Source organism: Sphingomonas cellulosilytica (assembly GCF_052321755.1).
Classification (GTDB): domain Bacteria; phylum Pseudomonadota; class Alphaproteobacteria; order Sphingomonadales; family Sphingomonadaceae; genus Sphingomonas.
Genome location: NZ_JBQRTT010000006.1, coordinates 1 through 113,731 on the forward strand (window position 1 = coordinate 1; position 113,731 = coordinate 113,731).

The 113,731-nt window shown below is 69.2% G+C and carries 100 protein-coding genes, 2 tRNA genes and 1 pseudogene (1 of these 103 cut by a window edge); 57 read left to right on the forward strand and 46 right to left on the reverse strand.

Annotated features, from left to right (window positions below; translation table 11 throughout):
- The 8 genes and pseudogenes from ACTZQ5_RS10720 to ACTZQ5_RS10755 all read right to left on the reverse strand — a co-directional run.
- Positions 1-1,963, reverse strand: a pseudogene (locus ACTZQ5_RS10720) (hypothetical protein); the annotation flags it as partial.
- A gap of 36 nt (positions 1,964-1,999) precedes the next feature.
- On the reverse strand, positions 2,000-2,431 hold the full coding sequence (locus tag ACTZQ5_RS10725) for a hypothetical protein (protein ID WP_443585182.1): 432 nt from the start codon (positions 2,429-2,431) through the stop codon (positions 2,000-2,002).
- A complete protein-coding gene (locus ACTZQ5_RS10730; RefSeq protein ID WP_443585183.1) occupies positions 2,424-3,752 on the reverse strand; it encodes a FliI/YscN family ATPase in 1,329 nt (442 codons plus the stop codon). Before ACTZQ5_RS10730 ends, ACTZQ5_RS10725 begins: the two co-directional genes overlap by 8 nt.
- The gene (locus tag ACTZQ5_RS10735; protein ID WP_443585184.1) at positions 3,746-4,528 is read right to left on the reverse strand and encodes a FliH/SctL family protein; all 783 of its coding nucleotides are present in this window, start codon (positions 4,526-4,528) and stop codon (positions 3,746-3,748) included. The genes ACTZQ5_RS10730 and ACTZQ5_RS10735 overlap by 7 nt, the downstream gene beginning before the upstream one ends.
- Positions 4,521-5,540: a flagellar motor switch protein FliG gene (fliG, locus tag ACTZQ5_RS10740; RefSeq protein ID WP_443585185.1), complete on the reverse strand. Its 1,020-nt coding sequence runs from the start codon at positions 5,538-5,540 to the stop codon at positions 4,521-4,523. The genes ACTZQ5_RS10735 and fliG overlap by 8 nt, the downstream gene beginning before the upstream one ends.
- Positions 5,537-7,219, reverse strand: a complete 1,683-nt coding sequence (fliF, locus tag ACTZQ5_RS10745; RefSeq protein WP_443585186.1) for a flagellar basal-body MS-ring/collar protein FliF — start codon at positions 7,217-7,219, stop codon at positions 5,537-5,539. Before fliF ends, fliG begins: the two co-directional genes overlap by 4 nt.
- 3 nt (positions 7,220-7,222) lie before the next feature.
- On the reverse strand, positions 7,223-7,582 hold the full coding sequence (fliE, locus tag ACTZQ5_RS10750) for a flagellar hook-basal body complex protein FliE (RefSeq protein WP_443585187.1): 360 nt from the start codon (positions 7,580-7,582) through the stop codon (positions 7,223-7,225).
- Positions 7,579-8,889 carry a sigma-54 interaction domain-containing protein gene (locus tag ACTZQ5_RS10755; RefSeq protein ID WP_443585188.1) on the reverse strand — a complete coding sequence of 437 codons (1,311 nt, stop codon included), beginning with the start codon at positions 8,887-8,889 and terminating at the stop codon, positions 7,579-7,581. The genes fliE and ACTZQ5_RS10755 overlap by 4 nt, the downstream gene beginning before the upstream one ends.
- 283 nt (positions 8,890-9,172) lie before the next feature.
- Here ACTZQ5_RS10755 and ACTZQ5_RS10760 point away from each other — a divergent pair, with 283 nt between their 5' ends.
- The 3 genes from ACTZQ5_RS10760 (at position 9,173) to ACTZQ5_RS10770 (ending at position 11,985) form a co-directional block, all read left to right on the forward strand.
- Entirely contained in the window at positions 9,173-10,024 is an 852-nt protein-coding gene (locus ACTZQ5_RS10760) for a flagellin N-terminal helical domain-containing protein (RefSeq protein ID WP_443585189.1), read from the forward strand.
- A gap of 160 nt (positions 10,025-10,184) precedes the next feature.
- On the forward strand, positions 10,185-11,048 hold the full coding sequence (locus ACTZQ5_RS10765) for a flagellin N-terminal helical domain-containing protein (protein WP_443585190.1): 864 nt from the start codon (positions 10,185-10,187) through the stop codon (positions 11,046-11,048).
- Positions 11,049-11,118: 70 nt separating this feature from the next.
- Positions 11,119-11,985: a flagellin N-terminal helical domain-containing protein gene (locus tag ACTZQ5_RS10770; protein ID WP_443585191.1), complete on the forward strand. Its 867-nt coding sequence runs from the start codon at positions 11,119-11,121 to the stop codon at positions 11,983-11,985.
- A gap of 259 nt (positions 11,986-12,244) precedes the next feature.
- Here ACTZQ5_RS10770 and ACTZQ5_RS10775 read toward each other — a convergent pair whose 3' ends face one another.
- Positions 12,245-13,168, reverse strand: coding sequence for an L-threonylcarbamoyladenylate synthase (locus ACTZQ5_RS10775; protein ID WP_443585192.1), 924 nt, complete (start codon positions 13,166-13,168; stop codon positions 12,245-12,247).
- A 36-nt stretch (positions 13,169-13,204) separates the two neighbouring features.
- Here ACTZQ5_RS10775 and ACTZQ5_RS10780 point away from each other — a divergent pair, with 36 nt between their 5' ends.
- Together ACTZQ5_RS10780 and ACTZQ5_RS10785 are read left to right on the forward strand one after the other, a co-directional pair.
- Positions 13,205-14,920 carry an acyl-CoA dehydrogenase family protein gene (locus ACTZQ5_RS10780; protein WP_443585193.1) on the forward strand — a complete coding sequence of 572 codons (1,716 nt, stop codon included), beginning with the start codon at positions 13,205-13,207 and terminating at the stop codon, positions 14,918-14,920.
- A gap of 332 nt (positions 14,921-15,252) precedes the next feature.
- Complete coding sequence (locus tag ACTZQ5_RS10785; protein WP_443585194.1) at positions 15,253-16,071, forward strand: arylamine N-acetyltransferase family protein; 819 nt, start codon at positions 15,253-15,255, stop codon at positions 16,069-16,071.
- 130 nt (positions 16,072-16,201) lie between these two features.
- Here the strand turns inward: ACTZQ5_RS10785 and ACTZQ5_RS10790 are convergent, their stop codons facing one another.
- Complete coding sequence (locus ACTZQ5_RS10790) at positions 16,202-16,558, reverse strand: GntR family transcriptional regulator (protein ID WP_443585195.1); 357 nt, start codon at positions 16,556-16,558, stop codon at positions 16,202-16,204.
- 45 nt (positions 16,559-16,603) lie between these two features.
- Entirely contained in the window at positions 16,604-17,188 is a 585-nt protein-coding gene (locus ACTZQ5_RS10795) for a nitroreductase family protein (protein WP_443585196.1), read from the reverse strand.
- A 113-nt stretch (positions 17,189-17,301) separates the two neighbouring features.
- Here ACTZQ5_RS10795 and ACTZQ5_RS10800 point away from each other — a divergent pair, with 113 nt between their 5' ends.
- Positions 17,302-19,116: a peptide MFS transporter gene (locus tag ACTZQ5_RS10800; protein WP_443585197.1), complete on the forward strand. Its 1,815-nt coding sequence runs from the start codon at positions 17,302-17,304 to the stop codon at positions 19,114-19,116.
- A gap of 94 nt (positions 19,117-19,210) precedes the next feature.
- Here ACTZQ5_RS10800 and ACTZQ5_RS10805 read toward each other — a convergent pair whose 3' ends face one another.
- The gene (locus ACTZQ5_RS10805; protein ID WP_443585198.1) at positions 19,211-20,470 is read right to left on the reverse strand and encodes a dicarboxylate/amino acid:cation symporter; all 1,260 of its coding nucleotides are present in this window, start codon (positions 20,468-20,470) and stop codon (positions 19,211-19,213) included.
- Between the two features lie 60 nt (positions 20,471-20,530).
- Here ACTZQ5_RS10805 and glmM point away from each other — a divergent pair, with 60 nt between their 5' ends.
- The 7 genes from glmM (at position 20,531) to ACTZQ5_RS10840 (ending at position 27,430) form a co-directional block, all read left to right on the forward strand.
- A complete protein-coding gene (gene glmM, locus ACTZQ5_RS10810; RefSeq protein ID WP_443585199.1) occupies positions 20,531-21,883 on the forward strand; it encodes a phosphoglucosamine mutase in 1,353 nt (450 codons plus the stop codon).
- A complete protein-coding gene (locus tag ACTZQ5_RS10815; RefSeq protein WP_443585200.1) occupies positions 21,883-22,107 on the forward strand; it encodes a DUF1272 domain-containing protein in 225 nt (74 codons plus the stop codon). The genes glmM and ACTZQ5_RS10815 overlap by 1 nt, the downstream gene beginning before the upstream one ends.
- A 350-nt stretch (positions 22,108-22,457) precedes the next feature.
- Complete coding sequence (thiD, locus tag ACTZQ5_RS10820) at positions 22,458-23,237, forward strand: bifunctional hydroxymethylpyrimidine kinase/phosphomethylpyrimidine kinase (RefSeq protein ID WP_443585201.1); 780 nt, start codon at positions 22,458-22,460, stop codon at positions 23,235-23,237.
- Entirely contained in the window at positions 23,225-23,893 is a 669-nt protein-coding gene (gene rnhB / locus ACTZQ5_RS10825) for a ribonuclease HII (RefSeq protein WP_443585202.1), read from the forward strand. Before thiD ends, rnhB begins: the two co-directional genes overlap by 13 nt.
- Before the next feature lie 175 nt (positions 23,894-24,068).
- Positions 24,069-25,217, forward strand: a complete 1,149-nt coding sequence (locus ACTZQ5_RS10830; RefSeq protein WP_443585203.1) for a site-specific DNA-methyltransferase — start codon at positions 24,069-24,071, stop codon at positions 25,215-25,217.
- A 170-nt stretch (positions 25,218-25,387) separates the two neighbouring features.
- Positions 25,388-26,443, forward strand: coding sequence for a dihydropteroate synthase (gene folP, locus ACTZQ5_RS10835; RefSeq protein WP_443585204.1), 1,056 nt, complete (start codon positions 25,388-25,390; stop codon positions 26,441-26,443).
- Between the two features lie 105 nt (positions 26,444-26,548).
- Complete coding sequence (locus ACTZQ5_RS10840) at positions 26,549-27,430, forward strand: bestrophin family protein (protein WP_443585205.1); 882 nt, start codon at positions 26,549-26,551, stop codon at positions 27,428-27,430.
- Between the two features lie 5 nt (positions 27,431-27,435).
- Here ACTZQ5_RS10840 and ACTZQ5_RS10845 read toward each other — a convergent pair whose 3' ends face one another.
- Positions 27,436-28,857, reverse strand: coding sequence for a sigma-54-dependent transcriptional regulator (locus tag ACTZQ5_RS10845; RefSeq protein ID WP_443585339.1), 1,422 nt, complete (start codon positions 28,855-28,857; stop codon positions 27,436-27,438).
- A gap of 128 nt (positions 28,858-28,985) precedes the next feature.
- Between ACTZQ5_RS10845 and ACTZQ5_RS10850 the strand changes: the two genes are divergently transcribed.
- The 8 genes from ACTZQ5_RS10850 (at position 28,986) to ACTZQ5_RS10885 (ending at position 33,940) form a co-directional block, all read left to right on the forward strand.
- Positions 28,986-29,135, forward strand: a complete 150-nt coding sequence (locus ACTZQ5_RS10850; protein ID WP_443585206.1) for an aa3-type cytochrome c oxidase subunit IV — start codon at positions 28,986-28,988, stop codon at positions 29,133-29,135.
- Between the two features lie 8 nt (positions 29,136-29,143).
- Positions 29,144-30,265 carry an NAD(P) transhydrogenase subunit alpha gene (locus ACTZQ5_RS10855; protein WP_443585207.1) on the forward strand — a complete coding sequence of 374 codons (1,122 nt, stop codon included), beginning with the start codon at positions 29,144-29,146 and terminating at the stop codon, positions 30,263-30,265.
- Between the two features lie 2 nt (positions 30,266-30,267).
- Complete coding sequence (locus tag ACTZQ5_RS10860; RefSeq protein WP_443585208.1) at positions 30,268-30,513, forward strand: type II toxin-antitoxin system HicA family toxin; 246 nt, start codon at positions 30,268-30,270, stop codon at positions 30,511-30,513.
- Complete coding sequence (locus tag ACTZQ5_RS10865; protein WP_443585209.1) at positions 30,510-30,725, forward strand: type II toxin-antitoxin system HicB family antitoxin; 216 nt, start codon at positions 30,510-30,512, stop codon at positions 30,723-30,725. Before ACTZQ5_RS10860 ends, ACTZQ5_RS10865 begins: the two co-directional genes overlap by 4 nt.
- A gap of 11 nt (positions 30,726-30,736) precedes the next feature.
- Positions 30,737-31,036, forward strand: a complete 300-nt coding sequence (locus tag ACTZQ5_RS10870) for an NAD(P) transhydrogenase subunit alpha part 2 (RefSeq protein ID WP_254289026.1) — start codon at positions 30,737-30,739, stop codon at positions 31,034-31,036.
- A gap of 111 nt (positions 31,037-31,147) precedes the next feature.
- Entirely contained in the window at positions 31,148-32,668 is a 1,521-nt protein-coding gene (locus ACTZQ5_RS10875; protein WP_443585210.1) for an NAD(P)(+) transhydrogenase (Re/Si-specific) subunit beta, read from the forward strand.
- Positions 32,669-32,804: 136 nt separating this feature from the next.
- A complete protein-coding gene (locus ACTZQ5_RS10880; protein ID WP_443585211.1) occupies positions 32,805-33,800 on the forward strand; it encodes a MarR family winged helix-turn-helix transcriptional regulator in 996 nt (331 codons plus the stop codon).
- Between the two features lie 64 nt (positions 33,801-33,864).
- Positions 33,865-33,940: transfer RNA gene (locus tag ACTZQ5_RS10885), tRNA-Val, on the forward strand.
- Between the two features lie 41 nt (positions 33,941-33,981).
- Here ACTZQ5_RS10885 and ACTZQ5_RS10890 read toward each other — a convergent pair.
- The 4 genes from ACTZQ5_RS10890 to ACTZQ5_RS10905 are packed head-to-tail and all read right to left on the reverse strand — an operon-like array spanning position 33,982 to position 40,361.
- Positions 33,982-35,730 carry a histidine kinase famiy protein gene (locus ACTZQ5_RS10890; protein WP_443585212.1) on the reverse strand — a complete coding sequence of 583 codons (1,749 nt, stop codon included), beginning with the start codon at positions 35,728-35,730 and terminating at the stop codon, positions 33,982-33,984.
- 52 nt (positions 35,731-35,782) lie between these two features.
- On the reverse strand, positions 35,783-37,882 hold the full coding sequence (locus tag ACTZQ5_RS10895; RefSeq protein WP_443585213.1) for an ATP-binding protein: 2,100 nt from the start codon (positions 37,880-37,882) through the stop codon (positions 35,783-35,785).
- 4 nt (positions 37,883-37,886) lie between these two features.
- Positions 37,887-39,371, reverse strand: coding sequence for an ATPase domain-containing protein (locus ACTZQ5_RS10900; protein ID WP_443585214.1), 1,485 nt, complete (start codon positions 39,369-39,371; stop codon positions 37,887-37,889).
- A 36-nt stretch (positions 39,372-39,407) separates the two neighbouring features.
- A complete protein-coding gene (locus tag ACTZQ5_RS10905; RefSeq protein ID WP_443585215.1) occupies positions 39,408-40,361 on the reverse strand; it encodes a LysR family transcriptional regulator in 954 nt (317 codons plus the stop codon).
- Between the two features lie 128 nt (positions 40,362-40,489).
- Between ACTZQ5_RS10905 and ACTZQ5_RS10910 the strand changes: the two genes are divergently transcribed.
- Together ACTZQ5_RS10910 and ACTZQ5_RS10915 are read left to right on the forward strand one after the other, a co-directional pair.
- Positions 40,490-41,542 carry an NAD(P)-dependent alcohol dehydrogenase gene (locus ACTZQ5_RS10910; protein ID WP_443585216.1) on the forward strand — a complete coding sequence of 351 codons (1,053 nt, stop codon included), beginning with the start codon at positions 40,490-40,492 and terminating at the stop codon, positions 41,540-41,542.
- 171 nt (positions 41,543-41,713) lie between these two features.
- Positions 41,714-42,904: a PQQ-dependent sugar dehydrogenase gene (locus ACTZQ5_RS10915; protein ID WP_443585217.1), complete on the forward strand. Its 1,191-nt coding sequence runs from the start codon at positions 41,714-41,716 to the stop codon at positions 42,902-42,904.
- A gap of 12 nt (positions 42,905-42,916) precedes the next feature.
- Here ACTZQ5_RS10915 and map read toward each other — a convergent pair whose 3' ends face one another.
- Positions 42,917-43,687, reverse strand: a complete 771-nt coding sequence (gene map, locus ACTZQ5_RS10920) for a type I methionyl aminopeptidase (protein ID WP_443585218.1) — start codon at positions 43,685-43,687, stop codon at positions 42,917-42,919.
- 124 nt (positions 43,688-43,811) lie between these two features.
- Between map and ACTZQ5_RS10925 the strand changes: the two genes are divergently transcribed.
- On the forward strand, positions 43,812-45,758 hold the full coding sequence (locus ACTZQ5_RS10925; RefSeq protein ID WP_443585219.1) for a glycoside hydrolase family 84 protein: 1,947 nt from the start codon (positions 43,812-43,814) through the stop codon (positions 45,756-45,758).
- A 69-nt stretch (positions 45,759-45,827) separates the two neighbouring features.
- Positions 45,828-47,639 carry a DUF885 domain-containing protein gene (locus ACTZQ5_RS10930; protein ID WP_443585220.1) on the forward strand — a complete coding sequence of 604 codons (1,812 nt, stop codon included), beginning with the start codon at positions 45,828-45,830 and terminating at the stop codon, positions 47,637-47,639.
- A gap of 3 nt (positions 47,640-47,642) precedes the next feature.
- On the opposite strand, the gene ACTZQ5_RS10935 is transcribed toward ACTZQ5_RS10930, so the two are convergent.
- Both ACTZQ5_RS10935 and ACTZQ5_RS10940 read right to left on the reverse strand, forming a co-directional pair.
- Complete coding sequence (locus ACTZQ5_RS10935) at positions 47,643-49,979, reverse strand: GH92 family glycosyl hydrolase (RefSeq protein WP_443585221.1); 2,337 nt, start codon at positions 49,977-49,979, stop codon at positions 47,643-47,645.
- Positions 49,980-50,072: 93 nt separating this feature from the next.
- A tRNA-Leu gene (locus ACTZQ5_RS10940) sits at positions 50,073-50,159 on the reverse strand.
- A 106-nt stretch (positions 50,160-50,265) separates the two neighbouring features.
- Between ACTZQ5_RS10940 and ACTZQ5_RS10945 the strand changes: the two genes are divergently transcribed.
- The 4 genes from ACTZQ5_RS10945 to gltB all read left to right on the forward strand — a co-directional run bounded on the left by ACTZQ5_RS10945 (position 50,266) and on the right by gltB (position 58,240).
- On the forward strand, positions 50,266-51,195 hold the full coding sequence (locus ACTZQ5_RS10945; protein ID WP_443585222.1) for a complex I NDUFA9 subunit family protein: 930 nt from the start codon (positions 50,266-50,268) through the stop codon (positions 51,193-51,195).
- 79 nt (positions 51,196-51,274) lie between these two features.
- Entirely contained in the window at positions 51,275-52,084 is an 810-nt protein-coding gene (locus ACTZQ5_RS10950) for an undecaprenyl-diphosphate phosphatase (RefSeq protein WP_443585223.1), read from the forward strand.
- A gap of 152 nt (positions 52,085-52,236) precedes the next feature.
- The gene (locus ACTZQ5_RS10955; RefSeq protein ID WP_443585224.1) at positions 52,237-53,670 is read left to right on the forward strand and encodes an NAD(P)-dependent oxidoreductase; all 1,434 of its coding nucleotides are present in this window, start codon (positions 52,237-52,239) and stop codon (positions 53,668-53,670) included.
- Between the two features lie 46 nt (positions 53,671-53,716).
- Positions 53,717-58,240: a glutamate synthase large subunit gene (gltB, locus tag ACTZQ5_RS10960; RefSeq protein ID WP_443585225.1), complete on the forward strand. Its 4,524-nt coding sequence runs from the start codon at positions 53,717-53,719 to the stop codon at positions 58,238-58,240.
- Positions 58,241-58,244: 4 nt separating this feature from the next.
- Here gltB and ACTZQ5_RS10965 read toward each other — a convergent pair whose 3' ends face one another.
- Both ACTZQ5_RS10965 and ACTZQ5_RS10970 read right to left on the reverse strand, forming a co-directional pair.
- Complete coding sequence (locus ACTZQ5_RS10965) at positions 58,245-58,634, reverse strand: type II toxin-antitoxin system VapC family toxin (protein WP_443585226.1); 390 nt, start codon at positions 58,632-58,634, stop codon at positions 58,245-58,247.
- A complete protein-coding gene (locus tag ACTZQ5_RS10970) occupies positions 58,631-58,885 on the reverse strand; it encodes a type II toxin-antitoxin system VapB family antitoxin (protein ID WP_443585227.1) in 255 nt (84 codons plus the stop codon). The genes ACTZQ5_RS10965 and ACTZQ5_RS10970 overlap by 4 nt, the downstream gene beginning before the upstream one ends.
- Before the next feature lie 98 nt (positions 58,886-58,983).
- On the opposite strand from ACTZQ5_RS10970, the gene ACTZQ5_RS10975 reads away from it, so the two are divergent.
- Positions 58,984-59,658, forward strand: coding sequence for a glutathione S-transferase family protein (locus ACTZQ5_RS10975; protein WP_443585228.1), 675 nt, complete (start codon positions 58,984-58,986; stop codon positions 59,656-59,658).
- Entirely contained in the window at positions 59,645-59,992 is a 348-nt protein-coding gene (locus ACTZQ5_RS10980; RefSeq protein ID WP_443585229.1) for a tRNA-binding protein, read from the forward strand. The genes ACTZQ5_RS10975 and ACTZQ5_RS10980 overlap by 14 nt, the downstream gene beginning before the upstream one ends.
- Here ACTZQ5_RS10980 and ACTZQ5_RS10985 read toward each other — a convergent pair.
- A complete protein-coding gene (locus ACTZQ5_RS10985) occupies positions 59,984-60,412 on the reverse strand; it encodes a DUF1810 domain-containing protein (RefSeq protein ID WP_443585230.1) in 429 nt (142 codons plus the stop codon). The two genes, ACTZQ5_RS10980 and ACTZQ5_RS10985, sit on opposite strands and share 9 nt — an antisense overlap.
- Positions 60,413-60,453: 41 nt before the next feature.
- Here ACTZQ5_RS10985 and ACTZQ5_RS10990 point away from each other — a divergent pair, with 41 nt between their 5' ends.
- Both ACTZQ5_RS10990 and ACTZQ5_RS10995 read left to right on the forward strand, forming a co-directional pair.
- Complete coding sequence (locus ACTZQ5_RS10990; protein ID WP_443585231.1) at positions 60,454-60,978, forward strand: Ivy family c-type lysozyme inhibitor; 525 nt, start codon at positions 60,454-60,456, stop codon at positions 60,976-60,978.
- A gap of 4 nt (positions 60,979-60,982) precedes the next feature.
- Positions 60,983-61,603, forward strand: a complete 621-nt coding sequence (locus tag ACTZQ5_RS10995) for a YbhB/YbcL family Raf kinase inhibitor-like protein (protein ID WP_443585232.1) — start codon at positions 60,983-60,985, stop codon at positions 61,601-61,603.
- A gap of 164 nt (positions 61,604-61,767) precedes the next feature.
- Here ACTZQ5_RS10995 and ACTZQ5_RS11000 read toward each other — a convergent pair whose 3' ends face one another.
- The 3 genes from ACTZQ5_RS11000 to ACTZQ5_RS11010 form a co-directional block, all read right to left on the reverse strand.
- Positions 61,768-61,899 carry a hypothetical protein gene (locus ACTZQ5_RS11000; protein ID WP_443585233.1) on the reverse strand — a complete coding sequence of 44 codons (132 nt, stop codon included), beginning with the start codon at positions 61,897-61,899 and terminating at the stop codon, positions 61,768-61,770.
- 146 nt (positions 61,900-62,045) lie between these two features.
- Positions 62,046-63,116 carry a GGDEF domain-containing protein gene (locus ACTZQ5_RS11005; protein WP_443585234.1) on the reverse strand — a complete coding sequence of 357 codons (1,071 nt, stop codon included), beginning with the start codon at positions 63,114-63,116 and terminating at the stop codon, positions 62,046-62,048.
- Positions 63,117-63,180: 64 nt separating this feature from the next.
- Positions 63,181-63,714: a peroxiredoxin gene (locus tag ACTZQ5_RS11010; protein ID WP_443585235.1), complete on the reverse strand. Its 534-nt coding sequence runs from the start codon at positions 63,712-63,714 to the stop codon at positions 63,181-63,183.
- A gap of 68 nt (positions 63,715-63,782) precedes the next feature.
- Here ACTZQ5_RS11010 and ACTZQ5_RS11015 point away from each other — a divergent pair, with 68 nt between their 5' ends.
- Positions 63,783-64,589: an inositol monophosphatase family protein gene (locus tag ACTZQ5_RS11015; protein ID WP_443585236.1), complete on the forward strand. Its 807-nt coding sequence runs from the start codon at positions 63,783-63,785 to the stop codon at positions 64,587-64,589.
- Between the two features lie 9 nt (positions 64,590-64,598).
- Here ACTZQ5_RS11015 and ACTZQ5_RS11020 read toward each other — a convergent pair whose 3' ends face one another.
- Entirely contained in the window at positions 64,599-66,425 is a 1,827-nt protein-coding gene (locus ACTZQ5_RS11020) for a DUF8034 domain-containing protein (protein ID WP_443585237.1), read from the reverse strand.
- Positions 66,422-67,765, reverse strand: a complete 1,344-nt coding sequence (locus tag ACTZQ5_RS11025) for an MFS transporter (protein WP_443585238.1) — start codon at positions 67,763-67,765, stop codon at positions 66,422-66,424. Before ACTZQ5_RS11025 ends, ACTZQ5_RS11020 begins: the two co-directional genes overlap by 4 nt.
- A 263-nt stretch (positions 67,766-68,028) precedes the next feature.
- On the opposite strand from ACTZQ5_RS11025, the gene ACTZQ5_RS11030 reads away from it, so the two are divergent.
- Together ACTZQ5_RS11030 and ACTZQ5_RS11035 are read left to right on the forward strand one after the other, a co-directional pair.
- Positions 68,029-70,941, forward strand: a complete 2,913-nt coding sequence (locus ACTZQ5_RS11030) for a TonB-dependent receptor (RefSeq protein WP_443585239.1) — start codon at positions 68,029-68,031, stop codon at positions 70,939-70,941.
- Positions 70,942-70,990: 49 nt separating this feature from the next.
- Positions 70,991-71,983: a lactonase family protein gene (locus ACTZQ5_RS11035; protein WP_443585240.1), complete on the forward strand. Its 993-nt coding sequence runs from the start codon at positions 70,991-70,993 to the stop codon at positions 71,981-71,983.
- Between the two features lie 7 nt (positions 71,984-71,990).
- Here ACTZQ5_RS11035 and ACTZQ5_RS11040 read toward each other — a convergent pair whose 3' ends face one another.
- Positions 71,991-72,890, reverse strand: coding sequence for a DUF4886 domain-containing protein (locus ACTZQ5_RS11040; RefSeq protein WP_443585241.1), 900 nt, complete (start codon positions 72,888-72,890; stop codon positions 71,991-71,993).
- A 128-nt stretch (positions 72,891-73,018) separates the two neighbouring features.
- Between ACTZQ5_RS11040 and ACTZQ5_RS11045 the strand changes: the two genes are divergently transcribed.
- The 3 genes from ACTZQ5_RS11045 to ACTZQ5_RS11055 are packed head-to-tail and all read left to right on the forward strand — an operon-like array spanning position 73,019 to position 75,962.
- The gene (locus tag ACTZQ5_RS11045; protein ID WP_443585340.1) at positions 73,019-74,113 is read left to right on the forward strand and encodes an 8-amino-7-oxononanoate synthase; all 1,095 of its coding nucleotides are present in this window, start codon (positions 73,019-73,021) and stop codon (positions 74,111-74,113) included.
- Entirely contained in the window at positions 74,110-74,727 is a 618-nt protein-coding gene (gene bioD / locus ACTZQ5_RS11050; protein ID WP_443585242.1) for a dethiobiotin synthase, read from the forward strand. Before ACTZQ5_RS11045 ends, bioD begins: the two co-directional genes overlap by 4 nt.
- On the forward strand, positions 74,724-75,962 hold the full coding sequence (locus tag ACTZQ5_RS11055) for an adenosylmethionine--8-amino-7-oxononanoate transaminase (protein ID WP_443585243.1): 1,239 nt from the start codon (positions 74,724-74,726) through the stop codon (positions 75,960-75,962). Before bioD ends, ACTZQ5_RS11055 begins: the two co-directional genes overlap by 4 nt.
- Before the next feature lie 473 nt (positions 75,963-76,435).
- On the opposite strand, the gene ACTZQ5_RS11060 is transcribed toward ACTZQ5_RS11055, so the two are convergent.
- The 5 genes from ACTZQ5_RS11060 to ACTZQ5_RS11080 form a co-directional block, all read right to left on the reverse strand.
- A complete protein-coding gene (locus tag ACTZQ5_RS11060) occupies positions 76,436-77,377 on the reverse strand; it encodes a Gfo/Idh/MocA family protein (protein ID WP_443585244.1) in 942 nt (313 codons plus the stop codon).
- Complete coding sequence (araD1, locus tag ACTZQ5_RS11065) at positions 77,374-78,363, reverse strand: AraD1 family protein (protein ID WP_443585245.1); 990 nt, start codon at positions 78,361-78,363, stop codon at positions 77,374-77,376. The genes ACTZQ5_RS11060 and araD1 overlap by 4 nt, the downstream gene beginning before the upstream one ends.
- Positions 78,360-78,998 (reverse strand): 2-dehydro-3-deoxy-6-phosphogalactonate aldolase, encoded by a 639-nt coding sequence (locus ACTZQ5_RS11070; protein ID WP_443585246.1) that lies wholly within the window; start codon positions 78,996-78,998, stop codon positions 78,360-78,362. The genes araD1 and ACTZQ5_RS11070 overlap by 4 nt, the downstream gene beginning before the upstream one ends.
- Positions 78,999-79,152: 154 nt before the next feature.
- Positions 79,153-80,046, reverse strand: coding sequence for a 2-dehydro-3-deoxygalactonokinase (locus tag ACTZQ5_RS11075; protein ID WP_443585247.1), 894 nt, complete (start codon positions 80,044-80,046; stop codon positions 79,153-79,155).
- 10 nt (positions 80,047-80,056) lie between these two features.
- On the reverse strand, positions 80,057-81,367 hold the full coding sequence (locus ACTZQ5_RS11080; protein WP_443585248.1) for a sugar MFS transporter: 1,311 nt from the start codon (positions 81,365-81,367) through the stop codon (positions 80,057-80,059).
- A 157-nt stretch (positions 81,368-81,524) separates the two neighbouring features.
- On the opposite strand from ACTZQ5_RS11080, the gene ACTZQ5_RS11085 reads away from it, so the two are divergent.
- A complete protein-coding gene (locus ACTZQ5_RS11085) occupies positions 81,525-82,628 on the forward strand; it encodes an aldose epimerase family protein (RefSeq protein ID WP_443585249.1) in 1,104 nt (367 codons plus the stop codon).
- Between the two features lie 12 nt (positions 82,629-82,640).
- Positions 82,641-84,440, forward strand: coding sequence for an IlvD/Edd family dehydratase (locus ACTZQ5_RS11090; protein WP_443585250.1), 1,800 nt, complete (start codon positions 82,641-82,643; stop codon positions 84,438-84,440).
- Positions 84,441-85,062: 622 nt separating this feature from the next.
- Here the strand turns inward: ACTZQ5_RS11090 and ACTZQ5_RS11095 are convergent.
- Entirely contained in the window at positions 85,063-85,770 is a 708-nt protein-coding gene (locus ACTZQ5_RS11095; RefSeq protein ID WP_443585251.1) for a FadR/GntR family transcriptional regulator, read from the reverse strand.
- 84 nt (positions 85,771-85,854) lie between these two features.
- Here ACTZQ5_RS11095 and pncB point away from each other — a divergent pair, with 84 nt between their 5' ends.
- Positions 85,855-87,159 (forward strand): nicotinate phosphoribosyltransferase, encoded by a 1,305-nt coding sequence (gene pncB / locus ACTZQ5_RS11100; RefSeq protein WP_443585252.1) that lies wholly within the window; start codon positions 85,855-85,857, stop codon positions 87,157-87,159.
- Positions 87,160-87,171: 12 nt separating this feature from the next.
- Here the strand turns inward: pncB and ACTZQ5_RS11105 are convergent, their stop codons facing one another.
- On the reverse strand, positions 87,172-88,650 hold the full coding sequence (locus tag ACTZQ5_RS11105) for a glycerol-3-phosphate dehydrogenase (protein WP_443585253.1): 1,479 nt from the start codon (positions 88,648-88,650) through the stop codon (positions 87,172-87,174).
- 43 nt (positions 88,651-88,693) lie between these two features.
- On the opposite strand from ACTZQ5_RS11105, the gene glpK reads away from it, so the two are divergent.
- The 8 genes from glpK to ACTZQ5_RS11145 all read left to right on the forward strand — a co-directional run bounded on the left by glpK (position 88,694) and on the right by ACTZQ5_RS11145 (position 97,921).
- Entirely contained in the window at positions 88,694-90,193 is a 1,500-nt protein-coding gene (gene glpK / locus ACTZQ5_RS11110; RefSeq protein ID WP_443585254.1) for a glycerol kinase GlpK, read from the forward strand.
- 91 nt (positions 90,194-90,284) lie between these two features.
- A complete protein-coding gene (locus tag ACTZQ5_RS11115) occupies positions 90,285-91,007 on the forward strand; it encodes a phosphocholine cytidylyltransferase family protein (RefSeq protein WP_443585255.1) in 723 nt (240 codons plus the stop codon).
- Positions 91,004-92,125, forward strand: a complete 1,122-nt coding sequence (locus ACTZQ5_RS11120; RefSeq protein WP_443585256.1) for a CDP-glycerol glycerophosphotransferase family protein — start codon at positions 91,004-91,006, stop codon at positions 92,123-92,125. The genes ACTZQ5_RS11115 and ACTZQ5_RS11120 overlap by 4 nt, the downstream gene beginning before the upstream one ends.
- 466 nt (positions 92,126-92,591) lie before the next feature.
- On the forward strand, positions 92,592-93,725 hold the full coding sequence (locus tag ACTZQ5_RS11125; RefSeq protein WP_443585257.1) for a CDP-alcohol phosphatidyltransferase family protein: 1,134 nt from the start codon (positions 92,592-92,594) through the stop codon (positions 93,723-93,725).
- 17 nt (positions 93,726-93,742) lie between these two features.
- Complete coding sequence (locus tag ACTZQ5_RS11130) at positions 93,743-95,077, forward strand: lipopolysaccharide biosynthesis protein (protein ID WP_443585258.1); 1,335 nt, start codon at positions 93,743-93,745, stop codon at positions 95,075-95,077.
- 131 nt (positions 95,078-95,208) lie between these two features.
- On the forward strand, positions 95,209-96,270 hold the full coding sequence (locus tag ACTZQ5_RS11135) for a diacylglycerol/lipid kinase family protein (protein WP_443585259.1): 1,062 nt from the start codon (positions 95,209-95,211) through the stop codon (positions 96,268-96,270).
- Positions 96,267-97,181, forward strand: coding sequence for a hypothetical protein (locus ACTZQ5_RS11140; protein ID WP_443585260.1), 915 nt, complete (start codon positions 96,267-96,269; stop codon positions 97,179-97,181). Before ACTZQ5_RS11135 ends, ACTZQ5_RS11140 begins: the two co-directional genes overlap by 4 nt.
- Positions 97,178-97,921 (forward strand): nucleotidyltransferase family protein, encoded by a 744-nt coding sequence (locus ACTZQ5_RS11145; protein ID WP_443585261.1) that lies wholly within the window; start codon positions 97,178-97,180, stop codon positions 97,919-97,921. Before ACTZQ5_RS11140 ends, ACTZQ5_RS11145 begins: the two co-directional genes overlap by 4 nt.
- A gap of 149 nt (positions 97,922-98,070) precedes the next feature.
- Here the strand turns inward: ACTZQ5_RS11145 and ACTZQ5_RS11150 are convergent, their stop codons facing one another.
- Complete coding sequence (locus ACTZQ5_RS11150; protein ID WP_443585262.1) at positions 98,071-98,742, reverse strand: HAD family hydrolase; 672 nt, start codon at positions 98,740-98,742, stop codon at positions 98,071-98,073.
- A 94-nt stretch (positions 98,743-98,836) separates the two neighbouring features.
- Here ACTZQ5_RS11150 and ACTZQ5_RS11155 point away from each other — a divergent pair, with 94 nt between their 5' ends.
- Positions 98,837-99,619 carry a hypothetical protein gene (locus tag ACTZQ5_RS11155; protein ID WP_443585263.1) on the forward strand — a complete coding sequence of 261 codons (783 nt, stop codon included), beginning with the start codon at positions 98,837-98,839 and terminating at the stop codon, positions 99,617-99,619.
- A 3-nt stretch (positions 99,620-99,622) separates the two neighbouring features.
- Here the strand turns inward: ACTZQ5_RS11155 and ACTZQ5_RS11160 are convergent, their stop codons facing one another.
- Positions 99,623-100,513 carry a prephenate dehydratase gene (locus tag ACTZQ5_RS11160; RefSeq protein WP_443585264.1) on the reverse strand — a complete coding sequence of 297 codons (891 nt, stop codon included), beginning with the start codon at positions 100,511-100,513 and terminating at the stop codon, positions 99,623-99,625.
- Positions 100,514-100,638: 125 nt separating this feature from the next.
- Between ACTZQ5_RS11160 and ACTZQ5_RS11165 the strand changes: the two genes are divergently transcribed.
- Complete coding sequence (locus tag ACTZQ5_RS11165) at positions 100,639-101,343, forward strand: c-type cytochrome (RefSeq protein ID WP_443585265.1); 705 nt, start codon at positions 100,639-100,641, stop codon at positions 101,341-101,343.
- A 169-nt stretch (positions 101,344-101,512) separates the two neighbouring features.
- Here the strand turns inward: ACTZQ5_RS11165 and ACTZQ5_RS11170 are convergent, their stop codons facing one another.
- The 3 genes from ACTZQ5_RS11170 to ACTZQ5_RS11180 are packed head-to-tail and all read right to left on the reverse strand — an operon-like array spanning position 101,513 to position 103,750.
- Positions 101,513-102,388, reverse strand: coding sequence for an LOG family protein (locus tag ACTZQ5_RS11170; protein ID WP_443585266.1), 876 nt, complete (start codon positions 102,386-102,388; stop codon positions 101,513-101,515).
- 47 nt (positions 102,389-102,435) lie between these two features.
- Positions 102,436-103,095 (reverse strand): extensin family protein, encoded by a 660-nt coding sequence (locus ACTZQ5_RS11175; RefSeq protein WP_443585267.1) that lies wholly within the window; start codon positions 103,093-103,095, stop codon positions 102,436-102,438.
- On the reverse strand, positions 103,079-103,750 hold the full coding sequence (locus ACTZQ5_RS11180; protein ID WP_443585268.1) for a DUF4328 domain-containing protein: 672 nt from the start codon (positions 103,748-103,750) through the stop codon (positions 103,079-103,081). Before ACTZQ5_RS11180 ends, ACTZQ5_RS11175 begins: the two co-directional genes overlap by 17 nt.
- Positions 103,751-103,901: 151 nt before the next feature.
- Here ACTZQ5_RS11180 and ACTZQ5_RS11185 point away from each other — a divergent pair, with 151 nt between their 5' ends.
- From ACTZQ5_RS11185 to ACTZQ5_RS11205, 5 genes are all read left to right on the forward strand, one after another.
- Positions 103,902-105,059: a phosphoserine transaminase gene (locus ACTZQ5_RS11185; RefSeq protein ID WP_443585269.1), complete on the forward strand. Its 1,158-nt coding sequence runs from the start codon at positions 103,902-103,904 to the stop codon at positions 105,057-105,059.
- 147 nt (positions 105,060-105,206) lie between these two features.
- Positions 105,207-106,784, forward strand: coding sequence for a phosphoglycerate dehydrogenase (serA, locus tag ACTZQ5_RS11190; protein ID WP_443585270.1), 1,578 nt, complete (start codon positions 105,207-105,209; stop codon positions 106,782-106,784).
- Between the two features lie 120 nt (positions 106,785-106,904).
- On the forward strand, positions 106,905-107,981 hold the full coding sequence (locus ACTZQ5_RS11195; RefSeq protein ID WP_443585341.1) for an MlaA family lipoprotein: 1,077 nt from the start codon (positions 106,905-106,907) through the stop codon (positions 107,979-107,981).
- A gap of 152 nt (positions 107,982-108,133) precedes the next feature.
- Positions 108,134-109,240, forward strand: coding sequence for an ATP phosphoribosyltransferase regulatory subunit (locus tag ACTZQ5_RS11200; RefSeq protein ID WP_443585271.1), 1,107 nt, complete (start codon positions 108,134-108,136; stop codon positions 109,238-109,240).
- A gap of 449 nt (positions 109,241-109,689) precedes the next feature.
- Positions 109,690-110,979, forward strand: coding sequence for an adenylosuccinate synthase (locus ACTZQ5_RS11205; protein ID WP_443585272.1), 1,290 nt, complete (start codon positions 109,690-109,692; stop codon positions 110,977-110,979).
- A 67-nt stretch (positions 110,980-111,046) separates the two neighbouring features.
- On the opposite strand, the gene ACTZQ5_RS11210 is transcribed toward ACTZQ5_RS11205, so the two are convergent.
- From ACTZQ5_RS11210 to fabI, 5 genes are all read right to left on the reverse strand, one after another.
- A complete protein-coding gene (locus ACTZQ5_RS11210) occupies positions 111,047-111,511 on the reverse strand; it encodes a hypothetical protein (RefSeq protein WP_443585273.1) in 465 nt (154 codons plus the stop codon).
- Positions 111,512-111,578: 67 nt separating this feature from the next.
- Positions 111,579-112,649 carry a chorismate synthase gene (gene aroC, locus ACTZQ5_RS11215; RefSeq protein ID WP_443585274.1) on the reverse strand — a complete coding sequence of 357 codons (1,071 nt, stop codon included), beginning with the start codon at positions 112,647-112,649 and terminating at the stop codon, positions 111,579-111,581.
- Complete coding sequence (locus ACTZQ5_RS11220; protein WP_443585275.1) at positions 112,646-112,900, reverse strand: DUF2442 domain-containing protein; 255 nt, start codon at positions 112,898-112,900, stop codon at positions 112,646-112,648. The genes aroC and ACTZQ5_RS11220 overlap by 4 nt, the downstream gene beginning before the upstream one ends.
- Positions 112,875-113,126: a DUF4160 domain-containing protein gene (locus ACTZQ5_RS11225; RefSeq protein WP_443585276.1), complete on the reverse strand. Its 252-nt coding sequence runs from the start codon at positions 113,124-113,126 to the stop codon at positions 112,875-112,877. Before ACTZQ5_RS11225 ends, ACTZQ5_RS11220 begins: the two co-directional genes overlap by 26 nt.
- On the reverse strand, positions 113,127-113,731 hold the 3' portion of the coding sequence (gene fabI, locus ACTZQ5_RS11230) for an enoyl-ACP reductase FabI (RefSeq protein ID WP_443585277.1). Its footprint extends 199 nt past the window's final position; only the last 605 of its 804 coding nucleotides appear in the window; the start codon falls outside the window, past its right edge — the gene reads right to left on this strand; its stop codon occupies positions 113,127-113,129.

A 113,731-nucleotide genomic window follows, 5' to 3' on the forward strand; every position in this document is an offset into this window, starting at 1 on the left:
TGTGTTCTGCGATCGCGGCGGCGCTGCGCAGCGCCACCGGTGCGGCCGCGGCTGCGGGCGAGAGTTCGGCAGGCTCGGCGGGCTTGCGCTCGTCGCTGCCGCGCGCGGCATGGATCGCCGCGCCGAACACCTGCGCCGCCGGTGCGGTGACGCCCGCCGCCGGCTGGAACGGCGCTGCGGCCTGCGGAGCCAGCGCCACCGTCTGCCGCGCCGCGGCCGGCACCTCGCGAACGAAGGCGCGGGGCTGCGCCGCCACGGCCGGCGTCGCGGCGTCGCCATCCTGCGGGGTATCCGCCGCCACCGGCGCGACCGGGACGGGCGCAGAGACGGCGATCACCGGTGCGGTGACAATGGCAGGCGCTGGCGTGGCGATACGAGGCGCGGCAGCGGCGCCGACCGGCGATGCAGTGGCAGCAGACGGCGCCAGGTCGACAGCGGCCGCCGCCTTCGCGCTGCCCCGCACCGGCCGGGCCGTGCGCGTGTCGGCGACCGGCCGCGCAGGGGCCGGCGCGCTGCCGTCCGTCGGAACGAACGGCAGGGGCGCGGCGACGCGATCGGGCGAGGCTGCCGCCGGCGCAATCTCAGCCGGCATCGGGGCCGTCGTGGCCGCCACGCCATCGACCGGCATCGCCGGAGCCGCTGCGACCGTGGCGGGAATCGGCGACGGAACAGGCGCGGCGGTATCCGCCGGCACGGTCATAGCCCCGTTACGCTGGACCGCAGCGGTCTGACGCACGGGCGCAGCAGCGTCGGCCATCGGCTGCACGGAATCCGCCGCCAGCACGGTCGGGGCTGGCATAACCGGCGCGGCGCTCCGTGCCCGCGGGGCAGCGGGCGACACCATCGCTCTGGTCGTGTCACCGGTGCGTACCGGCGGCGCCGCCGCATCCCGCGGCGCGATCGTCGCCGGAGCGACCGCCGTGTCGATCATCGGCGCCGACAACGGCACCGGCAGCGGAGCCTCGTCGCTCGCGTCGAGGTCGGCAGGTTCCGTTTCGGCGGGCGCTTCGTCCTGCGGCGCAGAGGCTTGCGAGACGGCGACCTGCGCCGGCTGCACATCCTTCGCCGCGTGCATCGGCGCGTGTCGCGCTTCGCCGCTCCTCGTCCGGATCGGCGCCTCTGCCGGCGGAGCGATCTCGATGGCGGCCGCTGTGCTCGCCGGTGCGAGAAGCGTCGGCGTAACAGGCAGGGCAGGCGGCACGTCCGCGGTCGGCGGCGTTACGGTGGTGTCGGCTGGCCGCGCGGCCGCCTGCACGTCCGGAGGCGAAACCGGTGCGGTGCTGCGCTCGGCATCGACAGGCGAGGCCGCTTCCGATCGTGGCGCCTGGCGCGGCTGGGTCGGCTTGGCAGCGGCATCCATCGTGGGCGCGGCGTGTGACGGCGGCGTGCTCGCCTCGCTCGGCGCGGGATCGTTGGTCGCGATCGTCCCGGCCGGCGGGGGCAGGGCCTCGTCGGGCCGCCGCTGCGGCGCGGGCGTTGGTGCCGAAGCCCCCCTGTTCGGCAGTGCAGGCGCAGCGCCCGCAGCAACCGGTTCCGGCGTAATGGACGCAACCGCTGCGGAGCCGACAGCCGCCGTCGCCGGCCGGGCCAGCGGCGCCGCGGCGATCGGCGTCGGCAGGCCGACCGTTGTCCGTTCGGTGGCAGGCGCATCGGGCAGCTCCGCCGCGACCGCCATCGCCGGCACCGGCGCATCGAGCGGGGCAGGAACCGCGATATTCACCGCCGGCAACCAGGCCAGCGCGGGATCGACCGCGGCGGCAGCGTCGGTCGGCAGGGCCATGCCGGGTGCGGCAAGCGTTTGCCGGATCGCCTCACCCGGTACGGGGTCTGGGGCGGGGATGGCGTCGGCCGGCGCCACCGCCGCCAGCAGCGACGAGGCGAACAGCTCGCCACCGCCCGCGGACGCGCCCTTGGCCGGTTGGCCGGGCACGGTAGGCAGTAAGGCGAAGCTGATATCGATCATCGGGGCGTCTCGTCGGAACATCTCTGTTCCCGACGATCAGCAAGGATCGTGCCGTTTTGCCTTCAGCGGGGAGACGGGCGGCGTTTCCTCCAGCGCGCGCATCTCCTTGGCGAGCGCGGCGATCCTGGCGCGGTCCAGCAGCTTCTCGATCGCGGACTGGTCGCGCTTGGCGGCGCGCGTCGCTTCGGCGGCGCGGTTGACGAACATTTCGGCGGACTGGACGCGCGCCTGCGCGGCGGCGGAGGATTGGTGCAGCCGCTCGCGGAAATGCGCCTGCGCGCCGAGCGAGGCGGCGCTCGCCACCGTGTCGGGCGCCGGCGACACCGCATCGGCCAGCGCCTGGATGCGGCGGTGAAGGTTGGATTCGCTGGCGAACTTCTCGTGCGCCCGCACCTCCTCGGCGCGGGTCAGCCCCAGTTGCAGCGTCCGCACGCGGTGGATGCGCGCGAGCTTCTTCGCGTCAGGCACCGAAGACGCCGGTCAGTTCGGCGACGGCATCGGCCAGGCCTACCGTCTCGCCCGCACCCTGCTTGATATATTCCATCACCGCCGGATGCGCCGCGATGGCGGCATCGATCGCGGGATCGGCACCGGGGCGATAGGCGCCCATCAGCACGAGGTCGCGGTTCTCCTCGTAGGTGGCAAGGTGCCGGCGCAGCACGCGCGCGGCGTGCAGGTGATCGGCATGCGCGATATCGGTCATCACGCGGCTGACCGAAGGGCCGATGTCGATCGCCGGATAGACGCCGCGCTCGGCGAGGTGGCGGTTGAGCACGATATGCCCGTCGAGGATCGACCGCGCCGAATCGACCACCGGATCGTTGCCGTCGTCGCCGTCGGCCAGCACCGTGTAGATCGCGGTGATCGATCCGCCGGTGTTGACGTCGGTGCCGGCGCGCTCGATCAGATTGGGCAGCATCGCGATGGCGGATGGCGGATAGCCGCGGGCGGAGGCGGGCTCGCCCAGCGCCAGCCCGATCTCGCGCCCGGCATGCGCGACGCGGGTCAGGCTGTCCATGATGAGCAGCACCTTCTTACCCTCGTCGCGAAAGGCTTCGGCGATCGCAGTCGCGCGCAGCGCGCCGCGGATGCGCAGCACGGGCGAATGGTTGGCCGGCACCGCGACCACCACCGATCGCGCGCGGGCGGCGCCCGCCACCTTGGTCTCCAGGAAGTCGGCGACTTCTCTGGAGCGCTCGCCGATCAGGCCGATGACGATGACGTCGGCCTTGGCCGCCTTCACCATCATGCCGAGCAGCACCGATTTGCCGACGCCCGATCCGGCCATGATGCCGACGCGCTGGCCCTGGCCGATCGTCAGCAATCCGTTGATCGCGCGTACGCCGACGTCGAGCGGTTCGAGCACGCGGCCACGATCCAGCGGCGATTGCAGCTTGCCGGCGAGGGGCCATTTGGCCGCGCCGCGGATCGGCCCCAGACCGTCGATCGGCCGCCCCGCGCCATCGACCACCCGGCCGAGCAGCGCCGCGCCGACCTCCGCTTCGCCCGGCGGTCCGACGGGGCGCACCGGTGCGCGCGGCAGCAGCGCCGCGGGGCCGCCGAGGTTCATCAACAACGTGCGGCCGTTGCGAAAGCCGATCACCTCCGCCTCGACCTTCGCGTCGCCATGGCCGCCGATCTCGCACACCGTGCCGACCGGCAGCGACAGGCCGACCGCCTCCATCAGCAATCCGTCGTAGGAGGCGAGCCGGCCGGACACCTTGGGCGTCGGCCGGAAATCGGCGACGCCCAGCGTCTCCAGGTAATCCGCCGTGAACCGGTTCAGCATGCCGGCGCATCCAGCGGCGGCACCGGCACCCGGTCGATCGCCTCGGCCAGCTGGCCGAGCCACAGGTCCGGCCCGTCCTCGACCAGGGTCGAGGCGCTTTCGAGCACGAAGCTGCCACGCGCCAGGCTGGCGTCGCCCGCCGCGAAGATCGTCTTGGGCAGCGAACCGTCGACCAGCGGCAGGTCGTCGGGGTTGAGCCGCAGCAGCGCCGATTCGCTCGCATCGGCAAGGCATTCCGCCGCCGCCTCGATTCGGCCGTTCAGCACCGCGGGCGCCACGCCGCATTCGCCGACCAGCTTGTTCACCAGCAACAGCACCGTGCTGCGCAACTGGTGCGCGATCCGGTCGCGGTCGAGCTGGTGCCCGTTGGCGAGCGCCGCCGTCAGTTCGGCGATCAGCGCCCGGTCGCGGTCGCCGCTCTCGCGCGCCGCCGCCGCCGCAGCCGCCAGTCCCTCGGCATAGCCGGCGGCATGCGCCGTCTCGACCGGATCGATAAAACCGCTCGGCTCGGCATCGGCGTCGAGCGGGTCCCAGCCCTGCGTCGGCTTGTCGCCGCCGCGATCGGCGGGGCTGAAATGCTTGGGTCCCGAAGCGCGCGCCTCGCCCGCCATCTCGCGCTCCAGCGTCGCCCACATGTCGCGCGGGGTGAAGCCGACCGGCGGCGGCGCGAAGGCGGCCTGGAGCAGGTGCGCGGCGGTGTCGTGCCGCGCGGCGAAGCCCGCCACGAAGCCCGATGCCGGCAGCGGCGCGGTGCCGTGCGCAAACGCCTCAGACATAATCGTCGTCGCTCGCGCCCATCACGATCGTGCCGTCCTTGGCGAGGCCCCGCGCGATGGCGATCATCGCCTTCTGCGCCTCCAGCACCTCGGCGAGCTTCATCGGCCCGCGCGCCTCCATCTCGTCGCGGATGCCGTCGGCGGCACGCGCCGACATGCAGCCCAGGAAGCGCCCACGTGCATTCTCGTCCACGCCCTTGAGGGCGCGCGACAGGATGTCGCCGTCGACGTTGCGGATGAGCGTGCCGAGGTTCTTGTCGTCCATGTCGAGCAGGTTGTCGAAGACGAACATCGCCTCCTCGATCGCCTTCGCCACGTCCTTGTCGATCTTGAACAGCTTGGGCATCACCCGCTGTTCGGTCGCCTTGCGCGCACCCTGCAGGATCTTCGCCGCCTCGCGCGTGCCGCCCAGCGTCATGCCGTTGCCGCCCGATCGCGTCGCCCCGCCGCGACGGTTGGCGAGCACCGCCTTCAGCGTCTCGACCGCGTCGGGGTTGATCGGCCCCAGCCGCGCGATCCGGTGGAGGATATCGGGCTGCACCGCATCGGGCAGCAGCTCCAGCACCTGGCCGCCGACGGTGGGGTCGAGGTTGGCGATCATCACCGCGGCGATCTGCGGATGCTCCTTCTCGATCATCTGCGCGATCTCGCTGGCGTCCAGCCAGTCGAGCAGTTCCAGCTCGCAATTCGCCTCCGGAGGAGTGATCCGTGCCAGCACGCTTTCCGCCTTTTCCGGTCCCAGCGCGCGGTTCATCACCGCCTCGATCTTGGGACGCGGATCGAAGGTCACGCCGGTGCGCTCGCGCGCCTTGCCGACGAAATCGTCGAGCACGTCCTCCATCTCCTGCTCGGAAACGTCGGCGACCGCGAACATCGCCGAACCCAGCTGGCGGACCTCCTCGGGGTCCAGCTTCTGGAGGATGGCGGCGGCCTCGTCCTCGCCGACCAGCATCATCAGCACCGCGGCGCGCTCGACGCCGGTATAGCTGCGGGTGGGGGGAAGCGCGTTCACTTGGCGTCGGCCTTGATCATGTCGCGGATGGCGAGCGCGGCGCGCGCCGGATTGTCGCGGGTGAAGCCACGCACCGCGCCGATGCGGTCGTCGACGGTCTGCGACGCTTCCAGCCGGTCGAGGCTGACCGGTTCGTGCACGGTGATCCCCTCGGCATTGGCGCCGCCGATCGCGGCGTCGGGTGCGGCGAGCGCCGGCGTCGCCGCCTCGTCGCGCTTCTTCATCAGGCCCTTGGCGAGCGGTCGCACGCCGAGCAGCAGGACGAGCAGCGCGATGACGATCGCGGTGGCGTTGCGGGCGAGCACCGGCAGCCAGGCATTGTCATACCACGCCGGGCCGGCGGCGTCGGCCGACGTATCGGCGAACTTGCGGCTGATGACGGTCACCTGATCCTGCCGCGCCTGGTCGAAGCCGACTGCACTCTTCACCAGGTCGGTGATCTGGTTGATCTCCATCGCGGTACGGCGCGTCTTGTCGGGATCGCGCAGCAGCACGGCGACCGACAGGCGCTTGACCGAACCCGGCGTCTGGCGCGTCACCGACACCTCCTTGCCCAGGTCGTAGGCGCGCTGGAAGCTGTCGCTCTGCTTGTTGGGGTTGGGGGCGGGGCCGCCGGCGACGGGCGCTGGGTCGGCAGCGGGCGCGCCGCTCGCACCATTGGCGGGCTGCGGCGTCTGCAATTGGCTGGCGGGCGGTGGCGTGTTGCTGAGCGCACCCGGAATGCCGCCGGGCGTCGCCGGCGTCGTCGCCTGATTGCCGGTCCAATTGCCCGTCTCGGCGCGCAGCGCGCCGGCGCGGTCGTAGCTTTCCTTGGTCGCCTGCGTCTCGTCGAGGTTGATGTCGGCCTGCACCTCCGCGGTGAAGTTGCCGGCGCCGACCAGCGGGGTGAGCAGCTGGACGAGCTGCTGGCGCACCTTGTCCTCGGTCTTGCGCTGCATCTCCAGTCGCGCATCGCTGCCGTTGTCCGCACCGACGCCGCCGGGCTTGGAGAGCAGCGCGCCCATCTGGTCGACGATCGTCACGCTTTCGGGCTTCATCCCCGGCACCGAACTGGCGACGAGGTTGACGATCGACTGCACCTGCGCCTGGCTGAGCGCGCGGCCCCCCTGCAACTTGACGACCACCGACGCCGACGGCGCGGCATTGTCGCGCACGAACACCGATGCCTCGGGCGTCGCCAGGTGGACGCGCGCCTCGGCAACCGCGTCGATATCCTCGATCGACCGGGCAAGCTCCGTCTCGCGCGCCTGGCGCAGCCGCTCGCCCTCGACGGCGCGGCTGACGCCCATCGGCAGCTGGTCGAGGATGGCATAGCCGCCCGGTGCCTGCTTGGGCAGGCCCTGGCCCGCCAGCAGCATCCGCGCCTTGCTGAACTGGTCCTCGTCGACGGTCAGCGCGCCGGTGCCTTCGTCGATGCGGCTCTTGATGCTCGCCTGCGTCAGCGCGGCGGTGACCGCCTGCTTATCGGCGTCGGTCAGCCCGGTGAACAGCGTCTTCTGCGTCGGCGTCGACAGCGTCATCCAGGCGAGCGCGGCGGCGCCGATCAGCGCGACCAGCATCGCCATCGGCAGGCTGCGGCGCACCGCCGGCTGGGCGAGCACACCCTTGATCTGGAGCAGCGGGTTGGCGAACTTCTCCGGCAGGGCGGAGGGCGTGGTGGTGGCGAGGGCAGTGCTCATCGATTACACCGGCATGCTCATGATGTCCTTGTAGGCGGACAGCAATTTGTTGCGGACTTGCAGCGTCGCCTCGAACCCGACCGAGGCCTGCTGGCGCGCCAGCATGACCTTGGCGATGTCGACCGTCTCGCCGCGTTCGTAGCTTTCCGACAGCGCCGATGCCTGGTTCTGGCTGGCGTTGACGTCCTTCAGCGCGTCTTGCAGCGTGTCGGCGAAGCTCGTGGGCTTGGTGCCCTGCGTCGGCGCGGCGCTGTCGGTGGCGCTGGCCCGGGCGAGCGCCTGGTTGCGTTCGAGGATCTGCGCGCGCAGCTGCATCACCCGGTCGACGCTCATCGCGCCGCCGACACCCGACACGCCGCTCATGCGGAGGCTGCCATGCTGGGCCGGGCGAGGTCGTCACCCTGCTCGCGCGCCTTGGCGAGGCGGTAGCGCAGCGTGCGCTCGGAGATGCCGAGCCGGCGCGCCGTCTCCACCCGGCTGCCGCCGCACGCCGCCAGCGTCTCGCGGATCGCCTGGAATTCGCTCATCTGCACGACGTTGCCCAAGGTGGCGGGCTCGGCCGGCGCAGCGGGGGCGGGGGCGAACAGCGGCGTCACCGATGCCGACTGATGCTGGAAGGTGAAGCTGATCGGCCGGTCGAACACGATGTGGCTCGCCTCGATCGTGTCGCCGCCGGCGAACAGCAGCGCACGCTGGATGACGTTTTCCAGCTCGCGGACGTTGCCCGGCCAGTCGTGGCGGATCAGCGTCTCGATCGCCTCGGCGGTCGGCCACGGCACCACCGCGCGGCTGCCGGCATGGCGCAGGATCATCGTCGCGGCGAGCGCCGGGATATCCTGCGGCCGCTCGGCGAGCGGCTTGGTGCTGAGCGGGAAGACCGACAGGCGGTAGTAGAGGTCGGCGCGGAAGCGGCCCGCGGCCACCTCGGCCTGGAGGTCGCGGTTGGCGCAGGCGATGACGCGCACGTCGATCGGCTGCGGCACGGATGCGCCGATCGGCACCACCTCGCGCTCCTGCAACACGCGCAGCAGCTTGGCCTGCAATTGCAGCGGCATCTCGGCGATCTCGTCGAGCAGGATGGTGCCGCCGTCCGCGGCGCGGAAGAAGCCTTCGCCGCCGCTCGATGCGCCGGTGAACGCGCCCTTCTGGTGGCCGAACAGCAGCGCCTCCAGCATCGTCTCCGGCAGCGCGGCGCAGTTGATCGCGACGAACGGGCCGGCCTTGCGGGGCGAATTGTTGTGGATCGCGCGCGCCAGCACCTCCTTGCCGGTGCCGGTCGGCCCGTTGATGAGCACGGTGATGTCCGCCTGCGCGACGCGCTCGGCGAGCGCCATCAGCGCCAGGCTCTCGGGGTCGGCCGCGGTCGGCATGTCGGGACCGGCGACGAGCGCGCGGGCGAAGCCGTTGCCGACCGCCGCGTCCGCCGCCCCGAAGGCGATTCGCGCCGGATGGCCGTCGCGCGAGGGGACGACGTGGCGGGCATCGCCATCACCGATGATGACGGTGCGCGCCGGCGCCGGCGGCACCTCGCCCTCGGCGACCAGGAAGAGGTCGGCGGGGCCGGGCTGGCCCGACTCGAACGAGCCGACGCCGAAGCCCTGGGCACGAAGCCCGGAGACGAGCGCATATTTGCGCTGCACGACCGCAGCGGAAGGAAAAATCGAACGCATGGTTATCCCCCAAGGACAGCTTCCCAATGCGGCAATGAGAGTAAACGCGTCGTTAAAGCGGTTGCCGCCCGGCAAAATATTTCCGGGCGCGCGTCGCCCGCACCACGCGCGCGCCTGCACCACGCCCGCGATACGCGCGCGCGGATAGGGGAGTGGGGGCGCCACCTTGCCGCGCCCTACGCATTTTTCCGCTAAAGCCGGCCGTGCCGCGGCCGTTATCCCCTGTGACGGCTCGGCCTTCCTTGGGGGATGGTGTCAGCCGGTCACTCATCGGAGGACACCCATGACTGTCATCGGCACCAACGTCTCGGCGCTCCGCGCCGCCAACGCGTCCAATGCCTCGAACGCCTCGCTCTCCACCGCAATGGAGCGCCTGTCGACCGGCAGCCGCATCAACTCGGCCAAGGACGACGCCGCCGGCCTCGCCATTTCGAACACCATGACCGCACAGATCCGCGGCATGAACCAGGGTATCCGCAACGCCAACGACGGCATCGCCATGGCGCAGACCGCCGAAGGGGCGCTGGGCGAAGTGTCGAACATGCTCCAGCGCGTCCGCGAGCTGACGGTGCAGGCGACCAGCGGCACCTACAGCGCCAGCGACAAGACCAATCTCCAGGCCGAAGTCGCCGCGCTCAAGACGCAGATCACCTCGACGCTGGCCAACACCCAGTTCAACGGCAACAAGCTGTTCGACGGCACCGCCGGCACGGCGGGCGCGGTGAAGATCCAGGCCGGCGCCAACGCCGCCGACACGATCACGCTGACGCTGACCAAGCTCACCGACAATGCGACGATCACCGCCGTCGCCGGCGCCGCCGGCCCGCCCGCGATCGCCGGCGTCGACCTCACCTCGGCCGACAACACCGCGCTCGCCACGATCGACGCGGCGCTGACCACCGTCAGCAACACCCGGGCGAGCCTGGGCGCGGCGCAGAACCAGATGCAGTCGGCGGTGAACAACCTCACCACCAACGCCACCAACCTCACCTCGGCCAAGAGCCAGATCATGGACGCCGACTTCTCGGCCGAAACGACCGCGCTCGCCAAGGCACAGATCCTCAGCCAGGCGTCCACCGCCATGCTCGCCCAGGCCAACCAGAGCCAGCAGGGCGTGCTGAAGCTGCTCCAGTAATCCCGTGTGATCGGGTGCCGTCCGCCTGGGCGGCACCCGCGAACGACCGGATTTTCCGCTAAAGCGGACGCCCGATCGGTCGTTTCATCAGGTGGCGGCTCTGCCTTTCGCTCCGGGGGCGGCGGTGAGGTGCCATGACATTCTGCAAGGACATGACGACATGACTGTTATCGGCACCAACGTTTCCGCCCTGCGCGCCGCCAATGCTTCGAATTCGGCGAACAACGCGCTGTCGACCTCGATGGAGCGCCTGTCGACCGGCAGCCGCATCAACTCGGCCAAGGACGACGCGGCAGGCCTCGCCATCTCGAACACCATGACCGCGCAGATCCGCGGCATGAACCAGGGCATCCGCAACGCCAACGACGGCATCGCCATGGCGCAGACCGCCGAAGGCGCGCTGAGCGAAGTGTCCAACATGCTCCAGCGCGTCCGCGAGCTGACCGTGCAGGCGACCAGCGGCACCTACAGCGCCAGCGACAAGACCAACCTGCAGGCCGAAGTCTCGGCGCTCCAGACGCAGATCACCTCGACGCTGGCCAACACCCAGTTCAACGGCAACAAGCTGTTCGACGCTTCGGCCGGCACCGTCACCGCCGCCGTCACCGGTCCGCCCGCGGTCGCCGCCTACAGCACGATCAAGATCCAGGCCGGTGCCAATGCATCGGACACGATCAACCTCAAGCTCAGCAAGCTGACCACCGACACCACGATCACCGATGCCACCGGCATCGACCTGACGACCGCGACCAACACCTCGCTCGCCACCGTCGACACGGCGCTCGCCACGATCAGCAACTATCGTGCGAACCTCGGTGCGGCGCAGAACCAGATGCAGTCGGCGGTGAACAACCTCACCACCAACTCGACCAACCTCACCTCGGCCAAGAGCCAGATCCTGGACGCCGATTTCTCGGCCGAAACGACCGCGCTCGCCAAGGCGCAGATCCTCAGCCAGGCGTCCACCGCCATGCTCGCCCAGGCCAACCAGAGCCAGCAGGGCGTGCTGAAGCTGCTCCAGTAATCCTGTCCGTCGCGCCCCCGTCGCGCACGCGTGACGGGGGGTGCCGCCTCCAGCTGCCAAGGATCCCATCATGACCGTCATCGGTACCAACGTCTCGGCGCTCCGCGCCGCCAATGCGTCCAATGCTTCGAACGCCTCGCTGTCCACCGCGATGGAGCGCCTGTCGACCGGCAGCCGCATCAATTCGGCCAAGGACGACGCCGCCGGCCTCGCCATTTCGAACACCATGACCGCGCAGATCCGCGGCATGAACCAGGGTATCCGCAACGCCAATGACGGTATCGCCATGGCGCAGACCGCGGAAGGCGCGCTGAGCGAAGTCACCAACATGTTGCAGCGCGTCCGCGAGCTGACCGTGCAGGCGACCAGCGGCACCTACAGCGCCAGCGACAAGACCAATCTCCAGGCCGAAGTCGCCGCGCTGAAGACGCAGATCACCTCGACCCTCACCAACACCAAGTTCAACGGCAACGCGCTGTTCGACGCATCGTCGGGCACGGTGACCGGCACCGGTGCCAGCGCCGTCAGCACGATCAAGATCCAGGCGGGCGCCAATGCCTCCGACACGATCAACCTGACGCTCGGCACGCTGACCGCCGACACCACGATCACCGCGGTCACCGATGCCTCGACCGGCATCGACCTGTCCGCGGCGAGCACCACCAACGCCGCGCTGACCACGATCGACACGGCGATCAAGACGGTCAGCACCTACCGGGCAAAGCTCGGCGCGGCGCAGAACCAGATGCAGTCGGCGGTGAACAACCTCACCACCAACGCCACCAACCTCACCTCGGCCAAGAGCCAGATCATGGACGCCGACTTCTCGGCCGAAACGACCGCGCTCGCCAAGGCGCAGATCCTCAGCCAGGCGTCCACCGCCATGCTCGCCCAGGCCAACCAGAGCCAGCAGGGCGTGCTGAAGCTGCTCCAGTAATCCACCGCTCTCGGTCCGGCGTCGCCCCCCAAGGGCGCCGGCACCGACCGCGCTCTTCCCCCCCAAGGACGAGCCAAGCCAGACCCCCGACGGCCTTTCGCGCCGCCGGGGGTTTCGGCGTATGCGCGACGTGATCGACAGGCTATTCCAGCCCTCTGCTTCCGTCATTGCGAGCGCAGCGAAGCAATCCAGGGCGTCCTGGTCCGGCTTTGGATTGCTTCGCTGCGCTCGCAATGACAGGGCAGCAACAATATGGCGTCTACCGATGCGCCGCCCGCGCCAGCCGGTCGTTGATCGCCTCGCCTAGCCCTTCCATCGGCACCGGCGCCACCGCGATCCTCGCCCGGGCACTCGCATCGGCGCGGTGCAGCGCGTCGAACAACCGCGCCGCCGCCTCCACCGGGTCGCCGGCGGCCGACAGCGTATCGTCCCCTATTATAGAGTCATAGCCGATCAGCCATTCGTCCGGGCGCGCCTCTCGCGCGTTGAGCCTCAGCGGTTTTGCCGGCGCATAATGCGTCGCCAGCTGCCCCGGCGCGGTGATCGCCGCATCCCCATGCCGCCGCGCCGCCGCGAACGGCAGGTCCGCCGCCGCGATCGGCCCGGGCCGCAGAATCGTCCGTCCGGCGACGATCGTCGATTCCAGCCCGCTTTTGCAGGGGCCATCGTCGATGATGAGCGGCACGCGGGTGCCGAGGCTGGCCGCGACATGCGCCGCCCGCGTCGGGCTGATGCCGTTGCTCGCATTGGCGGACGGCGCGGCGAGCGGCCGCCCGCTCGCCGCCAGCAGCGCCTGCATCGCGCGATGCCGCGGCACGCGCAGCGCGATCGTCGGCAGCCCCGCGGTCACCAGCGATGCGATCCCCGCATCGTCGCGCAGCGGCAGCACCAAGGTGAGCGGCCCCGGCCAGAACCGCGCCGCCAGCTCCCGCGCATCCGCATCGAACATCGCGATCCGCTCGGCGGCGGCGAGGTCGGGCACATGCACGATCAGCGGGTTGAAGGCGGGCCGCCCCTTGGCCGCATAGATCCCCGCCACCGCCGCCGCATCGCCGGCATCGGCGGCGAGGCCATAGACCGTCTCGGTCGGCACCGCGACGCATTCCCCGCGGGTGATTCGCCGCGCCGCCTCGTCGATCGCGGCCATGCCGTAGGGTAAGACGCGCGGGTTTGGATCGGCCATCGCGGCGGCCTATATCGGGGTAAGCTTCAGGAGAGAATGATGTCCTTCACCGCCGCCGTGGCCGACCAGCGTTTCGTGCTCGACCATGTCGTCCGCCTCGACGAACTCGCCGCCACGAACCGCTTCGCCGCCGCCACCCCCGACGTGGTCGATGCCGTGCTGGAGGGCGTCGGCCAATTCGCGAGCGGCGAATGGGCGCCCTTGAACCGCGAGGGCGACACCGTCGGCGCGAAATGGTCGCCCGACGGCGTCCACATGCCGGCAAGCTTCATCAAGGCATATCATGATTACGTCGAGGGCGGCTGGGGCACGATCGGCGTGCCGGAAGAGGTCGGCGGTCAGGGCCTGCCCTTCGCCATCCAGACCGCGGTGCTCGATACGCTGGGCAGCGCCAACATGGGCTTCGCGCTCTGCCCGACGCTGACCGTCGGCGCGATCGAGGCGCTGCTTCACCACGGCACCCCCGAACAGCAGTCTCTTTACCTGCCGCATCTCGCCACCGGCGCCTGGACCGGCACGATGAACCTCACCGAGCCGCAGGCGGGCAGCGACGTCGGCGCGCTCCGCGCCACCGCCAGGCCGCTCGGCGACGGCAAGTGGGCGATCAAGGGCACCAAGATCTACATCTCGTTCGGCGACCACGACATGGCGGACAATATCGTCCACCTCGTCCTCGCCCGCACCCCCGATGCGCCGGCTGGCACGCGCGGCATCAGCCTGTTCCTCGTCCCCAAGTTCCGCCTGACCGCGGAGGGCACGCCCGGCGAGTTCAACGACGTGCGCGTCGTCTCGATCGAGCACAAGATGGGCCTCCACGCCTCGCCGACCTGCGTCCTCTCCTTCGGTGACCACGACGATTGCATCGGCGAGCTGATCGGTCCGGAGCATGGCGGCATGCGCGCGATGTTCACGATGATGAACAACGCGAGGCTGAACGTCGGCCTGCAGGGCGTGCAGATCGCCGAGGGCGCGACGCAGAAGGCGGTCGGCTACGCCCTCGAACGCGTCCAGTCGGCGCGTGCCGGCTCGCCGGACAAGGCGCCGATCCGCATCGTCGACCACCCCGACGTGCGCCGCATGCTGCTGCGCATGAAGGCGCAGACCCAGGCCGCCCGCGCGCTCGTCTATTACGCCGCCGGCCAGGTCGATCGTGCCGGCCTGGGCGATGCGGCGGCGAAGAACCGGCTGGAGGTCGTCACCCCGCTCGCCAAGGCGCACGGCACCGACATCGGCAACGAGGTGGCGAGCCTCGGCGTGCAGGTCCACGGCGGCATGGGCTATGTCGAGGAAACCGGCGCCGCCCAATATTTCCGCGATGCGCGCATCACCCCGATCTACGAAGGCACCAACGGCATCCAGGCCGCCGACCTCGTCGGCCGCAAGCTGTCGCTGGACAACGGCGGCGCCTTCGCCGCGCTCGTCGCCGACATGCGCGCGGAGGCGCAGCACCCCGAACTCGTCGCGCTGATCGACACGGTGGAGGGCATCGCCCGCCGCCTCGCCACCGCCGATGCCGACGACAAGCTGGCGGCGAGCTACCCCTTCCTGACGATGACCGCGGTCGCCACCTGCGGCTGGCTGATGGAACGGCAGGGGCGCGCCGCGAGCGGCGACGACGCGGCCACCCAGGTCAAGCGCGCCGCGGTGCGCTTCTACCTCGACCAGATCGTCCCCGAAGCCGCAGGCCTCAAGGCCGCCGCCACCGCCAGCGCGGAGGTGCTGTACGCAGTCCCGGCCGAAGCCTTCGCCTGAGAATCCTCCCTGGCTTCAGCGGGGGAGGGGGACCGTTCGCCGCAGGCGAATGGTGGAGGGGGCGTCTCCGCAAGCACGACGTGTGCCGCTTACCTCCCCCTCCGACCGCCTGCGGCGGCCACCTCCCCCTGGCGGGGGAGGCATGAATTCCAATCCTCCCCGGCACGGGGAGGGGGACCGCCCGGCAACGCCGGGTGGTGGAGGGGCAGCCGCAAGCGATGACGCCGCTTGGCTGCCCCTCCAACATCGCTACGCCGCGCCACCTCCCCGTGCCGGGAAGGCGTGATCGCAAACCCCTACCTCAGCGCCGAAACCCGTGTAGAGACCCGCTCATGTTCGACCTCGACGCCTATCTCGCCCGCATCGGCCTCCCCGCCCGCGTCACCCCCGATGCGGAGGGCCTCGGCCGGCTCCAGCGCGAACACCGCCTGTCGATCCCGTTCGAGAACCTCGACGTCCGCCTCGGCCGCGGCATCGCCATCGATTCGGCCGGCGTCTTCGCCAAGCTCGTCACCGCCCGCCGCGGCGGCTATTGCTTCGAACACAACCGATTGTTCATGGACGCGCTCGCCGCGCTGGGTTTCCAGGTTCGCCCGCTGCTCGCCCGCGTCTGGCTCGGCGTGGCCGACACCCCGCCGCTCACCCACACGCTCAGCCTCGTGACGATCGACGGGCGGGACTGGATCGCCGACGCCGGCTTCGGCGGCAGCTATGCACCGGTGATGGCGCTCGCCGACGGTTGGGAGGCGGAGGCGCCCGACGGCGCGTGGTTCCGCCTCGAACGCCACGCCGACCACGGCTGGATGTTGAGCCGCAAGGGCGAGGCCGGGTCCACCGACGGCCGCGGCACCGGCGAGGGCTGGCAACCGCAATACAGCTTCACCGAGGCGCCGGTGTTCGACGCCGACCTCGCGCTCGCCAACCACTGGACGTCGACCGCCCCGCAGAGCCGCTTCACGCAACTGACGCTCGCCAGCATCGTCCTGCCCCACGGCCTCGCCGGCCTCACCGACCGCCGCTACCATCGCCGCGCCGGCGACAACGACACCGTCGCCGAGATCACCGATCCCCGCGTCTACCGCATGCGCATGTCGCTGATGTTCGGCATCGACCTCACCACCGACGAGGTCGCATCGCTCGGGCTGTTCTGACAAGCATGTTCACGCGAAGCTGCAAAGACGCGAAGAGGTTGCGCCGCAGGCTTCCACCGTATGTCCCAACGGTGCGATGACCCGCCGCCGGCGCGGCAAGCATACCCTCTTTGCGTCTTCGCGCGAACCTTTAAACCCGCTCGCGCTCCAGCAGGTCGGCCGCGTCCAGCCCCAGCAGGTCGATATACCCCCGGATCCGCGGCCACTGGTTCTCGACGAAGTTCGCCCGCTCCGCGGTGCGCAGCTTTTCCGCCGCGCCGGGCAGCACGAACATGCCGACCCCGCGCCGCACCTCGACATAGCCGTCGTCCTGAAAACTCTGGTACGCCTTGGCGACGGTCAGCGGATTGGCGCCATGTTCCGCGGCGAAGGCGCGGACCGAGGGAAGCTGGTCGCCCGCGCGATAATCGCCGCGCAGGATGCCCGCCGCGATGGTTCCCCGCAGCCGGATATAGACCGGGCTGTCCTCGTTGCTGAGCGCTGTCATGCTGACTTAATACAGCAACCGGCGAAAAGGTCCACCATCAACTGTTTATGGCCGTCCCGTATCGGGCCAGCGCGCGACGATCCGTGCCATGTCCGGGCGGGGCCGTTCGTCCAGTGGCCGACCGGGCGTGCCGAGGAAGACGAAGCCCGCGATCCGCTCGTGCGGGCTGCCGAACGCATCGCGCACCGCGGTGGAAAAGGCCGGCCAGCCGGTCAGCCAGCCGCCGGCAAAGCCCATCGCATGTGCGGCGTGCAGCAGGTTCATCGTCGCCGCGCCCGCCGACAATTCCTGCTCCCACAGCGGGATATGGCTGGACAGCACCGGCGACGACAGCACCACCACCAGCGCCGGCGCCTGCCGGGCGAACTGGTCGAGCGAGTCGATCTCGCTGCGCGCCGCCTGCGGCCGCTCGGCGCGATAGGCATCGGTGATGAGCCGCGACAGCGCGTCGCGATCCTCCACCACCACGAAGCGCCACGGCGCGAGCTTGCCGTGATCGGGGGTGCGCGCGGCGACCTCTAGCATCCGGGCGATCTGCTCCGCATCGGGGCCGGGCGCGGCGAGGTCGCGCGGTTTGCCCGAGCGGCGGGTGGCGAGGAGCGATAGCGGCGTGGCGGTGTCGTTGAACATGGCTGCCACATAGCCATGCCGCCCGGGATTTACAGCCGCGGCTTTGTCGTTACTCTTGATACCATATCATCGGGGAGCCCGTTCGAGCTCCGGCGTATCAGGGAGCGTAACGAATGGTCGACACTCCGACGGCGGACAACCGCCTCGAGCCCGACATCAGCCACGTCAATCCAGCGGCCGAAAAGACGTGGTTCGGCCATCCGCGCCAGCTCGCCCGGCTGTTCACCACCGAGATGTGGGAACGCTTCGGCTATTACGGCATGCGCGCGCTGCTGACGCTCTACCTGACGCAGCATTTCCTGTTCGGCGATCGCGCCGCCACCGGTCTCTATGGCGGCTATACCGCGCTGGTGTACCTCACCCCGCTGGTCGGCGGCTACCTTGCCGACCAGTATCTCGGCTCGAAGCGGGCGGTGAAGTTCGGCGCGATCCTGATGGCGCTGGGCTATTTCACGCTCGCCTTCGGCGGCCAGCCCGCCAAACCCTATGCGACGATCGACGGCCAGCGCTACGAGGTGGCGGTCGAACGGGTGAACGGCGTCGAGACGCGCTATGTCGTCGACGGCGCGCAGAAGCTCGCGATCAAGGGCAACGACGACGGCACCGTCGCGCTGCTCGGGGCCGACGGCCAGCCGCAGCGGACGGTGGCCAAGGGGGGCTTCGCCTCGGACGGCGAACGCAGCGCCTTCTACACCACCTTGATGCTCATCGCGCTCTGCATGATTTCGGTCGGCAACGGCTTCTTCAAGCCCAACATCTCGACCATGGTCGGTGAATTGTACGCGCAGGGCGACCGGCGGCGCGACAGCGGCTTCACCATCTTCTACATGGGCATCAACCTCGGCTCGCTCCTGTCGCAATTCCTCTGCCCCCTGCTCGCGGTCGGCATCCCCGGCGTGTGGGACGGGTTCGGCTGGTGGGCGGGCTTCGGCCTCGCCGCGCTCGGCATGCTGCTGTCGTGGATGCTGGTGCAGTTCGACGGCGGCCGCCTCAACGGCTATGGCGAACAGCCTGCGGGCCAGCCGGCCAACCGGACGATCGGCATCTATGCCGCCGCGCTGATCGGCGTGCCGCTCTTCTACCTCCTCTTCGTCAACCTGATGAACAGCGCGGAATCGACCGCGGGTGCAGGTTCGATCTTCGCCTATGTGCTGGCGCTTCCCCTGATGGGCAAATTGCTGTTCGGCACCTTCATCATCGCCGTGCCCGGCATCCTCATCTGGAGCTTCGTCGCGGGCAACCGCACCGAATTCCAGATGATGCTGGCGGCGATGGTGCTCATCACCTTCAACGTCGTGTTCTGGACCCTGTTCGAACAGGCGGGCTCCAGCCTCACCCTGTTCGCCGACCGCAACACCGATCTCCACATCTTCGGCTATCCGATCTCGGCCGGGCAGACGCAGACGTTCAACGCGCTGTTCATCGTGCTGTTCGCCCCGCTGATGGCGGCGATGTGGACGAAGCTCGCCGCGGCGGGTCGCGAGCCGTCGATCCCGGTCAAGTTCGGCATCGCCCTGATGGGCGTCGGCGCGGGCTTCCTGTTCCTCGTCTGGGGCAGCAGCTTCGTCGGCCCGGATTTCAAGGTCGGCATCTGGTGGCTCGCCGGCCTCTACCTGATCCACAGCCTCGCCGAACTGTGCATCTCGCCGGTCGGCCTTTCCATGATTACCAAGCTGTCGATCGCCCGCATCGTCGGCCTGATGATGGGCGTGTGGTTCCTGTCGATCTCCGTCGCGCAATATTTCGCCGGCATGATCGCGCAGGTCGCCAGCGTCGAGACGGTCGGCGGACAGGTGACCAACCTCAAGGTCAGCCTCGACACCTACAACGGCGTCTTCACCCTGATCGCCGAATGGGCGATCGGGCTCGGCATCGTCCTGCTGATCCTCTCCTGGCCGCTCAAGAAGTGGATGCACGGCGTGAAGTAAGCAAATCCTCCCCGGCACGGGGAGGGGGACCGTTCGCGGCACGCGAATGGTGGAGGGGCAGCCCCAGGCGATATCGCCTGCGGCTGCCCCTCCGTCAGCCTGCGGCTGCCACCTCCCCGTGCCGGGGAGGATTGGCGTCGGTCCGCCCCACCACGCTCGTCACCGCCACATCCATCGTCACGTTGCCCACCGTCCGGAACAGGTCCGGCACCGTCTCCACCGCCACCAGCAGGCCCAGCGCCTCGATCGGCACCCCCATCGCGAAGGCGACCGGCGCCACGCTGGCGAAGAAGCTGATCGTGCCGGGCAGCGACACCGACCCCATCGTCGTGATCGCCGCCGTCGCCACCCCCGCGGCAAGCTGTCCCGGCCCGATCGCCACCCCCAGCCAGTGCGCCACGTACAGCGCCACCGCCAGGTTCATCGCCGGGCTCGTCGCGCGAAAGATCGCCACCGCCACCGGCAGCACGATCCCCGCCGTCGCCGGCGCGACGCCGATCGCCTCCGACCCCTTCAGCATCGCCGGCAGCGAGGCGAGCGAGGATTGCGTGCTCACCGCGATCCCCTGCGCCGGCGCGACCGCGCGTGCGAACCGCCCCAGCGGCACCGCGCCGGCGAACCGCGCGACGCCATAGCCCGCCAGCATCACGATGAACCCGATCGTCGAGACGAGCACGATGTAATGCACCAGCGCCCCGAACGCCGCCGCGCCGGTCCGCGCGCCGACGCCATAGGCGAGCGCGAAGATGCCGATCGGCGCCAGTTTCAGCACCCAGCCGATGATGACCAGCATCGCATCGGTGATGCTGCGGAACAGCCCGACCAGCCGCTCGCGCGATTCGGCCTCCAGCCGGGTGATCGCGAACGCGAAGGCGAGCGTGAACACGGTCAGCGGCAGGAACGCATCCCCCGCCGCCGCCGCGACGATGTTGGTCGGCACGATCGTGTTGAAGAAATCGACCAATGTCGGCACCTTGCCCGTCGCCGGCACCTCGGTCAGCGCCGCGCGCAACGCCGCCGACCACGCCTGCGGCAGCGGCCACAGGTCGAGCAGCAGCGGCATCACCGCCGCCGACATCAGCGTCGTCGACCACAATACCACCACGAACAGCGCCACCGCCCGCCCTGCGATCCGCCCGGCGCGCGCCGCTTCCGCGGTCGCGGCGATGCCGGTGACGAGCAGCCCGACGATCAGCGGCACGATCACCATCTGGAGTGCGTGCAGCCACGCCTCGCCGATCGGCTGGGTGACGGTGACGGCCGCCAGCGCCACCCGCCGGTCGGCGGCGACCGCGGCGATGCCGAGCGCGATGCCGGCGACCAGCGCCAGCAGGATACGGGTGGCTTGCGACATCGGGTTCCTTGGCGCATCGGGGATCGGACGGAAGCGGCATAGCGGAACGGATCGCACGCAATGGCAAGGAAATATTTCGGCACCGACGGCATTCGCGGCGCCACCAATGCGGGCGCGATGACCGCCGCGATGGCGATGAAGGTCGGCATGGCGGCCGGCGCCTATTTCCAGCGCGGCGACCACAAGCACCGGGTGCTGATCGGCAAGGATACGCGCCTGTCGGGCTATATGCTCGAATCGGCGCTGGTTGCGGGCTTCACCAGCGTCGGCATGGACGTCGTCATGGTCGGCCCGCTGCCGACGCCGGCGGTGGCGATGCTCACCCAGTCGATGCGCGCCGACATCGGCGTGATGATTTCGGCCAGCCACAATCCCTTCGCCGACAACGGCATCAAGCTGTTCGGGCCGGACGGCTACAAATTGTCGGACGATGCCGAACTCACCATCGAACAGCTGATCGACGGCGCCGATTCGGGCGACGTGCCGCTCGCGCCATCGGCGCAGATCGGCCGCGCCCGCCGCATCGACGACGCGCAGGGCCGCTACATCCACTTCGCCAAGGCTACCTTTCCCGAAAACCTGCGGCTCGACGGCCTGCGCATCGTCATCGATTGCGCCAACGGTGCCGCCTACAAGGTCGCGCCCGCGGCGCTGTGGGAACTCGGCGCCGACGTGGTCGCGATCGGCGTCACCCCCAACGGCACCAACATCAACGCCGGCGTCGGCTCCACCGCGCCGCAGACGCTGTCGGAAACGGTGGTCGCGTCGGGCGCCGACATCGGCATCGCGCTGGATGGCGATGCCGACCGGCTGATCGTCGTCGACGAAAAGGGCCGGGTGGTCGACGGCGACCAGCTGATGGCGACGATCGCGGCGGGCTGGGCACGCGCCGGGCGGCTGGCGGGCGGCGGCCTCGTCGCCACCGTCATGTCCAACCTCGGCCTCGAACGGCACCTGCGCTCGCAGGGCCTCGGCCTCGTCCGCACCGCGGTCGGCGACCGCTACGTGCTCGAAAAGATGCGCGGATCGGGCTACAATGTCGGCGGCGAACAATCGGGCCACATCATCCTGTCGGACTATGGCACCACCGGCGACGGCCTCGTCGCCGCGCTACAGGTGCTCGCCGAACTGAAGCGCGCGGGCGCGCCGGCCAGCGAGGTGCTGCACCGCTTCGAGCCGCTGCCGCAATTGCTCAAGAACGTCCGCTTCTCGGGCGGCAAGCCGCTCGAAGCGGAGTCGGTCAAGCAGGTGATCGCCGCTGCCGAGGCGGAACTCGCCGGCACCGGCCGCCTCGTCATCCGCCCCTCCGGCACCGAACCGGTGATCCGGGTGATGGCGGAAGGCGACGACGCCCGCCAGGTCGAGACGCTGGTCGACCGCATCTGCGACGCGGTGCGCGAGGCGGCCGCCTGATGCTGGCGATGCGCCCCGACTGCGAACGCTGCGGCGCCGACCTGCCCGCCGACAGCCCCGGCGCGTTCATCTGCTCGCTCGAATGCACCTTCTGCACAACCTGCGCCGACGACCTCGACGAACGCTGCCCCCATTGCGGCGGCGAACTCCTCGACCGCCCGACCCGCACGGCCAAGACGCTGAAGGCGCACCCGGCGGACACCCGGCGCCGCTTCCAAAGCTGAAGCTCACTCCCCCGTCATCCCGGCCTCCGCCGGGATGACGAAGACGGGTTCACGCAAAGACGCGAAGACGCAAAGAGCGCTCGCCCGTTGCCGCGGCAGCTCTCTCCAACGCCCCAACGTTAAGACGCGGGGATGAAGGCGCGCACCTGCCGCGGGCGCAACCTCTTCGCGCCTTCGCGTCTTCGCGCGAACAATCAGCCCTCTGTCCTACGCCCCCCGCTTTGTGCCATGGAGGAAACCATGGCTCACCCCACCAGCCAAACCCCCGCCACCGCAGACGCCCGAACCCCCTGCAAAGGGCGATTCCGACGCGCACGTAGTGTAAACTTCGCCAACTTCCGGACCCGCCCATGATCCCCCGCGTCCTCATCATCGCCGGGTCCGATTCGGGCGGCGGCGCCGGGATCCAGGCGGATATCAAGACCGTCACCATGCTCGGCGGCCACGCCATGACCGCGATCACCGCGATCACCGCGCAGAATACGCTGGGCGTGCAGGCGGTGCATGCGATCCCCGCAGACATGGTCGTCGCGCAGATGACGAGCGTGATCGACGATCTCGGCGTCGATGCGGTGAAGATCGGCATGATCGGCTCCGCCGCCACCGCGCAGGCGGTCGCCGACCTGCTCGAGGCGCTCGACGTGCCGATCGTCTTCGATCCCGTCATGGTCGCGACCAGCGGCTCGGTGCTGGCCGACGCAGCGACGATCTCCGCCTTCGACCGGTTGATGGCATGCGCCGCGGTCGTCACGCCCAACCTGCCCGAACTCTCCGCGCTCGGCGGGGAGGCGGCGGTGCGCGCGAAGGGCGCGGCGTTGCTGGTCAAGGGCGGCCATGCCGACGGCGACCGGATCGAGGATCGGTTGATCGCCGCCGACGGGACGGAGACGGTCTGGACCCATCCGCGCATCGTCACCCGCCACAGCCATGGTACCGGCTGCACGCTCGCCAGCGGCATCGCGACCGGCCTTGCCGAAGGGCTGGACCTCACCGACGCCGTGGGGCGGGCCATCGCATACGTGCAGGCGGCGCTTGCCGCGGCCCCCGGCCTTGGCGCAGGGCATGGCCCCATGGGACACACGCTGGGCGTTACGCCCTTTGCCGCACTGACCGCCCGATGCCCGGCCTGAAGCACGAAAAGACCTGCCTGCCCCCCGTCGCCGGGGTGGACGAGGCGGGGCGGGGGCCGCTCGCCGGGCCGGTGGTCGCCGCCGCGGTCGTGCTGCCCGCCAGGGGCATTCCGCGCGGCATCGACGATTCTAAGAAGCTTTCCGCCGCCGAGCGGGCGCGCCTGTGCGGTCTCATCCAGACCCGCGCCGTCTGGGGCCTCGGCGTGGTCGAGCCGGCCGAGATCGACAAGCTCAACATCTATTGGGCGACGATGAAGGCGATGACGCTCGCCGTCGATGCGCTGGTCGCGAAGCTGGGCTGCGATCCCGGCCATGTGCTGGTCGACGGCAATCGCCTGCCGCGCTGGTCCTGGCCCGCCACCGCCATCGTGTCGGGCGATGCGCACAGCCTGTCGATCGCCGCCGCCTCGGTCGTCGCCAAGCATACGCGCGATGCGCTGATGCTCGATCATGCCGCCACCTGGCCGCAATACCATTGGCATTCGAACAAGGGCTATGGCTGCAAGCACCATCTCGCCGCCCTCGCCGAACACGGCCCGACCCCGATCCACCGCCGCAGCTTCGCCCCCGTCGCCGCCGCCTTTGCCCGAATCACGCCAGATGCGGCCGCCGGTCCGCTGTTCCACCCGGTCGGCCCGCACCAATCGCCGGCATGAGTCTTTTGAGTCACACCCCCAAGGCTGGGGGCAGCCCGCGAATCGGCCTCCCAATATCTTGCGCGCAAGAGGGCATGGCAGGCCGCGTTAACCCGATCGCAATTCCCCTCGTTAACCATTGCCGACTTGACGCGAGTCCGGTGTTTGGCGCGAATAGGCGGGCAAGGGGGACATGATGTCGGTTATCGAGAAGGTCAGGCAGCCGCGGGTCGCGGCGGGCAAGGATGGACTGACGCCGGCATCGGCGCCGGTGCTGCCGCTCGACACGATCCTGCGCGGCGACTGTATCGCGATGATGCGGGCGCTGCCCGACAAGTCGGTCGACATGGTCTTCGCCGATCCGCCCTATAACCTCCAGCTCGGCGGCGAGCTGTTCCGGCCCGACGGCAGCCATGTCGACGCGGTCACCGACGATTGGGACAAGTTCGACACCTTCGCCGCCTACGACGCCTTCACCCGCGCCTGGCTCGCGGAAGCGCACCGCATCCTCAAGGATGACGGCACGATTTGGGTGATCGGCAGCTATCACAACATCTTCCGCGTCGGCGCGGCGGTGCAGGACCTCGGCTATTGGATCCTCAACGACATCGTCTGGCGCAAGGCCAATCCGATGCCCAATTTCCGCGGCACCCGCTTCACCAATGCGCATGAAACGCTGATCTGGGCGGCGAAGGGCGAAGGCGCCAAATACACCTTCAACTACCGCAGCATGAAGACGCTCAACGACGAGTTGCAGATGCGCTCGGACTGGGAATTCCCGATCTGCGGCGGGCAGGAACGGCTCAAGAAGGGCGGGGTGAAGGTCCACCCGACCCAGAAGCCCGAGGCGCTGCTGTATCGCATCCTGCTTGCCTGCACCAAGCCGGGCGACGTGGTGGTCGATCCCTTCTTCGGCACCGGCACGACGGGTGCCGTCGCCAAGCGCCTGGGGCGCCGCTGGATCGGTATCGAGCGCGAGGGCGACTATATCGAGGCCGCGCAGGAACGGATCGCCGCGGCGCTCCCCCTCGACGAATCGGCCCTGTCGACGATGCAGAGCCCCCGCCAGCAGCCCAAGGTCGCCTTCGGTGTGCTGGTCGAGAACGGGTATCTGACGCCCGGCGCGGTGCTCACCGACGCCAAGCGCCGCTTCCGCGTCACCGTCCGCGCCGACGGCAGCCTGCTGTCCGACTGCGGCGCCGCCGGCTCGATCCACAAACTGGGCGCCACGCTGCAAGGCGCCCCCGCGTGCAACGGCTGGACCTTCTGGCACCACGACGGGGAAGGCAAGCTCCAGCCCATCGACACGCTGCGCCAGACCTACCTGCTGGCGACCCAACCCTAAAATCCTCCCCGGCACGGGGAGGGGGACCGCGCCGAAGGCGTGGTGGAGGGGGCTCTCCACAAGCGAGATCGCCTGTGGAGAGCCCCCCTCCGTCAGCTTCGCTGCCACCCCCCCGTTCCGGAGAGGATTGAAGCCTTGCCATGTTGGACCCAACCGGGGACACACCGGCGATGAGCCTCCACCTGCGCCCCGTCCAGTTCGTCGACACGCCCGTCACCCACGCCGACGAAACGGTCGCGCGCCTCGCCGGCGGCCTGCAATGGTTCGCCGCCTATGAGGTGATCGCGGACGGCCGCCGCCGCACCGTGCCCGTCACGGACGTCGCCACGCTCGGCGACCGCGCCCAGGCCCTCCACGCCGCGATCACCGCACCGCGCGCGCCGCTGCACCTGGGCGAGCGCATCCTCCGCCTCGACCAGCCGCTGGTCGCCGGCATCCTCAACGTCACGCCCGACAGCTTCTCCGACGGCGGCCGGCACCACGCCGATCCGCACGCCGCCGCCGCCGCAGGGGTCGACATGGCGGCGGCCGGCGCGGCGCTGGTCGATCTCGGCGGCGAATCGACACGGCCGGGCGCGGCGCAGGTGTGGGAGGGCGACGAGATCGCCCGCATCGTCCCCGTCACCGAACGGCTCGCCCGCAGCGGCACCCCCGTCTCGATCGACACGCGCAAGGCAGCGGTGATGGAGGCGGCGCTCGCCGCCGGCGCCAGCCTCGTCAACGACGTCTCCGCCCTGCTGTGGGACGATCGCGCGCTGGAGGTGGTGGCGCGCGCCGGCTGCCCCGTCGTCCTGATGCACTCGCCCGATCCCAGGGAGGGCGGCCACGCCCGCACCGGCTATCGCGACGTGCTGACCGAGGTGTTCGACTGGCTGGAGGCGCGCATCGCCGCCGTCACCGCGGCGGGGATCGAGCACGGGCGGATCATCGTCGATCCCGGCATCGGCTTCGGCAAGACGCTCGCCGAAAATCTCGCGCTCATCAACGGGCTGGCGATCTTCCACGGCCTCGGCTGCCCGATCATGCTCGGCGCGAGCCGCAAGCGGATGATCGGCGCCCTCGACAACGAGGCGCCGGTGACGGCCCGCCTCGGCGGCAGCCTCGCCCTTGCCCTCAAGGGAGCGGAGGCGGGCGTGCAGCTGCTCCGCGTCCACGATGTCGCGGCCACCGTCCAGGCGCTGAAGATATGGCGCGGCCTGCGCGACCGCGCGCTGGTCGGCGGATAAGTACGCCGTCCCGGGGATAAAGTCCGGAACGGCAACGTTTTGCAACGCAGCAATCGCGCGACGGATAAGTTGAGCGGCTACATCGCGGTCCGACAAAGAGGCAACATGATCGTCAGTTCCACCCCCCGCCTGCGCCAGATCATCTCAGAGGTCTGGAAGCCACTCACCATCCTGTTCGTCTGGGACGTCGCGGTCACCGTCACCTATTACGTGCTGCCGTTCAAGGCGCCGTCGCTGCCGCTCACCCTATTCGGCTCGGTGCTGGCGCTGTTCCTCGGCTTCCGCAGCAATTCCGCCTACGAACGCTGGTGGGAAGGGCGCTCGCTATGGGGCCTGATGATCAACGCCTCGCGCAACCTCAGCCGCGAAGCGCGCAATTTCCTGCCCGCCGAGGCGCTCGATCTGAAGCGCACGATCGTCCTGCGCCAGATCGCCTATGTGAACGCGCTGCGCTGCCAGTTGCGGCGCCAGCCGGTCGATGACGAGGTGCTGCGCTACCTTTCGCATGGCGAGGCGACGCCGTCGCTCGCGCGCACCAACATCGCCAACGGCCTGCTCGACGGCACCGGCCGCCGCATCGACGATGCGCGCCGCCAGGGCTGGATCGACACCATCCAGCAGACGCAGATGGAATCGGTGCTGGTCGATATCGCCAATTCGCAAGGCGGCATGGAGCGGCTGAAGAACACGCCGCTGCCCAACCAGTACCGCTTCCTCCCCTCGCTGTTCGTGCACATCTTCTGCGTGCTGCTGCCGATCGGCCTGGTCGAGACGCTGGGCTTCGCGACGCCGCTCGGCTCGACGCTCGCCGGCCTGATGTTCCTCGCCGTGCTGGCGATCGGCGACGATCTGGTCGATCCGTTCGCCAACACCGTCCACGACCTGCCGCTGTCGGCGATGTGCCGGACGATCGAGATCGATCTGCTCCAGTCGATCGGCGACGAAGCGCCGCCGCCGCTGAAGCCGGTGAAGGGGATCCTCTGGTAGCGGCGTCAGGCGGCCGCGTTGTCGATGCCGAGTTCGCCCAGCTTGCGGTACAGCGTCGAGCGGCCGATCCCCAGCCGCCGTGCGACCTCGGTCATCCGCCCGCGATAGTGACCGATGGCGAGGCGGATAACATCCGCCTCGATGTCCTCGAGCGGGCGCAGGTTGCCGTCCGGCCGGAACAGGGTGACGCCGGCGCCCGACGCGGGCGTCGATCCGACCAGCCCGGGCCGGCGGTCGCCCAGCGCGGCGATCTGCGGGAAATCGGCGCGGGTCAGCGCCGCGCCCTCGCACAGCACCGCCGCGCGGAACAGCGCGTTCTGCAACTGGCGGACGTTGCCCGGCCAGTCATATTGCACCAGCAGCGCCAGCGCATCGTCGGTGATGCCGAGCGACCGCAGCCCCGGCTGCTGCGCGATCCGGGCGAGCAGGTGCCGGGCCAGCGCCGGCACGTCGCCCAGCCGCTCGCGCAAGGGCGGGATCGTCACCTGCACCACGTTCAGCCGGTAGAACAGGTCCTCGCGGAACCGGCCCGCCTCCACCTCTTCGAGCAGCTTCTTGTTGGTCGCGGCGATCACGCGCACGTCCACCTCGCGGGCATGGCGCGCGCCGATCGGCTGGATTTCGCCCGATTGCAGCACGCGCAGCAACTTGACCTGCGTCTCGAGCGGCATCTCGCCGATCTCGTCGAGCAGGATGGTGCCGCCGTCGGCATCGGCGAACTTGCCGATCTTGCGTTCGAAGGCGCCGGTGAACGCGCCCTTCTCGTGCCCGAACAATTCCGATTCGACGAGGTTGGCGGGGATGGCGCCGCAATTCACCGTCACCATCGCCTTCTTGGCGCGCGGGCTGGCGGCGTGGATCGCATCGGCGACCACTTCCTTGCCGACGCCGCTCTCGCCCTCGACCAGCACCGGCACCCGCGCCCGCGCCGCCTTGGCCGCGATCGCCAGCGCCGCGCGGAAATCGGGCGACGACCCGACGATCTCGTCGAAGGCGAGCAGCGCCGGGATCTTCTCGGTCAGCGGTCGCAATTCCCCCGCCGCGGTGCCGGCGACCGCCGCCTCCAGCGCGGCGAGCAGCCGTTCCGGCGCCAGCGGCTTGACCAGGAAATCGGTCGCGCCCGCCCGCATCGCCGCCACCGCATGCGCCACCGAGCCGTTGGCGGTCAGCATCAGGATGGGGAGGGCAGGGCGCCGCTCGCGCAATTCGGCGATCAGCGGCGCCGCATCGGCATCGGGCGTCCAATGGTCGAGCAGGATGGCATCCAGCTGCATCCCGTCCTGCGTGCCGAGCTGCGCCAGCGCCATCTCGCCGTCGGCGGCGAAGATCGATCGCCAGCCGGCGCGGGCCGCCAGCGCGGACACCAGCCGGCGCTGCGCGGGTTCGTCGTCGATCAGCAGAAGCAGCCGCTGGCCATTGCGCGTCATAATTATTCCCGTCCCGGTTCGGGGCAGGTGATACAGCGCGCCGGTAAAGGCGGACTTAAGCGGCGACACGGATCGCTTGCCTTGACGGCGGCGCGGCTTTGCGGGCAGGTATCCGCCAACGATGGCGCATGCCTGACGCAAGCAGGGGTTGGATGATGGCCGGCAACGGTGACATGAAGGCGCATGTGGCGACCTATTCGAGCGTGACCGCCATGATGAAATGGGGCACGGTCGCCTGCGCGATCATCGCCCTGTTCGTGATCTGGCTGATCGCGTAAGCGCGGACATGAAGATCGCCGTCCTCAAGGAACATGCCGACGGCGAGAGGCGCGTGGCCGCCACGCCCGAAACCGTAAAGAAATTCGCCGCGCTGGGCGCCAGCGTCGCGGTCGAGGCGGGGGCGGGAAGCGCCGCCACCTACGCCGATCAGGCCTATGCCGATGCCGGCGCCGCCGTCGGCGATCGCACGGCGACGCTGGCCGGCGCGGATATCGTGCTCGGCGTGCAGGGGCCCGATCCGGCCAGCCTCGCCGGTGCGGCGCAGGGCGCCTGGATCGTCGCCGGGCTCAATCCCTTCGGCGAGCGTGCCCGCGTCGATGCCTATGCCGCGGCGGGCTATGAGGCGCTGGCGATGGAGTTCATGCCGCGCATCACCCGCGCGCAGTCGATGGACATCCTGTCCTCGCAATCCAACCTCGCCGGCTACAAGGCGGTGCTGGACGCCGCGGCGGAATATGGCCGCGCCTTTCCGATGATGATGACCGCGGCCGGCACCGTCTCCGCCGCCAAGGCGTTCGTGATGGGCGTCGGCGTCGCCGGATTGCAGGCGATCGCCACCGCGCGGCGGCTGGGCGCGCAGGTGTCCGCCACCGATGTGCGCTCGGCGACGCGCGAACAGATCCAGAGCCTCGGTGCCAAGCCGATCTTCGTCGAGAATGTCGCGGGCATCGAGGGCGAGGGGGCAGGCGGCTATGCCGGCGAGATGAGCGACGCCTACAAGGCGGCGCAGGCCGAGCTGGTGTCCGCCCATATCGCCAAGCAGGACATCGTCATCACCACCGCGCTGATCCCCGGCCGCCCCGCGCCGCGCCTCATCAGCGACGCGCAGGTCGCCAGCATGAAACCGGGCAGCGTCATCGTCGACCTGGCGGTCGAACAGGGCGGCAATGTCGAGGGCGCAGTCGCAGGCGAGATCGTCGAACGGCACGGCGTCAGGATCGTCGGCCATCGCAACGTCGCCGGCCGCCTGCCCGCCGATGCTTCGGCGCTGTTCAGCCGCAACCTCTACAATTTCCTCTCGACCTTCTGGGACAAGGAACAGGGCCGCCCGGTGCTGGACGCCGAGATCGGCGATGCCGTGCGGCTGACCAGCCAGGGCCAGGTCGTCAACGCGCGGCTGCTCGCCTGACGGTGGATGCGGATGCGCTTCTCGAACGCATGCGGCACGTGCCGCGCGACTGGCGCATCGCAGACATCGAAAGGGTGTGTGACGCCTTCGGCATCGCTTGCACGCCGCCGCGGAAGGGGTCACATTACAAGGTGAAACATCCGTCGATGCCGCTGATCCTGACCATACCGGCGCATCGACCGATCAAGCCCGTCTATATCCGCGAACTGGTCAGGTTTGTGGACGCGGTCCGGGAGCAGCACGCATGAACCCTCAGGATTACGAAGTCGATATCGTGCCGCTGACTCACAGCGACGGCGGCGGATTCGCAGCGATCGTACCGGAACTGCCGGGCTGTCGATCCGACGGCGAGACGCCGCAGGAGGCATTGGACAATGCGTATGACGCGGTGCGTTGCTGGCTCGAAGCGGCTGAGGAGATGGGCCGCACGGTGCCGCAGCCGCGGCGGCTTGCAGCATAAAGGAGACGGTGATGGACTTCGTTGCGATCCTGTCGATCTTCGTGATGGCCTGCTTCGTCGGCTATTACGTCGTCTGGTCCGTCACCCCGGCGCTGCATACGCCGTTGATGGCGGTGACCAACGCGATTTCCTCGGTCATCATCGTCGGCGCGCTGATCGCCGGCGCGGCGGCGGGCAGTGCCTCGTCGAAATGGCTGGGGCTGCTCGGCGTGGTGCTCGCCAGCATCAACATCTTCGGCGGCTTCGCGGTCACCAGCCGCATGCTCGCCATGTACAAGAAGAAGGACCGGCCGGCACCGGCCAAGCACTGAACGACGAAACACTAATGCGTCACCCCAGCGCAGGCTGGGGTCTCATGCCACGGGAATATGCCCGCGGAGAAAGATCCCAGCGTTCGCTGGGATGACGGACAGGGGGACAGGATGGAACACGCAACCGCCGGCAGCTCGTTCGCGGCGCTCGCCTATCTGATCGCCGGGGTGTGCTTCATCCTCGCGCTGCGCGGCCTGTCGTCGCCGACCTCCAGCCAGCGCGGCAACCGCTTCGGCATGATCGGCATGACCATCGCCGTGGTGACGACGCTGGTGACGCACGTGCCGTTGCAGGCGGTGGGACTGGTGCTGACCGACGCCTCGGGCGTAGTCGCCTCGACGGGGCCGTTGTTCGCGCGGATCGACCTCGTCACCGTTCTCGAAATCCTCGCCGCAATCGGCATCGGCGCAGTCATCGGCATCACCACCGCCCGCCGCATCGCGATGACCGCGATGCCGCAGCTCGTCGCCGCTTTCCACAGCCTCGTCGGCCTGGCGGCGGTGCTGGTCGCGTGCGCCGCCTATCTGAACCCGGTCGCCTTCGGCATCGCCGACATGGTCATTCCGATGATCGGCCAGCCGTTCGCCGCGATCCATCAGGTCAGCCGGATCGAGATGGGCCTCGGCGTCGCGATCGGCGCGATCACTTTCTCGGGCAGCGTCATCGCCTTCCTGAAGCTGAACGGCAACATGGGCGGCAAGCCGATCATGCTGCCCGGCCGCCACGTCATCAACCTGGGCGTCCTCGCCGCGATCCTGCTGCTGGTGGCGTATTTCACGCAGGATCAGAGCCCCTGGGTGTTCTGGACGATCACGATCCTCTCCTTCGCGATCGGCTTCCTGCTCATCATCCCGATCGGCGGCGCCGACATGCCGGTCGTAGTCAGCATGCTGAACTCCTATTCGGGCTGGGCGGCGGCGGCGATGGGCTTCACGCTGCATAACAGCGCGATGATCATCACCGGCGCGCTGGTCGGATCGTCGGGCGCGATCCTCAGCTACATCATGTGCCGTGCGATGAATCGCAGCTTCATCAGCGTCATCGCCGGGGGCTTCGGCGCGGAGAGCGGCGGCGGGGGCGGCGACGGCGCCAAGGTCGACCGTCCGTGGAAGCGCGGCTCCGCCGAGGACGCCGCCTTCCTGATGAGCCAGGCCGAACAGGTCGTCATCGTCCCCGGCTACGGCATGGCGGTGGCGCAGGCGCAGCACGTGCTGCGCGAGATGGCGGACAAGCTGAAAGAGCATGGCGTCCGCGTCAAATATGCGATCCACCCCGTCGCAGGCCGCATGCCCGGGCATATGAACGTGCTGCTCGCCGAAGCGAACGTCCCCTATGACGAGGTGTTCGAGCTGGAGGATATCAACTCCGAATTCGCGCAGACCGACGTCGCCTTCGTCATCGGCGCCAACGACGTCACCAATCCCGCGGCCAAGACCGACAAGACCTCGCCGATCTACGGCATGCCGGTGCTCGACGTCGAAAAGGCGAAGACGGTGCTGTTCGTGAAGCGCTCGATGGGCGGTGTCGGCTATGCCGGCGTCGACAACGACGTCTTCTACATGGACAATACGATGATGCTGCTCGCCGACGCCAAAAAGATGGTGGAAGAGATCGTCAAGTCGCTCGATTGAACGGGGCGCGCGCCATAGCGATGGTAGGTCCGTTTCGGAGATGATATGCTGCGGGGTTCATGGCGCAAACCTGCATCAGTCCCGAAATGGAGGTAACAGGGGGCGCACCTTCCCCGCCACGCCTTATCCTGCGGCCATGGGACATACGATGCTGCGCGGGCGCCGAAGCGGCGACCCGGCGGGGGACGAGCCGATCGGTTCGGCAGGGGCATATACGATGGCGGGCCGGCCGATGCTGCTGATCGCGGCGGACATATCGGCCGCCGAGGCGGAGGCGGCGATCCGGCTGGCGGGCGGTCGCCTGCTGCAACGGATCGATTGGGGCGAGGTGGCCGCGACGCTGCTGCGACTGGCGACCTGGCCGGTGATCGTATGCGACACCGCGGGCGTGCCGGCCGACGTGCTGGATGCCGAGCTACCGCGGATCGCACGCTATGTCGAACAGGCGGCGGTGTCGGCGGTGATCGCGCTCTCTGCCGACCAGATCGATCTCGTCGCCGCCCACGTCCTCGGCAGCCACGCGGTCCTGCTGTGCGATCCGACACCGGCCGACCGCGTGATCGCGCTCGCCGCCGCTGCCAGTGTGCACCCACCGATGCTCCACGACACGTTGCACGAGGAGAACGACCGGGAGCGGCTCCAGCGCCTCAACGACGAGGTCGCGCACATCGCCCGGCTGCTCGCCGGCCTCGCCGGCCCCGCACCGGCATCGGCCATGCCGCGCGAGATCGCCGACCGCCGCCGCGGTTTCGAAAGCGAACCCGCCGTCCGCACACACGCGGTCAGCGCGCAGGAGGTTCGCCACATGATCCAGCTGCGCCGCCTGCGCGCCAAATTCTTCGGCCAGTTCATCGGCGACGGATTGTTCGAGGATCCGGCCTGGGACATGCTGCTCGACCTGTTCGCCGCCGAGCTGGAGGGAACGCGGGTCAGTGTCTCCAGCCTGTGCATCGCCGCCGGCGTCGCGCCGACCACCGCGCTGCGCTGGATCGCCAAGATGTCGGACATGGGGTTGTTCGTCCGCCACCCAGACCCGGTCGACCGCCGCCGCGCCTTCATGGCGCTGGCACCGCGCGCCAGCGAGGCGATGCGCAATTACATGGTCGCCGCACGCAAGGCCGATCCCGCCTGATCGGATCCCCATGCCCCCTTGCGGATCGCCGCCTGCTTTGGCAGGGGAGGCGAACCCCGCGAGGGGGCGCTTAGCTCAGTTGGTAGAGCATCTCGTTTACACCGAGAGGGTCGGCGGTTCGAGCCCGTCAGCGCCCACCACCCCGTCTCCGGAAACCCGACAAAGCCGGTGGCGCCGCGCGTCAGGCTTCGGCAGCGCCGAAATCCGATCGTTGCCGCCGCGGGCCGCCGCTGCCGCGCCGGTTGAGCGCCTGGCGCACCCGGTCGAGCAATTCGGTGCGGCGATACGGTTTGCTCAGCACGTCGGTCGCCCGCTTGCGCGGCCCGTTCACCACCAGTTCCTCGTTATAGCCGGTGGTGAGCAGCACCGACACGCTCGGATCGCGCTCGATCACCGCATCGGCCAGCATCAGGCCGTTCATCCCGCCCGGCATCACGAGGTCGGTGAACAGCAGGTCGACATGGTCGTCGGCATGCACCTTTTCGAACGTCTTGAGGCCCTGTTCGCCGCTGATCGCGGTGGTGACGCGATAACCGGCGCTGGTCAGGATCTCGCTCGCGATCGCCAGCACTTCCTCATTGTCCTCGACGATCAGGACGTGCTCGGCATAATCATTGGGGAGCTCGGGGGCGGCGACCACCGGCCCGCTTTCCTGCTCCTCCGCCGTCGCGGCCAACGTCGCGCGGGCGGTCGGAAAGATCATCCGCACCGTGGTGCCGCGGCCCGCCTCGCTTTCGATATCCAGCCGGCCGCCCGATTGCCGCACGAACCCGGTCGCCATCGCAAGCCCCAGGCCCGTGCCCTGGCCCACGCCCTTGGTGGTGAAGAACGGCTCGGTCGCGCGCTCCAGCACCTCGGCCGGCATGCCGACGCCCTCGTCGCGCACCTCCAGCATGACGTAACTGCCCGGCGCCAGTTCGCCGGCATTGTCCTCGCCCAGCTGCATCGGCAGCGTCGCGATGGTCACCACGCCGCCGTCCGGCATCGCGTCGCGCGCATTGTTGACGATGTTGAGCAGCGCCATTTCCAGCTGGTCGGGATCGACCACGACATGGGACAGGCCACGGCGCAGGCTGAGGTGCAGCTCGACGCGCTTGCTCACCGAGCTTTCCATCACGTCGCCGAATTCGGTGATGAGGTGGCTGAGGTCGATCGGCCGCGGCTCCAGCCGGGTCTTGCGCGCAAAGGCGAGCAGCTGGCGGGTCAGCTTGGCGCCCCGCTCCGCCGCCGATTGCGCGGCGGCGACGTAGCGCTTGGCGCGCTCGCTCTCGGTCACCGCCGACAGCAGGTCAAGGTTGCCGTTCACCACCTGCAACAGGTTGTTGAAATCATGTGCCAGGCCGGCGGTCAGCTGGCCGATCGATTCCATCTTCTGCGCCTGGCGGAAGCTTTGCTCGGTGTTGCGGCGCCGCGTCACGTCGAGCTGGCTCGCGAAGAAATAGAGCAGCTTGCCGTTCACGTCATAGACCGGCCCGATGAACACCGCATTCCAGAACGGCGACCCGTCGCGGCGGTAATTGAGCAGCTCCAGTGCGATCGACTGGCGCTGTTCCACCGCCTCGCGTAGTTCGGCGACGGCATTGCGATCGGTCTGCGCGCCTTGCAGGAACCGGCAGTTGCGCCCCAGCACCTCATGCTCTTCATAGCCGGTCAGGTCGAAAAAGGCCTTGTTGGCGAAGGCGATGGGATTGTCGTCCTGATTGGGATCGGTCAGGATCATCGGCATCCGCGTCATCTCGATCGCGGCGAAGAACACGCTGCCGCGATCATCCAGGCCGGGGCGGGTGATCGTGCTTTCGCGCCAGTGATGCAGGCCGGGGCGGCCGATCGGATCGTCGTGGCCGCTATCGATCGTGCCGGCTGCGGGCACACCTGCGGCCTGGCCCGTGGGGTCGACGTCCTGCGCCTGCCCGTGGTCGTCGTTCGTCATCGCCCCGCTGCATGCCGCAGGGAATAACATAAGGCAACGGTCATGCGCGGGTTCACCCCGCCATCATCTCCGCAATCTTGGCGGAAAGTGCTTCGATTGCAAAGGGTTTGGCGATCATGTCCATTCCCGTACCAAGGAATCCGGCGCGAATCGCCGCATTCTCGGCATAGCCGGTGACGAACAGGATCGGCAGATCGGGGCGCTGCGCACGAGCGAGTTCGGCAAGCTGCCGTCCGTTCATCCCCGGCAGGCCGACGTCGGAGACGAGCAGGTCGATGCGCTGCCCGGAGCGGATGATCGGCAGCGCCGCATCGGCATCGCCCGCCTCCAGCGCGGCATAGCCCAGTTCCTCCAGCACCTCGCGCACCAGCAATCGGACGGACACGTCGTCCTCGACCAGCAGCACCACTTCGCCGCGGCCCTGCTGCGCCGCCACCGGCGTGCTCTCGTCCGCTGCGCCGTCGGCCTCGTCCGCGATCGGCAGGTACAGCGTCACCGACGTGCCGAGTCCGACGGTGCTGTGCACGCGCACCTCGCCCCCCGATTGCCGCGCGAAGCCATAGACCATCGACAGGCCCAGGCCGGTGCCCTGGCCGATCGGCTTGGTCGAGAAAAACGGTTCGAACACCTTGTCCAGCACGTCGGCGGGCATGCCCACGCCGGTGTCGGATACCGCGATGGTGATGTAGCGGCCCGCCTTGAGGTCCGATCGCGGTGTCGCGTCGCGGCTGGCGAGCGCCGTCTCCACCGTCAGCCGACCGCCCTCGGGCATCGCGTCACGCGCGTTGATGACGAGGTTCAGGATCGCATTTTCCAGCTGGTTCGCATCCGCCACCGCGGCGGGCAGATCGTCGGCGGCGACGATCTCCAGCACGATATTCTCGCGGATCGATCGCTCCAGCAGGTCGCGCAGCCCCGCGGTCAGCGCGTTGACGTCGATCGCCCGCGCATCGAGCGACTGGCGCCGGGAAAAGGCGAGCAGCCGCGCGGTCAGCGCCGCCGCGCGCTGTGCCGATGTCGCGGCGGCATCCATGAACCGTTCGAGATCGTCGGTTCGCCCCGCCGCCAGCCGACGCTTCATGATATCCATCGCGCCGATGACGCCGGTCAGCATGTTGTTGAAATCGTGCGCGATGCCGCCGGTCAGCTGGCCGACCGCCTCCATCTTCTGGCTTTGGCGGAGGGCAGCTTCGGCGCGGCTGCGGCTCGCCATCTCCGCCTCCAGTTCGGCGGTTCGCGCCGCCACCTTCTGTTCCAGCGTGCGGGCGAGATGGTCGAGCTCGCGGCTTTCGTGCTTCAGTGCGCGTTCCGACTGGGCCAGCGCCAGCTCGGCACGCTTGCGCGCGGTGATGTCGATCACCGTGCCGATGAAGCGCACCGCCGTGCCATCGACGAAGATGCTGCCGCCCTTGGCGGCGATCCAGCGTTCGATGCCGTCCTCGATCCCGATCGTGCGATATTCGATGTCATATTCGCCGGTGCCGTCGGGATCGAGCGCCTGGCCGACCGCCGCCGCCGCCGCCTCGCGATCCTCCGGGTGCAGCCCGACGAGGAAGGTGCCATCATAGCTGACCGGAACGCCGGGCGAGACACCGAACAGCGCCCGACAGCGTGCATCCCAGCGCAGGGCGCCGGAGCCGGGGGCGAAATCCCATGTGCCGATGTCGGCCGCGCCCGTCGCCAGCCGCAGCCGCCCTTCGCTGTCCGCCAGTTCGGCGAGACGGTCGCGCATCTCGAACTGCTTCTGCCGCGCCCGCATCGCGGAAGCGATGGCGGTGAGCAGCGATGCCGATCCCAGCGGGCGTTCCAGCACAACGACATTGGTGATGCCCACCGGCAGGCCGTGGCGGATATCCAGCGTGCCCACAGCCCGTCCCTGCGACGCGCGCGCCAGCAGGATGAAGGGGATGTCGGACCAGGCGGGCTGCCGCTCCAGCGCAGCGACCAGTGCGGCGCGGCCGCTCGCCAATGCCTCCTCCGTCACCAGTACCACGCCGGTGTCGTCGCCGATCGTTTCCGCCAGCGTCGTCAGGTCGGGCTGCGCATCCGGCAGGTAGTCATGCGCGCGCAGCAGCGCGGCGGCGCTGTCCGCGTCGCGACCATAAGGGGCGACGATGGCGACGCGATACCCTTCGCCGGCGGACCTGTGCACGCGGTTAAGCCCGTTCTTCCATCAACGGCGCTGCCGATCCGACATATTCCGGCGTCCCCGTCAAAACCCCCTTGAATCCGGTCAGGGGCGCGCCGACCCGCACGCCGTCGCGATCGATGCGCAATTCGCGAATGCTGTCCTCATGCAGGCCCCCGCGGTTCTTGAGCACGGAGATCGCCTTCCTGATCCGGCCATCCGCCTCGAAGAACCGCAGCAGCAGCACGGCATCGGCGATGTAGGAGACGTTCAGTTCGTTCGCCATCGTCCCCACCAGCCCCTGCTGCGGGTTGATGAGGAAGGTCGCGACGTCGCGCTGGCCGAGATAGGACAACAGCTCGTGCATCTGCAGGATCAGCTGCTTTTCCTGCGGCATCGCGGCGAGATAGCCGTTCAGGCTGTCGATCACGATCATCCGGGTGCCGCGGTCCTCCACCTCGTCGCATACCGCCGCGGCGAACTCGCCGGGCGACAGCTCGGCGGGATCGACCTGCCGGATGGTGAGGCAGCCGCTGTCGATATGGCTTTGCAGGTCGATGCCGAAGGCTTTGGCGCGCAGCAGCAACGTGCCGATCCGCTCGTCGAATTGGAACACGGCGCAGCGTTCGCCGCGGGCGCAGGCGGCATCGAGGAACTGGAGCGCGATGGTCGTCTTGCCGGTGCCTGCCGGACCGGTGATGAGCGTGCTGGTACCGCGCAACGGGCCGCCGCCCATCAGGGCATCGAGCTCGGCGATACCGCTGCCGACCGCTTCGCCGCCGAACGTGGTCACGCGGTCGGCAGCGATCAGGCGCGGATAGACATGGATGCCGCCGCGGCGGATCGCCATGTCGTGATAGCCCGCCACGAAGTCGACGCCGCGCAGCTTCTGGACCTCCAGCCGCCGCCGTGCCGCGCCGAAATCCAGCGTCAGCCGCTCCAGCGTGATGACGCCGTGGCACAGGCTGTGCAGGTGCGCGTCGCGCCCCTCGGCATGGCCGGACAGGTCGTCGATCAACAGAACCGTGATGTCGCGGCCGGCGAAGAACTGCTTCAGCGCCAGCACCTGCCGGCGGTAGCGCAGCGGGTCCTGCGCGAGCAGGCGCATTTCGGACAGGCTGTCGAACACGACACGCGTCGGGCAGATGCGCTCCACCTCCGTCTCGATCAGCTGCACCGTCTGGCCGAGCTCCATTTCCCAGCTGTGCAGGATCGACTGGTCGCGTCCGTCACCCAGCACGTCGGCGGCGGAGCTGAATTCGAAGATGTCGACTCCGTCCAGCGTCCAGCCGTGCGACTGGGCGACCGCCAGGATCTCCTCCTTGGTCTCCGACAGCGTGATGTAGAGTACCCGTTCGCCCTGCCGCACGCCGGCGAGCAGGAATTCGATCGCCAGCGTGGTCTTGCCCGATCCCGGCGCACCCTCCAGCAGATACAGGCGGTTGCGTGGCAGCCCGCCCTTCAACACTACGTCCAGCCCCGTGTTGCCGGTCGAGATCGTCGTTCCAGTCATGTGCCCCACGCGCAATCGCTCCCCGTGGCGAACGACTTAACCCGAAACCCGGGCCTCGCCAATCGCATCGGACGGGATCGGTGCGGTTGCGGCGGCATCGCCACGGTAGCGCAACGCGGCGGCGATCGCGGCGAAGGCGGGCGTCGGCTGCCGGCGGGAGGGATAATAGAGGTGGAGGCCCGCGAACGGCGGCGACCAGTCGCCCAGCATCGTCACCAGCTGCCCGCTGTCGACATAGGGGCGCACGTGATTCTCCATCAGATAGGCGATGCCGAACCCGTCGAGCGCGGCCTGCAGGATCGGAAAGATGCTGTTGAACGTCAGCTGCCCGTCCACCCGCACGCGAAATTCGCGCCCATCCTGTTCGAACTCCCAGGGATAGATGCCGCCATAGGTCGGCAGGCGCAGGTTGATGCAGCGGTGTTGGACGAGGTCGTACGGCGTTGCCGGCATCGCCGCCGTGGCGAGGTAAGCGGGCGCCGCGACCGCGATCATCCGCATCTCCGGCCCGATCGGCACCGCGATCATGTCCTTGTCGACGATGCCGCCCAGCCGCACCCCGGCATCGAAGCGGCCCGCGACGATATCGGTCAGCGCGTAATCGGTCGTCACCTCCAGCTTGATGTCGGGATAGTCGCGCAGCACGTCGCGCAGCATCGGCCACAGGTCGAGTTGCAGGGCGAGTTCGTCGGCGGTGATCCGTACCGTACCGGCCGGCCGATCGCGCAGTTCGCCCAGCGCCGCCACCTCGTCCTCGATCCCGTCGAAATGCACCGCCACCGTCCGCAGCAGCCGTTCGCCCGCCTCGGTCGGCGTGACGCTGCGCGTGGTGCGGTTGAGCAGGCGCAGGCCCAGCCGCTCCTCCAGGCCGCGCATCGCATGGCTGAGCGCGGACGGCGTGACGCCGAGCAGCGCCGCCGCGCGGGTGAAGCTGCGTTCGCGCGCGACGGTGATGAAGGTCGAAAGGTCGGCCAGGTCCTGCCGGGTCATTGTTGAATCCGGGTCATGAGTGTTTGCAGCGCATAGCGGCTAATCGGATGCAGGCGACACGCATATCTCGGGATCATGCTGCGCCGCAACGCGTCGCGCCTCACCGATCGATACAGGAACCCCCCGCGATGACCACCAAAGCCTATGGCGCCTATGCCGCCGACACGCCTCTGGAGCCGATCGAGATCGAGCGCCGCGCGCCCGGCGCGGACGACGTCGCGATCGCCATCCTCTATTGTGGCGTCTGCCACTCGGACCTTCATCAGGTCCGCTCGGAATGGGGCGGCACCATCTATCCATGCGTGCCGGGGCATGAGATCGTCGGCCGCGTGACCGCCGTCGGCGCGTCCGTGTCCAAGGTCGCGGTCGGCGACATCGTCGGCGTCGGCTGCATGGTCGACAGCTGCCGGCATTGCGCCGCCTGCGACGAGGGGCTGGAGCAATATTGCGAAAACGGCTTCGTCGGCACCTACAATGGCCCGACGCCGGATGCGCCCGGCCATACCCTGGGCGGCTATTCGCAGGCGATCGTCGTCAAGGACGCGTTCGTGCTGAAGGTCGGTCACGATGCCCGGCAACTCGCCGCCGTCGCACCGCTGCTGTGCGCCGGGATCACCACCTGGTCGCCGCTCCGCCACTGGAACGTCGGGCCGGGCAAGAAAGTCGGCATCGTCGGGATCGGCGGCCTCGGCCATATGGGCGTCAAGCTCGCCCACGCGATGGGCGCGCATGTCGTCGCCTTCACCACCTCCGAAGGCAAGCGCCAGGACGCCCTCGCACTCGGCGCCGACGAGGTCGTGGTGTCGAAAAACCCCGATGAGATGGCGCAGCATGCGAACACGTTCGACTTCATCCTCGACACCGTCGCCGCCAGCCATGACCTCGATGCGTTCACCGCCCTGCTGAAGCGTGACGGGACGCTGACGCTGGTCGGCGTGCCGGAGCACGCGCATCCCTCGCCGGACGTGTCGGCGCTCATCTTCAAGCGGCGCAGCATCGCCGGATCGCTGATCGGCGGCATCGCCGAAACGCAGGAGATGCTCGATTTCTGTGCCAAGCACGGCATCGTCGCCGAGATCGAGATGATCCGGATGGCGGAGATCGACACGGCCTATGAGCGCATGCAGCGCAGCGACGTGAAGTATCGCTTCGTCATCGATATCGCGACCATCGCAGACTGATGGTCCCCGTCCGCGCGCCGCATGAGGCGCGCGGACGGCTTCCACCGGCCCTGGCGCATCCTGCACCGCCTGGGCGAGGCGAAACGGGCTAAACGCGGGGTTTACCCTTCTTGTCGCGCATCCCGCTGCAATCCCAGGCGTTTACCGGACGATCGCAGCGGGAGTGACGGCATGACGAGGCGCAATATCATCCCGGTGCTGCTGGTGATGGCGGCAAGCGGTTGCGGTGGAGAGGGCGGTGGCGAGGCACCTCCGGTCGCAGCGCCGGCGCCGACCCCCACGCCTGCGCCGGCTCCCGCGCCGAGCCCGTCACCCACCGCCACTGCGACGCCCCCGACCACGGCGGTCGACCAGCGCGTCGTCGCGACCTTCGACAATCCCTGGGCGATGACGTTCCTGCCCGATGGGCGGATGCTGGTGACCGAGAAATCCGGCCAGTTACAGCTGGTGACGCAGACCGGCGGCAAGACGGCGGTCACCGGCGTGCCGCGTGTCGTCTTCTCGGGGCAATTGGGATTGCAGGACGTCGTGCTCGACCCCGGTTTCGCCACCAACAACCGTATCTGGCTGAGCTATGCCGAGCCGGCGAGTGGCGGCCAGCAGCTCGCCGTCGCCCGCGCGACGCTAGTCGTCGGCGCCACGCCGCGGCTGGACGATCTGGCGGTGATCTGGCGGGCGACCCCGGCGACGACCGGCGGTCAGCTGGGCGCGCGGCTTGCCTTCGCGCCCGATGGACGGACGCTGTTCGTCAGCAGCGGCGAACGGCAGCAGGGCACGCCGGCGCAGGACCTGTCGGGCACGCTGGGCAAGATCGTGCGGATCACGCTCGACGGAGCCGCGGCCGCCGGCAATCCGTTCGCGTCCACCGCGGGCGCGCGCGCGGAAATCTGGTCGCTCGGCCATCGCAATCCCTATGGCCTCGTATTCGCCAGCGACGGGCGCCTATTCGAATCGGAGATGGGGCCGGCGGGCGGCGACGAATTCAACCTCATCGATCCGGGCAAGAACTACGGGTGGCCACGCGTATCGGAAGGCGACAATTACGATGGTTCGCCGATCCCCCGCCACGCCACCAATCCCGCCTACACGCCGCCGCTGGTCAGCTGGACGCCGGTGATCGCACCGGGCGGCATGATCCAGTATCGCGGCAGTACCTTCGCTGGCTGGACGGGCGATTTCCTGCTCGCCGGCCTGGTGCAGCAGGGCATCGTGCGCGTCCGCGTGACGGGCAACAGCGCCAGCGAGGTCGCCCGCATCGGCCTGGGCGCCCGCATCCGCGAGGTGGAGGAAGGCCCCAACGGGTCGATCTGGGTATTGCGTGACGGCAGCGGCGGCGCGCTGGTGCAACTTACCCCGCGCTGATCGGTCCGGCGGCTAACCGCGGGGTGCGGTTTCGTCCTGGCGCAACGTCAGCACCTCGACCCCGGTGGCGGTCACCGCGACGGTGTGTTCGAACTGCGCCGACAGCTTGCCGTCCGCGGTCAGCACCGTCCAGCCATCGGGCGCGGTGTCCACCTTGCGCGTGCCCTGGTTCAGCATCGGTTCGATCGTGAAGACCATGCCTTCGCGCAATGTCGCGCCGGTGCCGCGCCGGCCGAAATGCAGCACCTGCGGGTCCTCGTGCATCTCCCGGCCGATGCCGTGGCCGCAATAATCGCGCACGATCGTATAGCCGTTGCTGGTCGCATGCCGTTCGATCGCGAAGCCGATATCGCCCAGCCGCGCGCCGGGGCGGACGGCGCCGATCCCCTTCCACATCGCCTCGCGCGCCACGCGGACCAGCCGGCGGGCCGCAGGCGAGGCATCGCCGACGACATAGGTCTTGCTGGAATCGGCGATGTAGCCGTTCTTTTCGAGCGTGATGTCGAAATTGACGATGTCACCGTCCGCGATGATCGCGCCGTCGTCGGGCACACCGTGGCAGACGACCTGGTTGATCGAGCTGTTGAGCACATAGGCAAAGCCATATTGCCCCTTGCTCGCCGGGCGGGCGGCGCAGTCGACGGTGATGAAGCGTTCGACCATGTCGTTGACCTGCATCGTCGACAGGCCGGCAAGGTCCTGCCGATCCAGCATCTCGAACACCGAGGCGAGCAGCCGGCCCGACTGGCGCATCAGCGCCAGTTCGTCGGGCGTCTTCACCACGTCAGGCAGCCTTTATGCATGCCGCTCCCTTACCGCCGACCGGCAGGCGGTACAATCGTCGCGCTTGCCGCAGGCGGATCATCGGCTTAGTCGATAGTACCATTTTAATACCGGAGGCGGGGAAATGATCCGACGTATCGCAACAGGCGGCAGGCTCGCACTGACGGTGGCCGCCGTGGCGCTGGCGCAGCCGGTGGCAGCGCAGGCGGTCCAGCCGGCGACGCTGCCTGCGATCATCCCGACACCCGTCTCGATGACCTTGGGCACGGGCAGCGTCACGCTCGGCCGATCGGTGGTCCTGGTTGCCGCGCCCGGCACCGATCCGGCGACGGTGGCACTGGTACGTGCGATCCTGACCGAGGCGGGCGTGCAGGCGGTCACCTCCGCCCAACGCGTGGCCAAGGGCGGTGCGCAGACGCGCGTCGTCATCGGGGCCGCCGATGCCGCTATCGTGCGCGACGCGCTGGCGCAGAGCGGCGCGACGCCCGATGACCGGCCCGAGGGCTATACCATCGCCGTGACCGCAGGCGGTGAGGGCGGGGGGCTTATCACGCTGGCCGGCCGCGACGCCGACGGCCTGTTCCATGCTGCGCAGACGCTCCGCCAGGTGGTGCGCCGCCCGATGGTGCCCGCGCTGGTGATCCGCGATCACCCCGCCATGCCGATCCGCGGGACGATCGAGGGGTTCTACGGTGCACCCTGGTCGATGGCGGACCGAACCAGCCATCTCGACTTCCTCGCCAGCGTAAAGGCCAACACCTACGTCTACAGCCCCAAGGACGATCCCTATGCCCGCGATCGCTGGCGTGAGGCTTATCCGGCGGCGACGTTGACGGCGCTCGGCACGCTGGCGCAGCGGGCGCGGGCCGATCACGTCGATTTCGTCTACGCCATCTCCCCCGGCCCCTCGATCTGCTTCTCCGATCCCGCCGATGCGGCGGCGCTTGAGCGCAAGTTCGATGCGTTGCGCGGCATCGGCATCCGCAGCTTCTATGTCGCACTCGACGACATCGAATACACCAAGTGGAATTGCGAAGCGGACAAGGCGGCGTTCGGTGCCTCGGGCGCGGAGGCGGCGGGGATCGCCCAGTCCCGCCTGCTGAACGCGGTGCAGGCCGACCTGACCGCCAAGGATCCCCGGGCGCGGCCGCTCATCATGGTGCCGACCGAATATTACGATGCCAAGGACAGCCCCTACAAGGCGGCGCTGCGCAAGGCGCTGGACCCGCGGATCGTGGTGCAATGGACCGGTACCGACGTGGTGCCGCCTGCGATCTCGATCCCCGATGCCAAGGCCGCGACCAAGGCCTTCGGGCGCAAGACGCTGCTGTGGGACAATTATCCGGTCAACGATTACGCCCAATCGGCCGGTCGCCTGCTGCTCGCGCCCTATGCCAAGCGCGAGGCGGGGCTGTCCGACGAGTTGACCGGCATCCTGTCCAACCCGATGAACCAGGAGGCGCCGAGCCGGGTCGCGGTGGCGGGCGTGCTCGCCTTCGCGTGGAACGATGCCGGCTATGATGCGGACCTCACCTGGCATGCCGCGGCGCGCGACCTTGCCGGCGGGGACACGCGGGCGACGGCGGCGCTGCTCACCTTCTTCGACACGCAGCATCTGGCCCCGACCTTCGGCAGTCAGCCGTGGCAGGAGCAGGCGCCGCGATTGAAGGCGGTGCTGGACGGCGTGCGCGAACGGCTTGCCGATGGCGACGCCGATGCGCGGCGCCGGGCGATCGCGGATCTCGCCGCCCAGGCCGATGCCCTCGCCGACGCGTCCGACATCATCCGGTCGGGCGTGGTCGATCCGGGCTTCGCGACGCAGGCACGGCCGTGGCTCGATGCGCTGCAGCTGTGGGGCCGGGCGTTGCAGCTGACCGCAGCAGGCCTGGGCGCTGCCGACCAGGGCAATGCCGCCGCGGCCCGCTATTTCGCCGATGCCAAGCGACTGGCGGCACAGGCGGCGGCGGTTCAGACCATCCCCGGCGCCACGCGGTTCGGCGGGGCGGTCAAGATCGCGGATGGCGTGCTCGACCGGTTCATCGCCGATGCGCCGGGGCTGATCGCGTCTTGAGGTCGGGCGCCGTCGTGCTAGCGTGAGCGGATCACGGGCGCGGCGGCGTTCGAAAACAGGGGGCTTTTCATGCGTTTCGTCGTTGCTTTGCTGCTGTTGCCGGCCTTGCCGATCCTCCAGGCAAGCGCGCCGGTGCCGCTGGCGGCGGCCGATACCACGGCGCGCGATGCGGCACTGCTGCGTTTCCTCGACGCGGTGTTCGAGGAGCAGCTGAGCCTCAGCCCGGAGTCGCAGACGCAGCTTGGCCTCAAGACGCAATACGACCGGCTGGATGATTATACCGATGCAGGTGCTGCCCGCTCGCTCGCCCTGACGGAGCGGCAGCTACAGGCGATGCACGCTCAATTCCGCCCCGACCAGCTCGGCGAAGGCGCACGCGTCAGCTACCGGTTGTTCGAATATGAGGCGGAACGGGCGCGCCGCTCGGCCCGCTTCCGCAGGCTGAATTTCCCCGTTTCTACCAACGGCAGCCCGGCGGGCGACATTCCCGCCCTGCTCATCAACAACCACAAGGTCGACACGGTCGCCGACGCCCGCGCCTATATCGCACGGCTGCGCGACACCGATCGCGTGATGCGCGAAGTCGCGGCGCGGATGCGCGAACAGGCCGTTGCGGGCATCGTCCCCAACCGGGTGAACTTCGCCCCCGTCCGCGCCGATGCCAAGGCGATCATCACCGGCGCACCGTTCGACGGCGGGGCGGACTCCACCCTGCTCGCCGATTTCCGCAAGAAGGTCGCCGCTCTCGAAGCACCCGCCGCCACCAAGGCGCAATTGATCGCCGATGCCACCGCCGCGCTGAAGGGGCCGTTCCGCCACGGTTACGACACGCTGCTCGCCGCGCTCGAAGCCATCGAGCCGTTGTCCACCGGCAATTACGGCGCCTGGCACCTGCCGGATGGCGCCGCCTTCTACGCGAACCAGCTCCAGAACGCGACCACCACCGATCTCACCGCCGACCAGATCCATGCGCTCGGCCTCGCCCAGGTCGCCGCGATCCGGCAGGAGATGGAGGCGATCAAGCGCGAGGTCGGTTCCACCGGCACGCTGGAGCAGTTCTTCGAGCGGGTGCGCACCGATCCGCAGTTCAAATATCCCAACACCGACGCAGGGCGGCAGCAATATCTCGCCGATGCCCGCGGTGTGATCGCGACGGTGATGACGGCGGCCCCGCGCTACTTCCGCGTCCTGCCCAAGGCACCGCTGGAGGTGCGGGCGGTGGAGAAATGGCGCGAGCGCACCGCGTCTACCGCCTTCTACAACCCGCCCTCGGCGGACGGCAGCCGGCCCGGCATCTATTACGTCAACCTCGTCGACATGAACCAGACGCAGAAGGTGCAGGTCGCCGGCATCGCTGCGCATGAAGGCGCGCCGGGGCATCATTTCCAGATCGCCCGTCAGCAGGAATTGGTCGGCCTGCCCAAGTTCCGCAAATACGGCGGCTATGGCGCCTATGTGGAAGGTTGGGGCCTCTATTCGGAGCGGCTGGCGAACGAGATGGGCGTCTACAAGGACCCCTATGCCCGGTTCGGCATGCTGTCGTTGCAGATGTGGCGCGCGATCCGGCTGGTGCTCGACACCGGTATCCACGCCAAGCGCTGGAACCGCGAGCGGGCGATCGCCTATTTCCGCGCCAACAGCTCGGTATCCGATACCGATATCGCGCGCGAGGTCGACCGCTATTTCAACTGGCCGGGACAGGCGACGAGCTACATGGTCGGCCAATTGCGCATCGCCGCCCTGCGCGACCGCGCCAAGCGCGAACTCGGCGACCGCTTCGACATCCGCGACTTCCACGAAGCGGTGCTGAACCAGGGCGCGCTGCCGCTCGACGTGCTCGACGAACAGGTGGCGCGCTATATCGCGGCGGCGAAGCGATAGCCGCTACCGAGGGGCGCGCTCCGTCGACATGGAGTACGGCCGCGCGCGCGCGCTTCTTCCCCAGCGTGTGTTCGGCCGTGCCGCCATCGTGAAGCGCAACTCGCCGCCGGCGCGCAGTTCCTCGTCGCGAAGATAGCTGCGGGTCAGCGCCACGCCGTTCAGCGTGACGCGCCCGACATAGCGATTGGCGGGCGACAATCCGTCGGCGACGACGGTGAAGCGCTTGCCGCCCGGCAGGTTCAGCACCGCGCGATCCACGAAGGGCCGTCCGATCACATATTGGTTCGATCCCGGTGCGACGGGGTAGAAACCGAGCGTGGTGAAGACCAGCCAGGCCGACATCTGCCCGAGGTCGTCGTTGCCGGCGAGGCCATCGGGCGTCGGCTTGTATTGCGAACCGACGATTTCGGCCAATCGCTCCTGCGTCCGCCACGGCGCGCCGGCATAGGCGTAGAGATAGGCGACATGGTGGCTGGGTTCGTTGCCATGGATATATTGGCCGATCAGCCCGGCGATATCCTCAGCGTGGCTGTAATCGAGCTTCGACGTGTCGAAGTCGAACATCCGGTCGAGCTTGGCGATCGTCGGCCTGTCGCCGCCGAGCAGGCGGATGAGACCGGCCTGATCCTGCGGCATGAACCAGCTGTATTGCCAGGCATTGCCCTCGGTATAATCCGATCCGTAGTTGATCGCGGTCGGATCGAACGGCGTGCGGAACGCGCCGGTGGACAGGCGCGCGCGCAGCCAGCCGGTCTTCGCATCGAAGCTGTTGCGCCAGTTGCCGGCGCGCTTTTCGAAGCGATCGGCGATTTCCGTCCGCCCCATCGCCCGCGCCATCCGCGCGATGGTCCAGTCGTCATAGGCATATTCGACCGTCTTGGACGCCGCCTCCGGCTCCTTGTCGATCGGTACGTAGCCGCGCGCCATATAGTCGCCGAGCCCGCCGTAAGGCGCATAGCTGGCGCTTGCGACCATGGCATCGAGCGCGGCATCGGCGTCGAAGCCACGGATGCCCTTCAGATAGGCATCGGCGATCACCGGCGCGGCATGATAGCCGATCATCGTCCACGTCTCGCGCCCGGCGAACTGCCACACCGGCAGGATGCCATAGGGGCTGTAGCGGCGGCTCTCGATCAGGGAGCGTACCACGTCACGCGTCGTCTCGGCCGGCTGCACCAGCGTCAGCAACGGATGCTCGGCGCGAAACGTATCCCACAGCGAAAAGGTAGAGCGGAAGGTGAAGCCGTCGGCGGCGTGCACCTGATCGTCCGGCCCGCGATAACGGCCGTCGGCGTCGCTCCATATGCTCGGGGCGAGCAGGGCATGATAGAGCGCGGTGTAGACGGTGCGGCGCATCGGGGCAGGGGCGGTGATCTCCAGCGCGCCCAGCGCCTGCGTCCACGCCGCCGCCGTCTTCGCACGCACCGCATCGAAGCCGCCCGGCTCGGCATCGAGGTTGGCCACCGCCGCCGTCTCATCGACGCCCGACAGCGCGACCCGCACCTCCAGCGGCGTCGCGAGCGTACCGAAGTCGAGCTGCGCCTCGAGTGCGCGACCAAGCTTCTCCGCGACGGCATTGCTGCTGCGCCCGGGTCCCTGGAAGCCCTTGTAGGCGACGGCGGCGTCGCGATCGACGAAGCGATGGCCGACCAGCGGAGCCGAAAAGCGCATCGCGAAGAACAGCTTGCGCCCCGGCGCCCAACCACGCGTCTCGCGGAAACCGGTCAGCGTGCCGTCGGACCGCAGGTGCAGCCCCGACCACAGCACTTTGCCGGGGTAGTTGTACAGCGACGATCGCAGGTCGATCAGCAGATGTGCCGCGCGCCCTGCGGGGAAGGCGTAGCGATGGACGCCGATGCGTTTGCCCGCCGTCAGTTCGGCGCGGATGCCGTGATCGGCCAGCGTCACTGCATAATAGCCGGGATGCGCCATCTCGCTCGCATGATCGAATCGCGAGCGATAGCCGGAGCCCGGCTTGGCCGGATCGCCGGGATCGAGCGGGACGGTATCACCCGCCTGCGGCATCACCAGCACGTCGCCGAGATCGGAATGGCCCGCGCCCGAGAAATGCGTGTGACTGAAACCTTGGATCGTCGGGTCTTCGTACCGATAGCCGGCGGCATGACCGTAACAGGCGCGGATCTCGCAGCCGGTATCGGTATCCGGCGACAGCTGAACCATGCCGAACGGGGCGGTGGCGCCGGGAAACGTATGCCCCTCGCCGCCGGTGCCGATCATCGGATCGACCGCCTCGATCGGCGGGACCACGCTCTGCGCAAGCGCGGCGGTGGCGAGCGGCAGGACGATAACGGCGGAGAGAAGGCGGAGGGATCGGCGCATGCCGCAGCCTAAGCCGCTGATCCGCTTTGCGAAAGCCCGTCGGCGGTTTGGATTTTTGCAGAACCCCTCCGGATCGATCCGGAGGGAAGAAAATGGTGCCCAGAAGAGGACTCGAACCTCCACGACCTTGCGATCGCCAGCACCTGAAGCTGGTGCGTCTACCAATTCCGCCATCTGGGCACGGGGTAGGCGGCGGCCTTTAGGGGGCGTTCCACACGCTTGTCAACACGGGTTTCGCGGGGCAATGGGCGGATTGTCAGCAAAGCGACGAAAAAAGGCCCGTGCGATGAAGGACAAGCTGGTTACGATCTTCGGCGGCGGCGGTTTCGTCGGCCGCTACGTGGTGCAGGCGCTGCTGCGCGGTGGCGCGCGAGTGCGCATCGCCGAGCGCGATCCCCGCCACGCCTGGTTCCTCAAGCCGCTCGGTGGCCTCGGCCAGACGCAGTTCGTCGCCGCCGACGTGACGCTGCCCGACACCGTACGCCGCGCGGTCAACGGTGCCGATGCGGTCATCAACATGGTCGGCGTGCTCGCCGGCGACTTCGAGCGGCTGCACGTCACCGGCGCACGCAATGTCGCCGAGGCGGCGGCGGCATTGGGCGTCGAGACGCTGGTGCAGGTGTCCGCGATCGGTGCCGATCCTGCCGCGCCGTCGGGATATGGCAGCAGCAAGGGGCGGGGCGAAGAGGCGGTGCGCGCGGCCTTCCCCGGTGCCGCCATCGTCCGTCCCTCGATCGTGTTCGGCCGCGAGGACCAGTTCATCAATCGTTTCGCCGCGATGATCGCGCGCGCGCCGGTCGTGCCGGTGCTGCGCGCAGGCGTGAAGTTCCAGCCGGTGTTCGCCGGAGACGTCGGCGATGCGGTGGCGGCGGCGACCGACGCGCGCTTCGCCGGACAGACCTTAGAGCTGGGCGGTCCCGATGTCATGTCCATGGGGGAGATCATCCGCTTCATCGCAGCGACGCTGGGCCGCTCGCCGTCCATCGTCGAACTGCCGGACGGCGCTGGCGCACTGCTCGCCAGGCTGCCGTTCGCGCCGATCACGCAGGACCAGTGGCTGATGCTCCAGCGCGACAACGTCGTCGCGGCGGGTACGCCGGGGCTGGCCGAACTGGGCATCGTGCCCGAACCGCTGTCGTCGATCGCGCCGGACTATCTGGTGCGTTTCCGCAAGTCCGGTCGCTTCGGCCGGCGCAGCGAGACGCTGGCGGCCTGATCCGCGGCGCGGCGGGTTAGGCGTTTCCCTATCGGGTCCGCCGCCTTATGGCGGCGGACCTGTTTGTTAGGGGACCATTGTGAACGACCTGATCGCCGCCATCATCCTCGGCATCGTCGAGGGGGTCACCGAATTCCTGCCCGTCTCCTCGACCGGGCACCTGATCCTCGCCGGTGCGCTGCTCGGTTATGACGATGCGCGCTGGCAGCTGTTCAATATCGTGATCCAACTGGGGGCCATCCTGGCGGTGGTGGTACTCTACTGGCGGACGTTCTGGACCGTCATCACCGGCCTGATCCGTCGCGACGAGGGATCCGTGCGGTTCGTGCGCAACCTGCTGATCGCCTTCATCCCCGCGGCGGTGATCGGCGTCCTTGCCAAGAAGCATATCGAGGCGCTGCTGCTGCAGCCCAAGGTGGTCGCGGTGGCGCTGATCGTCGGCGGCGTCGCCATCCTGGTGATCGAACGGCTGGTGAAGCCGGGGACGGTGCGCGGCATCGCCGCCGTCTCGGCCAAGACGTCGCTGGGGGTCGGCTTCATCCAGTGCCTGGCGATGATCCCAGGCGTCAGCCGCTCGGGCGCGACGATCCTCGGCGCGCTGTCGCTGGGCGTCGAGCGGCGCACCGCGGCGGAATTCAGCTTCTTTCTTGCCATTCCGACGATGCTCGGCGCGAGCGTCGTCGAGACGGCAGGGCATATGGATGCGATCCGCAGCGGCAGCAGCGTCGGCCCGATCGAGATTGCCGCAGGCTTCCTCGTGTCGTTCGTCGTCGCGCTGCTCGTGGTCCGCTGGTTCGTCGGGATCGTCGGCAGGCACGGGTTCGGCCCCTTCGCATGGTATCGGATCGTCGTCGGCGGGGTCGCACTGGCTCTGCTCACTGCGAACTGATACCGATACGGCCATACTTTTCGGTCGAATGGTGCGCCTGGGTCCTCCATTGACTGGGCAATGATAATATTTAGACAGTAATGCTTACATAAATGGCACTTTTAGGATGACAAGGCGCCAGCAACGCAATATCCCGCACCCCGGAGGCGGGTATGGCGAACGATTCTATGCTGAAATTCGTGGGACGCGAGCAGGCCTATCCGGCCAAGCGCTCCGCAGACGATCGTGCGGAGGATTTCCGCGAGATCGCCGCGCGCTATGCTCCACCCGCGGCCGAGGATCAGGCGGGCCGCTGCTCGCAATGCGGCGTCCCCTATTGCTCGGTGCACTGCCCCCTGCACAACCATATCCCCGACTGGCTCAGGCTGACTGCGGAAGGGCGGCTGCGGGAGGCTTACGAACTCAGTAACGCCACCTCGACCATGCCGGAAATCTGCGGTCGCATCTGTCCGCAGGACCGTTTGTGCGAAGGCAATTGCGTGATCGAGTTCACCGGCCACGGCGCGGTGACGATCGGATCGGTGGAGAAGTTCATCACCGACACCGCCTGGGAAGAGGGCTGGGTGGAGCCGCTGGTGCCGGGTCCTGCACGCGGCCAGTCGGTGGCGGTGATCGGGGCCGGACCGGCCGGGCTCTCCGCGGCGGAATATCTGCGCGGCAACGGCTATGAGGTGCACGTCTACGATCGGCACGATCGTGCGGGCGGACTGCTGACCTATGGCATCCCCGGTTTCAAGCTGGAGAAGCCGGTGGTGATGCGCCGCGTCGAACGGCTGAAGGCAGGCGGCATCGTCTTCCACGAAGGGTTCGGCGTCGGCGAGCAGGCGAGCCTCGACGATCTGCGCCGCCAGCATGATGCGGTGCTGATCGCGACCGGCGTCTATCGCGCCCGCGCGCTGGACGTGGCGGGCGGCGACGACAATCGCGTGGTCGCGGCGCTCGATTATCTGATCGCCTCCAATCGCAAGGGCTTCGGCGACGCGGTGCCTGCGTTCGACCAGGGGCAGCTCGACGCCGCGGGCAAGCATGTCGTGGTGATCGGCGGCGGCGACACCGCGATGGATTGCGTGCGCACCGCGATCCGCCAGGGCGCCGCCAGCGTGAAGTGCCTCTACCGGCGCGATCGCACCAACATGCCGGGCAGCCAGCGCGAGGTGACCAACGCCGAGGAGGAAGGCGCGGAGTTCGTCTGGCTCTCCGCGCCCGCCGCGTTCGACGCGGACGGCACGGTGCGCGCACGCAAGATGCGTCTCGGCGCGCCCGATGCGAGCGGCCGGCGCGCCCCGGAAGCCGATCCGAGCGGTGACTTCACCCTCCATGCCGACCTCGTCGTCAAGGCGCTGGGCTTCGATGCCGAGGACCTGCCGACGCTGTTCGGCGCGCCGGAGCTGGGCGTCAGCCGCTGGGGCACGGTGCTGGTCGACGGCAAGACGCTGATGACCAGCCTCGACGGCGTGTTCGCTGCCGGCGACATCGTCCGCGGCGCCAGCCTGGTGGTCTGGGCGATCCGCGACGGCCGCGATGTCGCCGCGACGATGCACAAGTGGCTGAAGGCGCGAGCCAAGGCCGGCAAAGTCGCCGCCTGACACGCCGCTTCCAATGATGACGCCAGATGAAAAGGCGACCGGACCGATGATCGACGCGATGAAGACCGACCAGCGCCAGTATCTTGCCGAACATGGCATGTACCGTCCCGATACCGAGGGCGATGCCTGTGGCGTCGGGCTCGTCGCCGCGACCGATGGGCGGGCGTCGCGGCGCGTCGTGCAGTCGGCGGTCGATGCCCTAAAGGCGGTGTGGCACCGCGGCGCGGTCGATGCCGACGGCAAGACCGGCGACGGCGCGGGGATCCACATCGATCTGCCGCATCGCTTCTTCGACGATGCGGTGGTCGCGTCGGGGCACAAGGTGCTGCCCAACCGCCTGGCGGTCGGCATGATCTTCCTGCCGCGTACCGATCTCGGCGCGCAGGAAAGCTGCCGCACGATCGTGGAGAGCGCGATCATCGAGGCGGGCTACACCATCTACGGTTGGCGGCAGGTGCCGGTCGACGTCTCCGTCATCGGCCTGAAGGCGCAGGCGACCCGGCCGGAGATCGAGCAGATCATGATCGCCGGTCCTCTCCCCGATGAGGTGAGTGCGGGGGAATTTGAGAAGAATCTCTATCTCGTCCGGCGGCGGATCGAAAAGCGGGTGATTGCGGCCCAGATTCAGGGTTTCTACGTCTGCTCGCTGAGCTGCCGCTCGATCGTCTACAAGGGGCTGTTCCTCGCCGAGTCGCTGTCGGTCTTCTATCCCGATCTGCAGGACCAGCGGTTCGAGAGCCGCGTCGCGATCTTTCACCAGCGCTATTCCACCAACACCTTCCCGCAATGGTGGCTCGCCCAGCCGTTCCGCTGCCTCGCCCACAACGGCGAGATCAACACGGTGCGCGGCAACAAGAACTGGATGCTCAGCCACGAGATCCGCATGGCGAGCCTCGCGTTCGGCGAACATTCGGAGGACATCAAGCCGGTGATCCCTGCCGGCGCATCCGATACGGCGGCGCTGGATGCGGTGTTCGAAACGATCTGCCGCTCGGGGCGCGATGCGCCGACCGCCAAGATCATGCTGGTGCCCGAGGCCTGGCAGAAGGACACCGATGTCCCCGCCGATCATGCCGCGATGTACCAGTATCTCGCCTCCGTCATGGAGCCATGGGACGGCCCGGCGGCGCTCGCCATGACCGACGGGCGCTGGGCAGTGGCTGGCGTCGACCGCAACGCGCTGCGCCCGCTGCGCTATACCCGCACCTCCGACGGGCTGCTGATCGTCGGGTCGGAAACCGGCATGGTCGTCGTCCCCGAATCCACCGTGGTCGCCAAGGGGCGGCTGGGGCCGGGGCAGATGATCGCCGTGGACCTGGACGAAGGCCGCGTCTTCTCCGACCGCGAGGTGAAGGACCGGATCGCGTCGGAGCATGACTATGCGGCGATGATCGGCGAATTCCACACGCTGGACGACTTGCCCGACGTGCCCGACGCCGTGGTCCGCTACGACCGCGCGGGGCTCGCCCGGCGCCAGGTCGCGGCGGGGCAGACGCTGGAGGACATGGAGCTGATCCTGTCGCCGATGGTCGAGACGGGCAAGGAAGCCGTCGGCTCGATGGGTGACGATACGCCGCTGGCGGTCATCAGCGACAAGCCGCGGCTCATCAGCCAGTTCTTCCGCCAGAACTTCAGCCAGGTGACCAACCCGCCGATCGATTCCCTGCGCGAACGCTACGTCATGTCGCTCAAGACGCGGTTCGGCAATCTCGCCAACATCCTCGATACCGAGGATCAGCGCGACCGCGTGCTGGTGCTCGATTCACCGGTGCTGACGGGCCAGCATTGGGCGCGGCTGAAGGCGCATTTCGCCCGCACCACGACCGAGATCGACTGCACCTTCGACGCCGATGGCGGCCCCGAAAAGCTGCGCGCCGCGATCCAGCGCATCCGCAACGAGGCCGAGCAGGCGGTACGGCAGGGCAAGAGCGAGCTGTTCCTGACCGACGAGCATGTGTCGGAGGGGCGGATCGCCATCGCCGGCGTGCTGGCGGTGGCGGCGGTGCACACGCACCTCGTCCGCCGCGGCCTGCGCTCCTATGCCTCGATCAACGTGCGCTCGGCGGAATGCCTCGACACGCATTATTATGCGGTGCTGATCGGCGTCGGCGCGACGACGGTGAACGCCTATCTGGCCGAAGCCGCCATCGCCGACCGGCAGGCGCGGGGGCTGTTCGGCGACCTGCCGCTCGACGAGTGCCTGAAGCGGCATCGCCATGCGATCGAGGAGGGATTGCTCAAGATCATGAGCAAGATGGGGATCGCGGTGATCTCCTCCTATCGCGGCGGCTATAATTTCGAGGCGGTGGGCCTGTCGCGCAGCCTGGTCAACGACCTGTTCCCCGGCATGCCCGCCAAGATCTCGGGCGAGGGCTATGCCTCGCTGCATCATTCGGCGATGGTGCGTCACGAGCTCGCCTGGGACGAAGGCGTCGCGAAGCTGCCGATCGGCGGCTTCTACCGCCAGCGTCATACCGGCGAGACGCATGCCTATTCGGCGCAGCTGATGCACCTGTTGCAGACGGCGGTGTCGACCGACAGCTATACCAGCTATCTCCAGTTCAGCCGCGGCGTCGCCGACCTGCCGCCGGTGTATCTGCGCGACCTGTTGCAGTTCAACTTCCCCAACGAAGGCGTGCCGGTCGACCAGGTCGAGGCGATCACCGAGATCCGCAAGCGCTTCGTCACGCCGGGCATGTCGCTGGGCGCGCTCTCGCCCGAGGCGCACGAGACGCTGGCGATCGCGATGAACCGCATCGGCGCCAAGGCGGTGTCGGGTGAGGGCGGCGAGGACACCGTCCGCTTCAAGCCGTATGAGAATGGCGACAACGCCAATTCGACGATCAAGCAGATCGCCAGCGGCCGGTTCGGCGTGACCGCCGAATATCTCAACGCGTGCGAGGAAATCGAGATCAAGGTCGCGCAGGGCGCCAAGCCCGGCGAGGGCGGGCAGCTGCCCGGCTTCAAGGTGACCGAATTCATCGCCAAGCTGCGCCATGCGACGCCCGGCGTCACGCTCATCAGCCCGCCGCCGCACCACGACATCTATTCGATCGAAGACCTGGCGCAGCTGATCTACGACCTCAAGCAGATCAATCCGCGTGCGCGCGTGTGCGTCAAGCTGGTCAGCTCGTCGGGCATCGGCACCGTCGCCGCGGGCGTCGCCAAGGCGCATGCCGACGTGATCCTGGTCGCCGGCCATGTCGGCGGCACCGGCGCGTCCCCGCAGACCAGCGTCAAATATGCCGGCACGCCGTGGGAGATGGGCCTGTCCGAGGTCAATCAGGTGCTCACGCTCAACGGCCTGCGCGGCCGTGTCCGCCTGAGGACCGATGGCGGGCTGAAGACCGGGCGCGACATCGTCATCGCCGCGATCCTCGGTGCGGAGGAATTCGGCATCGGCACGTTGAGCCTCGTCGCGATGGGCTGCATCATGGTGCGTCAGTGCCATAGCAACACCTGCCCGGTCGGCGTCTGCACGCAGGACCAGGCCCTGCGCGACAAGTTCGTCGGCACGCCCGAAAAGGTCATCAACCTGATGACCTTCATCGCCGAAGAGGTGCGCGACATCCTGGCGCGGCTGGGGGTGCGCAGCCTGGACGACGTGATCGGGCGGACCGAATTCCTGCGCCAGGTGAGCCGCGGTGCCGAGCATCTCGACGACCTCGATCTCAACCCGATCCTCGCCAAGGTCGATGCGACCGATGCCGAGCGGCGCTTTTCGCTCAGCACCTTCCGCAACGAGGTGCCGGACAGCCTGGATGCGCAGATCATCAAGGATGCCGCCGCCGTGTTCAGCCGCGGCGAGAAGATGCAGCTGACCTATTCGGTGCGCAACACGCACCGCGCGGTCGGCACGCGGCTGTCGAGCGAGATCACGAGGCGCTTCGGCATGAGCAAGCTGAGCGATGGTCACGTCACCATCCGGCTGCGCGGTTCGGCGGGGCAGTCGCTCGGCGCCTTCCTGTGCCGGGGGATCACGCTGGAGGTGTTCGGCGACGCCAACGATTACGTCGGCAAGGGGCTGTCGGGCGGCACGATCATCCTGCGTCCGGCCGTGTCGTCGCCGCTCGCCAGCCAGGACAATACCATCCTCGGCAATACGGTGCTCTATGGCGCGACCTCCGGCACGCTGCTGGCGGCTGGGCAGGCGGGCGAGCGGTTCGCGGTGCGCAATTCAGGCGCGACCGTGGTGGTCGAGGGCTGCGGCGCCAATGGCTGCGAATATATGACCGGCGGCGTCGCGGTACTGCTGGGCGAGGTCGGCCAGAACTTCGGCGCCGGCATGACCGGCGGCATGGCCTTCGTCTACGATCCCGACGGTGCGTTCGAACGGCGCGCCAACCCCGAGAGCATCGTCTGGCAGCGTCTTGCCTCGGCGCATTGGGAAGGCGTGCTGAAGGCGCTGGTCGAGCGCCATGCCAAGGCGACCGACAGCAAATGGTCGAAGGGCCTGCTCGCCGACTGGGATCGCATCGCCGGCGATTTCTGGCAGGTGGTGCCGAAGGAAATGCTGTCGCGTCAGACGCATCCGCTCGACGACACGGTGGAGGCGGTGGCGGCGGAATGAGGGATCAGAGCGCGGACCGGATATCGGTCCGCGCGAAATCCTCGCCCTTGTAGAGGAGGGGGCAGCCCGCGACCTTTGCGACCGCATAGGCCATGCAGTCGCCGTAGTTGAGCGATGCCGGATGCCGCCCCTTGCCGAAGCGGTCGAAGGCAACAGTCGCGGCGGCGAGATGCGCTTCGCCGAAATCGACCCGCTCGACGGTTCGCAAGAATTGGGCGATCAATCCGCCTACGGGCTCCAACCCTGCTTTTGCCTGCATGACGATCTGGAGCTCCAATTCGGTCGGGCGACCGATCAAGCGGCGCGACGACGCCGCCATGGCTCCGACGAAGCGGTCCGCGTTCGGCTCCTGTCGCAGCACGGCGACGATCGCCGACGTATCGAGGGCGATCACGTTGGCAGGCCGTGTTCATCATAGCCGATAATCTCGTCAGGCATGCGGGGGTCACGAACAGGCATGGCGGCAAAGGCAGCTTGCACCTCGCGCACGCTCTGCAGAAAATCGGCCCTGCGTTCCGCTTCGCGATCCCGCTCCAACTCGTTGCACACGGCCATGCCGATTGCATCGGTCAGCGACAGCCCGCGATTGGCCGCCAGTTCGCGGATAGCCTGCTCGTACGCGTCGTGCTTGATGTTGATGCCCATCGTCTTCGCTTTCTAGAACGATGCCATCCGATTTATAGAAAGCACCATCGAACGCAACGTCTTCACCTCGCCCCCCGCCATGGCCTACAGGTGACGCCATGTGGCAGCTTTACCAATTCCCCCTGTGCCCCTTCAGCCGCAAGGTGCGGCTGCTGCTCGGCGAGAAGGGCATCGGCTATGAGCTGGTGCGCGAATCGCCGTGGGAGCGGCGCGACGAGTTCATGGACATGAACCCGGCGGGCGAGACGCCGGTGATGGTCGATGCCAGCCGTCCGGGTGCGCCGCTGATCGATTCGATGGCGATCTGCGAATATTTCGAGGAAACGGTCGACAAGGCGGCGATGATCAACGGCACGGCCGCCAACCGCGCCGAGATCCGCCGGCTGGTGACGTGGTTCGATACGCATTTCTATCGCGACGTCACCGGGCCGCTGCTGCACGAGCGTGTCGTGAAGCGGCTGGCGCACCGCGCCGCGCCCGATGCGAAGGGCCTGCGCGAGGCGATGAAGGCGGCGGTCAGCCACCTCGACTATACCGATTACCTGCTCGATCACCGCAATTGGCTGGGCGGGGCGACGATGAGCCTCGCCGATCTGGCCGCCGCGGCGCAGATCTCCGTCGCCGACTATCTGGGCGGCATCGACTGGAAGGGGCACGACCAGACGGCGCGCTGGTATCGCGGCTTCAAGAGCCGGCCGAGCTTCCGGCCGCTGCTGTCGGAGCGGATGGAGATGATCGGGCCGCCGGCGCATTACGACAATGTCGACTTCTGATCGCATCGCATTCGCCGATTTCGAGGCGGTGGATATCCGCGTCGGAACGGTGATCGCCGCCGAGCCCTTTCCCGAGGCGCGCAAGCCCGCGATCAAGCTGCGCATCGATTTCGGCGAAGGGATCGGCGTGCGCAAGTCGTCGGCACAGATCACCGAGCATTACGCGCCGGAGACGCTGATCGGGCGGCAGGTGGCGGCGGTGGTCAATTTCCCGCCGCGGCAGATCGGCCCCTTCATGTCCGAAGTGCTGACGCTCGGCTTCCCGGATGCGGATGGCAAGGTGGTGCTGATCGGCCCCAGCCTGCCGGTGCCGGACGGCGGCCGCTTATTCTGACGGAGCCCGATCGAGCAGTGCCAGTGTCGCCTGGTCGGCTTCGCCGGCAAAGAAGCGCGTCAGCGCCGTGCGGAACGGCGCAGGATCGTCGGCGACGGCGGCAAAGAGCGTCATCGAAGACCGCAGCTTGATCGCATCGATACCGCCCAGGATCGCCTCGGCATTGCCCGGGGCGGCGACGATCGTCGCAGTCGCCTCGACCAGCCGTGGCCCGAGCAGGGGGTGTTCAAGGTAGCGGCGCGCCTCCTCGGCGTCGCGGATCGCGTAGAAACGGGCGGTGTCGCTCCGCCCGAGGCCGGCGATCTGCGGAAAGACGAACCACATCCAGTGGCTGGTCTTGTGGCCGCGCCGCAGCTCGGCGAGCGCCTGCGGGTAGAGGCGCGCCTGTGCGGAAACGAAACGGTCGAGATCTGCGGCCATAGCAGCGAGCAACCGTCGAGCGTCAGCGGCGTTCCCGCTTCATGCGTGCCCTATACCTCGCCCCGTTGCTGCTGCCCGCGCTGTTGCTTGCCGCCTGCGGCAGCGGCAAGCGTGCCGACACCGCTGCCAACGACAGTGCCGCCGCAGCCTTCGTGCCGCCGCCGACGCAGCCGCCCAAGCCGCTGCCGGGGCAGGAGCACAGCAATCCGATCACCGCCTATGTCGGCAAATATCCCGGCGACGCGGTCGATGGCGTCGGCTTCTACGATCGCACCGAGGTGTCGCGCGCGCTGATCGATGCGGTCGGCGACGAGGACATCCGGCGCCGCTTCACGACGCGCGATGCGGTGACGGTGCCGATCTTCCGCACCGCCGACGGCCGCATCGCCGCGCACGGCTGCGAACCGCACAATTGCGGCGATCACGATTGGACGTTCCTGGTCGCGCCCGATGGGACGAAGGGCGCGGCCTGCTATCACGATGCCGCCACGATGGGCGCCACCAGCCGCTGGTTTGCGGCAGGAGCGGCACCGGTCACCCGCCCCGGCGATTGCCCGCAGGAGTAGAACGATGCTCGAACACCTTCCTGCCTGGCTGGGCCGGGCGCTGGGCGACGTGCGGGCGGGCATGGACGGGCTGGGCATCGTGCGCCTCGGCCTCGATACCGGACTGCCGGCGCTGGGCCTGTCCAGCCCGGCCTTCGCCGACGGCGCAAGGCTGCCCGAACGGTTCACTGCGGATGGCGAGGGCGTGTCGCCGCCGCTGCTGTGGACGGCGCCGCCGGCCGGTACGGCGCGTCTCGCCCTGCTGGTGGAGGACGCCGATGCGCCGGCGCCGCAGCCGCTGGTGCATGCCATCGTCTGGGGCATGACGCCCGGCGAATTGCGGCTGACGGAAGGGGCGATCGTAGGGGACGGTGCCGGCACGCCCGAGGGCGATGTCGGGCGCAATTCCTACTTTCGCGAAGGCTGGCTGCCGCCCGATCCGCCGACGGGGCATGGCACGCATCGCTATGCGTTCCAGCTGTTCGCGCTGGATGGCGAGGCTGGCGATCCCGGCGAGACGCCGGGTCGTGCGGCGGTGCTGGAGGCGATGGCGGGGCATGTTCTCGCCGCCGGCGTGCTGATCGGCACCTATAGCCGGGGTGAGGATGCGCCGGTCGGTCCGGTCGGGGCGGCACAGACGGCCTGAGGAAGGGCGGCGGCCCGGCGACCTCGCGCCGGGCCTGCCCGTCGACCGGCGTCAGCCGGCGATGGTGCCGCCCTGGCTGGCGAGCACGAGGATGGTCGTGGCGAATGCGGCGACGCCGAGGAAGAGGCTGCGATACATCGGATATGCTCCGTCGGTCGGGGCGGTCAGGCGATCGGCATGACGGGGACGGCGGCGCTGATCGCGACGGCGGCGAAGGCGAGGGCGGCAACGACCGAGACGGCAGCGCGCTGTGCGAGTTCGAAGCGGATGAACATGATCTGGTTCCCTTTGGTCATCGGGAGCGAACCGTTCGCCTCCGATGCCAAAGGCTTTGCAGCCACCGTGCCAATTCATTTAAGGTGCTGAAAAACAACGGTTTAGGTAATCGAAGGCCGAAGGGTTGGTGGAATTCGCCAGCAGCGGTGCGATTTTTCCGCCAGTATCAGGCGGCACATACCCGATCGCGGCCACCGCTCTTGGCGGTGTAGAGCAGCCGGTCGGCGCGATCGAAGGCATCGGCGATCATCTCACCAGTCTGCACCGCCGTGACGCCGATCGACAGCGTCACCTGACCGAGCGGCTGGTCGCTTTCCCGCACGCGGAACCGCTTGGCCGCGATCATGCCGCGCACGCCGTCCAGATGCGCTGCGGCATCGGCGAGATCGATGCCCTTCAACAGCACCGCGAATTCCTCGCCGCCGTGGCGCACGACCAGATGGTCGTCGCATTCGTCGGCCAGGGTGCGGCCGACGGCACTCAACACGCGATCACCGACGGGGTGGCCATGCGCGTCATTGATCCGCTTGAACCGGTCGATATCGCAGACGGCGAGGCAGAAGGGCCCGTCACGATCGCGGCGGATCGCGAACGCCTCATCGAAGGCGCGCCGGTTGGGCAGGCCGGTCAGCGCGTCGCGGCGCGCCGTATCGTTCGCCTCGGCGAGCTTGGCGCGCAGCGAATCCGCCTCGTCCGTTGCATGCGCCAGCCGCACCTCCGCCTCGCGGATGCGGCTCAGCATCGATCCGGTGATCCGGGCGATCTCGTCCAGTCCCGCGGCCGCCTGGGGCTGCGGCACGTTGCGGCCGATCGCCGCGGCGCTCTGCTCCAGGTCGCGGCCGAAGCCGCGCGTCTCGTCCTGCATGGCCCGCATCATCGTCGCGAAATCGTCGACCTGCGCCTGGGTGGCGGCGACCAGTTCGACCGCCTCGTCCTCGATCTGCGCCGCGTAATCGGGCAGGCCGCGCTGGGGGGGCGCGGGCGGCGCCTCCATGACACGGGCGCCGACGACCACGGTGCCGCCCAGCTTCTCGATATCGGACCGGCTCAGCCGGACGCCGCCATCGGTCAGCCGCGCGACCGCCTGGGCGATGGCGCCACCCGGATTGGTGATGACGTCATAGGCGAAGTTATAGTGCGCCGGCTCGGGGCCAAGGCCCTGATCGGCAAGGAAGGCACCGATCCGCGAGAACAGATCGCCCTTTTCGTCCTTTCTCGCTGCGAACGGCCCGCGCATGCCCCACCCTTCAATCCCAGCCGCGAGTATATGCCCTATAGGTTATTGTAGCGTTGCGCTTGCGTCAGGAATGGGCGAGCTTGCGGACGGCGGCCAGCGTCAGGGCGACGTGCTGCGCCGGATTCATGTCGTCGTGCACGAAGGCGACGCGGCCATCGCGCGCGATGACGTAGCTGGTCCGCTTGGTCAGCGCCCGGCCGCCGGCGTTCAGCGCCACGTCGTAATTCTTGATGACGGCGGGGCCGGCGCTCGCCACCGCGAACTTGCCCGCGCACTTTTCGCTGGAGAAACGCTGCAACGTCGGCACGTCGTCCGCCGACATGCCGATCACCGTCGCCCCCGCCTTCTGGAATTCCGGCACCGCTTCGGCGAAGGCATGCGCCTCGGCATTGCAGCCGCCGGTGAAGGCCGCGGGGAAGAAATACAGCACCACCGGCCCCTTCTTGAGCTGCTGCGCCAGGTCGACGGTGATGACCTTGCCCGCGACCGCGCCGCGGGTGGTGAAGGCCGGCGCCTTCGCCCCGACGGCAAGGCCTGCGGCGGCGGCCGGAGCGGCGACGAGGACGACGGCGGCGAGGGCGGCGGGCAGCAGGCGCATGGACGATCCTTCTCGAATAACGCGCTCACTCTAGCGCGGCTGCCCTGCGCGCGATAGGGCATCGGCACATGCCGATCACCCCCGCCGACATCCAGCTCGCCAGCCGCCTCGCCGATGCGGCCGGCGCCGCCATCCGTCCCTATTTCCGTGGCCAGCACGGCGTCGAGCTGAAGGACGATCATTCCCCCGTCACCAAGGCGGATCGCGAGGCAGAGGCGGCGATGCGCCGGCTGCTGGATGCCGAGGCACCGGGCGACGGCGTGATCGGCGAGGAATATGGCACCAAAACGGGGGTAACCGGGCGCCAGTGGGTGCTCGATCCGATCGACGGCACGCGCAGCTTCACCGTCGGCCGGGCGATCTTCGGCACGCTGATCGCGCTGGTCGAGGACGGCTGGCCCCTGCTCGGGATCGTCGACCAGCCGGTGAGCCGCGAACGCTGGGTCGGCGTCGCCGGCCGGCCGACGACGTTCAACGGCAAGCCTGCCCGCACGCGCGCCTGCCCCCAGCTGGAGGGCGCGATCCTCGCCACCACCAGCCCGCATCTGTTCGCGGAAGGCGACGTGCCGCATTATATGGCGCTCGTCGCGGCAGCGTCCGGCGGCCATCCGCGGCAGGGGCCGGTCTATGGCGGCGACTGCTACAATTACGGACTGCTGGCGAGCGGCTACCTCGATATCGTCGCCGAATCGGGATTGCAGCTGTATGATTTCGCGGCGCTGGTGCCGGTGGTCGAGGGCGCGGGCGGGCGGATGTGCGACTGGAACGGCGACCCGCTGACCGCGGCGAGCGTGGGCCATGTGCTGGCGATCGGCGATCCGGCGCGGACCGACGACGTGCTAGAAGCGATCCGCGCGACCGCGCACGAGCATTGAGGCGGCAACTTACCGATCCCAGGGGAAGCTGAGGGTCGGTCGGTTGGCGTAGCGCGTCATCACCAGCGTCAGCCGGGCGCCGCAGCCCGGCTCCAGCCGGACCGTCAGGTCGCGACCACCGATCGTCTGCGCCGCGCCGTCCAGCGTGACAGAGTCGATCCGGTGTTCGGCATAGGTGCCACCCTGGATCACCAATGTCCGCGCGGTGGCGCCGGTGTTGACCAGCGTCACCTGTGTCGAGCGGTCGCCCAGCGCATGGACGAGCGCGGCGACATCCTCCGGCACGCCGGCGCGGCGGCGATCGGCGTCGAAATAGCGCAGGCGGCAGTGCAGCGGCACGCCGCCCTGCGGCGGGCTGGTCGGCGACCAGGGCGGGCGGGCGATGTGGAGGCCGCCGGTCATCGTCTGGATGAGCGCGGTCGCGCTCGCCGGGTTGATGTCGATCGTCCAGTCGGCGAGGCGCTGCATCCGCGTCGTCCGGTCCTCCTCGCGCAACTTGACCCGTGCGGCGACGCGGTCGAGGTCGGCAGCGAGCGCCTGCTCGGGATAGGCGGGATTGCGGCCGTGGAGGAAGTCGATCCACGGATGCTCGCCCGCCGCGGCAAGATCGGCGGGGTCCTGCGTCGCATACCAGATCTCGAACCCGCTCTGCCGATAGGGGCCGGGCTTCCACCCGTACCAGCCATCGGCACCGTACATGGTCGGCGCGGACAGGACGCCATCGATCCGCTTTGCCGCCGCGTTGATGCGCGCATTCTGCCGCCGCCAGAGGTGGAGATATTCGCGGTCGCCGGTCAGCAGCAGGCCGTTGTAGAAGGCGGTGATCGACCGCGGCACGCGGTTGCGGTTCTCGCGGCTTCCCGTCTGCGGCACCCGTGGCGAAAAGCCCCAGCCATAGACGCCGCGCCACCAGTCCTTGCCGACCTTGCCGTCGAGCGCGGCGAAGCTCGGCACGAGGTCGCCGTTGGCGCGGGCGCGGTCCATCCACGCGTCGAGATAGGAGAGCGCCCAGTCGCGATACCGCTCGCCCGCGCCGAGCGCATAGGCGTTGAGGCCGAGAGTCGTCGCCTGCAGGTTGAGCGGATTGTCGCCGACGACATCGCCATATTCGTCGTAATGGGCGAGCGTCTGCGCATAATTCTGCTCGCCATGCTCCATGTGGAAGGCGCTGGTGTCGAACGGGTCGCCGGCCCAGTCGAGCGGCGTGGCCCGGCGCAGCATCGGTCCGCGGCTGCCGTTGAGGACGCTGCGGATGATCCGCGCCTGGGAATCGTAATTGGCGACCGTGGGATCGCGGCCGGTGTAGAAATCGGCGTAGCGGCGGGTGCGTTCGACGAGCTTCGGATCGCGCGGTGCGCTCATCCCCATCACGTTGAAGGTGGTGAGGCCCTCGCTATTGTGCTGCCAGTCCATCTGCACCGGGAATTCGCGGTAATACATGCCCTGGCGGGCGATCGGCACCTCGACGGTGCGCGCGGCGGTATATTGCCGGAGGTGCCCTTCCCAGAAGCGCTGTGCCAGCGTCAGCAGCCGGTCGGGTGCGCCGAGCGCGTGCAGCGTCACCCAGTCGTTGGTCGCCTCCGCCGCGTCGTCGGGGCCATCATTGGCGCCCCAGCGCTCGAACACCTGCAAGGCGTCGCCGGGGCCGACATATTTGGCGAAGAACGCCTCGCAAGCCGCGGCGTTGGCGGCGAGCAGCCGGCGTTGCAGCACCGCCCAGCGCGGCGGCGCCATCGGCGTCGCGAGGCGCATAGTGGCGGGGCGCGGCCGGGCGGCGGCAGGCAGCAGCGCGCCGGCGGCTCCGGCGGCGAGCAGCTGGCGGCGATCGATCGTCATGCGGCAAGCTCCAGCCGGCGGATCGGCCCGACGACGACGAGGAAGGCGAAGATGGTCAGCAGGCAATGCGCGCCGACGAACACCAGCGCCCAGTCGAACGATCCGGTCGCGCCGACGATATAGCCGACGACGATCGGCGTCACGATGCCGGCGATATTGCCGAACATGTTGAACACGCCGCCCGACAGGCCGGCGAGCTGCTTGGGCGCGACGTCCGCCATCACCGCCCAGCCGAGCGAGGCGATGCCCTTGCCGAAGAAGGCGACCGCCATCAGCACGATGACCAGCCATTCCGCCTCCACCCAGACGCAGGCGATGATGAGCGTCGCGAGCAGCATTCCCGCGACCAGCGGCCCCTTGCGGGCGAGGTCGAGATTGCCGGTGCGCTTCAGGATCGCATCGGAGGCGAAACCGCCGGCAAGGCCGCCGACGAAGCCGCACAGCGCCGGCGCGGCGGCGGCGAAGCCTGCCTCCATGATGTTGAGGCCGCGTTCCTTCACCAGGTAGATCGGAAACCAGGTGACGAAGAAATAGGTCAGCACGTTGATGCAATATTGGCCGAGATAGATGCCGATCATCATCCGGCTGGCGAGCAGCCGCTGCACGTTGGCGAGCGTGAAGCTGCGCGGCCCTGCCTTGGCCTCTTCCATGCGGACGAGACCGCCGCCCGCCTCGATATGGTCGAGTTCGGCGCGATTGATCGCCGGGTGCCGGACCGGACTGTGGATGAAGCGCAGGAAGGCGAGCGTGGCGACGATGCCGAGCAGCCCCATCGCCCAGAACACCGATCGCCAGCCGAAGCTGTGCGCGAGCCAGCCCATCAGCGGCGCGAAGACGACCAGCGAGAAATATTGCGCGCTGTTGAAGATCGCCGAGGCGGTGCCGCGCTCCGGCCCAGGAAACCAGGCGGCGACGAGGCGGGCGTTGCCGGGGAAGGAGGGCGCTTCGGCGAGCCCGACGAGAAAGCGCAGCACGAACAGCGTCGCGACCGCCGAGGCGATCGGAAACAGGCCGACGAACCCCTGCGCCGCGGTCATCAGCGACCAGAGCGCGATCGCGCCCGCATAGATGCGCTTGGTGCCGAACCGGTCGAGCAATGCGCCGCCGGGGATCTGCGCCAGCACATAGGCCCAGGCGAAGGCGGAGAGGATGTAGCCGGTCTGCACCGGCGTCAGGCCGAGTTCGCCCGACGCCTGCGTGCCGGCGATCGAGAAGGTCGCGCGGTCGGCATAGTTGATCGCGGTGATGAGGAAGATCAGCGCGATGATGCGGTGGCGCACCCGCGTCGGGCGCGCGCCTGCTGCGGGGGCGGCGGTGGCCTTGACGGCGGCGGCGGTCATCGGGCGCTCTCCTTGGGCGGGACCCGTCTGGTGCGGGTTCGTAGCCGGGACGCTAGCGGCGGGCGGGCGGGCGGTCCAAGTCGAAAAGCGGGATGATCCAGTCCCTTCATGGCTGGATGAGGGAGGGAGTCGGGCTACCCATGCACGTCGCGCAACGATCCATGCCGGATTGAGGTTGGCCTTGCCATCGGCCACGGCGCTACCCCGATAGGACAGAACCGGCACCGGTTACGGCAGGTCGGGCGCACATGACGAGGGGATCGATGATGGCCATGTCCGGCATCCGTGGACTGCGAATCGCGCTGGGACTGACCACCGCGGCGATCGGACTGGCGGCGCTGCCCGCCGTTGCGCAGCAGGCGCCCGAGACCAATGTCGAAAAGGCGAACCGCGCAGCCGGCAACCAGCAGGACACCGCCAGCCCGCCCGCCTCGCCGGCAGTCGCGCCCGAAGCCTCGGTCGCCGATGCACCGGCGCTGGACGAGGGCGGCGCGCAGGACATCGTCGTCACCGGTTTCCGCGAGAGCCTGTCGAGCGCGATCAACATCAAGCGCAACCAGACCGCGACCGTCGACGTCATCAAGGCGGAGGACATCGCCGAATTTCCCGACCTCAACCTCGCCGAATCGCTGCAACGCATTCCCGGCGTCGCGATCAGCCGGGTGAACGGCGAAGGGCGCAACATCTCCGTTCGCGGCCTCGGCCCCGATTATACCCGCGTCCGCATCAACGGCATGGAGGCGATCGGCACCACCGGCGGCACCGACAATTCGGGCGGCGTCAACCGCGGCCGCGGCTTCGATTTCAACATCTTCTCCTCCGACCTCTTCAACAGCCTCGCCGTCCGCAAGACGGCGACCGCCGATGTCGAGGAAGGCTCGCTCGGCGCGACGGTCGACCTCCAGACCGCGCGGCCGTTCGACTACAAGAAGCCGACGGCGGTGATCTCGGCGCAGGCGAGCTACAACGACCTCGCCCGCAAGGCGACGCCGCGGCTGTCCGGCCTCGTCACCGCGACCAGCGCCGATGGCCGCTTCGGCGTGTTGCTGTCCGTCGCCTATGAAGAGCGCAAGCTGCGCGAAGAGGGCGCCAACATCACCCGCTGGACCTATGGCGGGTTCAACGGCGGCTTCAATCCGGCCTCGACGCTGGCCGGCTATACGATCGGCCAGATCAACTACGGCGCCGCGGCAAACCAGACCGATTATGCCGGCCAGGCGCTGTTCCATCCGCGCATTCCCGGCCTCGTCAGCTATGCGATCGACCAGAAGCGGCTGGGTGCGGCGGCGTCCGTGCAGTTCCAGCCGACGCCCGCGACTTTGCTGTCGATCGACGGCCTCTATTCGCGGCTCGACGGCACCCGTGCCGAGCGGCAGATCCAGGCGATCAGCTTCAGCCGGTCGGGCACGGGCAAGCCGCAGACGATCATCCGCTCGGGCACGGTGGATTCGAACCGCAACATCATCAGCGGCACCTTCGACAACGTCGATGTACGCTCGCAAAGCCGCTACGACATCCTGCGTACCGATTTCTACCAAGGCACCGCCAACCTCGAACAGAAGTTCGGCGATGCGCTGAAGTTCGTCGGCGAGGTCGGCTACGCCAAATCGGAGTTCACCAACCCGACGCAGACGACGGTGACTATCGACGCGGTCAATTCGAACAACTTCGTCTACGACTTCTCGACGCGCTTCCCGCTGATCCGGCCCGGGTTCGACGTCACCAATGCCGGCAACTTCACCTTCACCAACGGCAATTCCGAAGTACGTGTCCGTCCGCAGACGGTCGACAACAGCTTCAAGACCGCCAAGGGCTATCTCGAATGGACGGCAAGCCCGCTCGTCAAGCTGAAGGCGGGGCTGGATTGGCGGCAGTTCGATTATTCCTCCACCGAAGGGCGCCGCAACGCCGGCGAGACGGTGGTGCAGACGCTGACCCCGGCGCAACTCGCGGCAGCGACGACGCTCTATTCGGGCTTCGGCCGCGGTATCGACCTGCCCAACGGCACGCCGACCGCCTGGGTGGTGCCGGATATCGACAAGTTCGCCGAGCTGTACGGCATCTACACCAACCCGCTCTACGCCGTCGGGCGGCTCGACAATGCGACGGCGCGCGGATCGTATATCACGGTGCGCGAGCGCGACACCGGCGTGTGGGGCATGACCGAGTTCAACCTGGCCGACGCCGGCATCCGGCTGCGCGGCGATGCGGGCGTGCGCTACGTCCACACCAACCAGCTGTCGACGGGCTATACCGGCGTCGGCACGTCGGTGAGCCTGATCGCCGCCGAGCGAAGCTACAACCGCTGGCTGCCGTCGGTGAACCTCGTCTACGATCTGACCGATACGCTGCTCGTCCGCCTTGGCGCCGCCAAGACGCTGGCGCGGGCCGGCATCGCCTCGCTGACGCCGGGCGGCAACCTTAACATCTCGGGCGGCAACCGCGGCTTCAGCTCGGGCAACCCCGATCTCAAGCCGACCGAATCCAACAATATCGATGCCAGCCTGGAATGGTATCCGACCAAGGGCGCGGTTTATGCGGTGTCGGCATTCCAGAAGGATATCGGCACCTTCGTCCAGACGCTGAGCGTCAACGTGCCGTTCGCCGATCTCGGCCTGCCCGCCTCGCTGCTCGCCGGCAGCGCGGCGTCGCCGAGCGACGTGTTCACCGTGACCCAGCCGGTCAATTCGAGCGGCGGCAAGCTGCGCGGATTCGAGGTGAACGTGCAGCAGCCCTTCACCTTCCTCAGCGGCTTCCTGCGCGATTTCGGCGTGCTGCTAAACTACACGCGGGTCGAATCGAACATCAAATACCTGCTGTCCGCCACCAGTTCAGCGACGGTGACGCAGCCGCTGGTCGGCCTGTCGAAAAATGCCGCCAATGCGACGCTTTACTATGAAACCAAGCGCTTCTCGATCCGCGGTTCGCTCGCCTATCGGTCGAAATATCTGACGGCGGTTCCCGGCACCGAAGGGAACAGCTACAACGGCACCAACGAAACCACCAACGTCGATGCGCAGGTGAGCTACAACATCACCGACGCGCTGAAGCTGAGCCTCGAGATGATCAACCTGACCGACCAGTTCAACGATCAATATGTCGACGCCACCAACCGCCTGAACGTGCTGACGCACAGCGGGCGGCAGTTCATCCTGGGGGCTCGCTACGCCTTTTGATTGGATCGACCGACGCCAGCTGATCGCCGGCATCGTCGCAGGAGCGGCGGTGCCGGCCTCGGCGCGCCTGCCGCAGCCCGACGGCGTGGCGGCATCGTCCGACGGCGGCGCCTTTGCACTGGGCGCGGACGACCGGGTACGGCCGCTCGCGATCGGCACCGGGCTGGAGTGGACGGTGGATCACGGGGCGGGCCGGCTCGCGCTCTTCCGCCGAAGGGACGGCGGCTGGCTCGGCGGCTATGATCGCGAGTGGCGGGCGCTCGGCGCGATCGTGGCGACCGGCGGTCGCGAACCGGTGCACCTGGCGATCGATCCGGCGCGCCGGCTGGCGGCGGTGGCGGATTACGGCGCGGGCAGCGTGTCGCTGCACCGGATCGCGCGCGGCGTAGCCGGTCCGGCGCAGGTCGTGCGGCACGAAGGGCGCGGACCCGATGCGGAACGGCAGGCGGGGCCGCATGCGCATTGGGTGGGCTTCGGCCGCGATGGGCGCTGGCTCTACGCGGTGGACCTGGGGGCGGATGCGGTGTTCGCGCATCGCGTGGAGCGTGGGCGGATCGTCGACACCCGCATCGCCTATGCCGCGCCGCCGGGATCGGGGCCGCGGCATATCGCCTGGCATCCGACGCTGCCGCTCGCCTATCTCGCCTGCGAGCTGGCCAACCGGGTGACGACGCTGGCGATCGGCACGGACGGGATGTTCACCGCGATCGACAGCCGGCCGACGCTGGCGCGACCTGCCAAGGTGTATGCCGGGCATATCGCGGTCGATGCGCCGGGGCGGATGCTCTACGTGTCCAATCGCGGTCCCGATACCATCGCCGCATTCGACCTTGCCGATCCGCGCCGGCCGGTGCTGGTGCAGGAGGCGGCCTGCGGGGGCGACTGGCCGCGATTTTTCCTGCTGCGTCCGGACCATGGCGATATGCTGGTCGGCAACGAGCGCAGCCCGGCGATGGCGGTACTGCCGGTCGGGCGTGACGGCCGGCTGGGGCCGCCGCGCGCCGGCCCTGCGGTGGCGAAGGGCCGCTTCGCCGCGCTGTAGCCGAACGTCAGCGCTGGGCGAGTTCGGCATGGGCCACCGCCTGGAGCGATACCGCGAGATCGGGCGACAGGCCGAGTTCGTCGGCGGCGCGCTCGCCGCGGCCGAGGCTGCGCGGGTCGACGCCGGTGATCGCGCCGAAGACGGTCAGCGCCTCGAGGTAATAGCCCGCGGTGCTGGCGTGATACTGGTCGTAGGACCACAGGTTCGCCTGGCCGAAGGTGATGCCGTCATAGGGATCCGGATCGGCGACGCCCGCGGCGAAGGCCCGGTTCCACGCCTGGCCGACCGGGATGACGCCCGCGACGGCGCGGTTGGTGCGGCGCGCGCGATCGGCGGCGCTGCGCAGATCGTCGGCCATCGCGGCGATCGGCCGCCCGTGCCAATGGCCGCCGGGCAGATAGGTCTGATCCGCGCGGCTCCATGTCGCCATCAGTTCGACGCGGACGGCGTGGTTGCGCGCGCGGAACAGCGAGGCGAGCTGCCCGGAGGCGCGGATGTAGCGCGTCGCGTCACCCGGCCGTTCGCGATCGAGCGTGCTGTATTCCTGCAGCACGACCACGTCCCACGGCCGGTCGATCAGGTGGCGGCGCTGTTCGTAATGAAAGGCGAGGCTCTGGCCGCCCTGCGTTTCGAGGCTGACCGCATAGCGCAGCCCCGCCTGTTCGGTGAACGCCTTGAACAGCGCCGGTACGCCGCCATAGCCGGCGCCGGTGAGGTCGGTGACGCTTTCGGCATGCCAGTTGCGCACCGCGGAATGCGCGCCCTGGGTGAAGCTGTTGCCGATGAACAGGATGCTCCGCGGGGCCGCGGCCGTGGCGGGCGCGCGTTGTGCCGCCGCGCCTGCCGTTGCCGCTGCCGTCGTCGGAAGCGCCGCCGCCAACAGCGCCGCCAGCATCACCCTTCGCATCGTATCGCACTCCCTGTCTTGTCGCCGCCCCGTATCGGATCGTGGCGGTGGAACGCCAGAGCGGTCGTCGCCGCAAGGCATAGCCGCCGCCCATGACGCGCCACCGCAGGGGCGCTACAGGGCAGGCGATGCTGCAATTCTACCGCGACGACCTTGCCCGCCTCGACGCCGCCGACCGGCTGCGGCGACTGGTGCCCCGCCGGGGCGCCGATTTCGCGTCCAACGATTATCTGGGGCTGGGGGCCTCCGCACGGTTGCGCGATGCGGTGGCGGGCGCGCTCGACCGCGGCGTCGGCATCGGATCGGGCGGATCGCGGCTGCTGCGCGGCAACGATCCCGAGCATGAGGCGCTGGAGGCGGAGGCCGCCGCGCATTTCGGCAGCGAGGCGGCGCTGTATTTCGCATCCGGCTATGCCGCCAACATGGCCGCCTTCGCCACGCTGCCGCAGCCGGGCGATCTGGTGATCCACGATGCGCTGGTCCATGCCAGCGCGCATGACGGCATGCGGCTGGGCCGCGCGCCGCGGGTGGCGGCGGCGCATAACGATGTGAATGCGTTCGAGGATGCGATCCGGCGGTGGCGCGGCGAGGGCGGCACCGGCACGCCGTGGATCGCCGTCGAGAGCCTGTACGGCATGGACGGCGACCGCGCGCCGCTCGCCGACCTCGCTGCGCTGGCGGCCCGGCACGAGGGCATGCTGCTGATCGACGAGGCGCATGCGACCGGCGTGTTCGGCACCGCCGGGCGCGGGCTGGCGGAGGGGCTTCACGACAGCGACTCGGTGGTGACGCTGCACACGTGCGGCAAGGCGCTGGGGACGCAAGGAGGGCTGCTCTGCCTGCCACGGGTGCTGCGCGACATGATGGTCAACCGGGCGCGCGGCTTCGTCTTTTCCACCGCGCCGTCGCCGCTGGTCGCGGCGGCGACGCGCGAGGCGTTGCGCTGTCTGGTCGACGAACCGGAGCGGCAGGCGCGGCTGTGGGCGCTGGTCGCGGCGGCGGAAGCGGCGCTCGGCCTCGCGACGGGATCGCAGATCCTGCCGGTGATCGTCGGCGCGGACGGAGCGGCGGTGGCGCTCGCCGCGCGCTGCCAGGCGGCGGGATATGACGTGCGCGCGATCCGGCCGCCGACGGTGCCGGCGGGCACGGCGCGGCTGCGCGTGTCGATCACGCTCAACGTCGATGACGCGGGAATCGCTGGATTGGGGACGGTGCTGGCATGACGCGGACGATCGTGGTGACGGGTACCGACACCGACGTGGGCAAGACGGTGTTCGCCGCCGCCCTGGCCGCGGCATTGGGCGCAACCTATTGGAAGCCGGTGCAGGCCGGGCTGGACGAGGGCGGCGACGGCGATGCGGTGCGTCGGCTGGGCGTGCCCACGGTCCTGCCCGAGGCGTATCGGCTGACGACGCCCTGTTCGCCGCACCGCGCCGCGGCGATCGACGGGGTGACGATCGATCCCGCCCGGCTGGTGTTGCCGACCGTGGATGGCCCGTTGGTAGTGGAGGGCGCGGGCGGCGTGCTGGTGCCGCTGTCGGACGACCTGCTCTATGCCGACCTGTTCGCGCGCTGGGGCGCGCCGGTGGTGCTGGTCGCGCGGACGGCGCTGGGGACGATCAATCACAGCCTGCTCTCCATCGAGGCGCTGCGGGCGCGGGGCGTGCCGATCCTGGGCATCGCCTTCAACGGCGCGGGCCAGGAGGACAGCGAGGCGACGATCGCGCGGATCGGCGGCGTGCGGCGGCTGGGCCGGCTGGACCGTGTCGCGTCGCTCGACGCCGATGCCCTCGCCGCGGCATTCGCCGCCGGTTTCCGCACGGAGGATTTCGCATGAGTTCGCCGATCTGGCACCCCTTCACCCAGCACGGCCTGGGCGAGCCGATCCCGACCGTGGTGCGGACGGAGGGCGCGGCGCTCCACACCCGCGACGGGCGGCGCATCGTCGATGCGATCTCCAGCTGGTGGGTGACGACGCACGGCCACCGCAACCCGCGGATCATGGCGGCGATCGCCGCGGCGGCGGGCAGCATGGACCAGATCATCTTCGCCGGATGGAGCCACGAGCCGGCCGAGGCGGTCGCCGCCGGGCTGCTGCGGCTGATGCCGGGCAGCCTGACGCGGGTGTTCTTTTCCGATTCGGGGTCGACGGCGGTCGAGGTCGCGCTGAAGATGGCGCTCGGCTACTGGCTCAACCGCGGCGAACCGCGGCACCGGCTGCTGGTGCTGGAGCATGGCTATCACGGCGACACGATCGGCGCGATGTCGGTCGGCGCGCGCGGCGTGTTCAACCAGGCCTATGCACCGCTGCTGTTCGACGTCGCGACCATCCCCTTCCCGATGGCCGGTGCGGAGCAGGCGACGCTGGATGCGCTGGAGGCGGCGTGCCGCGAGGGCCCGGCGGCGCTGATCGTCGAGCCGCTGATCGTCGGGGCGGGGGGGATGCTGACCTATCCGGCGTGGGTGCTGGCCGAGATGCGGGCGATCTGCGCGCGGGCGGGCGTGCTCTTCATCGCCGACGAGGTGATGACCGGCTGGGGACGCACCGGCACGCTGCTGGCGTGCGAGCAGGCCGGCGTGGTGCCCGATATCCTGTGCCTGTCCAAGGGGCTGACCGGCGGCGCGGTGCCGCTGGCGGTGACGATGGCGAGCGAGCCGATCTATGCCGCGCACCTGAGCGAGGATCGTGCACGGATGTTCTTCCATTCGTCCAGCTACACCGCCAACCCGATCGCCTGCGCGGCGGCGGTGGCGAACATCGCGATCTGGGAAGAGGAGCCGGTGCTGGCGCGGGTCGCCGATCTGGCGGCGCGGCAGGCCGCGCGGCTGGCTCGCCTTTCCGGGGTGCGCAACGGCCGCACGCTGGGGACGATCGCGGCGGTCGACCTGGGGCCTGAGGGGGCGGATTATCTGTCGGCGTTGGGGCCGCGGCTGCTGGCGTTCTTCCGCGATCGCGACCTGCTGCTGCGGCCGCTGGGCAACACGGTGTACGTGATGCCGCCCTATTGCATCGACGATGCCGATCTGGATGCGGTCTATGCGGCGATTCAGGCGGCGGCGGAGATGGTCTGACCGGCGGGTGGCGCCATACCGGGCGTTCCAAAGTTTACGAAGTTGACGACACGTCGCGCCTGGATGCGGGGGGTGCGATATTCGAACCGGGATGGAGAAGGGCGCAGCGATGGGGCGCGCGTGCGGCATGGCGGAGGCGGTGGCACGGTTCGTCCAACAGTGCCAAATGCTTTTTGTTCGCGCTGGCGTGGGGGGCGGCGGGGCGGCCTTCTGCTTCCGTCATCCCGGCGAACGCCGGGACCCATGGAGGCGATAGGCCGATGGGGGGCCACCGTCGATGGCGTATTGTCCATGGGTCCCGGCGTGCGCCGGGATGACGGATATTTGGGTTCGCGCGAAGCCGCGAAGACGCGAAGAGGTTCCGCTCGGGGATGGTGAGCCGCGTCAGCGGCTCCCGTCATGCCACAGCTTGGCGGCGATCCGGGCGCTTCGCGCCGGGCGTGACCTCTTTGCGTCTTCGCGGCTTCGCGTGCCTATTCGATGAATTCGTCGACGGTGATCCGCCGGCCGCGGAGGAAGGCGTCGGCGACGTGGCGCAGGGGGGCGATGTCGACGTCGCTGGTGCCGGCGCGGACGATGTCCGCGAAGCGGCGGTAGAGGCCGGCATATTCGCCGTGCAGGGCATCGCCCTGCGCCGGCTCGCTGCCGTCGGGCAGGACGAGGCGGGCGCCGCCATCGTGCAGCGTCAGCGTGCCGCGGTCCGTTTCCACGACGATGTCCCAGCTTTGCGGGCCGGTCTGGAGGAAATCGAAGTCGGCGCGGATCGGCGTGCCGGCATCGTCGGTGAAGGCGAGGCGGGCGGCGATCGGCGCGTCGCGGTTGGCGGGAAAATCGAGCTCGGCGTCGGTGATGAAGAACGGCTGCGGCAGGATGCGGGTGACGATCGACAGCGCGTTGATGCCGGGATCGAACACGCCGAAGCCGCCGGCATCGAGGATCCAGGCCTGCCCCGGATGCCAGACGCGGATATCCTCGCGCCAGGACACGGTGACGGAGGTGATGCGCGCGTCCGCGAGGAAGGCGCGCGCCGGCTCGACGCCGGGGGCGTAGCGCGAATGCCAGCTGGCGAAGAGGCTGATCCCCGCCGCCTCCGCCGCCGCCTGCAACTGCGCGACCTCGGCCAGCGTCGCGCCGGGCGGCTTTTCGAGGAAGACGTGCCAGCCCTGTGCGATCGCCTGCGCGGCGATGGCGCGACGGACCTGCGGCGGGGTGCAGAGCGCCACGGCGTCGATCGCAATGCCGCTCGCGATCAGATCGGCGAGCTCGCGGAAATGCGGCACGCCCTCGACACCCTCGCCGTTGCGGCTGACGGTGGCGGCGAGTGCGATGTCGGCATTGCCGGCGATGGCGGGCACGTGCTGATCGTGCGCGATCTTGCCCATGCCGACCAGAGCGAGACGGATAGGCGTGCTCACAGCGCCGTCACCGTCACCGGCGCGGGCGCCGCGGTGGCGAGCGTGTTGCGCAGCGGCAGGGTGAAGGGCGCCGCCTCGATCACGAAGCGGTCGCCATCCTGCGTCTCGACGGCATCGGCGCACGACAGGGTGGCGGTGCCGAAGAAGTGGACGTGAATATCGCCCGGCCGACGGAAGGCGGCGTATTTGAAGTGATGGTGTTCGAGGTTGGCGAGGCTGTGCGACATATTCGCCTCGCCGGTCAGGAACGGCTTTTCCCACAGCGTCGCGCCGTCGCGCTCGATGCGGCTGGTGCCGCGGATGTCGGCGGGCGGCTGGCCGAGCAGCAGTTCGGGGCCGAGCGAGGCTTGCCGCAGCTTGGAATGCGCGAGCCACAGGTAATTGTGCCGCTCGGTGACGTGGTCGCTGAATTCGTTGGCGAGCGCGAGGCCGAGGCGGAAGGGCGTGCCATCGTCGCCGATCAGGTAGATGCCGGCGAGTTCGGGCTCCTCGCCGCCGTCCTGCGCGAAGGCGGGGGAGGTGAGCGGCGCTTCGGGGGCGACCAGCGACTGGCCGTCGCCCTTGTAGAACCATTCGGGCTGGGCGCCGACCGCGCCATCGGCGGGGCGGCCGCCCTCCATGCCTTCGAGGAAGAGGCGCATCGAATCGGTCTGCTTGCCCTCCGCTGCGGCCTTGTGCATCGCGTCGCGGCCGGATGCCGAGCCGAGGTGGGTGAGGCCGGTGCCGGCGAGCATCAGCCGCGCGCTGTCGGGATGGTCGATCGCCGGCAGCAGCGTGCCGTCCGCCAGCGCGGCGTCGAGGTCGACCGTCTCGTCCGAACGGCGCGCGCGGGCGGCGTCGAGCAACGACACGCCCTCGGCGATCGCGGCGGCGGCGAGTTCGCGGGTGGTGGCGGGGCCGGCGAGGACGTGCGCCTCGCTCTCGGCGAGGAGGAGGCGGCGCGTGCCGTCGGACAGGCGCTGTTGCAGCAGGCGGGGCTGGGTCATGCGAGGGCTTTCACGGCGGTGACGAAGGTGGTGGCGTCGCGGGCGACGTCGGCGGCGGACTTGCCGGCGCGGTAGAGGTTGGAGCCGAGGCCGAAGCCGTCGGCGCCGGCGGCATGCCATTGCGGTATGGTGTCGGGCGTGATGCCGCCGACCGCCAGCACCTTGACCGCCTTGGGCAGCACCGCGCGCTGCGCCTTCAGGAAGGCGGGGGAGGCACCCTCGGCGGGGAAGAGCTTGAGCCCGTGCGCGCCGGCGGCGAGCGCGGCGAAGCCTTCGCTCGGGGTGTAGTAGCCGGGCAGCGAGATGAGGCCGCGCGCGACGGAGGCGCGGATGACGGCGGCGTCGGTATTGGGCGAGACGATCAGTGCGCCGCCTGCGCCCACCACCGCATCGACATCCGCCGGGGTCAGCACGGTGCCGGCGCCGACGATGGCGCGGCCGGCATAGCGGCGCGCCAGCCGTTCGATGCTGACCAGCGGATCGGGCGAGTTGAGCGGCACTTCCAATAGGGTGAAGCCTGCCTCGACCAGCGCATCGCCGACGGCCTCGGCATCGGCAGGGGTGAGGCCGCGCAGCACCGCGACCAGCGGGCAGGCGGCAATGGCCTCGGCGAACCGGGCCGCGGGATCGGTCATGCTGGATACTCCGGGTGGATAGACACGGCCACCTCGTCATCCCGGCGAACGCCGGGATCCATGGCGGGGGTGAGGCAGGCGGAGGCGCGCATCGGCAGCCGCTCGCATCCATGGGTCCCGGCGTTCGCCGGGATGACGGAGGCAGAACGATGGATCACAGGAACCGCCGCAGGGCGTGGATGCCGGCGAGGAAGGCCGCGGTGGCGTCGACCGGGATCGTCGCGCCGCCGAGCGATTCGATGCCGGTGCGGTAGAGATCGGCGAGCGCGCCGTCGGCGAGCAGGTGGACCGGGCCGGCGGTCACGTCGCGGGCGCCGATGTCGGAGCCGATCAGCACGCCGCTGGCATAAGCGGCGGCCTCTTCCGGTGCGCGGCGGCCGAGGAGCACGGCGGCGCGCACCCCGAACAGCGCGGTGCCGAGGTCGCTGGCGCCGGCACCGCGGGCGAGGCCGTCGCGGAACGCCGCACCGTCCGCCACCGGCCCGTCGAGCATGCCGGCGAGGATGCCGTGCCCCTTCAGCAGCGCGAAGAGTTCGCCGGTCATCACCGTGGCGACATCGACGACGTGGCGATCGGCGCAGGCGATCCATTTGTTGTGGGTGCCGGGCTGGCAGAACAGGGCGTCGGCGGGCGCGAGGCCGCCGGCGATCGCGCCGAGCACCTGTATCTCCTCGCCCCGCATCACGTCGGCGCGGGTGTCGGCGAGCAGCGAGACGCCGGGCACGATCGTCGCGCGTGCATCGTCGATGCGGAGCGCGGCGGCGGCGAGCGCGGGCAGGTCGGCGGGGGCGGGGACGTAGGGTGCCTCCCGCCAGCCGCGCGTCGAGCCGACCATCCCCGCCGCGATCACCGGCAGGTCGCCCAGCCGGTCGCGCAAGCCGGCGAGCGCCGGGGCGTAATCGTCCGCGGCCATCGCCAGCACGCCCGACCCGTCGCGGACCATGGCGGAGGCGGTGCCGTCCGCCTCGATCCGCCAGGCGCGCCGGTTGGTGGTGCCCCAGTCGATGGCGATGACGGCGCCATCGGTGGGGGAGGGGGCTTGCGTCACGGGCGGGGCCTTATGCCGCCGTCTCGGTGCCGAGATCGATCGTCGTCTTCGATCCCCACAGCGCGTAGAACAGGATGTAGAGTTCGCACACGGCGGTCAGCAGGAAGGAAGGCTGGAGGCCGTAGACGTCGGCGATCTTGCCTTGCACGAACACCAGCGCGCCGCCGGCGATCGCCATGATGAGCAGGCCCGACCCCTCTTCGGTGAGCGGGCCGAGGCCCTTGATCCCGAGCGTGAAGATCGTCGGGAACATGATCGAATGGAACAGGCCTACGGTGATGAGCGCCCACATCGCGGTATGGCCGGTCGAAAAGACGGTGACGAGCATCACCACGAACGCACCGATCGAGAAGGCGGCGAGCACCGTTTCGGCCGGGATCTTCTGCATGATCGCCGAGCCGACGAATCGCCCGACCATCATCCCGCCCCACAACAGGGTGAGGTAGCGCCCGGCCTCTTCGGTGGTCAGGTTGGCGATCTGCGGCTGGCTGATGAAGTTGACGAAGAGGTTGCCGACGCCGATCTCGGCGATGAGGTAGATGAAGATCGCCGGGATGCCGAACACCAGGTTGCGGTGCTTCCACAAGGAATGCTTCTTGCGCTCGGCGGCGGCGGCGCGGCTGGTCGACGAGCCCATCGCCGGCAGCGGGAAGCGGGCGATGATGACCGCGAGCACGACCAGCACGATCGCGACGAGGACATAGGGCAGCATCACCGAATGCGCATCGGCGAGCCGTTCGGCCGGGGTCAGCACGGTGCCCGCCTGCGCGGTGCCGCCCTTCGACCGGCCGAGGATCAGATAGGCGCCGAACATCGGTGCGAGCATGGTGCCGGCCGAATTGAGCGCCTGCACCAGGTTGAGGCGCGAGGAGGCGGTTTCCGGCGGGCCGACGACGGCGACATAGGGGTTGGCGGCCACCTGCAGCAGGGTGATGCCGCTGGCGATGACGAACAGCATGACCAGCGTCACGCCATAGGACGGCAGGCTGGCGGCGAGCACCATGCCGAGCGCGCCGGCGGCCATGATGAGCAGGCCGGTGACCAAAGATTTCTGGTAGCCGATGCGTTCGATCAGCTTGGCCGAGGGGATGGAGGCGAAGAAATAGGCGATGAACCACACGCTTTCGATCAGCGTCGCCTGGAAGTAGCTGAGTTCGAACACGCTCCTGAGGTGCGGCAGCAGCGTTCCGTTGATGACGGTGATGAAGCCCCACATGAAGAACAGGCTGGCGAGCAGCGTCAGCGCCTTGCCGTACGATCCGCCTGCGCCACCGCCGCCGGTGGCCACCGGCCCCGTACCTGTCCCGATCGGTCCTGCCATGATCCTTGTGTCCTCTCCACCCTTTGACCTGTCAGACGCCTTGCGCCCCGGCCATTTGTCAGACTATAAAGCCGGCACACGCCGGGTCAATGGCGGGATACACGTCGGGAGGGGTGCGATGAAGGTCGGAAAGGCTGTGATGATGGTAGGTGCCGGGATGACGGCTCTGGCAGGTGCGCAGGCGGAGGCGGCGACGGCGAAACGCACGGCGTTCGGCACCCTGCCCGACGGCACGGCGGTGGAGGCGGTGACGCTGGTCGGCGCCAACGGCGTGCGCGCGCGCATCATGACGCTGGGCGCGACGCTGCAATCGCTGGAGGCGCCGGACCGCAACGGCACGCTCGCCGACATCACGCTGGGCTATGACGATGCGGCGAGCTACGTCACCAATCCCAATTTCTGGGGGCAGACGGTCGGCCGCTATGCCAATCGCATCGCCGGCGGCAAGTTCGTGCTCGACGGCAAGACCTATCAACTGCCGCTCAACGACAAGACCAATTCGCTGCACGGCGGCACCAAGGGCTTCGAAAAGGCGATCTGGCGGATCACCGAGGTCAAATCGGGTGCGCAGGCGAGCGTGACCATGACGCTGACCAGCCCCGATGGCGACCAGGGCTATCCGGGCAAGGTCGACGCCACCGTCACCTACAGCCTGGACGACAAGGGCGCGCTGACCATCGACATGGGCGCGGTCACCGACAAGCCGACGATCATCAACCTGACCAACCACGCGCTGTTCGACCTGGCCGGCGAGGGGTCGCAGGGCGGCATCTATGCGCACCGCATGACCATTCCGGCGCGGCGCTTCACCCCGGTCGACAAGGCGCTGATCCCGACCGGCGAGCTGAAGCCGGTGGCGGGCAGCGTGTTCGACTTCACGCAGGGGCGCATCGTCGGCGCGGGCATCCGCGACGGCCGCGATCCGCAGATCGTGATCGGCCGCGGCTACGACCATAATTTCGTGCTCGACAAGGGAGCGACCAGCGAGCCGCAACTGGCGGCGCGGGTGGAGGACCCGGCGTCGGGCCGCGTGCTGGAGGTGCTGACCACCGAACCGGGCGTGCAATTCTATTCGGGCAATTTCCTCGACGGCACCTTCGTCGGCAAGCAGGGCCACGTCTATCGCATGGGCGATGGCATCGCCCTGGAACCGCAGAAGTTTCCCGATACGCCCAACCAGCCCGCCTTTGGATCGGCGCGGGTCGATCCGGGCAAACCCTATCACCATCGCATGATCTACCGCGTGTCCGTGGCGCGCTGACCGGAGCCCAAGATGACCACCGATACCCCCGCCCCGAAGCTTCGCAGTCGCGCCTGGTTCGACAACCCGGCGAACATCGACATGACGGCGCTCTATCTGGAGCGCTACCTCAACTTCGGCCTGAGCCTGGCCGAGTTGCAGTCGGGCAAGCCGATCATCGGCATCGCCCAGACCGGCAGCGACCTGTCGCCCTGCAACCGCCACCATCTGGTGCTGGCGGAGCGGGTGCGCGAGGGCGTGCGCGAGGCGGGCGGCATCGTGCTGGAATTCCCCGTCCATCCGATCCAGGAGACGGGCAAGCGGCCGACCGCGGGGCTCGACCGCAACCTCGCCTATCTCGGCCTGGTCGAGGTGCTGTACGGCTATCCGCTCGACGGCGTGGTGCTGACGATCGGCTGCGACAAGACGACGCCGGCGGCGCTGATGGCGGCGGCGACGGTCAATATCCCGGCGATCGCGCTGTCGGTCGGGCCGATGCTGAACGGCTGGCACAAGGGCGAGCGCACCGGATCGGGCACGATCGTGTGGAAGGCGCGGCAGCTGCTCGCCGCGGGCGAGATCGACGATGCCGAGTTCATCCGCCTCGTCGCCTCGTCGGCGCCGTCGACCGGCTATTGCAACACGATGGGCACCGCGACGACGATGAACAGCCTGGCGGAAGCGCTCGGCATGTCGCTGCCCGGTTCGGCGGCGATCCCCGCGCCCTACCGCGACCGGCAGGAGGTGGCGTATATCACCGGCAAGCGCATCGTCGAGATGGTGGCCGAGGACCTCAAGCCCTCCGACATCCTGACCAGGGAAGCGTTCCACAACGCCATCCGCGTCAATTCGGCGATCGGCGGATCGACCAATGCGCCGATCCATCTCGCCGCGATCGCGCGCCACATCGGCGTCGACCTGCCGATCAAGGATTGGGAGACGGAGGGGCACAAGGTGCCGCTGCTCGTCAATCTGCAGCCGGCGGGCGAATATCTGGGCGAGGATTATTATCGCGCGGGCGGCGTGCCGGCGGTGGTCAACCAGCTGATCGGCGAGGGGCTGATCCACGAAGGCGCGATGACCGCCAACGGCAGGACGATCGGCGAGAATTGCCGCGGCGTCGCCATCGAGGACGAAAAGGTCATCCGCCCGTTCGGCCAGCCGCTGGTGGAGGATGCCGGCTTCATCGTGCTGTCGGGCAATTTGTTCGACGCGGCGGTGATGAAGACCAGCGTGATCTCGCCCGAATTCCGCCAGCGCTACCTCTCCAACCCCGACGATCCCGATGCCTTCGAAGGGCCGGCGGTCGTGTTCGACGGGCCGGAGGATTACCATCACCGCATCGACGATCCGGCGACCGGCATCACGCCCGAGACGCTGCTGTTCATGCGCGGCGCGGGGCCGGTCGGCTATCCGGGCGCGGCGGAAGTGGTGAACATGCGCCCGCCGGCGTACCTCATCACCGAGGGCGTGCATGCGCTGCCGTGCATCGGCGACGGCCGGCAATCGGGGACGAGCGGTTCGCCGTCGATCCTCAACGCTTCGCCGGAAGCCGCGGCGATGGGCGGGCTCGCGCTGCTCAAGACGGGCGACCGCGTGCGCATCGACCTCAAGGCCGGCACCGCCAACGTGCTGATCCCCGACGCCGAACTGATGGACCGGCGCGCCGCGCTGGAGGCGGCGGGCGGCTATGCCTATCCCGCCAGCCAGACGCCGTGGCAGGAGATCCAGCGCAGCGTGGTGGGCCAGATGAACACCGGCGCGATCCTGGAGGGCGCGGAGAAGTACCAGCGCATCGCCCAGACCATGGGGCTGCCGCGCGACAACCACTGACGGGGGGGCTGGCGGGCGAGGGCGCGACACCGCCACGACCGTCATCCTCGCGCAGGTGGGGATCCATATCGGCTGACGGTGCGGCCCGGACCAGCTTGGCGCAGTGCCCATGGATCCCGCCGGCGCGGGCTGGCGGGGGATCCTCGCTTGCGCGGGGTGACGGGGGATCCTCGTCTGCGCGGGGTGACGGGGTTGGGCGAAAGCCGTCCTGTCCGATGCTGCGGTGCCCCTCTTCCCGTCATCCCGGCGCAGGCCGGGATCCATGGACGCGGCCGGCCGATGGCTGCCGGTCGACGGTGATGGCGCCGGGGGATGGGAACCGATCCGTTTGGTCGGCGCCTGTCGAACGGCATTCCGTGTGTGGAAAGCTTTCGACACGTTCGGCGTAGACCGAGGCGGCGCGGGGCGGGTGTGTCGCCGGATGCTCCGGCCGGGCGGGTCCATGGGTCCCGACTTTCGTCGGGATGACGAAATCGAGATCCCGAAATCGGGATGACGGGGGCGGGATGACGAAGTCGGGATGACGAAATCGGGTTAACGAAGTCGGGATGACGAAATCGGGATGACGAAATCGGGCTGACGGGGGCGGGATGACGCGGCGGTCGGAGCGGCTGGCCCGGGCCTAGCCCTGCAACAGCCGCTGGGTATCCTCGTGCGCCTGTTGCAGCAGGACGATGGTCGCGTCGCGCGCGGTGGGGGCGTCGCGGCTCGCGATGGCGTCGTAGAGGCGGCGGTGCTGCGGCATCGAATCGCGCGGGCGGCGGCGGTCGCGGAACTTGAAGATCGTCGTCCAGCGCACCGCCGCGCCGATGCTGCCCGACAGGCTGACGAGCAGTTCGTTGTCGGTCGCCTCCAGGATGGTGTTGTGGAACGCCTGGTCCGCCGCCTGCCCCTCCGGCGTGTCAAGCCCGTGCAGGACCATGCCGGCCAACGCCGCATCCATCCGCGCCAGCTGATCGTCGGTGCGCAGCAGCGCCGCCATCTCCGCGGCGGCGGGTTCGACGATCATGCGCAGCTGGAACAGGCTGCGCACGAAGGTGGCGGGCGGCTCCCCTTCGAACATCCAGGCGAGCAGGTCGGGATCGAGCAGGTTCCATTGCGCGCGTTCGCGCACCCGCGTGCCCGATTTCGGGCGGCTTTCGACGAGGCCCTTGGCCGACAGCATGCGCAGGCCCTCGCGCACCACGCTGCGCGACACGCCGCGCGCCGCCGCGATATCGAGTTCGCCGGGGATGACGCTGCCGGGCGGATGCTGGCCGGTGACGATGGCGATGCCGAGGTCGCGGGCGATCAGCGTATGCGAGGGTTCCCGTCGTTCGCCCTTCGCCAATCCCGCTCTCCCGCTCCGTGGCTCCACGATTAGGCCGGTCGGGGACGGTTGGAAAGCCCATGGCTTCGCTGTACGCCCGCCGCCATGGCCGTCACCGATATCGCCACGCGCACCTGGGACCATCACTGGCGGCTCGACCCGATCGTGCGCAGTCTGCTCGATACCGATTTCTACAAATTACTGATGCTGCAGATGATCCGGCATTTGCATGGCGATGTCGAGGCGACCTTCCGCCTCATCAACCGCACCACCTCCGTACGGCTGGCCGAGGTGATCGACGAGGCCGAATTGCGCGCGCAGCTGGACCATGCGCGCGAGGTGCGCTTTGCCAAGAAGGAGCTGATCTGGCTGGCCGGCAACAGCTTCTACGGCCGGCAGCGGATGTTCTCGGCCGATTTCATCGCCTGGCTCGCCGATTTTCGGTTGCCGCCCTACCACCTCAGCAAGGTCGACGGCCAGTTCGAGCTGACGTTCGAGGGGCCGTGGACGCACACCACGATGTGGGAGATCCCGGCGCTGGCCATCGTCAACGAATTGCGTGCCCGCGCCGCGCTGAAGGGCAAGGGCCGGTTCGCGCTCGACGTGCTGTATGCGCGGGCCAAGGCGAAATTGTGGGACAAGGTGGAGCGGCTGCGCGACCTGCCCGACCTCGTCATCTCCGACTTCGGCACGCGGCGGCGGCACGGCTTCCTGTGGCAGCGCTGGTGCGTCGAGGCGTTGAAGGAGGGGTTGGGGCAGCGCTTCATCGGATCGTCCAACGTGCTGCTGGCGATGGACAACGACCTGGAGGCGATCGGCACCAACGCGCACGAGCTGCCGATGGTGCTCGCCGCGCTGGCCGACGACGATGCCGGCGTCGCGGCGGCCCCCTATCGCGTGCTGGAGGAATGGCAGGCGCATTACGACGGCAATCTGCTGGTGGTGCTGCCCGACGCGTTCGGCACGGAGGCGTTCCTGCGCGATGCGCCGCCCTGGGTGGCGGGCTGGACCGGCTTTCGTCCCGACAGCGCGCCGCCGATCGAGGCGGGCGAGCGGATCATCGCCTGGTGGCAGGCGAAGGGGCAGGACCCGCGCACCAAGCTGCTGATCTTTTCCGACGGCATGGACGTGGAAAGCATCGAGCGCGTCTATCGCCACTTCCACGGACGGGTGCGGATGAGCTTTGGCTGGGGGACCAACCTGACCAACGACTTCCGCGGTTGCGACCCGGATGGCGCGGCGGGGCTGGAGCCGATCTCGCTGGTCGCCAAGGTGACGCGGGCGAACGGCCGCCCCGCGGTGAAGCTGTCCGACAATCCCGCCAAGGCGACGGGCGATTCGGCGGAGATCGAACGCTACCTGCGCATCTTCGGCGCGGACGGTCGCGCGGTGAGCGCGGTCAGCGTGTGAGATGACGGATCGTCATCGCTCCGCCAGATAGCCCTCGATCGCCGTGGCCGTGTCGGCGGGGACGTGGAGGCCGAGCTTGCTGCGCCGGTAGAGGATATCCTCGGCGGTGCATGCCCATTCCCGCGTGACCAGCCAGTCGACCTCGGCGGCGTACAGGTCGCCGCCGAAGGGGCGGCCGAGGTCGGCGATGCTGCGCGCCTCGCCGAGTAGGGACGAGGTGCAGGTGCCATAAGCGCGGGCGAGCCGGTGGAGCAATGTCCGCGGCAGGCCGGGGTAGCGGGCGGTGAGGGCGGCGACGAGTGCGTCGAAATCGGCGAAGTCGCCGCCGGGCAACGGCGCGGTCGCGGTCCAGGCGGGGCCGGCCTGCGGGAAGGTCGGCGCGAGCTTCTCCAGCGCGTGTTCGGCGAGCTTGCGATAGGTGGTGATCTTGCCGCCGAAGATGCTGAGCAGCGGCGCGGCGCCGTCGTCCGCATCGAGGTCTAGCACATAGTCGCGCGTCACCGCCGAGGCGCTGGCGGCGTGGTCGTCGTAGAGGGGGCGGATGCCGGAATAGGTCCAGACGACGTCGGCGGGCGTGACGCTTTTGGTGAAATAGCGGCTGGCGGTCGCGCAGAGATAGGCGGTTTCATCGGCGTCGATCCGCGCGCGGCCGGGCGGCCCCTGCCAGGGTTCGTCGGTGGTGCCGATCAGGGTGAAGTCGCGTTCGTAGGGGATGGCGAAGACGACGCGGCGGTCGGGGTTCTGGAGCAGGAAGGCGTGGTCGCCCGCGTACAGCTTCGGGACGACGATATGGCTGCCCTTCACCAAGCGGACGCCGCGATCCTGGCGCGTGCCCGGTATCCGCGACAGGAGGTCGGCGACCCACGGGCCGGCGGCATTGACCAGCGCGCGGGCGGTGACGATGCGGCTGCCGGCGGAATCCTCGATCGTCGCGCGCCAGAGGCCATCACGACGTTCGGCGGCGCTCAACCGGGTGCGCGTGCGGATGGCGGCGCCGCGATCGCCTGCGTCGCGGGCGTTGAGCGCCACCAGCCGGCTGTCCTCCACCCAGCAATCGGCATAGACGAAGGCGCGGCCGCCGCCCGCCTTCAGCCCGGCGCCGCGGGGATCGCGGGCGAGATCGATCGTGCGGGTCGCGGGCAGGCGGCGGCGGCCGCCGAGATGATCGTAGAGGAACAGGCCGAGCCGCACCATCCAGGCGGGGCGCGGCGAGCCCGCCTGCGGCAGCACGAAGGCGAGCGGCCAGATGATGTGCGGCGCGATGGCCAGCAGCCGCTCGCGCTCGACCAGCGCCTCTCGCACCAGGCGGAATTCGCCATATTCGAGGTAGCGCAGGCCGCCGTGGATCAGCTTGGTGCTGGCCGACGAGGTATGTGCGGCGAGATCGTCCTGTTCGACCAGCATCACCGACAGGCCGCGGCCGGCGGCATCGCGGGCGATTCCCGTGCCGTTGATGCCGCCGCCGACGACGAGCAGGTCCACATCCGTCATCGCGGCACTTTACCCGAAACTGCCGCGCCGCCAACATGGCGCGATGCGACAGCGCTCCTCCGCCCGCCATATCCTCGCGATCGATCAGGGAACGACGTCGACGCGCGCGATCGTCTTCGATGCCGAGGCGCGGCCGGTGGCGACGGCGCAGGCGGAATTCGCACAGCATTATCCCGCACCCGGCCGGGTCGAGCACGATCCCGAGGATATCTGGCGCGACACGCTGGCCACCGCGCGCCGCGCGATCGACGAGAGCGGCGTCGGTGCGGGCGGGATCGCCGGGATCGGCATCACCAACCAGCGCGAGACGGTGGTGGTCTGGGATCGCGCCACCGGCGAAGCGGTGTATCGTGCCATCGTCTGGCAGGACCGGCGCACCGCCGAAGTCTGCGCCGGGCTGAAGCGCGACGGTGCCGAGGCGGCGGTGCGGGCGAAGACCGGGCTGTTGCTCGATCCCTATTTCTCCGCCGCCAAGATCGCGTGGATCCTGGATCATGTCGGCGGTGCACGCGCGCGGGCGGAGCGTGGCGAACTCGCCTTCGGCACGATCGACAGTTTCCTGCTGTGGCGGCTGACCGGCGGCGCGGTGCATGCGACCGACGTGACCAATGCGGCGCGCACCTCGCTGTACGATATCCGGCGGCAATGCTGGGACGAGGAACTGTGCCGGCTGTTCGGCGTACCGATGGCGATGCTGCCGGCGGTGCACGACAACAGCCACCTGTTCGGCACCACCGCGCCGGGCCTGTTCGACGCCGCGATCCCGATCGCCGGCATGGCGGGCGACCAGCAGGCGGCCTTGTTCGGGCAGGCGTGCTTCGCGCGGGGCATGGCCAAATCGACCTATGGCACCGGCTGCTTCATGCTGCTCAACACCGGGACCGAGGCGATCGCGTCGCAGCATCGGCTGCTGACCACGCCGGCGTGGCGGCTGGGCGGGCGGATGACCTATGCGCTGGAGGGATCGATCTTCGTCGCCGGCGCGGCGGTGAAGTGGCTGCGCGACGGCCTGGGCGTCATCACCCATGCGCGCGAGACGCGCGACATGGCGACGCAGGTGCCCGACAGCCACGGCGTCTACATGGTGCCGGCCTTCGTCGGGCTGGGCGCGCCGCACTGGGACCCGGAGGCGCGCGGCGCGATCTACGGCCTGACGCTGGGCGCGACCGCGGCGCACCTCGCCCGCGCGGCGCTGGAGGCGGTGGGGTATCAGACGATGGACCTCGCCGCGGCGATGATCGCCGACGGGGGCGCGCGGCCGGCGACGTTGCGGGTGGACGGCGGAATGGCGGCGAACGACTGGCTGTGCCAGTTCCTCGCCGACATGGTCGATGTGGCCGTGGAGCGGCCGGTGCATCTCGAAACCACGGCCCTGGGCGCGGCCTTCCACGCCGGGCTGGCGACGGGGGTGTGGACGGACTGCGACGCGCTGGCGCGGCTGTGGCAGCGGGCGGACGGCTTTGCGCCGGCGATGCCGGCCGAACGGCGCACGGCGCTGGCGGCGGGGTGGCAGGATGCGGTGCGCCGGACGCTGTCGGGGTGATCCGATTCGCGCGAAGACGCGCACCGGCCTTCGTCGAACACCTTCGATCCAAAGCTTTTCCGATACGGCTGCCACCGCTAAGGCCCGCGCGATGCAAGCTGTGATCCTCAGCGCGGGCATCGGCTCGCGGTTGCTGCCGCTGACCCGCGAGATGCCGAAATGCCTGGTCGAGGTGGGCGGGCGCAGCATCCTCGATCACCAGCTGGATGCACTGGCGGGGGCGGGGATCGCGCGGGCGACGATCGTCGGCGGCTATCGCTACCGGCAGATCGGCGCGCACCTCGCCCGGGCGACGCCGCCACTGCCGGTGCGGCTGGTCTTCAACCCCTTCTGGTCGGTGGCGAGCAGCATCGGCAGCGTGTGGATGGCGCGCGACCTGCTGGGCGATCCGTTCTGCCTGATGAACGGCGACACCGTCTTCGCCGAGGGGCTGATCGCCGCCGCGGCCGGTGCGGCGGAGCGGCCGGGCGTCGGCCTGCTGGTCGAGCCGCTGCGCGAGGCGGCGACCGACGACATGCTGGCGACCGTCGCCAACGGGCAGGTGTGCGCAGTCGCCAAGGACCTGGAGGCCGATGTCGCGACGCACCGCTCGCTGGGGGTGATCGTGTCGGGCGGCGGCGATGCCTATGCGCAGGCACTGGAGGCGGTGATCGCCCGTCCGGGGGGGCTCAATGCCTTTCACCATGCGGTGATCGCCGAGCTTGCCCGCTATGCACCGGTGCGCGCGATCCTCGCCGGGCCGGGCGCGTGGCAGGAGATCGACCGGCCGGAGGATATCGCCGCCTGGGCCGGGCAGGGTACGGCGCAGGCGTGAAGGCGGACGTCGCCTTCCTCTTCCTCGGCGAGACGCTGCTGATCCCGCACCTCTACCCGGTGCTGGAGGCTCTGGCGGGGACCGGGGCGGTGCCCGCCGTGACGATCGACGTGTGGGTGGCGACCTCGATGCACGAGGCGCTGGTGCGTGGCTGGCTGGGCGACCGGGCCAACGTGCGGTTCCGCCGTGCGCCCGGCTATCGCGACCTCGGCGCGTGGGAGGCGGGGCGCAATCCGCCGCTGCCGCCCAAGCTGCCGCTGCTCGCCCGGCTGGCGCCGCGGCTGTGGGGTACGCGGGTGGTGGTGTCGGCGGAGCAGACCAGCCTGTGGATACCGACCGTGCTGCCGACGCGCACGCGCTTCGTGAACATCCTGCACGGCGCGGGATCGATGATGAACCGCGACGACCGGCGGCGGCGCGCGGCGGCGCTGACGATCGTCGCCGCGGAGCGGGAGCGCGCGGCGCTGGCCGCGCACGGCGTCGCCCGCGACCGCACGGTGGCGGTGGGCTATATCAAGGCGGGGTTCCGCCAGCGGACGCACCGCGACCTCGCCTTTGCGGAAGGACGGCCGGTGCTGCTCTATGCACCGCACTGGCAACGGCATCGCTCGTCCTGGTGGGACTGGGGCGAGGAGGCGGTGCGGGCGATCCTCGCCAGCGGGCGCTGGAACCTGATCTTCGCGCCGCACCAGCGACTGGCGGAGAAGGCACCCGAGGTCCGCGCCTTTGCCGCGTCGATCGCGGGGCGGGGGGACGTGCATGTCGACCTCGACAGCTTCGCGATGGTCGACGGCAGCTATACCGCCGCCGCCGACCTGTACCTGGGCGATACGTCGAGCCAGGTGGTCGAATTCCTGATGCGGCCGCGGCCGTGCGTGTTCCTCGACCCGCGCGGCGTCGCATGGGACGGCGATGCAAGCTACGCGATGTGGCGGGCGGGGGAGGTGGTGACCGACCGCGCCGCGCTGTTGCCGGCGCTGGAGCGGGCGGGGCGCGATCATGCCGGCTATCTGGCGGCGCAGCGGGCGTTCGCGGCGCAATCGCTGGGGGATGTCAGCGGGGTGGCGCCTGCGCGGGCGGCGGCGGCGATCCTGGGGGTGCTGGCGGGCGGGGGGTAACCTCTTACAGTCTCAGGCCCTCACATCTGTCGTCATCCCGGCGGACGCCGGGACCCATGGATGCGGAACGCAGGTTGGGTGTCCACCGCGGGCGGATCGAGGCCATGGGTCCCGGCGTTCGCCGGGATGACGGAAGGGGGATGACGGAAGGGGGATGACGGGAGGGCTATCGCATATGGCGATGATGGCCGCCGGCTTCGGGTGGAGGGGCATGCCATCCCCGTATTTTCCGTCACCCCGGACTTGTTCCGGGGTCCACCGTGCTACAAAACCAATAGCGTATTGGTGTGCGGCACGGTGGATGCCGGACCGAGTCCGGCATGACGGAGGATGAAGGACCACCGTCGCGGATCAGACAGCCATATGCGATGGCCCTGGGGACGGCGGGCGGGCGGGGCAGGGACTCGCCAAGCGGTTGATCCGTCCCGACTATCCCGGACGCGCAGGTGACGCTATCGCACGCGTCATGGCCGCATCCGCTTCCTCGCCCCGACCGACCGTGGTTCCCGTCGGCAGCAACACGACGCCGCTGTGGGGGATGAGCACCACCGAGCGGCTGCGGCGGCTGGCGGCGGCGCGCAAGCTGCCGTTTGCGGACGTGGTCGGTGATGAGGCCGGGGCCGTGCTGCTCGCCAACAGCGCCTTCGCCTTCGATCCCGCGTGGCTGCCGCATCTCGTCGCGCGGCCGGGCACCGTGCTGACCCGCGGCGGCGTGCCGGTGCTGGCGCATGTCGACGGCGCCGGCGGCACGCGGATCGCGGCGGCGATGGCGGCGGACCTGCCGCTGGAGGCGGGCGATCTGGCGGTGATCGAGGCGGAGGACGAAGGCGGCATCTTCAACGAAGCGCTGCGCAAGCGCGAGCGCCCCTTCGCCGAGCGGCTGACCGCGGCCAGCGTGCCCGCCATCGAGCGGGCGAGCTATACCGGCGCCTACAAGGGCGTCACCGACCTGCTGACCAAATATCTCTGGCCGGAATGGGCGCTGGTGCTCACCCGGCTGTGCGCGCGTGCGGGCATCTCGCCCAATCAGGTGACCGCCATCGGATCGGTGCTGTGCATCGTCGCCACGGTCGCCTTCTGGTACGGCTGGTTCTGGAGCGGGCTTGCCATCGGCCTCGTCTTCATGGTGCTCGACACCGTCGACGGCAAGCTGGCGCGTTGCACGATCACCTCGTCGGCGCTCGGCAATGCCTGGGATCACGGCGTCGACCTGATCCATCCGCCCTTCTGGTGGTGGGCGTGGGCGACGGGGTGCGCCGTCTACGGCCGGCCGCTCGGCCACGATACCTTCGTCGCGGTGATCGCCGCGATGCTGTTCGGCTATGTCGCGCAACGGCTGATCGAGGGGGCGTTCATCGCCCGGTTCGGGATGCACATCCACGTGTGGCAGCGATTCGACAGCCAATTCCGCCTGGTCACCGCGCGGCGCAATCCCAACATGGTGATCCTGTTCGCAGGGCTGCTGGTGACCCGGCCGGACTGGGGGATCGTCGCGGTGGCGGTGTGGACGATGCTGTCGCTGGTCGTCCACCTCGTCCGCCTGTTCCAGGCGATGGCCGCGGCGGCGCGCGGGCAGAGGATCGTCAGCTGGCTGGCGTAAGCGGCGGCGCGCCCGGCATGAGCGGCGGGGCGCAGGGCGGGGACGTGCCCAAGACCGGCGCCATCCGGGCGATCGCGCGCAATCTGGGCTGGATGCTGGCGAGCCGCGGCGTGCTGGCGGTGCTGAGCCTCGTCTACCTCGCCATCGTCACCCGCACGCTGGGCGTTGAGGGCTTCGGCCGCTTCGCGCTCATCACCGGGGCGAGCCAGGCGCTGGCGACGGTGGTCGGTTTCCAGACGTGGCAGATCATCGTCCGCTACGGCACCGGCCATGTCGAGCCCGGCGGCGAGGCGCGGCTCGCCCGCCTGTTCAAGGCGTGCGGACTGCTCGACCTCGCCAGCGCGATCCTGGGCGTCGTGCTGGCGGCGGTCATCATCCGCACCTGGGGCGAGGCGCTGGGCGTGCGGCCGGTCCATGCCCGCGCGACGATGATCTTCACCGTGGCGCAACTGCTGTCGATCCGCTCGACGCCGCTCGGCATCCTGCGGCTGCGCGACCGCTTCTCCTTCGCCGCCGCGGCCGACAGCGTGACGCCGGTGGTGCGGCTGATCGGCGCGGTGACGGCGGCGGTGGTGCTGCCGAGCGTCACCGGATTCCTGATCGCCTGGGGCCTGGCCGAGGTGCTGACCGCGGCGGCCTATTGGGGGGCGCTGGCGCGGACCGGCGACCTGCGGCTGCTGTTCGCGCGCGGCACGGGCGTGCGCGACGTGGTGCGCGACCATCCCGGCATCGTGCGCTTCTCGCTCGCCACCAACGCAAGCTCGTCGCTCGGCCTGTCCGCCAAGCAGATCCCGCTGCTGCTGGTCGGCGGCACCGTCGGCACCGCCTCCGCCGGCGCGTTCCGGCTCGCGCTGCAACTGGCGCAGGCGCTGACCAAGGTGTCGCAACTGCTCGCCCGCGCCGCCTTTCCCGAGATCGTGCGGGCGGTGGCGGCGGGCGGCCTTGCCCGCGTGCGGCAGATGATCCTGCGGTCGTTCCTGATGGCGACGGTGGTCGCCGCCTTCGCCTTCCTGATCGTGGTGCTGTTCGGCCATCCGGTGCTGACGCTGATGGGCGGCAAGGCGTTCGGCCGCGCCTATCCGATCCTGCTGTGGCTGGCGGCGGCGGGGTGCATCGACCTCGTCACCGTCGGGTTCGAGCCGCTGCTGCTCGCCGCCAACCGGATCGGCGCGACCTTCGTCGCGCGGGTGATCGGCATCGTCGCGCTGTTCGGCATCAGTTTCTGGCTCAGCCCGTCGCTGGAGGTGATCGGCGTGTCGATCGCGGTGCTGGTCAATGCGCTGGTGGTCGCGCTGCTGCTGGGAATCGCCACCTGGTCGCTGTTGCAGGCGAAACCATCCGTCCCGGCCTGAGTTCTGTTGTAAATCAGCTGGATCGGGCGAAATCGTTGCAATCTGGATCAGGAGTCTTGTTAGGGCCGTAATCCTGCCCAAATTCCCCTTTGTGACGGTTTCATGAAGACCGCGTGACGGAGGCGACAGGGTTGGCGACGCGCATCGATAAACGGCTGCTGGCCGGTGCGGCTGGAACGGGTGCGGCAGGCCGCGCGCTGTTCCGCGGTGCCGAGGCGTTTCGCGCGCCGGCGAGCCGTGCCCTGCCGCCGGTGGCCAAGCCGCCGCCGGCAGCGTCCGCACCGCTGCTGGTCGGGGTGATCGCCAACGGCCGCAGCCACCGCAACCTGCGCCACGGCATGCGCCTCGATCACTGGCCGGACGTCGCCTATGCCGCGCCCGACACGTTCGAGGCGCTGGAGGACACGCTGCGCGACTATGCGGCGCGGGGCATCGACCTGCTGGTGGTGAACGGCGGCGACGGCACGCTGCGCGACGTGATGACGGCGGCGTCGCGGGTGTTCGACACTTTGCCGGCGATGGCGATCATCCCGTCGGGCAAGACCAACGCGCTGGCACTGGACCTGGGCATCCCCGAAGACTGGGCGGTGCGCGATGCGATCGCGGCGGCGCGCGCCGGGCGATTCGTGCGGCGCGAACCGGTCGAGATCCTGCGCGGCGAAGCGACGCGGCCCGATGCGCGCGGCTTCCTGCTCGGCATGGGCGGATTCGTGCGGGCGACCGAGCTGGCGCAGAGCACACACCGCGCGGGCGCGTTCAACGGCATCGCCGTGGCGCTGTCGCTCGGCTGGAGCATCGCGCAGACGCTGTTCGGCGGCGCCGATAACGCCTGGCGGCGCGGCACCACGATCCGGGTGGCGGCGGACGGCGCACCGGCGACGGCACGGCCGCTCTACCTGCTGCTCGCCTCCACGCTGGAGCGGATGCCGCTGGGCCTGAAGCCGTTCGGCCGCCAGCGCGCCGGCCTCAAGATGCTGACCGTGGATGCGCCGCCGCGCCACCTGTTCCGCATGCTGAAGCCGATCCTGACCGGAACGGAAGGCAGCCCGGCGGTCGCCGCGGGCTTCGCACGGTCCGATCCGCGCACGCTGCGGGTGCAGGCGGACGAGGGGTTCATCCTCGACGGCGAACATTATCCCGGTGGCGACCTGACCATCCGGGCGGGAGCGCCGATCCGGTTCGCGGTGCCGTGACCGCGACGTTGCTGTCGTTCGTCGCCGACGAACTGGAAACGCCGGTCGCCCCCGATATCGCCGCCGTCGCGCGCGAGGTGGTGCGGCGGCTGGGTGGCAGCGCGGTGCTGTTCTACGGATCGGTGCTGCGCACCGGCGACCTCGACGGCGTGCTGGATTTCTACGTGCTCACCCCCCCTCCCAAGGGCTGGGGACTGCGCGCCTGGGCGACGCGGACGCTGTGGCCGGACGTCAGCTTCCACGAGGTGACGCTGGGCGCGCAGGTGATCCGCGCCAAGGTGGCGACGATGCCGCTCGACACCTTTTGCCGCGCCGCCGAGGGGCGGACGGTGGATACGACGATCTGGACGCGCTTCGCACAACCCGCCGCGCTGGTCTGGGCGGCCGATCCGCTGATCCGCATGCGGGTGGTGCGCAGCGTCGCCTATGCCGCGGCGACCGCATCGCGCTTCGCCGCGGTGCTCGGCCCCCAGCACGGCAGCGCGGCCGATTACTGGCTGGCGCTGTTCCGGCAGACCTATTCGGCCGAACTGCGCGTCGAGGCGCCGGGGCGCGAACGGCAGATCATCGCCTTCGCGCCCGACCGGTTCGCGCAACTGCTGCCGCTCGCCTGGCAGGGGGCGGGAATCGGACATGCACGGCGCGGCGAGGATTATGTGCCGCAGGTGGAGGAGGCCGACCGGCGGGCGACGCTCGCCGCCTGGTGGCTGCGCCAGCGCAGCGGCAAATGGCTCAACCTCGCCCGGCTGGTGAAGGCGGCCTTCACCTTCGACGGCGCCGCCCGCTACGGCCTGTGGAAGCTGCAGCGGCACACCGGCGTCGCACTGCCGCTGACGCCGTGGCGCGAGCGGCATCCGGTGCTCGCCGCGCCTGGCGTGATGTGGCGGGTGTGGCATAACCGCCAGCCATGACGTTCGACGTGCTGGTGCTGGCGGGATCGCGCGGCGGGACGGACCCGGTCGCGGCCTATGCCGGCGTCGATGATAAGGCGCTGATCCGGCTGGGCGAGGCGACGATGCTGGCGCGCGTCGTCGACGCCTTGCGCGCGGCCGGCGCGGGCCGGATCGCGGTATCGGCGAACAGCCCGGGCGTGCGGGCCGAGGCGCTGCGGATCGGTGCGGAGCCGATCGATGCCGCCGCCGGGCCGAGCCTCAGCACGCTCGCCGGCCTGTCGGCGCTCGGCACGCCGTTGCTGGTCACCACCGCGGATCATGCGCTGTTGCGGCCCGAATGGGTGCGCGATTTCCTGGCCGACACGCCCGCCGACGCCGATGTCGCGGCGCTGCTCGCCCGCCGCGACGTGATCGCGCGCGATGCGCCACCGACGCGGCGGACCTATCTGCGCTTCGCCGATGGCGACTGGTCCGGGTGCAACCTGTTCCTGCTGCGCAACCCGGCAGCCGAGGGGGCGGTGCGCCTGTGGATGGCCGTGGAGCGCGACCGCAAGCGGCCGTGGCGGATCGTGCGCCGGCTGGGGGCGGGAACGCTGCTGCGCTACCTGTGCGGGCGGCTGACGCTGGCCGACGCGCTTGCCCGGCTCGGTGCGGCGGCGGGGGTGAAGGCGGCGGCGGTGGCGGCGCGCCATGGCCTGGCGGCGGTGGATGTCGACAAGCCCGCCGACCTCGACCTGGTGCGCGGCCTGATCGTTTAGCGTTCGTCTGGACATGCGCCGTCGGCGCATGTCGCGGTGCCGGCCCGCTCCCCCGCCCGACCTCCCATCAAGGATACTCTGTGGGAGGTCGGGCGGGGGAGCGGGCCGGCACCGTCTCGAAACGCGCTCTTCCGCGCGTTTCGTTAATCCTAATCCCAATCCACCTGACGCCAGCCGCGCGCGGTGGCGACGCTGGCGAGGGCGGCATGCGGGTTCACCGCGACGCCTTCGTCGGCCCAGGCGAGCACGGGCACGTCGGACACATGGTCGGAATAGACGCGGACGTGCGCGGCGTCGCGGGCGATCCCCTGCTCGGCGAGCCAGGCCTCGATCATCGCGAGCTTGGCGGGGCCGTAGCAATTGCCGCCGTCGATCCGCGGCAGCAGGCGGCCGCGCGCATCCGTGGCGGTGCGGGTGGCGATCAGGGCGTCAGCGCCCAGTTCCGTGGCGATGGCGCGGGCGTAGAAGGCATAGGCGGCGGTGGCGATGACGATCCGATAGCCGGCAGCCCTGTCGGCGGCGATCTGCGCGCGGGCGCCGCGGCGGATCTGGCCCGGGCCGACGCGCGCCAGCCAGCCCGCCGCGATCCGTTCGGCGCGGTCGGGCGTCAGCGTGCCGAGCGCGGCGCGGTGCATGACCTGCTTCAGCGTGTCGCGGTGGACGAGGCCGATGCCGCGCAACCCCGCCACGCCGAGCACGACGGGCAGCAGCGCGAGCCGCCACGGCGCATGCGCGATCACCGCGTGCAGCAGGAACGGCGTCCAGGTGCCGGCGCGGGTGATCGTGCGGTCGAGATCGTAGAAGGCGATTCTGTGCTGCATCGCGCGCCGCCTTGGGGGGCGAAGATGGCGCTGGGATGACGCGATCGTGAAGCAGTTGCGGCCCGCCGCGGCGCGCGCTAGGCGCGCAAGTTCCATGCGGTCCTATCAGCCATCGTCGGACCGCCGCCGCGCGACCTCGCTCGCGCTCACCATCCTTGCGCACCTCATCATCGTCTTCCTGCTGCTGCGCCTGGCGCCGCCGCTGGATGCGCCCAAGGAGCCGGGCCGGTCGCTGACCGTCAACATGCTGCCGGTCGGCGACAACCAGTCCACCGCCACCAAGAGCCAGAAGGCGCCGGCCCGTGCCGCCAACGCCAGCCGCCGCCCCGCACCCGAGCCGCCCGCCGCGCCCAAGCCGCCGACGGAGGAGACGCCGGTGACGCCGCCGGTCGATACGCCCTTTCCCGGTTACCTGATGCTCAGCCGCAAGGATTATGCCGCGACGGACGTCGGCAAGATCCCGTCGGACCGGTCGGGCGGCAGCGCCGGCAAGCAGCTTGCCGCGGCGAACGGGCAGGGTGACGGCAACGACGGCGAGACAACGGCCGCGGCCGGCACCGGGCCGGGCGGTCAGCGCCTCTATGCCGCCGAATGGTATATCGAGCCGGTGCCGTCGCAGATCGACCCCTATATGCCGCATCATGACGTGCCGGCGGGCTCCTGGGCGGAGATCGCCTGCCGCACCGCGCCGAACTATCGGGTGGAGGATTGCGTGCAGCTGGGCGATTCGCGGCCCGGCCTGGGCCTCGCCCGCGCGATCCGCGAGGCGGCGTGGCAGTTCAAGATCCGCCCGCCCCGCGTCAACGGCAAGCCGCAGATCGGCGCATGGGTGCGCATCCACTACGACATCGTCGGCAGGAAAGGCGGCGGGGGCTGAGCCTCAGCCCCGTTCGCGCGCGCGCCGGTAGGTGCCGAGCACGCGGACCCATTTGGAATGGAAGCCGAGTTCCTCCAGCGCGCGGTCGACGGCGGGGTCGCCGGGCTTGCCCTGGATATCGGCGTAGAATTCGGTGGCGGCGAAGCTGCCGCCGCGCTGATAGCTTTCGAGCTTGGTCATGTTGACGCCGTTGGTGGCGAATCCGCCCATCGCCTTGTAGAGCGCGGCGGGCACGTTCTTCACCTCGAAGATCAGCGTCGTCATCCAGGGGCCGTCGCCGACCGGCGGCTTGCCGCCGCGCGCCAGCACCACGAAGCGGGTGGTGTTGTGCTCGGCATCGGCGATGTCGACGCCCAGCAGGTCGAGGCCGTAGATCGCCGCCGCGCCGGGCGGGGCGAGCGCCGCCACGGCGGGGTCGCCGCGTTCGGCGACATAGGCGGCGGCGCCGGCGGTGTCGGGATAGGACACCTGGCGGATGCCGTGCGCCTTCAGCCAGTGGCGGCATTGGCCCAGCGCCTGCGGGTGGCTCATCGCCTCCGTCACCCCATCGCGCGGGCCGGTGCCCATCAGCGCGTGGCGGATCGACAGGAAATGTTCGCCGGTGATGACCAGCCCGGATTCGGGCAGCAGGAAATGGATGTCGGCGACGCGGCCGTGCAGCGAATTCTCGATCGGGATGACGGCGCAGTCGGCGCGTCCGTCGCGCACCGCATCGATCGCATCCTCGAACGCGAAACAGGGGAGCGGCAGGCCGTCCGGGAACGCCTCCAGCGCCGCGACATGGCTGTTCGCGCCCGGTGCGCCCTGAAAGGCGACGGCGCGATCCGGCGCGGCGGCGGCGGCGGCGGTCATCGCGGCGACGATCGGGCGGGCGGGGGCGGCGTAGGTTTCCATGGCCGCGGGGGCGTAAAGCGCTGCGGCTGCGTCATCAAGCGCGCGCTTGCGAAGGCAGGCGCCGTTTCCTATGGGTTTGCCGCGCGAGCAGCAGATGCAACGAAAACAGGGGCAGCGTTAGGCAGATGGACAACCGCACCAATACGATCGCCGGGTGGACGCTGGCAGCCTGCGGGCTCGCGCTCGGTCTGTCGATCGTCGGCGGCCAGATCTTCCACAGCGAGCGGCCCGAAAAGATGGGCTATGCGATCGAGGGCGTCGAGGAAGCCGGTGGCGGCGGCGAGGCCGCGGCCGTGCCGATCGCGACGCTGCTGCCGACCGCGGACGTCGCCAAGGGCGCCGAGGTCTTCAAGAAGTGCGCCGCCTGCCACACGATCAACCAGGGCGGGGCGAACGGCATCGGCCCGAACCTGTACGGCACGCTGGGCGAGCCGATCGGCCAGGGCAAGGGCGGCTTCGCCTTCTCCGACGCGCTGAAGGGCGTCGGCGGCAACTGGGACTTCGAGAAGATGAACGCGTGGCTGACCAGCCCGCGCAAGTTCGCGCCGGGCACCAAGATGACCTTCGCCGGCCTCGGCAACCCGCAGGATCGCGCCAACGTCATCGCCTATCTGAACAGCCAGGGTTCCAACCTGCCGCTGCCCGCCGCGCCTGCCGCAGGCGCCGCGCCGGCCAAGGAAGGTGCGGAGAAGCCGGCGACCAACGCCGCCAAGGATTCGATCACCAACACCGATGCCGCCAACAACCTCGGCAACACCGGCACGCCGGCATCGGGCGCGCCCTCGGTCGATCCGAACGCCGCGATCGAAGGCGCCAAGGCGGGGAAGTGACCGCCAATTCCTCTCCCTCCGGGAGAGGAAGAGCCGTCGCAGACGGCGACAGGTGAGGGCTCGGTGCGCGACGGCTTGTGGCGCTCCTCGTGCCGTCCCGCGCCCGCCCTCACCCTTCCGGCGCTGACGCGCCTCCCTCCCTCTCCCGAGGGGAGAGGGAGTTGGGGGGTTACCCCTCCTTCTTCGCCTGTTCCTCGTAGAAGGCGCGCACCACGTCCCAGGCCTCTTCGGCGGTCTCGACATAGGTGAAGATGCCGAGATCGCGCTGGCTGACCACGCCTTCGTCGACCAGGGCCTGGAAGTTCACCACCTTTTCCCAGAATTCGCGGCCGAACAGCAGCACCGGGATCGGCTTGATCTTGCCGGTCTGGATCAGCGTCAGCAGCTCGAACAGCTCGTCGAACGTGCCGAACCCGCCCGGGAAGGCGGCGAGGGCGCGGGCGCGCAAGAGGAAGTGCATCTTGCGCAGCGCGAAATAGTGGAACTGGAAGCTCAGCGACGGCGTGACATAGGGATTGGGCGCCTGTTCGTGCGGCAGCACGATGTTGAGGCCGATCGATTCGGCGCCGACGTCGGTCGCGCCGCGGTTGGCGGCTTCCATGATCGACGGGCCGCCGCCGGAGCAGACGACGAACTGGCGCATGCCGTTCTGGTCGCGCGGCACGCGGCTGGCGATCTGCGCCAGCTCGCGCGCGACCTCGTAATAGCGGCTCTTGTCGACGAGGCGCTGCGCGATGGCGCGCGACGTATCGTCGGTGGCGAGCTCCAGCATCGCCTGCGCCTTGGCGGGTTCCGGAATGCGCGCCGAACCGTACATCACGAAGGTGGAGGCGATCTTCGCCTCCTCCAGCAGCAGCTCGGGCTTGAGCAATTCGAGCTGGAAGCGGATCGGGCGCAGATCCTCGCGCAGCAGGAAGTCCATGTCCTGGAAGGCGAGCTGGTAGGCGGGGTGCTCGGTCTGCGGCGTGGAGATCGCCTGTTGGGCGCTGGCGGCATCCTGGCGGGCGCGGGGAAAGACCCGCTCTGGTACGCGTGTGTCAGTCATCCGAGGGCGTTAGAGCAAAGCCGGGCCTGCCTCAACGGGCGAAATCGTCAGCGGCAGAAGCGGGCGCCGTCGTCCTCCAGATGCAGGTGGTTGCGGTGCGCGGCATTGTACGCCGGCGACAGCACCGTGCCGAAGCGGCGGCAGGCCGAATCGTGGATCGTCGTCCAGAAGCGTTGCACGGCCGGATCGGGCGAGGACCAGTCGCCGAGCACGCTCAATCGGCGCCCGTCCTTCAGCGTCACGCCGCCGATGTCGACCGCATTGGCGATGGCATGGCCCGACCGGCGGCTGGCATTGCGCACCGAACCGACGACGTTGCGACACGCGTAGCTGCCCATGCTCTGCACGCTGGCGAGTTCGCTGCCGAGGATCTGATACGCCGCCGGCGCCACCGCATTGCGGATCCAGCCGGAAAACGCCCGCGCCTCGCCGCAGCGCACCGCGCCGAGGCCGGTCACCGGCACGCCGATCTCGACCAGCTGCACGGTGCCCGACAGGCCGCAGCCGTTGCCGTAATCCGTGTCGGGCAGCACGCGATAGGCGACGTTCATCGTGCGCAGGTCGGCAAGGCATTGCGCCGTCTCGCGCACCGACACCGTGGCGATCGATTCGCGCTGCTGCGGCACGGGCCGCTCGGTGCGGCCGCAGGCGGCGAGCGTCAGCGCGACAAGCAGCGCTGCGGTGCGGCGATCATGACGCATACTCATGATCGTGATCTATCGTGCGTTCCCGCTCGATCAAAACCTCGCGCTGCATCGCCGACAATCTTGCGATGACCCGGACGAGAACGAGGGCGAGCGGAACGTCGATCAGGATTTCTGCGGCGCTCCACCAGCGCGCGATGATGAGTTGGTCGGGCGTGACGGCATGAAGAAGAAGGTAGGACGGCAGATAGCCCGCGAAATTCATCGCCAGCCACAAGCCCCACCACCAGCGCAGGATTGCAGGCACCGGAACGCTCTCGATGTCCGCGGGCATCAGGGTGGCGCGCCATGTCGCGCTGACGCCCTTGAACGGCACGAACAGGCAGGCGACGGGAACGAAGAACCAGCCGACGGCCCACCCGGGCGTCACCTCCACCTGATCGCTCCAGGTCTGCGCATTGCGATTCGTCAGCGATATCCAGCGCAGCACCGCGATCCCTGTCACCACGAGCGCGACGAGACTGCCGAACGAGGTCCACTTCGTATAGATATCAGCAAGTTGGAGCTGTTGCTGTGCCGCGATGTCACCGCCGAAACCGCCGAGTACGGCAATGGTGAACAGCGACGCCAGGTGTTCCAGACATGTGACCGCAAGCCATAGCCAGACAAGGACAATCGCGACTTTGCCACGGCCGGTCGGGTCCTGCGCTTGGTCCATCGATTCGCCCTCTCGTTCTTGTGGCGGACACTGCCGTGCCTTGCGGACACTGTCGAGAGAAGTGCCTTGCCAGCGCCGGTCCGTGCCTCTAGGGCCGTCGGCGGGCCACGCCGTCCCAACGCGGCGCGCGCTCTCTGTGAGGAGAGATACATTGACGGATACCGCCACCGCACCCGCCGTTACGGGTGCGCACAAGCCGACGACGAAGCCGGCACGCCCCTTCTTCAGCTCCGGGCCCTGCGCCAAGCCTCCGGGCTGGGATGCGGCGAAGCTCGCCACCGATTCGCTGGGGCGTTCGCACCGGTCGAAGATCGGCAAGGCGCGGCTGCAACATTGCATCGACCTGATGCGCGAGCTGCTGAACCTGCCAGAGACGCACCGCATCGGCATCGTGCCGGGCTCGGACACCGGCGCGTTCGAAATGGCGATGTGGACGATGCTGGGCGCACGGCCGGTGACCACGCTCGCCTGGGAAAGCTTCGGCGAGGGCTGGGTGACAGATGCGGTCAAGCAGCTGAAGATCGATCCCACCGTGATCCGCGCCGATTACGGGCAGCTGCCCGACCTTACCCAGGTCGACTGGTCGAACGACGTGCTGTTCACCTGGAACGGCACCACCAGCGGCGTGCGCGTGCCGGATGCCGCGTGGATTCCTGCCGATCGGCAAGGCCTGAGCTTCGCCGATGCGACGTCGGGCGTGTTCGCCTATGACATCGACTGGGCAAAGATCGACGTCGCGACGTTCAGCTGGCAGAAAGTGCTGGGCGGCGAGGGCGGCCATGGCGTCATCATCCTCGGCCCGCGCGCGGTCGAGCGGCTGGAGAGCTACACTCCGGCCTGGCCGCTGCCCAAGGTGTTCCGCCTCGTGTCCAAGGGCAAGCTGACCGAGGGTATCTTCAAGGGCGAGACGATCAACACGCCGTCGATGCTGGCGGTGGAGGATGCGATCGCGAGCCTCGAGTGGGCGCAGTCGCTGGGTGCCGGCGGGCTGATCGCGCGGTCGGATGCCAATGCGGCGGCGCTCGACCGGATCGTCGCCGACCGCGACTGGCTCGGTCACCTTGCCGAGGATCGGGCATCGCGGTCGAAGACCAGCGTCTGCCTGACCGTCGCCGGCGCCGACGAGGGCTTCATCAAGGCGATGGCCTCCGCGCTGGAAAAGGAAGGCGCGGCGTTCGACGTCGCCGGCTATCGCGATGCGCCGCCGGGCCTCAGGATCTGGTGCGGCGCGACCGTCGACACCGCCGATATCGAGGCGCTCGGGCCTTGGCTCGACTGGGCCTACGCGACCGCGAAGAGCGGCGCTTAACACCTCTGCCACCCCGTCATCCCGGCGAAAGCCGGGATCCATGGACAGCGATCGGCCGCCAATGGAGCGGGCCGTATCCATGGACCCCGGCGTGCGCCGGGGTGACGGATGGGGCCGATTTCTCACTCGTTTGGAAGGACCCAACCCATGCCCAAAGTCCTCATCTCCGACAAAATGGACCCCAAGGCCGCGCAGATCTTTCGTGAGCGCGGGGTCGAGGTGGACGAGATCACCGGCAAGACGCCGGACGAATTGAAGGCAATCATCGGTCAGTATGACGGCCTCGCCATCCGCAGCTCGACCAAGGTGACCAAGGACATCCTGGAGCACGCGACCAACCTGAAGGTCGTCGGCCGCGCCGGCATCGGCGTCGACAATGTCGATATCCCCGCCGCGTCGGCGAAGGGCGTGGTGGTGATGAACACGCCGTTCGGCAATTCGATCACCACCGCCGAACATGCCATCGCGCTGATGTTCGCGCTCGCCCGCCAGCTGCCCGATGCGGATGCTTCGACGCAGGCCGGCAAGTGGGAGAAGAACCGGTTCATGGGGGTCGAGCTGACCGCCAAGACGCTGGGCCTGATCGGCGCGGGCAACATCGGATCGATCGTCGCCGACCGTGCGCGCGGGCTCAAGATGAAGGTCGTCGCCTTCGATCCGTTCCTGACGCCCGAACGCGCGGTGGAGATGGGCGTCGAGAAGGTGACGCTGGACGAATTGCTGGCGCGCGCCGACTTCATCACGCTGCACACGCCGCTGACCGACCAGACGCGCAACATCCTGTCGGCCGAGGCGTTGGCGAGGACGAAGAAGGGCGTGCGCATCATCAACTGCGCGCGGGGCGGCCTGATCGACGAGGCGGCACTGAAGGAGGGGCTCGACAGCGGCCATATCGGCGGCGCGGCGCTGGACGTGTTCGTCGAGGAGCCGGCCAAGGCCTCGCCGCTGTTCGGCACGCCCAATTTCGTGTCCACGCCGCATCTCGGCGCGTCGACGACCGAGGCGCAGGTCAACGTCGCGATCCAGGTCGCCGAGCAGATGGCCGATTTCCTGGTGTCGGGCGGCGTCACCAACGCGCTCAACATGCCGAGCCTCAGCGCCGAGGAAGCGCCGAAGCTGAAGCCGTACATGGCGCTCGCCGAAAAGCTGGGGTCGCTGGTCGGCCAGCTGACCACCGGCGCGATCACGCGCATCTCGGTGCATACCGAGGGCGCGGCGGCGGAATTGAACGCCAAGCCGATCGTCAGCGCGGTGCTGGCGGGCTTCCTGCGCAACCAGACCGATACGGTCAACATGGTCAACGCGCCGCTGCTCGCCCGCGACCGCGGCATGGAGGTGCGCGAGGTGCGCACCGAGCGCGAAGGCGACTACCACACGCTGCTGCGCGTGTCGGTGAAGACCGCCGACGGCGAACGTTCGGTGGCGGGCACGCTGTTCGGCGACCAGGCGCCGCGGCTCGTCGAACTGTTCGGCATCAAGGTGGAGGCCGACCTTGCCGGCCCGATGCTCTACGTCGTCAACGAGGACGCGCCGGGCTTCATCGGCCGGCTCGGCACCGCGCTGGGCGAGGCGGGGGTCAACATCGGCACCTTCCACCTCGGCCGCCGTCAGGCGGGCGGCGAGGCGGTGCTGCTGCTGTCGGTCGACGAACCGGTGGATGCGGACCTGCTTGGCAAGGTGAAGGCTTTGCCGGGGGTGAAGACGGCGATGGGGCTGTCGTTCTGATCGTCTGAACCAAAGGGGGGCGACCGGCCCCCCCGCTCTTTCGTTGCACGTGCGTTGCGGTTATGCAGGCGACACCGGCGGGGGCTGGCGTGAAACGGGGGGGGGCGAGTGGGCGTGTCGATGCTTGCGATCATGCTGTCGTTGGGACAGCCATCGTCCGTCGCCCCGCCGCCGGTGTTTCCCCTCGACCAGAGTGCGACGCCGGCTTCGTCCGACTCACCGCAGTCGGCCGATGCTGCGAGCGGGCCACCGGCCGTGCAGCCGCCGCTCGCACCGATGCCGGCACCACCCGCGACGCCGGATCCCGTGGTGCCGCCGCCCGCACTGCCTGCACTGCCTCAGGCCGATGCGGGGACGCAGGCCGACATCCTCGTCACCGCGCGTGCCGACTGGGAAGCGCCCGACCCGTTCGCCGACATCAACGGCAAATCGTTCGAGGTGACGCAGGCGGTGGATCGCGCGCTGATCGGTCCGCTGTCTTCGGCCTACAGCAAGTCGCTGCCGAAGCCGGTCCGCGACGGGATCCACAACGTCCTCTACAATCTGCGCGAGCCGGTCGTCTTCCTCAACTTCCTGCTCCAGCACAAGATCGGCAAGGCGCTGGAAACCGCCGGCCGTTTCGTGGTCAATACCACCGTCGGCGTGATCGGCCTGTTCGACATCGCCCGCCGCAAGCCGTTCAAGCTGCCGCGACGCAGTAACGGCTTCGCCAATACGCTGGGCTTCTACGGCGTGCCCAACGGCACCTTCCTCTACCTGCCGCTGGTCGGCCCGACGACGATCCGCGACCTGTTCGGCGGAGCGGTCGACCGGCTGATCCTGCCGATCACGCTGGGGCAGGGGGTGACCGATCCCCGCTTCGCGGTGCCCGCCGGGGTGCTCGGCGCGCTCGATCATCGAGCCGAATTCGACCAGACGTACAAGGCGATCGATGCGGCGCCCGGCGACCCTTATGCCAATGCGCGCGATTTCTACCTGCAACGGCGGCAGGCGGAGATCGACGGGCTGCACGGCCGGCGCAAGGCGGGGATGGGATCCGGCATCGGCGGCATGACCGAGGCGCCGAGCGCGCCGATCCGCCTGAAGCAGCGCGGCGGCGCCCCGACGGTGGAACTGCCCGTGCGCGCACCGGAACGCTCGCCCGCGCCAGCACCCGCGGCGGATGCGCCGCCACGTGCCCCGGTACCGGCGCACTAGGGCTGATCGCTATTCAGGATGAGGGATCCTCTTCATCCTCCCCCCTGGCGGGGGAGGATTGGATGTCGGTTGGTTCTGGAGCGACGTCGGGTTCGCGCGACCGTGCATCGCGGCTATGGCGCTCCGCGGATGGTGACGCTATCCGCCGCCGTATGACCACGTCCGGCCTGCTTCCCGAAGGATTCCACGACCGCCTGCCGCCTTTCGCCGACGCCGCCGCGGCGGTCGAGGGGCGGGTGCTGGAGGCGGCGCACGGCCACGGCTACGAACGGGTCGATCCGCCGCTTGCCGAATTCGCCGACGGGCTTGCCGAGCGGCTGAAGGCAGGCGCCTTGCGCGATGCGGTGCGCTTCGTCGATCCGGTCAGCCAGACGACGATGGCGATCCGGCCGGACCTGACCGCGCAGGTCGCGCGGATCGCGGCGACGCGGATGGGGCACCACCCGCGTCCCGTGCGCCTGTCCTATGCCGGTTCGGTGCTGCAGTTGCGCGCTTCGCCGCTGCAGCCGGGACGCGAGCGGCGGCAGGTGGGGGCGGAACTGATCGGCCTCGATTCGATCGCCGCGGCGCAGGAGGTGGTCGGCGTGGCGGTAGCGGGCCTCGCCGCGGCCGGCGTCGCGGGGGTATCGATCGACTTCACGCTGCCCGACCTCGTCGGCGTCCTCGCTACAGGACCGCTGCCGGTGCCGGCCGATCGCATCGCGCGGCTGCGCGAGCGGCTGGATGCCAAGGATGCCGGCGGCGTCGCCGAGATCGCGCCGGCCTATCTGCCGTTGATCGCCGCGGCGGGGCCGTTCGCGGACGCGATCGAGCGGCTGCGCGTCTTTGACACCAGCGGCGCGCTCGCGTCGCGGCTGGACGGCCTCACCCGGATCGCGGGCGAGATCGGTGATGGAGTGACGCTGACGCTTGACCCTACCGAGCGGCACGGGTTCGAATATCAGACGTGGCTCGGCTTCTCGTTGTTCGCGCGCGGCGTCGCGCGCGAGGTGGGGCGCGGCGGCACCTATACGATCGTTCATGGCGACGGGCGCGAAGAGGCGGCGACCGGATTTTCGCTGTTCGCCGACCTGATCGCCGCCAATGCGGTCGCGGGCACGCGCCGCCGCCTGTTCCTGCCCTTCGGCACGCCGCCGCAGGCCGGCGCGGCCATGCGCGCAGCAGGCTGGGTCACCGTCGCGGCGCTGGAGCCGCACGATACGCCGGAGGCGCAACTGGCGACGCACCTGTTCGTCGAGGGCGAGGCGCGGGCGCTGTAGCCGCCACTTTCGTGTGACATCGATCCGAAATGGACGCTAAGCCTTAGGTGGCGGCGATCCTGCCGCCATTCCGATGGGAGGCAGCCATGTCGTTTGGTGACGTGTGCCTGTTTCTTGCGGCGTTGTTCGGCTTCGGCACCCTTCTCCTGAAGGTGGTCGAAGTGTCGCGTCACAAGTAGGTGCAACGGGCGGGGAGGCGCGCGGCAACGCGTCTCCCCAAACGAAAGAACCCCCGCCACGGCAATGGCGGGGGTTCGTCCAATGGCAGTGCCATGTCGTTTGGTAGGCATGGTATAGTGCATCCGGTCCGTTTTGGCAATCCACCGCCAAGCGGTTGACCCGCAGCCCGCACCCCGGTACCCGCGCCCTCGCATTTCAGGACCATCGCTCGCGCCGAGTCCTGTCGAAGGGCGCGAGGGATCAACGCCGGCAGGCGGAGACCTGTATCCATGGCCAACGTAGCAGTCATCGGCGCGCAATGGGGCGACGAAGGCAAGGGCAAGATCGTCGACTGGCTCGCCGAGCGCGCCGACATGGTGGTGCGCTTCCAGGGCGGGCATAACGCCGGCCACACGCTCGTCGTCGGCGACAACGTCTACAAGCTGTCGCTGCTGCCGTCGGGCATCGTCCGCGGCACGCCATCGGTGATCGGCAATGGCGTGGTGCTCGACCCCTGGGCGCTCAAGGCGGAGATCGAGCGGCTGGCGGGGCAGGGCGTGGCGGCGTCGCCCGAGACGCTGCGCATCGCCGACACCTGCGCGCTGATCCTGCCGCTGCACCGCGACCTCGACGGCCTGCGCGAGGATGCGAGCGGCGCGGGCAAGATCGGCACGACGCGCCGCGGCATCGGCCCGGCATATGAAGACAAGGTCGGCCGCCGCGCGATCCGCGTCTGCGATCTTGCCCATCTCGACGACCTCGGGCCGCAGCTCGACCGGCTGCTGGCGCATCACGACGCGTTGCGGGCGGGCTTCGGCGCGCCGGCGATCGATCGCGAGGGGCTGCTGGCGGAGCTGCGCGAGATCGCCGGCTTCGTGCTGCCGTTCGCCAAGCCGGTGTGGCGCGACCTCAATGCGGCGAAGGGACGCGGCAAGCGCATCCTGTTCGAAGGCGCGCAGGGCGTGCTGCTCGACGTCGATCACGGCACCTATCCGTTCGTCACCTCGTCCAACACCATCGCCGGCACCGCGGCGGGCGGATCGGGGCTGGGGCCGGCGGCGGTCGGCTTCGTGCTGGGCATCGCCAAGGCCTATACGACGCGCGTCGGATCGGGGCCGTTCCCGACGGAACTCGATGACGAGACGGGCGAGCGGCTGGGGCAGCGGGGCCATGAGTTCGGCACCGTCACGGGCCGCAAGCGGCGCTGCGGTTGGATCGACACGGTGCTGCTGCGCCAGTCGGCGGCGGTCGGCGGGATCACCGGCATCGCGCTGACCAAGATCGACGTGCTCGACGGCTTCGACCAGGTGAAGATCTGCACCGGCTACCGTTTGCGCGGCGAGGAGCTCGACTATTTCCCGGCACATGCCGCCGATCAGGCCGCCGTCGAGCCGATCTACGAGGTGATGGAAGGCTGGCAGCAGTCGACCGCGGGCGCGCGCAGCTGGGCCGACCTGCCGGCGCAGGCGATCAAATACATCCGCCGGGTCGAGGAGCTGATCCGGTGCCCGGTAGCGCTGGTATCGACCAGCCCGGAGCGCGAGGACACGATCCTGGTCCGCGATCCCTTCGCCGACTGATCTACGCCGGGCACGAAAAAGCCGGGCGGCATCGCCACCCGGCTCTTCGTGTCCTTCGACGAGGCGCTTATTGCGGGGTGGTCGTGCCGCCGGTGGTCGTACCGCCGGTGGTGCCGCCCATGCTGCCCGTCGTCGACGTGCCGCCCATCGTGCCCGTAGTACCACCCATCGTGCCGGTGGTCGTGCCCGTGCCGGTGCCGGTGGTGCCACCCATCGTGTCGGGCGTACCCGTCGTCGTGCCGGTGGTGCCGTCCATCGTGCCGGTGGTGCTGCCCGTGGTGCCTCCCATGGTGCCCGTGGTCGAGCTACCCGTGGTCGAGCTGCCGCGGCGGCCGCGCTTGGTCGCCTTGCCGGACGTCGTCGTGCTGCCCGACGTGGTCGTCTGGTCGGTCGGCGAGGTGGTGGTCTGACCGCCCATCGTTCCCATGGTGCTACCCGTGGTGGAACCCGACGTGCCGCCGGTGGTCGTCTGTGCAAACGCTGCGGCCGGGATCAGCATGGCCGCTGCCATGATCGGAATGACCTTACGCATTGTTCTCTCCTGCAGAAATTGCTTGACCCCAACGGGTCGATCAGGAGAGAGTTCCCGGTTATCGCCGTCAGCGGCCCGTCTGGCCGCGATGCAGCAACGCCTGGTCGGCCAGCACCAATGCCATCATCGCCTCCACCACCGGCACGCCGCGGATGCCGACGCAGGGGTCGTGGCGTCCCTTGGTCGCGATCTCGGCGGCCTGTCCGGAGCGATCGATCGTCGGTACCGGCGTCAGGATCGAGCTGGTCGGCTTGAAGGCGACGCGCAGCCGGATCGGCTGGCCGGTGGCGATGCCGCCGGTGATGCCGCCGGCATGGTTGGCGAGGAAATCCGGCCCGTCGCTGCCGGGCCGCATCGCATCGGCATTGCCTTCCCCGGTCAGCGCCGCCGCGGCGAAGCCGTCGCCGATCTCGACGCCCTTCACCGCGTTGATGCCCATGCAGGCATGCGCAAGTTCGGCGTCGAGCTTGGCGTAGAGCGGCGCGCCCCAGCCGGCCGGCACGCCCGTCGCCTCGCACGCCACCACGGCGCCGAGCGACGATCCCGCCTTGCGCGCGCCGTCGACCAGCGCCTCCCAGCGCGCGGCGGCGGCGGGATCGGGGCAGAAGAAGGGGTTGGCGTCGATCGCCGCGTCGTCGAAGGCGGCATAGTCGATAGCGTCGCCACCGATCGCCTCCACCCAGCCGCGGATGCGCACCTGGGGGATCACCGCACGCGCGACCGCGCCCGCCGCGACCCGCGACGCCGTCTCGCGTGCCGAGGATCGGCCGCCGCCGCGATAGTCGCGGAAGCCGTATTTGGCGTCATAGGCGTAATCGGCGTGACCGGGGCGGTAGGCGAGCGCGACCTCCGAATAATCCTTCGAGCGCTGGTCGACGTTCTCGATCATCAGGCTGATCGGCGTGCCGGTGGTGCGCCCCTCGAACACGCCGGACAGGATGCGGACCTGATCGGGTTCGCGCCGCTGCGTGGTGAAGCGCGACGTGCCGGGGCGCCGCTTGTCGAGCCACGGCTGGATATCGGCTTCCGACAGCGGCAGGCCGGGGGGGCAGCCATCGACGACCGCGCCGATCGCCGGACCATGGCTCTCGCCCCAGGTGGTGAAGCGGAACAGGTGACCGAAGGAATTGAGGCTCATGCGGCGCGCGACGATGCGCGGGTCATGTCGCCGCGGCCGGCGAGGATGCCGGCGATGGAAATGTCCTCATCGAGTTCGTCCCAATGCAAGCCGCTCGGGCTGATCTCCACCTGTTCGCGCGCCGCCATCGACCCGTGCAGAAGGCGCGGGAACCACGCCAGCGGCACACCGATGGTCCGCCCATCTTCCAGCCGCACCCACATCTGGTCCTCATCGAACGTGACGCTAAGCGCCCGTGCCGAAATGGTCATGCCACGCTCCTTCAATCTCGTCCCGGCGCGTTTCTACGATCTTGGCGATCCATCGCTGCGTACGGGCATCGAAGCCATGGTTATCCGCATAGACCACCTCGGGATAAAGCCAAAGCTTGGCGTCGACGCCATCCTTGTAGACGTGGATGTGTAGCGGCTCGCGAGGGTCGCCTTCATCGGAATAGAAGTAAAAGCGATAGCCCCGCTCTCGGAATACGACCGGCACCTACGCCAGCGCGATATCCGGTGCGTCCTCCGCCTTCATGCCGATGACGTTGTAGCCGGCGTCGACGTGGTGGATCTCGCCGGTGACGCCGCTCGCCAGGTCGCTGAGCATGTAGAGGCCGGCGCCGCCGACGTCCTCGATGGTCACGGTGCGGCGGAGCGGGCTGTTGAGCTCGTTCCATTTGAGGATGTAGTTGAAATCGCCGATGCCGCGCGCCGCCAGCGTCTGGATGGGACCGGCGGAGATCGCGTTGACGCGGATATTCTCCGGCCCCAGGTCGACGGCGAGATATTTGACGCTCGTCTCCAGCGCGGCCTTGGCGACGCCCATCACGTTGTAGTGCGGAATGACCTTTTCGGCGCCGTAATAGGTGAGGGTGAGGATCGATCCGCCCTCCGGCATCATTGCGCGCGCGCGCTTCGCCACCGCCACCAGCGAATAGGCGGAGATGTTCATCGTCATCAGGAAATTGTCGAGCGTGGTGTCGTAATAGCGACCGCGCAGCTGCGACTTGTCGGAGAAACCGATGGCATGGACGACGAAGTCGATCGTCGGCCACTCCGCCTTCAGCGCGTCGAACGTCGCGTCCAGCGCCGCCATGTCGC

Bases quoted from the DNA above. Each gene is read 5' to 3' on its own strand.
- ACTZQ5_RS10730 (WP_443585183.1), bottom strand. From the start codon at position 3,752: ATGCTGAACCGGTTCACGGCGGATTACCTGGAGACGCTGGGCGTCGCC.
- ACTZQ5_RS10735 (WP_443585184.1), bottom strand. From the start codon at position 4,528: ATGTCTGAGGCGTTTGCGCACGGCACCGCGCCGCTGCCGGCATCGGGC.
- fliF (WP_443585186.1), bottom strand. From the start codon at position 7,219: ATGAGCACTGCCCTCGCCACCACCACGCCCTCCGCCCTGCCGGAGAAG.
- fliE (WP_443585187.1), bottom strand. From the start codon at position 7,582: ATGAGCGGCGTGTCGGGTGTCGGCGGCGCGATGAGCGTCGACCGGGTG.
- ACTZQ5_RS10755 (WP_443585188.1), bottom strand. From the start codon at position 8,889: ATGCGTTCGATTTTTCCTTCCGCTGCGGTCGTGCAGCGCAAATATGCG.
- ACTZQ5_RS10760 (WP_443585189.1), top strand. From the start codon at position 9,173: ATGACTGTCATCGGCACCAACGTCTCGGCGCTCCGCGCCGCCAACGCG.
- ACTZQ5_RS10765 (WP_443585190.1), top strand. From the start codon at position 10,185: ATGACTGTTATCGGCACCAACGTTTCCGCCCTGCGCGCCGCCAATGCT.
- ACTZQ5_RS10770 (WP_443585191.1), top strand. From the start codon at position 11,119: ATGACCGTCATCGGTACCAACGTCTCGGCGCTCCGCGCCGCCAATGCG.
- ACTZQ5_RS10775 (WP_443585192.1), bottom strand. From the start codon at position 13,168: ATGGCCGATCCAAACCCGCGCGTCTTACCCTACGGCATGGCCGCGATC.
- ACTZQ5_RS10780 (WP_443585193.1), top strand. From the start codon at position 13,205: ATGATGTCCTTCACCGCCGCCGTGGCCGACCAGCGTTTCGTGCTCGAC.
- ACTZQ5_RS10785 (WP_443585194.1), top strand. From the start codon at position 15,253: ATGTTCGACCTCGACGCCTATCTCGCCCGCATCGGCCTCCCCGCCCGC.
- ACTZQ5_RS10790 (WP_443585195.1), bottom strand. From the start codon at position 16,558: ATGACAGCGCTCAGCAACGAGGACAGCCCGGTCTATATCCGGCTGCGG.
- ACTZQ5_RS10795 (WP_443585196.1), bottom strand. From the start codon at position 17,188: ATGTTCAACGACACCGCCACGCCGCTATCGCTCCTCGCCACCCGCCGC.
- ACTZQ5_RS10800 (WP_443585197.1), top strand. From the start codon at position 17,302: ATGGTCGACACTCCGACGGCGGACAACCGCCTCGAGCCCGACATCAGC.
- ACTZQ5_RS10805 (WP_443585198.1), bottom strand. From the start codon at position 20,470: ATGTCGCAAGCCACCCGTATCCTGCTGGCGCTGGTCGCCGGCATCGCG.
- glmM (WP_443585199.1), top strand. From the start codon at position 20,531: ATGGCAAGGAAATATTTCGGCACCGACGGCATTCGCGGCGCCACCAAT.
- ACTZQ5_RS10815 (WP_443585200.1), top strand. From the start codon at position 21,883: ATGCTGGCGATGCGCCCCGACTGCGAACGCTGCGGCGCCGACCTGCCC.
- thiD (WP_443585201.1), top strand. From the start codon at position 22,458: ATGATCCCCCGCGTCCTCATCATCGCCGGGTCCGATTCGGGCGGCGGC.
- rnhB (WP_443585202.1), top strand. From the start codon at position 23,225: ATGCCCGGCCTGAAGCACGAAAAGACCTGCCTGCCCCCCGTCGCCGGG.
- ACTZQ5_RS10830 (WP_443585203.1), top strand. From the start codon at position 24,069: ATGTCGGTTATCGAGAAGGTCAGGCAGCCGCGGGTCGCGGCGGGCAAG.
- folP (WP_443585204.1), top strand. From the start codon at position 25,388: ATGAGCCTCCACCTGCGCCCCGTCCAGTTCGTCGACACGCCCGTCACC.
- ACTZQ5_RS10840 (WP_443585205.1), top strand. From the start codon at position 26,549: ATGATCGTCAGTTCCACCCCCCGCCTGCGCCAGATCATCTCAGAGGTC.
- ACTZQ5_RS10845 (WP_443585339.1), bottom strand. From the start codon at position 28,857: ATGACGCGCAATGGCCAGCGGCTGCTTCTGCTGATCGACGACGAACCC.
- ACTZQ5_RS10850 (WP_443585206.1), top strand. From the start codon at position 28,986: ATGCCTGACGCAAGCAGGGGTTGGATGATGGCCGGCAACGGTGACATG.
- ACTZQ5_RS10855 (WP_443585207.1), top strand. From the start codon at position 29,144: ATGAAGATCGCCGTCCTCAAGGAACATGCCGACGGCGAGAGGCGCGTG.
- ACTZQ5_RS10865 (WP_443585209.1), top strand. From the start codon at position 30,510: ATGAACCCTCAGGATTACGAAGTCGATATCGTGCCGCTGACTCACAGC.
- ACTZQ5_RS10870 (WP_254289026.1), top strand. From the start codon at position 30,737: ATGGACTTCGTTGCGATCCTGTCGATCTTCGTGATGGCCTGCTTCGTC.
- ACTZQ5_RS10875 (WP_443585210.1), top strand. From the start codon at position 31,148: ATGGAACACGCAACCGCCGGCAGCTCGTTCGCGGCGCTCGCCTATCTG.
- ACTZQ5_RS10880 (WP_443585211.1), top strand. From the start codon at position 32,805: ATGGGACATACGATGCTGCGCGGGCGCCGAAGCGGCGACCCGGCGGGG.
- ACTZQ5_RS10890 (WP_443585212.1), bottom strand. From the start codon at position 35,730: ATGACGAACGACGACCACGGGCAGGCGCAGGACGTCGACCCCACGGGC.
- ACTZQ5_RS10900 (WP_443585214.1), bottom strand. From the start codon at position 39,371: ATGACTGGAACGACGATCTCGACCGGCAACACGGGGCTGGACGTAGTG.
- ACTZQ5_RS10905 (WP_443585215.1), bottom strand. From the start codon at position 40,361: ATGACCCGGCAGGACCTGGCCGACCTTTCGACCTTCATCACCGTCGCG.
- ACTZQ5_RS10910 (WP_443585216.1), top strand. From the start codon at position 40,490: ATGACCACCAAAGCCTATGGCGCCTATGCCGCCGACACGCCTCTGGAG.
- ACTZQ5_RS10915 (WP_443585217.1), top strand. From the start codon at position 41,714: ATGACGAGGCGCAATATCATCCCGGTGCTGCTGGTGATGGCGGCAAGC.
- ACTZQ5_RS10925 (WP_443585219.1), top strand. From the start codon at position 43,812: ATGATCCGACGTATCGCAACAGGCGGCAGGCTCGCACTGACGGTGGCC.
- ACTZQ5_RS10930 (WP_443585220.1), top strand. From the start codon at position 45,828: ATGCGTTTCGTCGTTGCTTTGCTGCTGTTGCCGGCCTTGCCGATCCTC.
- ACTZQ5_RS10935 (WP_443585221.1), bottom strand. From the start codon at position 49,979: ATGCGCCGATCCCTCCGCCTTCTCTCCGCCGTTATCGTCCTGCCGCTC.
- ACTZQ5_RS10945 (WP_443585222.1), top strand. From the start codon at position 50,266: ATGAAGGACAAGCTGGTTACGATCTTCGGCGGCGGCGGTTTCGTCGGC.
- ACTZQ5_RS10955 (WP_443585224.1), top strand. From the start codon at position 52,237: ATGGCGAACGATTCTATGCTGAAATTCGTGGGACGCGAGCAGGCCTAT.
- gltB (WP_443585225.1), top strand. From the start codon at position 53,717: ATGATCGACGCGATGAAGACCGACCAGCGCCAGTATCTTGCCGAACAT.
- ACTZQ5_RS10970 (WP_443585227.1), bottom strand. From the start codon at position 58,885: ATGGGCATCAACATCAAGCACGACGCGTACGAGCAGGCTATCCGCGAA.
- ACTZQ5_RS10975 (WP_443585228.1), top strand. From the start codon at position 58,984: ATGTGGCAGCTTTACCAATTCCCCCTGTGCCCCTTCAGCCGCAAGGTG.
- ACTZQ5_RS10980 (WP_443585229.1), top strand. From the start codon at position 59,645: ATGTCGACTTCTGATCGCATCGCATTCGCCGATTTCGAGGCGGTGGAT.
- ACTZQ5_RS10985 (WP_443585230.1), bottom strand. From the start codon at position 60,412: ATGGCCGCAGATCTCGACCGTTTCGTTTCCGCACAGGCGCGCCTCTAC.
- ACTZQ5_RS10990 (WP_443585231.1), top strand. From the start codon at position 60,454: ATGCGTGCCCTATACCTCGCCCCGTTGCTGCTGCCCGCGCTGTTGCTT.
- ACTZQ5_RS10995 (WP_443585232.1), top strand. From the start codon at position 60,983: ATGCTCGAACACCTTCCTGCCTGGCTGGGCCGGGCGCTGGGCGACGTG.
- ACTZQ5_RS11000 (WP_443585233.1), bottom strand. From the start codon at position 61,899: ATGACCAAAGGGAACCAGATCATGTTCATCCGCTTCGAACTCGCACAG.
- ACTZQ5_RS11005 (WP_443585234.1), bottom strand. From the start codon at position 63,116: ATGCGCGGGCCGTTCGCAGCGAGAAAGGACGAAAAGGGCGATCTGTTC.
- ACTZQ5_RS11010 (WP_443585235.1), bottom strand. From the start codon at position 63,714: ATGCGCCTGCTGCCCGCCGCCCTCGCCGCCGTCGTCCTCGTCGCCGCT.
- ACTZQ5_RS11015 (WP_443585236.1), top strand. From the start codon at position 63,783: ATGCCGATCACCCCCGCCGACATCCAGCTCGCCAGCCGCCTCGCCGAT.
- ACTZQ5_RS11020 (WP_443585237.1), bottom strand. From the start codon at position 66,425: ATGACGATCGATCGCCGCCAGCTGCTCGCCGCCGGAGCCGCCGGCGCG.
- ACTZQ5_RS11025 (WP_443585238.1), bottom strand. From the start codon at position 67,765: ATGACCGCCGCCGCCGTCAAGGCCACCGCCGCCCCCGCAGCAGGCGCG.
- ACTZQ5_RS11030 (WP_443585239.1), top strand. From the start codon at position 68,029: ATGATGGCCATGTCCGGCATCCGTGGACTGCGAATCGCGCTGGGACTG.
- ACTZQ5_RS11040 (WP_443585241.1), bottom strand. From the start codon at position 72,890: ATGCGAAGGGTGATGCTGGCGGCGCTGTTGGCGGCGGCGCTTCCGACG.
- ACTZQ5_RS11045 (WP_443585340.1), top strand. From the start codon at position 73,019: ATGCTGCAATTCTACCGCGACGACCTTGCCCGCCTCGACGCCGCCGAC.
- bioD (WP_443585242.1), top strand. From the start codon at position 74,110: ATGACGCGGACGATCGTGGTGACGGGTACCGACACCGACGTGGGCAAG.
- ACTZQ5_RS11055 (WP_443585243.1), top strand. From the start codon at position 74,724: ATGAGTTCGCCGATCTGGCACCCCTTCACCCAGCACGGCCTGGGCGAG.
- araD1 (WP_443585245.1), bottom strand. From the start codon at position 78,363: ATGACCCAGCCCCGCCTGCTGCAACAGCGCCTGTCCGACGGCACGCGC.
- ACTZQ5_RS11070 (WP_443585246.1), bottom strand. From the start codon at position 78,998: ATGACCGATCCCGCGGCCCGGTTCGCCGAGGCCATTGCCGCCTGCCCG.
- ACTZQ5_RS11080 (WP_443585248.1), bottom strand. From the start codon at position 81,367: ATGGCAGGACCGATCGGGACAGGTACGGGGCCGGTGGCCACCGGCGGC.
- ACTZQ5_RS11085 (WP_443585249.1), top strand. From the start codon at position 81,525: ATGACGGCTCTGGCAGGTGCGCAGGCGGAGGCGGCGACGGCGAAACGC.
- ACTZQ5_RS11090 (WP_443585250.1), top strand. From the start codon at position 82,641: ATGACCACCGATACCCCCGCCCCGAAGCTTCGCAGTCGCGCCTGGTTC.
- pncB (WP_443585252.1), top strand. From the start codon at position 85,855: ATGGCCGTCACCGATATCGCCACGCGCACCTGGGACCATCACTGGCGG.
- ACTZQ5_RS11105 (WP_443585253.1), bottom strand. From the start codon at position 88,650: ATGACGGATGTGGACCTGCTCGTCGTCGGCGGCGGCATCAACGGCACG.
- glpK (WP_443585254.1), top strand. From the start codon at position 88,694: ATGCGACAGCGCTCCTCCGCCCGCCATATCCTCGCGATCGATCAGGGA.
- ACTZQ5_RS11115 (WP_443585255.1), top strand. From the start codon at position 90,285: ATGCAAGCTGTGATCCTCAGCGCGGGCATCGGCTCGCGGTTGCTGCCG.
- ACTZQ5_RS11125 (WP_443585257.1), top strand. From the start codon at position 92,592: ATGGCCGCATCCGCTTCCTCGCCCCGACCGACCGTGGTTCCCGTCGGC.
- ACTZQ5_RS11130 (WP_443585258.1), top strand. From the start codon at position 93,743: ATGAGCGGCGGGGCGCAGGGCGGGGACGTGCCCAAGACCGGCGCCATC.
- ACTZQ5_RS11145 (WP_443585261.1), top strand. From the start codon at position 97,178: ATGACGTTCGACGTGCTGGTGCTGGCGGGATCGCGCGGCGGGACGGAC.
- ACTZQ5_RS11150 (WP_443585262.1), bottom strand. From the start codon at position 98,742: ATGCAGCACAGAATCGCCTTCTACGATCTCGACCGCACGATCACCCGC.
- ACTZQ5_RS11155 (WP_443585263.1), top strand. From the start codon at position 98,837: ATGCGGTCCTATCAGCCATCGTCGGACCGCCGCCGCGCGACCTCGCTC.
- ACTZQ5_RS11160 (WP_443585264.1), bottom strand. From the start codon at position 100,513: ATGGAAACCTACGCCGCCCCCGCCCGCCCGATCGTCGCCGCGATGACC.
- ACTZQ5_RS11165 (WP_443585265.1), top strand. From the start codon at position 100,639: ATGGACAACCGCACCAATACGATCGCCGGGTGGACGCTGGCAGCCTGC.
- ACTZQ5_RS11170 (WP_443585266.1), bottom strand. From the start codon at position 102,388: ATGACTGACACACGCGTACCAGAGCGGGTCTTTCCCCGCGCCCGCCAG.
- ACTZQ5_RS11175 (WP_443585267.1), bottom strand. From the start codon at position 103,095: ATGAGTATGCGTCATGATCGCCGCACCGCAGCGCTGCTTGTCGCGCTG.
- ACTZQ5_RS11180 (WP_443585268.1), bottom strand. From the start codon at position 103,750: ATGGACCAAGCGCAGGACCCGACCGGCCGTGGCAAAGTCGCGATTGTC.
- serA (WP_443585270.1), top strand. From the start codon at position 105,207: ATGCCCAAAGTCCTCATCTCCGACAAAATGGACCCCAAGGCCGCGCAG.
- ACTZQ5_RS11195 (WP_443585341.1), top strand. From the start codon at position 106,905: ATGCTTGCGATCATGCTGTCGTTGGGACAGCCATCGTCCGTCGCCCCG.
- ACTZQ5_RS11200 (WP_443585271.1), top strand. From the start codon at position 108,134: ATGACCACGTCCGGCCTGCTTCCCGAAGGATTCCACGACCGCCTGCCG.
- ACTZQ5_RS11205 (WP_443585272.1), top strand. From the start codon at position 109,690: ATGGCCAACGTAGCAGTCATCGGCGCGCAATGGGGCGACGAAGGCAAG.
- ACTZQ5_RS11210 (WP_443585273.1), bottom strand. From the start codon at position 111,511: ATGCGTAAGGTCATTCCGATCATGGCAGCGGCCATGCTGATCCCGGCC.
- aroC (WP_443585274.1), bottom strand. From the start codon at position 112,649: ATGAGCCTCAATTCCTTCGGTCACCTGTTCCGCTTCACCACCTGGGGC.
- ACTZQ5_RS11220 (WP_443585275.1), bottom strand. From the start codon at position 112,900: ATGACCATTTCGGCACGGGCGCTTAGCGTCACGTTCGATGAGGACCAG.